Origin of the sequence: Bacillus tequilensis KCTC 13622 (assembly GCF_000507145.1) — a bacterium.
Classification (GTDB): domain Bacteria; phylum Bacillota; class Bacilli; order Bacillales; family Bacillaceae; genus Bacillus; species Bacillus tequilensis.
The window spans coordinates 115,344-199,695 of sequence record NZ_AYTO01000036.1 but is presented as its reverse complement, the minus strand read 5'-3'; the positions used below and the strand labels follow the sequence as shown (position 1 = coordinate 199,695).

The 84,352-nt window shown below is 42.6% G+C and carries 78 protein-coding genes, 5 tRNA genes and 5 pseudogenes (1 of these 88 running past the window's edge); 64 read left to right on the top strand and 24 right to left on the bottom strand.

What is annotated here, in order from left to right:
- Positions 1–44: 44 nt before the first annotated feature.
- A pseudogene (locus V756_RS01000000122660) lies at positions 45–380 on the bottom strand (MFS transporter); the annotation flags it as partial.
- Positions 381–387: 7 nt separating this feature from the next.
- Between V756_RS01000000122660 and V756_RS01000000122655 the strand changes: the two are divergent.
- Positions 388–1,151 (top strand): annotated as a pseudogene (locus V756_RS01000000122655) (SulP family inorganic anion transporter); the annotation flags it as partial.
- A gap of 146 nt (positions 1,152–1,297) precedes the next feature.
- On the top strand, positions 1,298–2,218 hold the full coding sequence (locus V756_RS0116635) for a bile acid:sodium symporter family protein (RefSeq protein WP_081719897.1): 921 nt from the start codon (positions 1,298–1,300) through the stop codon (positions 2,216–2,218).
- Positions 2,219–2,227: 9 nt separating this feature from the next.
- On the opposite strand, the gene V756_RS0116630 is transcribed toward V756_RS0116635, so the two are convergent.
- The 13 genes from V756_RS0116630 to V756_RS0116570 all read right to left on the bottom strand — a co-directional run bounded on the left by V756_RS0116630 (position 2,228) and on the right by V756_RS0116570 (position 16,637).
- Positions 2,228–2,932: an alpha/beta hydrolase gene (locus V756_RS0116630; RefSeq protein WP_050585669.1), complete on the bottom strand. Its 705-nt coding sequence runs from the start codon at positions 2,930–2,932 to the stop codon at positions 2,228–2,230.
- Between the two features lie 44 nt (positions 2,933–2,976).
- Positions 2,977–3,987 carry an iron ABC transporter permease FeuC gene (gene feuC, locus V756_RS0116625; protein WP_024715654.1) on the bottom strand — a complete coding sequence of 337 codons (1,011 nt, stop codon included), beginning with the start codon at positions 3,985–3,987 and terminating at the stop codon, positions 2,977–2,979.
- A complete protein-coding gene (locus V756_RS0116620) occupies positions 3,980–4,984 on the bottom strand; it encodes a FecCD family ABC transporter permease (RefSeq protein WP_024715653.1) in 1,005 nt (334 codons plus the stop codon). The genes feuC and V756_RS0116620 overlap by 8 nt, the downstream gene beginning before the upstream one ends.
- An 18-nt stretch (positions 4,985–5,002) precedes the next feature.
- Positions 5,003–5,956: an iron ABC transporter substrate-binding protein FeuA gene (gene feuA, locus V756_RS0116615; protein ID WP_024715652.1), complete on the bottom strand. Its 954-nt coding sequence runs from the start codon at positions 5,954–5,956 to the stop codon at positions 5,003–5,005.
- A gap of 90 nt (positions 5,957–6,046) precedes the next feature.
- A complete protein-coding gene (gene btr / locus V756_RS0116610; protein ID WP_024715651.1) occupies positions 6,047–7,639 on the bottom strand; it encodes a bacillibactin transport transcriptional regulator Btr in 1,593 nt (530 codons plus the stop codon).
- A 189-nt stretch (positions 7,640–7,828) separates the two neighbouring features.
- Positions 7,829–9,073 (bottom strand): exo-beta-N-acetylmuramidase NamZ family protein, encoded by a 1,245-nt coding sequence (locus V756_RS0116605; protein WP_024715650.1) that lies wholly within the window; start codon positions 9,071–9,073, stop codon positions 7,829–7,831.
- 14 nt (positions 9,074–9,087) lie between these two features.
- Positions 9,088–11,001, bottom strand: a complete 1,914-nt coding sequence (locus tag V756_RS0116600; RefSeq protein WP_024715649.1) for a glycoside hydrolase family 3 protein — start codon at positions 10,999–11,001, stop codon at positions 9,088–9,090.
- A 27-nt stretch (positions 11,002–11,028) separates the two neighbouring features.
- On the bottom strand, positions 11,029–12,345 hold the full coding sequence (pbp4b, locus tag V756_RS0116595; RefSeq protein WP_024715648.1) for a penicillin binding protein PBP4B: 1,317 nt from the start codon (positions 12,343–12,345) through the stop codon (positions 11,029–11,031).
- A gap of 53 nt (positions 12,346–12,398) precedes the next feature.
- Positions 12,399–13,763, bottom strand: a complete 1,365-nt coding sequence (locus V756_RS0116590; protein ID WP_024715647.1) for a PTS transporter subunit EIIC — start codon at positions 13,761–13,763, stop codon at positions 12,399–12,401.
- 25 nt (positions 13,764–13,788) lie between these two features.
- A complete protein-coding gene (locus V756_RS0116585; protein ID WP_024715646.1) occupies positions 13,789–14,640 on the bottom strand; it encodes a MurR/RpiR family transcriptional regulator in 852 nt (283 codons plus the stop codon).
- A gap of 16 nt (positions 14,641–14,656) precedes the next feature.
- On the bottom strand, positions 14,657–15,577 hold the full coding sequence (murQ, locus tag V756_RS0116580; protein WP_024715645.1) for an N-acetylmuramic acid 6-phosphate etherase: 921 nt from the start codon (positions 15,575–15,577) through the stop codon (positions 14,657–14,659).
- 103 nt (positions 15,578–15,680) lie between these two features.
- Positions 15,681–16,169, bottom strand: a complete 489-nt coding sequence (locus V756_RS0116575; protein ID WP_024715644.1) for a GNAT family N-acetyltransferase — start codon at positions 16,167–16,169, stop codon at positions 15,681–15,683.
- A gap of 12 nt (positions 16,170–16,181) precedes the next feature.
- The gene (locus tag V756_RS0116570) at positions 16,182–16,637 is read right to left on the bottom strand and encodes a 2-thiouracil desulfurase family protein (protein ID WP_024715643.1); all 456 of its coding nucleotides are present in this window, start codon (positions 16,635–16,637) and stop codon (positions 16,182–16,184) included.
- A gap of 180 nt (positions 16,638–16,817) precedes the next feature.
- On the opposite strand from V756_RS0116570, the gene V756_RS0116565 reads away from it, so the two are divergent.
- The 27 genes and pseudogenes from V756_RS0116565 to V756_RS0116430 all read left to right on the top strand — a co-directional run bounded on the left by V756_RS0116565 (position 16,818) and on the right by V756_RS0116430 (position 40,891).
- Positions 16,818–16,892: transfer RNA gene (locus tag V756_RS0116565), tRNA-Glu, on the top strand.
- Positions 16,893–16,895: 3 nt separating this feature from the next.
- A tRNA-Val gene (locus tag V756_RS0116560) sits at positions 16,896–16,971 on the top strand.
- Between the two features lie 4 nt (positions 16,972–16,975).
- A tRNA-Thr gene (locus tag V756_RS0116555) sits at positions 16,976–17,048 on the top strand.
- 22 nt (positions 17,049–17,070) lie between these two features.
- Positions 17,071–17,155, top strand: a tRNA-Tyr gene (locus V756_RS0116550).
- A 4-nt stretch (positions 17,156–17,159) separates the two neighbouring features.
- Positions 17,160–17,231: transfer RNA gene (locus tag V756_RS0116545), tRNA-Gln, on the top strand.
- Positions 17,232–17,459: 228 nt separating this feature from the next.
- Positions 17,460–18,023, top strand: a complete 564-nt coding sequence (gene sigW / locus V756_RS0116540) for an RNA polymerase sigma factor SigW (protein ID WP_024715642.1) — start codon at positions 17,460–17,462, stop codon at positions 18,021–18,023.
- Positions 18,024–18,036: 13 nt separating this feature from the next.
- Complete coding sequence (gene rsiW, locus V756_RS0116535) at positions 18,037–18,663, top strand: anti-sigma-W factor RsiW (RefSeq protein ID WP_024715641.1); 627 nt, start codon at positions 18,037–18,039, stop codon at positions 18,661–18,663.
- A 160-nt stretch (positions 18,664–18,823) separates the two neighbouring features.
- Complete coding sequence (cdaA, locus tag V756_RS0116530) at positions 18,824–19,645, top strand: diadenylate cyclase CdaA (protein WP_003223651.1); 822 nt, start codon at positions 18,824–18,826, stop codon at positions 19,643–19,645.
- Entirely contained in the window at positions 19,638–21,086 is a 1,449-nt protein-coding gene (gene cdaR / locus V756_RS0116525) for a CdaA regulatory protein CdaR (RefSeq protein ID WP_024715640.1), read from the top strand. The genes cdaA and cdaR overlap by 8 nt, the downstream gene beginning before the upstream one ends.
- Before the next feature lie 18 nt (positions 21,087–21,104).
- Complete coding sequence (gene glmM, locus V756_RS0116520) at positions 21,105–22,451, top strand: phosphoglucosamine mutase (protein ID WP_024715639.1); 1,347 nt, start codon at positions 21,105–21,107, stop codon at positions 22,449–22,451.
- A 429-nt stretch (positions 22,452–22,880) separates the two neighbouring features.
- A complete protein-coding gene (glmS, locus tag V756_RS0116515; RefSeq protein ID WP_024715638.1) occupies positions 22,881–24,683 on the top strand; it encodes a glutamine--fructose-6-phosphate transaminase (isomerizing) in 1,803 nt (600 codons plus the stop codon).
- A 333-nt stretch (positions 24,684–25,016) separates the two neighbouring features.
- Positions 25,017–25,640: an undecaprenyl-diphosphatase gene (locus V756_RS0116510; RefSeq protein WP_003241444.1), complete on the top strand. Its 624-nt coding sequence runs from the start codon at positions 25,017–25,019 to the stop codon at positions 25,638–25,640.
- Between the two features lie 946 nt (positions 25,641–26,586).
- Positions 26,587–28,104, top strand: a complete 1,518-nt coding sequence (locus V756_RS0116505) for an NADH dehydrogenase subunit 5 (RefSeq protein WP_024715636.1) — start codon at positions 26,587–26,589, stop codon at positions 28,102–28,104.
- Positions 28,105–28,118: 14 nt separating this feature from the next.
- Positions 28,119–30,734 (top strand): DUF2309 domain-containing protein, encoded by a 2,616-nt coding sequence (locus V756_RS0116500; protein ID WP_024715635.1) that lies wholly within the window; start codon positions 28,119–28,121, stop codon positions 30,732–30,734.
- Positions 30,735–30,795: 61 nt separating this feature from the next.
- Positions 30,796–31,351 (top strand): annotated as a pseudogene (locus V756_RS01000000122650) (carbonic anhydrase).
- Positions 31,336–31,626, top strand: coding sequence for a DUF6407 family protein (locus V756_RS0116490; RefSeq protein ID WP_024715634.1), 291 nt, complete (start codon positions 31,336–31,338; stop codon positions 31,624–31,626). The pseudogene V756_RS01000000122650 and the gene V756_RS0116490 overlap by 16 nt, the downstream one beginning before the upstream one ends.
- 57 nt (positions 31,627–31,683) lie before the next feature.
- Positions 31,684–32,046, top strand: a complete 363-nt coding sequence (locus V756_RS0116485; RefSeq protein ID WP_024715633.1) for a Na-translocating system protein MpsC family protein — start codon at positions 31,684–31,686, stop codon at positions 32,044–32,046.
- A 269-nt stretch (positions 32,047–32,315) separates the two neighbouring features.
- Positions 32,316–32,618 (top strand): ArsR/SmtB family transcription factor, encoded by a 303-nt coding sequence (locus V756_RS0116480; RefSeq protein ID WP_024715632.1) that lies wholly within the window; start codon positions 32,316–32,318, stop codon positions 32,616–32,618.
- Positions 32,619–32,748: 130 nt separating this feature from the next.
- Positions 32,749–33,921 carry an MFS transporter gene (locus V756_RS0116475; protein WP_024715631.1) on the top strand — a complete coding sequence of 391 codons (1,173 nt, stop codon included), beginning with the start codon at positions 32,749–32,751 and terminating at the stop codon, positions 33,919–33,921.
- Between the two features lie 110 nt (positions 33,922–34,031).
- Positions 34,032–34,383, top strand: a pseudogene (locus V756_RS1000000124145) (hypothetical protein); the annotation flags it as partial.
- 415 nt (positions 34,384–34,798) lie between these two features.
- Entirely contained in the window at positions 34,799–34,966 is a 168-nt protein-coding gene (gene skfA, locus V756_RS0116460; protein WP_024715629.1) for a sporulation killing factor, read from the top strand.
- A gap of 66 nt (positions 34,967–35,032) precedes the next feature.
- Positions 35,033–36,268, top strand: coding sequence for a sporulation killing factor system radical SAM maturase (skfB, locus tag V756_RS0116455; RefSeq protein ID WP_024715628.1), 1,236 nt, complete (start codon positions 35,033–35,035; stop codon positions 36,266–36,268).
- Positions 36,261–37,751, top strand: a pseudogene (locus V756_RS01000000122640) (CPBP family intramembrane glutamic endopeptidase). The gene skfB and the pseudogene V756_RS01000000122640 overlap by 8 nt, the downstream one beginning before the upstream one ends.
- A 17-nt stretch (positions 37,752–37,768) precedes the next feature.
- A complete protein-coding gene (locus V756_RS0116445) occupies positions 37,769–38,491 on the top strand; it encodes an ABC transporter ATP-binding protein (RefSeq protein ID WP_024715627.1) in 723 nt (240 codons plus the stop codon).
- On the top strand, positions 38,484–39,899 hold the full coding sequence (skfF, locus tag V756_RS0116440) for a sporulation killing factor system integral membrane protein (protein WP_024715626.1): 1,416 nt from the start codon (positions 38,484–38,486) through the stop codon (positions 39,897–39,899). Before V756_RS0116445 ends, skfF begins: the two co-directional genes overlap by 8 nt.
- 45 nt (positions 39,900–39,944) lie before the next feature.
- Positions 39,945–40,460: a HEAT repeat domain-containing protein gene (locus V756_RS0116435; protein ID WP_024715625.1), complete on the top strand. Its 516-nt coding sequence runs from the start codon at positions 39,945–39,947 to the stop codon at positions 40,458–40,460.
- 5 nt (positions 40,461–40,465) lie between these two features.
- Positions 40,466–40,891 (top strand): TlpA family protein disulfide reductase, encoded by a 426-nt coding sequence (locus V756_RS0116430; protein WP_024715624.1) that lies wholly within the window; start codon positions 40,466–40,468, stop codon positions 40,889–40,891.
- Between the two features lie 618 nt (positions 40,892–41,509).
- Here V756_RS0116430 and V756_RS0116425 read toward each other — a convergent pair.
- Positions 41,510–42,400 carry a LysR family transcriptional regulator gene (locus tag V756_RS0116425; protein WP_024715623.1) on the bottom strand — a complete coding sequence of 297 codons (891 nt, stop codon included), beginning with the start codon at positions 42,398–42,400 and terminating at the stop codon, positions 41,510–41,512.
- A 140-nt stretch (positions 42,401–42,540) separates the two neighbouring features.
- Here V756_RS0116425 and thrC point away from each other — a divergent pair, with 140 nt between their 5' ends.
- The 17 genes from thrC to cypC all read left to right on the top strand — a co-directional run bounded on the left by thrC (position 42,541) and on the right by cypC (position 58,109).
- Positions 42,541–43,842, top strand: coding sequence for a threonine synthase (gene thrC, locus V756_RS0116420; RefSeq protein WP_024715622.1), 1,302 nt, complete (start codon positions 42,541–42,543; stop codon positions 43,840–43,842).
- A gap of 120 nt (positions 43,843–43,962) precedes the next feature.
- Positions 43,963–45,105, top strand: a complete 1,143-nt coding sequence (locus V756_RS0116415; RefSeq protein WP_255210047.1) for an ATP-grasp domain-containing protein — start codon at positions 43,963–43,965, stop codon at positions 45,103–45,105.
- Positions 45,090–46,313: an MDR family MFS transporter gene (locus V756_RS0116410; RefSeq protein ID WP_024715620.1), complete on the top strand. Its 1,224-nt coding sequence runs from the start codon at positions 45,090–45,092 to the stop codon at positions 46,311–46,313. Before V756_RS0116415 ends, V756_RS0116410 begins: the two co-directional genes overlap by 16 nt.
- A 34-nt stretch (positions 46,314–46,347) precedes the next feature.
- A complete protein-coding gene (locus V756_RS0116405; RefSeq protein ID WP_024715619.1) occupies positions 46,348–46,851 on the top strand; it encodes a thiamine pyrophosphate-binding protein in 504 nt (167 codons plus the stop codon).
- An 11-nt stretch (positions 46,852–46,862) separates the two neighbouring features.
- Positions 46,863–47,423 carry a thiamine pyrophosphate-dependent enzyme gene (locus V756_RS0116400; RefSeq protein WP_024715618.1) on the top strand — a complete coding sequence of 187 codons (561 nt, stop codon included), beginning with the start codon at positions 46,863–46,865 and terminating at the stop codon, positions 47,421–47,423.
- A complete protein-coding gene (locus V756_RS0116395; protein ID WP_024715617.1) occupies positions 47,420–48,430 on the top strand; it encodes a hydroxymethylglutaryl-CoA lyase-like TIM-barrel protein in 1,011 nt (336 codons plus the stop codon). The genes V756_RS0116400 and V756_RS0116395 overlap by 4 nt, the downstream gene beginning before the upstream one ends.
- On the top strand, positions 48,427–49,317 hold the full coding sequence (gene aepX / locus V756_RS0116390) for a phosphoenolpyruvate mutase (RefSeq protein WP_024715616.1): 891 nt from the start codon (positions 48,427–48,429) through the stop codon (positions 49,315–49,317). The genes V756_RS0116395 and aepX overlap by 4 nt, the downstream gene beginning before the upstream one ends.
- Positions 49,318–49,340: 23 nt before the next feature.
- Positions 49,341–50,429, top strand: coding sequence for a hypothetical protein (locus tag V756_RS0116385; RefSeq protein WP_024715615.1), 1,089 nt, complete (start codon positions 49,341–49,343; stop codon positions 50,427–50,429).
- A 36-nt stretch (positions 50,430–50,465) separates the two neighbouring features.
- Positions 50,466–50,864: a YjbQ family protein gene (locus V756_RS0116380; RefSeq protein ID WP_024715614.1), complete on the top strand. Its 399-nt coding sequence runs from the start codon at positions 50,466–50,468 to the stop codon at positions 50,862–50,864.
- A 26-nt stretch (positions 50,865–50,890) separates the two neighbouring features.
- Positions 50,891–52,045, top strand: coding sequence for a pyridoxal-phosphate-dependent aminotransferase family protein (locus V756_RS0116375; RefSeq protein ID WP_024715613.1), 1,155 nt, complete (start codon positions 50,891–50,893; stop codon positions 52,043–52,045).
- Positions 52,038–52,295, top strand: coding sequence for a glutaredoxin domain-containing protein (locus V756_RS0116370; protein ID WP_024715612.1), 258 nt, complete (start codon positions 52,038–52,040; stop codon positions 52,293–52,295). Before V756_RS0116375 ends, V756_RS0116370 begins: the two co-directional genes overlap by 8 nt.
- A gap of 15 nt (positions 52,296–52,310) precedes the next feature.
- On the top strand, positions 52,311–52,958 hold the full coding sequence (locus V756_RS0116365) for a metallophosphoesterase (RefSeq protein ID WP_024715611.1): 648 nt from the start codon (positions 52,311–52,313) through the stop codon (positions 52,956–52,958).
- Positions 52,959–52,975: 17 nt separating this feature from the next.
- Entirely contained in the window at positions 52,976–54,217 is a 1,242-nt protein-coding gene (locus V756_RS0116360) for an ATP-grasp domain-containing protein (RefSeq protein ID WP_024715610.1), read from the top strand.
- A gap of 446 nt (positions 54,218–54,663) precedes the next feature.
- A complete protein-coding gene (locus tag V756_RS0116355) occupies positions 54,664–56,052 on the top strand; it encodes an amino acid permease (protein ID WP_024715609.1) in 1,389 nt (462 codons plus the stop codon).
- A 112-nt stretch (positions 56,053–56,164) separates the two neighbouring features.
- On the top strand, positions 56,165–56,413 hold the full coding sequence (gene csgA, locus V756_RS0116350; protein WP_003241413.1) for a sigma-G-dependent sporulation-specific acid-soluble spore protein CsgA: 249 nt from the start codon (positions 56,165–56,167) through the stop codon (positions 56,411–56,413).
- A gap of 17 nt (positions 56,414–56,430) precedes the next feature.
- On the top strand, positions 56,431–56,622 hold the full coding sequence (locus V756_RS0116345) for a DUF5370 family protein (protein WP_024715608.1): 192 nt from the start codon (positions 56,431–56,433) through the stop codon (positions 56,620–56,622).
- Between the two features lie 233 nt (positions 56,623–56,855).
- On the top strand, positions 56,856–58,109 hold the full coding sequence (gene cypC / locus V756_RS0116340; RefSeq protein WP_024715607.1) for a CYP152 family fatty-acid peroxygenase CypC: 1,254 nt from the start codon (positions 56,856–56,858) through the stop codon (positions 58,107–58,109).
- Positions 58,110–58,147: 38 nt separating this feature from the next.
- Here cypC and V756_RS0116335 read toward each other — a convergent pair whose 3' ends face one another.
- The gene (locus tag V756_RS0116335) at positions 58,148–58,408 is read right to left on the bottom strand and encodes a YbyB family protein (protein ID WP_024715606.1); all 261 of its coding nucleotides are present in this window, start codon (positions 58,406–58,408) and stop codon (positions 58,148–58,150) included.
- Positions 58,409–58,676: 268 nt separating this feature from the next.
- On the opposite strand from V756_RS0116335, the gene aimA reads away from it, so the two are divergent.
- Entirely contained in the window at positions 58,677–60,296 is a 1,620-nt protein-coding gene (gene aimA / locus V756_RS0116330; RefSeq protein ID WP_024715605.1) for a glutamate/serine transporter AimA, read from the top strand.
- A 37-nt stretch (positions 60,297–60,333) separates the two neighbouring features.
- Here the strand turns inward: aimA and V756_RS0116325 are convergent, their stop codons facing one another.
- Both V756_RS0116325 and glpT read right to left on the bottom strand, forming a co-directional pair.
- Positions 60,334–61,215, bottom strand: coding sequence for a glycerophosphodiester phosphodiesterase (locus V756_RS0116325; RefSeq protein ID WP_024715604.1), 882 nt, complete (start codon positions 61,213–61,215; stop codon positions 60,334–60,336).
- 91 nt (positions 61,216–61,306) lie between these two features.
- A complete protein-coding gene (glpT, locus tag V756_RS0116320; RefSeq protein WP_024715603.1) occupies positions 61,307–62,641 on the bottom strand; it encodes a glycerol-3-phosphate transporter in 1,335 nt (444 codons plus the stop codon).
- 290 nt (positions 62,642–62,931) lie between these two features.
- On the opposite strand from glpT, the gene V756_RS0116315 reads away from it, so the two are divergent.
- From V756_RS0116315 to V756_RS0116305, 3 genes are all read left to right on the top strand, one after another.
- Positions 62,932–63,180, top strand: a complete 249-nt coding sequence (locus tag V756_RS0116315) for a YbeF family protein (protein WP_024715602.1) — start codon at positions 62,932–62,934, stop codon at positions 63,178–63,180.
- 92 nt (positions 63,181–63,272) lie between these two features.
- Entirely contained in the window at positions 63,273–64,190 is a 918-nt protein-coding gene (locus V756_RS0116310; protein ID WP_024715601.1) for a bifunctional helix-turn-helix transcriptional regulator/GNAT family N-acetyltransferase, read from the top strand.
- The gene (locus V756_RS0116305) at positions 64,187–65,440 is read left to right on the top strand and encodes an MFS transporter (RefSeq protein ID WP_024715600.1); all 1,254 of its coding nucleotides are present in this window, start codon (positions 64,187–64,189) and stop codon (positions 65,438–65,440) included. The genes V756_RS0116310 and V756_RS0116305 overlap by 4 nt, the downstream gene beginning before the upstream one ends.
- Positions 65,441–65,467: 27 nt before the next feature.
- Here V756_RS0116305 and V756_RS1000000123990 read toward each other — a convergent pair whose 3' ends face one another.
- From V756_RS1000000123990 to V756_RS0116290, 3 genes are all read right to left on the bottom strand, one after another.
- A complete protein-coding gene (locus V756_RS1000000123990; RefSeq protein WP_370444928.1) occupies positions 65,468–65,902 on the bottom strand; it encodes a hypothetical protein in 435 nt (144 codons plus the stop codon).
- 480 nt (positions 65,903–66,382) lie between these two features.
- On the bottom strand, positions 66,383–67,303 hold the full coding sequence (locus V756_RS0116295; RefSeq protein ID WP_024715598.1) for a DMT family transporter: 921 nt from the start codon (positions 67,301–67,303) through the stop codon (positions 66,383–66,385).
- Positions 67,300–68,127, bottom strand: coding sequence for an AraC family ligand binding domain-containing protein (locus V756_RS0116290; RefSeq protein WP_024715597.1), 828 nt, complete (start codon positions 68,125–68,127; stop codon positions 67,300–67,302). The genes V756_RS0116295 and V756_RS0116290 overlap by 4 nt, the downstream gene beginning before the upstream one ends.
- Positions 68,128–68,349: 222 nt before the next feature.
- Here V756_RS0116290 and purT point away from each other — a divergent pair, with 222 nt between their 5' ends.
- The 11 genes from purT to trhO all read left to right on the top strand — a co-directional run bounded on the left by purT (position 68,350) and on the right by trhO (position 77,947).
- A complete protein-coding gene (purT, locus tag V756_RS0116285; RefSeq protein WP_024715596.1) occupies positions 68,350–69,504 on the top strand; it encodes a phosphoribosylglycinamide formyltransferase 2 in 1,155 nt (384 codons plus the stop codon).
- A gap of 143 nt (positions 69,505–69,647) precedes the next feature.
- Positions 69,648–70,589: a serine protease gene (locus V756_RS0116280; protein WP_024715595.1), complete on the top strand. Its 942-nt coding sequence runs from the start codon at positions 69,648–69,650 to the stop codon at positions 70,587–70,589.
- Complete coding sequence (locus tag V756_RS0116275) at positions 70,552–70,950, top strand: YbfJ family protein (RefSeq protein WP_024715594.1); 399 nt, start codon at positions 70,552–70,554, stop codon at positions 70,948–70,950. Before V756_RS0116280 ends, V756_RS0116275 begins: the two co-directional genes overlap by 38 nt.
- 172 nt (positions 70,951–71,122) lie before the next feature.
- Positions 71,123–72,007 (top strand): enantioselective carboxylesterase CesB, encoded by an 885-nt coding sequence (gene cesB, locus V756_RS0116270; protein ID WP_024715593.1) that lies wholly within the window; start codon positions 71,123–71,125, stop codon positions 72,005–72,007.
- A gap of 200 nt (positions 72,008–72,207) precedes the next feature.
- The gene (gene pssA / locus V756_RS0116265; RefSeq protein WP_024715592.1) at positions 72,208–72,741 is read left to right on the top strand and encodes a CDP-diacylglycerol--serine O-phosphatidyltransferase; all 534 of its coding nucleotides are present in this window, start codon (positions 72,208–72,210) and stop codon (positions 72,739–72,741) included.
- Entirely contained in the window at positions 72,732–73,220 is a 489-nt protein-coding gene (locus tag V756_RS0116260) for a DedA family protein (protein WP_024715591.1), read from the top strand. The genes pssA and V756_RS0116260 overlap by 10 nt, the downstream gene beginning before the upstream one ends.
- Positions 73,213–74,025: a phosphatidylserine decarboxylase gene (locus V756_RS0116255; RefSeq protein WP_024715590.1), complete on the top strand. Its 813-nt coding sequence runs from the start codon at positions 73,213–73,215 to the stop codon at positions 74,023–74,025. Before V756_RS0116260 ends, V756_RS0116255 begins: the two co-directional genes overlap by 8 nt.
- A 36-nt stretch (positions 74,026–74,061) precedes the next feature.
- Positions 74,062–74,340, top strand: a complete 279-nt coding sequence (locus V756_RS0116250) for a hypothetical protein (protein ID WP_024715589.1) — start codon at positions 74,062–74,064, stop codon at positions 74,338–74,340.
- 105 nt (positions 74,341–74,445) lie between these two features.
- Complete coding sequence (locus tag V756_RS0116245; RefSeq protein WP_024715588.1) at positions 74,446–75,786, top strand: erythromycin esterase family protein; 1,341 nt, start codon at positions 74,446–74,448, stop codon at positions 75,784–75,786.
- A 105-nt stretch (positions 75,787–75,891) separates the two neighbouring features.
- Positions 75,892–76,770, top strand: coding sequence for a helix-turn-helix domain-containing protein (locus V756_RS0116240; protein WP_024715587.1), 879 nt, complete (start codon positions 75,892–75,894; stop codon positions 76,768–76,770).
- Positions 76,771–76,978: 208 nt separating this feature from the next.
- Positions 76,979–77,947 carry an oxygen-dependent tRNA uridine(34) hydroxylase TrhO gene (gene trhO, locus V756_RS0116235; protein WP_024715586.1) on the top strand — a complete coding sequence of 323 codons (969 nt, stop codon included), beginning with the start codon at positions 76,979–76,981 and terminating at the stop codon, positions 77,945–77,947.
- Between the two features lie 34 nt (positions 77,948–77,981).
- On the opposite strand, the gene gltP is transcribed toward trhO, so the two are convergent.
- The 3 genes from gltP to nagB form a co-directional block, all read right to left on the bottom strand.
- Positions 77,982–79,226 (bottom strand): glutamate-aspartate/proton symporter GltP, encoded by a 1,245-nt coding sequence (gltP, locus tag V756_RS0116230; RefSeq protein ID WP_024715585.1) that lies wholly within the window; start codon positions 79,224–79,226, stop codon positions 77,982–77,984.
- Positions 79,227–79,371: 145 nt separating this feature from the next.
- Positions 79,372–81,267: a glucose-specific PTS transporter subunit IIBC gene (gene ptsG, locus V756_RS0116225; RefSeq protein ID WP_024715584.1), complete on the bottom strand. Its 1,896-nt coding sequence runs from the start codon at positions 81,265–81,267 to the stop codon at positions 79,372–79,374.
- Positions 81,268–81,287: 20 nt separating this feature from the next.
- The gene (gene nagB / locus V756_RS0116220) at positions 81,288–82,037 is read right to left on the bottom strand and encodes a glucosamine-6-phosphate deaminase (protein WP_024715583.1); all 750 of its coding nucleotides are present in this window, start codon (positions 82,035–82,037) and stop codon (positions 81,288–81,290) included.
- Between the two features lie 218 nt (positions 82,038–82,255).
- Here nagB and gamR point away from each other — a divergent pair, with 218 nt between their 5' ends.
- The 3 genes from gamR to V756_RS0116205 form a co-directional block, all read left to right on the top strand.
- Complete coding sequence (gamR, locus tag V756_RS0116215; protein WP_024715582.1) at positions 82,256–82,963, top strand: transcriptional regulator GamR; 708 nt, start codon at positions 82,256–82,258, stop codon at positions 82,961–82,963.
- 31 nt (positions 82,964–82,994) lie between these two features.
- The gene (locus tag V756_RS0116210; protein ID WP_024715581.1) at positions 82,995–83,270 is read left to right on the top strand and encodes a DUF1648 domain-containing protein; all 276 of its coding nucleotides are present in this window, start codon (positions 82,995–82,997) and stop codon (positions 83,268–83,270) included.
- Positions 83,271–83,476: 206 nt separating this feature from the next.
- Positions 83,477–84,352, top strand: partial view of a branched-chain amino acid aminotransferase gene (locus tag V756_RS0116205; protein WP_024715580.1) — the 5' portion only. Its footprint extends 195 nt past the window's final position; only the first 876 of its 1,071 coding nucleotides appear in the window; it begins with the start codon at positions 83,477–83,479; its stop codon lies beyond the right edge, outside the window.

Sequence of the window (84,352 nt, the reverse complement as noted above, 5' to 3'; positions counted from 1 at the left end):
CCCCCTGTGAGAGTAGGACGCCGCCAAGCAAGGTAAAACCCAGCTCATTGAGCTGGGTTTTTTATTTTATATCTGTACTGATTTGCTTTCCTTTCCTCGGTATCCATGTTATTGGTCTTTCTGCTTTTCAAGTTCTCTAATACTTTTAAAACCAATACAATCCCCAGCATGACCAGCATGAGAGTTGTAAATAACCAAAATGCAGTTTGAACAGGGAATTCATCCAGACTCCATCCGACTGCGATTGGCAGGATAGAACCGCCTAATCCATTAGCAGCGAGTAGCATGCTTGTTGTTTGTTCTGTTTTTCCCGGGTAGAATTGATTGGTGATAATTAAAGCAATGGCAAACATCTCAGCCATAAATAATCCTAAAAGAAACAAAGTACAAACACTGCAAATCATTTTTCCTTATTCGATTGCTTTAGCGTTTGTCGGGTTGCTTGAATCTTTGCTGACAGCACAGATTATTGATGAAATGACAGATACGGACAGTGACAAGAATAAAGAGAGCCGCGGACAGGGAATTGCAAATATCGTGACTGGATTCTTTGGCGGAATGGCAGGGGGCGCGATGATCGCACAATCTGTTATTAACACAAAAGCGGGCGGACGTTTGTCTGCATTTATTGCCGGTGCTTTTCTGATGTTTTTAATTGCGGTGTTAAGTCATGTCGTGGTGAAAATTCCGATGGCTGCCTTAGTGGCTGTTATGGTGATGGTTTCTGTCGGCACATTTGATTGGTCTTCTTTAAAAGGCCTCAAAAAAGCGCCGATTACAGATTCAATTGTCATGGTTGTGACGGATGACCTTTCTAAAGGCGTATTCGTCGGCGCTCTCTTAAGTGCCGTGTTCTTTGTGGCAAAAATCTCGAAGCTTAAAATTGTTTCTCACGCAGAGAATCAAAAGCTGAGAACATATCAAGTAAAGGGGCAAATCTTTTTCGCGTCAGTGCTGATCTTACGAATGCGTTTATTTATCAAGAGGATATTGAGCGAGTCGTGATTGACTTGACTGAGGCTCACGTGTGGGATGATTCAGGAGCGGCTGCGCTTGATAAGATTGTTGCGAAATGTAAAGAGCAAGGCATTGAGGTTGAGTTAAAAGGTTTAAACCATGCGAGTAAAAACCTTATGAAACAGATGGCATAATGTATGAAAGTCCAGATTGAATAGATCTGGGCTTTTTTATGTGACATAGTGTTGAACAGCATTGATATAATAGAGAAAGAAACAAATTGTTAATAGGGGACTTGCATATGATGCTTCAGAAGCTGAACCGTGTATTGGGGAGGGTGATGCCGCTTTTAACGCCGACTAGTGTGGTGCTGGGCGTGCTGTTGTCTCAGTTTTTAAATGGATATGAAAGCGCTGTGCCTTGGATCTTTGCTTTTATCACGTTTGCAGGCAGTTTGAGCGCTAACTTTCAATCTTTGAGACATGCATTGTCTCACCCTCTTCCTATGATTCTTGCACTTTTTGTTCTTCATATTTTTATGCCGCTTTTTGCTTGTGGAAGCGGGCATCTTATCTTCAAAGGCGATTCTTTGACGATCACCGACTTGACATTGGCTGTTGTAATTCCTACCGGGATCACGAGCTTGATTTGGGCAGCGATGTACAAAGGGAATGTCGGTCTGACGCTTTCGATTATCTTGGTTGATACGGTTCTGTCGCCGTTTATCGTTCCGCTGAGCCTTTCATTGCTGGCCGGCGCTCAGGTTCATATGGATGTGTGGGGAATGGTGAAGGGGCTTATTGTGATGGTCGTAATTCCATCTTTCCTGGGCATGCTGTTTAATCAGATGTCACCTCCAGAAAGAACTGCATCTGTGAGCAGTGCGCTGTCTCCTTTTTCAAAACTATGTCTGATGGCCGTGATCGCGATTAACAGTTCGGCAATTGCTCCTTATTTCAAAGCGGTTGATTTGAGATTCATAGGAATAGCTGTGACGGTCTTCTTTATCGCGTTAACAGGCTATGCGGCTGCTTGGCTGATCGGCAAAATGATGAAAAGGCAGCAGGAGGAAATCGTATCTCTTATTTTTACGGGAGGCATGAGAAATATCAGTGCCGGCGCAGTTCTGGCCGTTGCGTTCTTCCCGTCCAAGGTTGCCGTACCCGTTGTCATCGGCATGCTGTTTCAGCAAATATTGGCCGCTTTGTTTGGTTATATGCTGAATCGTTTTGAATTAAAACCTGTTTTGCAGAAAGCATGAAAAAACCGCTCATTGGATTGAGCGGTTTTTTCCGTATAGCCATTCGAGGGCAGTGATGAACTGTTTGCAGAAGTACTTGCGGTGGTGCACTGCCCCTTTTTCAACTAAAAGACACAGATAGTCTTCTGTGAAGCCTTTTTCTTTGAGACTTTGATGCACTTGTATTGTATTCTGCAGCATATGTTGCTGAATGGATTGTTTATCACGGCCTTCTTCACTGCCGACAGACATATAAACACGTGCAGTCCCAGGTTTTAAAGAAGATAAATGAATGGTTTCAACTGCGTTCTCGTACCAGTATGAACCTGAGATAGCGCCTATTTTTCTGAATACTGTCGGATACTTTAATAAGGCGAACATTGAGATAAGGCCGCCTAATGAGGCACCGATCATTCCTCTTGATTGCGGTTCCCTGGTGACATTCCAGTTTTCTTCAATAAACGGAATAAAGCGGATTGTGATATCAGACAGATAGTGATACCCCAATCCGCCGAAGTCCGGAAACCGATCACTGAGTGATGCAGCTGGCCAAGGGGTGTATTCGTCAAGGCGGTTGTCAGGATCGATACCGATCAGCACAAGCTCAGGCAGTATGCGCTGTTGAAATTTGCCTTCTAATAATTCGGTGTGGTCTTGAAACAAAGAACTGCCATCCTGCACGTAAACAGCAGGAAATCTCTCAGTGTCCTGGCTGTAGGAAGGAGGGAGGTACAGCGTGAACCTCCTTTTGCCGGCTTTATGCTCAGAAAGAGATCAGTTCACGCATTTTCCCCCTTTTTTTGCTTGAAGAGCAAATATAAAAAATAAGGAACACCAAGGATCGCCAAAATGATGCCTGCAGGCACTTCCGCTGGCTGGAAAAACAGTTTTCCGGCAAAGTCTGCGCTGATCACAAGAAGCATGCCGATTAAACCGCTCAGCGGCAGGATAAAGCGGTGTTCGACACCGGCTAATCTCCGTGCAATATGGGGAGCAATTAAGCCGACAAACGCCATGCTCCCTGCTACAGAGACGCAGGCGCTGATAATCGCTACACAGGCTACCAGCAGAATGGTTTTTTCTTTATTTGATGAAATACCGAGACTTCTGACTGTGTCTTCATCAAAACGAATGGTGTCGAGCAAGCGGGATTTGGCGATAAGAATAGGTATAAACAGCAGCATCCATGGGAGAACGGCTGTGATATACGTCCAGTTGGCAGACCAAATGCTTCCGTTTTTCCACACCATGGCCATTTGATAGTCTTGCGGGTCCATTTTTAAAGATAAAAACAAAGACAGGGCGCTGAATCCTGAGTTGATCGCGATTCCTACCAGAATAATTCTTCCGGAATCTAAATGGCCTCTGTGCCATGCAAATATGTAAATCAGGATGGCCGCAATGAGTCCGCCTATCAATCCGAAAAACGGCATTCCCATCGCCGCAGCGATAGATGTCACCTCTTTCTGGCCTTGGAACAAGAGCATAAACGCCACAACACCGGCGCCCGCCCCTGCGTTGATTCCGAGAATTCCCGGGTCTGCAAGCCCGTTTCTTGTAATGGCTTGGATGACGGCGCCCGCAATGCCAAGACCGAGTCCGATAATGGCTGCCATGACAACCCGCGGCAGTCTTAAATCGAACAGCAAAATTTCATACTGCGGATTCGGATCGATCTGAAAAAGAGTGGAGAGCAGCTCAGCCGGACGAACAGAAAAGGATCCGCTCGTTAAGCTGAAATAGCTGACAACGAAAATTAAAGCGACGCACACGGCATATTTTTTAGCCATTTTGCTCCCCTCCTTTTCGTTTAATCAAATAAAGGAAGAAAGGCACGCCAATAATAGATGTCACGACTTCAATCGGTGTTTCAAACGGATAATTGATAAATCTGCTTGCGAGATCACACAGGGTTAAAAAGATTCCGCCCAATATGCAGGAACAAGGAATCAGCCTGCTGTAATCAGAGCCGACAAGAAATCTTGTGATGTGTGGAACAACCAACCCGACAAACGCGATTTTTCCAGCCAGCGCTACTGCACTGCCGGTTAAAATGATGACTGCAAGCATCGCCATAATTTTAATGGTTTTTTTCTTTTGCCCCAGACTTTTAGATATGTCATCGCCTAATGATACAGCGGTCACCTTTTTGCTAAGAGATATGGCCATTACGATGCCAATCAGGAAAAACGGAGCGGCCAGCTTCAGGAAATCGGGGTTCATTTGATGAAGTCTGGCGCTGTACCAGAAACTGAGATCCTGTGAAATTTGAAAATAAATCGACATGGCCGCTGATAAGCTGCTGAGCAGCATGCTTGTGACTGTGCCGATGATGGCAAGCTGCACGGGGGTAAACCCGTTGGGCATCATGGCGGCAAGGGTGAATACTAACACAGCTCCTAACGCTGAGCCGATAAATGAGTAAATGATCATTTCAATCGAAGACGATTGCGGAAGCAGAACCATACAAAGCGTGATGATAAACGCGGAACCATCTGAAACGCCCATAATCGATGGCGAAGCTAAATAATTGCGCGTAATGCCTTGCATAAGCGCCCCAGAAACAGCAAGGGCTGCCCCTATGAGCAGAGCGCCGGCAGCCCTTGGAATCCGGGAATGCCATATAATTTGATGGTCTGTGTTTCCCGGATCGAAATGAATAAGCGATGTAAAAACAATATCTGCGCTTAAATGCTTTGCGCCATAAAGGATTGAAAGCAGCAGCGACAGTGCAATTGCAAATGGAGAAGTAATCAATATGATACGTGTCCACTGTTTTGAATACATACAAAAACCTACTCTGAATTAGTTTTGTGTCAATTTTTCAGCAGCCGCTTTCAGGAAGCGGACTTTGCTCCAAGCTGTTCCGCCTTGTGCAAGAGGATCCACTGAGTTGACGTACACATGATCTTCTTTGACTGCTTTCAGGCTTTTCCAGATTGGATTTTTCTCTAAATCTTTTAATGCTTCAGGTTTGTCTGCATTTTCATCATCAGAAAATTGGACGAAGATATGGTCAGGATTCATTTCGCTTAATTTTTCTAATGAAATCAGCTCTTGTGCTTTTGCAGCTTTGACTTCGTCTGGCGCTTTAAGGCCTAAGTCACCATAAAGTGTGGAGTTGAAGTACACCTGCTCAGGGTAAATGTAAATGTTGCCTTGTCTGATTCGGATGACAAGCGCTTTTGAATCTTTTGTTTTTTCATTGATTTTTGTTTTTGTTTCTTTTAGATCCTGTTCATAATCTGCAATAATTTTTTTCGCCTTTTTCTCTTTTCCAGTCAGCTGGGCAAGCAGCAACATGTTTTCCTTCCAGTTTGAAGAGATATGAGAAACTGGGATCGTCGTGCCGGCTGTGCTTATTTTTTGCAGTGTTTTTTCCGGGAATTTAGTTGAAGCAAGGATGACGTCTGGTTTCATTTCTAGAATCTTTTCGATGTTTGGCTCCATTTTTTCCCCGGTTGATTGGGCTTTATCTGTGATGTCTTTGAACATATCAGGGAACTTGCCGGAGAATGAAATCGCACCTTGCGGATGAACGTTAAGCAGTTTCGCGTCCTCCATTGATTCAACGCTTCCCGTAATGGCAATTTTGTCTGTCGGTACTGTTACTTCATATGTTTTATCCAAGTATTCAATTTTCTTCTTCTCAGACGCTGTGCCGTTTGCTTTGCTGGCAGTCGATTCGCTTTTGCTGCCGCAGGCTGCTGCCGTCAGCGCGAGAAGCAAGATTAATAAGGTTAGAGATATCTTTTTCATCTATAGAGCCCCCTGTTCAATTGATAACTATTATCAATTGGAATTATAGAGAATGAACAGATATAACACCATGGACAAATTCCAAATTTATCATGGATAATCACCGGATAGTATGGAAATCGTTTGCTGAACCATCCGTTCGTGTCCGCAAGCCGAGTATTCATTCCAAGGGTCAAAGGATAGAAGATAAACACGGTTATTCCGCACCGCGCTTAGGCTTTGCCATGCTTCTGTCTGTTGCAATTGCTGGTAATAGGCAATGGTTTCAGGCTCTTTAAATAGAAAAAGCATAATGCAGTCAGCTTGGTCATTTGCGATATTTTCTAACGAAATGGCTTGATCTGAAGACATGTCTGCCGGTTTTGCCGAGCAGAATCCTAAATCTCCAAAGAAGACTTCGCGGATGCTTCGGTTATGTGCCAGATAGAAGTTTTGCTTATGCAGCCTCAGAAAGAGGAAACGCAGCCCCTGAGCGTGCTGAAGTGTTCTTTTGGCGGCTTCTGTCTGCTTGTTATAAGCCGCGAGCCACTTTTCTGCTTCGATCTCTTCTTTTAAAAATGAAGCGGTTTGCAGAAAGTGAGTTCTCCAGCTTTCTTTTGACGGAAGATACATGACTTCTGCGATGCGATTCAGTCGATTTTGTTCTTCGGGAGAAATAGAATCCATACTAAAAATTACATCTGGTTCAGCCTGTGATAACGTGTGAAGGTTTTCTTCCCATTTTTCATTAAACCGGTATGCGCTGAGCTGGACGGGTATATCTGTTGAATAATGCTGATAGTAGTATGAGGTCCATTTTGGATGTAGCGCGGCCGCAAACGGTATGTGATGAAGGGGAATGAGATGGCCTATGGTGCCCCTTCCGTATGCGGCTATTTTTTTTTCGCGTTTTTTCATATAACTTGTAGGTGAACAACCTGTATGTTTTTTAAAGATTCTGCTGAAATAAAATTCATCCTGATAGCCGGTTTGATGCGCGATTTCTTTTAATTTGCAGTTTGATTTCGCCATGAGCCGTTTTGCTTTGGTGATTCGCGTTTTTGTGATGAATTCTGTTACGCTCTGACCTGTCCATTTTTTAAAGCTTTCGCTATAGTGTTTGGCGCTGATTCCAGCCATTTGCGACAACTGGGTCAGAGTCATTTTTGTATCGGCATGTGTTTCAATATATTGTTTTGTTTTTTCGATTGCTGAATGTGTATCCGTCTGTTCAGATAAGCTGGCGGTGAAGAGGTCATAAATCAGGCTTTGTACTTCAATCACACATTTCAGCCGAGAAAGCTGAGACGATTCGTTCCATAGCTCAGCAAGCTCTTGAAGCCGGACTGCAAGGTTTTCGATATGTGAAACATGTACATGCTTCAATTTGGCTAATTCTGTTTCTGTACATGGTGTTAGGATATCTTGCCCGGTTTCCTTGATATAGCTTTGCAGTCTGATCAGACAGGCATCTATATTATGTCCTCTCTCTGCTGGCGTAAAGCCGAAGGTCTCGTGAGGCGGACAAACATAGAGTGTCTTTTTTTGCAAAGGGCTGACTCTTGTTCCGATCGAAATATGACCGTTCCCTTTTAAATGAAAGATCAGCACGAATGAATCGGCTAATTGCTGTTCTGAGAAGAGATCACTCGTTTTTTTCAGATATTCAATTTGTATAGGATGATAAATCACTGTGTGCTGCAAGAGGAGACCACCTTTTTAGAAACATTCAATTGATAATCATTTTCAATAAAATTGTACCAAATTAATGAAAGTTTTCCTATATAAAGCGGGTAGGTTTTTGTCATGAAATAAACCCTTACTTCATTTTAAAAGTAAGGGTCTTTTGTTCGGTAAGAAAATGTTACACGTGTAACATACGATGCTTACGTCTTAATAGATGAGATATTTTTTTCTCGTTTTGCTGAATTGTTGGAGTGGTTTTTCGTAGCTGTCTATGATGTCTTTCATAGAAGCGCCGTTTTCAATTTTTGTCCGGATCCAGCCGTTGCCTGCCAGTTTGTCAAATGATCCTGTTGAGAGGAACTCAAAATCCTCAGGATAGAGATCGTGTATGGTTTTAATGAGTGACAGACCTGTTCTAACCGCTTCAAACTTTTCTCTGTCTGTCACATAGAGCTGCACCCCGTGGCAAAGTGTGCCTTGATGTTTAGAAAATGTCGGCGTAAAGGAGGCCGCCCTGAATGTCACACCAGGCAGGTTGAGGCTGTTTAACGTTTCTTCGAGTTCTGTGCTTTTAATGAAGGGAGCCCCAATCAATTCGAAAGGCTTTGTCGTCCCCCGCCCTTCGGATATATTCGTTCCTTCAATCAGTCCGGTTGCGGGATAAACAAAAGTGCTTTCCACCGTTGGCATATTCGGCGAAGGGAGGACAAAAGGCAGTCTGGTGTCGTCAAAATCCATTTTGCGTTTCCAGTGTTTCATTTTCACCACTGTCAGATTGGCATCAATGTCAAATTCTTTGTTGAACAGTAAAGCCAATTCGCCAATGGTCATTCCATGCTTTAACGGTATGGGATACAGTCCGACAAATGAGGCGTACTCAGGCTCTAAGATCGGTCCTTCAGTATGTTTCCCGCCTTGTGGATTCGGCCGGTCCAGCACCATAAAAGGAATGCCGTTTTCTTTAGCGGCTTCCATTGCGTATGCCATTGTATAAATGTACGTGTAGAAGCGGGTCCCGACATCCTGAATATCAAATATAAGAACATCGACATTTTTCAGCATTTCTGGTGTCGGTTTCTTTGTTTTTCCGTAGAGGCTGTATACGGGAATCCCGGTTTTTTCGTCAATGTAAGAGCCGACTTCGTCTCCCGCCTGAGCGTCGCCGCGGACGCCATGCTCAGGGCCGAATAAAGCTGTCAGCTTGATATCAGGGCTCTCGTAGAGAATATCGACACTGCTTTTCAGAGATGCGTTTACCCCGGTGGGATTGGTGATCAATCCGATTCGTTTTCCTTTGAGATGCTTTTTATAATCTGGCAAAAGCGTGTCTATGCCGGTTTGGACTTTAGGTTTTTTAGCAGTTTGATTTCTGGAATCGGGTGATGCCGAGGCAGTTGTTATCGTTCCGAACATCATAAGCCCTGTGAGAAAAGCAAGTATTGTTTTTCTCATGTGTCCCCTCCTTGTTAAAGCTGTTTTCCCGTTTTGATATTTAATCCGTAGCCATATGGATAAAGGGTGTTTCCCGGTTTCGTGACTGACGGAATGTCGACTGGAAGAGTGCCTTTAGGTTTTGTCTGGCCGAATATCGCCCTAACGCCTGCTGGAATATTGGGTTGTAAATAACGTCCATTTGCGTATCCTTTAAAACCATAGACAGCAATGAGTGCTTTCGCTTCTTCAAAATTGGCTGCATCATATGGGTTGCGCAGGCTCATTAAAACAAATGGCTTGTTGTGCTGCAGTGCGGCTTTCATTACAGCCCTTGGAAATACGGTGGCCCATTTGCTTGAATCTGATACGGTGTCGTCGATGACAGGATCATTTTTTACGACGTAGGAGCCGGTAATGATATAATCAGCCGCTTTTATTTGTTTTTCATACTCGGCATTAAATACTTGGTTGGCAAAATTGATTTTGCTGAGGGACACGTGTTTCATTTTCTTTCGTTTGATGAGATCGCGAATGGTTTGTTCAATCGAAGCAGTTTGTTCTTCGTAAGGCGCGACTATTAAAATTCGGCTGTCTTTTTTAGGCTTAAACGGCAAGGTGTGCTGTTCATTTTTTAATACGGTTACTGCTTTTTCAGCTATTTTTTTCTCAGCTTTCAGGTGACGCTTGCTGCCTACAATTTTCTGGGCTTTCGTTATTTTTTCTTTTATGCTGTCGTCGTTCCGAGCCGGATATATACCGCGTTTTATTTTCAGGGAAATGATTCTTTCAACTGATTTGTTGATTTGATGTTCAGGAATGTCTCCGTTTTTCACGGCTTCTTTTAAAACTTGGATGACACGTGCGAATTTCTGTTCTTCTTTTAAAGAAGTAACTGAGGCAGGCATCAATGCAATATCAACGCCGGCTTTTACAGCCATGACGACAGCTTCTTCCTGGCCGAAATGATCCGCTATTGCTTTCATATTGAGAGCATCGGTAACGATCACGCCATTAAAGCCCATTTCCTGACGAAGAAGACCTGTCATCACTTTTTTCGAGAGTGTAGCCGGCACCAGGATGTCCGATCCATCGAGTTTGCTTTTGTATGTGGTGTCGTCAAAGGCAGGAAATTGAACATGCGCTGTCATCACCATATCAGCACCGGCATCAATTGCTCTTTGAAAAGGATAGAGCTCGACCTCACGGAGCCGTTTTTGATTATGGGAAACGAGCGGCAGTCCGTAATGGCTGTCAACGTCCGTGTCTCCATGTCCCGGGAAATGTTTGAGGGCAGAGGCGATATTCTGCCGCTGCAAACCTTTCATCGTATATAAACCGAGTCGCGCTGTCAGTTCCCGATTCGAGCTGAATGACCGTACGCCGATCACCGGATTATCAGGATTATTATTAATGTCCACGACAGGGCTGAAATCTGTATTAATGCCTAAGGCAGAAAGCTCTTTTCCAATAATGGTGCCGGTCTGATAGGCATTGATTCTGTTTCTGGCTGCGCCCAGCGCCATATTCCCTGGGAAATTAGTGCCCTCCCCTAATCTCGTTACGATGCCGCCTTCCTGGTCAATACTCAGGATCAGCGGGATATTAGGACTCGCCTTTTGGTAAGCGTCTGTCAGCTGTACAGTTTGCTTTGTTGTTTTTACATTTTCTGAAAAAAGGATGACGCCGCCGAATTGATATTTTTTGATGAGGCCGGCGACTTCCTCATTCATTTTTGTAAAGGCTTGCAGAGAGGACTCGCTTTTCTTTTGCCAATTTCTGAAATCAGGCATCAGCATCTGGCCGAGTTTTTGATCTAATGTCATGCGATTGACAATCTGTTTGGCGTCTGTTGAGCCGCTGGATGCAGCGGCTTCTGTCTGACTGGCACCGAGAAAACATGAAAGAAAGAGAACGGCTGAAAGGATAAGCGGAAAGACAGGTTTCATAGAAACTTCCTCCTATCGTTGAATCGTTCATTCCATTGCTTCATAAATCGCGGTAATGACGCTCCCGTAACTGCCTGTTGGAAATTCATCACCTTCAAACACATTTGGATTTTCCTCTGGATCAGCAACTGGTGAATGCTTTTTGTTTGTTAATAATGCGATGCCTAAATGGTATGCTGGATCAATGACGGTAACCGTCCCTGTCCAGCCGGTATGTCCGTAAGCGTTTTCGCTGGCATAAGGGCCAAACATCCATTCCATGCTTTTACTGCCGTTTCGCCGCCAGCCAAGAGCGAATGTCTGATCTGTTGCTGAAGGCGATGTAAATAGGTCAGCTGTTTTTGGATCAAATAAAGAAATGTTTCGGTATGACCCTTTGTTTAACATGACTTGCAGCAGTATGGCCATATCATCTGCATTTGAGAACAACCCGGCATGGCCGGACACGCCATCCATTGAGTAAAACGCCTTTTCGTCATGCACTTCTCCTTGCAGCGTATCTGTACGTATGTTAGGGAAATGAATAACGCCGTCCCGTGTATTGCCCATGCGTTCAGTAGCTGCAAACTGCTTTTGTTTAAAGCCTTTTTCCAGTGGATTGTATAAGGTATGCTTCAGTCCCAGCGGCTTGTAGATCTCTTGCTCCGCGTAGACATCAAGCGGTTTACCGGTGACTTTTTCGACAATGCAGCCAAGGAGCATATATCCGATGTCACTGTATACGTGTTTTGTCCCTGTTTGATAATCGAGCGGAACTTTGGTCAAATATTTGATCGTTTTGTCCCGCTCCTGAGAATAGTACTTGCCGGCTTTTTCCGGCGTGTAAAAGTAAAAGCTTGAGGGGAGCCCAGACTGGTGCTGTAGGACATCGATGACACGAATCTTATCTTTTCCTTTCAAAAGGTCTCCGGGCTGATCCTTGAAATCAGGCAAATATGCAGAAACCTTTTCATAGACATCGAGCTTTCTTTGGCTGACTAAGCGCTGTAATGCAAAATTAGTAGCGTACATTTTCGTATTTGAGGCTAAGTCAAACATCGTGCGGGTTTTCATTTTTGCCGGACGGCGCAGCAGTTCTGCTTCTTCGTACTTTTTACTGTAGCCATATGCTGTTTTTTTTATGATGCGGCCATCCTTCACGACGACAAGAACGGCGCCTGGGAATCCTGCTGCAATATCCCGTTCGATCATCTGATCAACCTTCCTTAGTTTCTTTGGCGAGAATTGTGCAATTTCTTCATTTATGGTTGTCGGCTCGATTGTTGTTTGCGCGAAGGTTTCGTTTGGCGTCAATATAGATAGGGTTACAATGGCACAGAACAAGAACAGGGTCTTCGTTTTCACAAGGTTGCTCCTTTCGTGCTTCTATCGGGTTATTATCCCTGAACAGACATAATTTAATCGAACTGAGAAGCCATTTCATCTTTATATCCGAAGGCGTAGGTCAATAAAAAGCCGGCTACAGTAGAAATAAAGAGTCCGATGATATATAGGATGATTTGCGAAGGCAGGACGAGAAAGGAAAGCGGCAGCCCGGAGACCCCGATCGCACTGGTGGCTACTTGAAAATAGGCTTGAAAAGCGCCGCCGACTCCAGCTCCTAAGCATGCTGTTATAAACGGACGGCCGAGTGGCAGCGTGACGCCGAAGATAAGCGGTTCACCGATGCCGAGCAGCCCCGAAGGCAGCCCTCCAGCGATTGCTTTTCTCAAGGTTGTTTTTTTTGTTTTTACAAAAATGGCAAAGGCAGCGCCTACCTGTCCTGCGCCTCCCATCGCCAGAATAGGGAGCAAAGGATCATTGCCGATTGAATTGATCAGTTCCATGTGCACTGGCGTTAAGCCTTGATGCAGTCCGGTTACGACGAGAGGAAGGAAGGCTGCGCCCAGAATAAAGCCGGCAGCGATGCCGCCGATGTCCAAGATGGAGAGAAGGCCTGATGTAATGGCGTCAGAAATGAAGCCGCCTAAAGGCATAAATACGACATACGTGACGATTCCGGTGAGTAACAGTGAAACGGTTGGGGTGACAATGATATCGAGTGATTGAGGAATAAAACGGCGGACAAATTGTTCGGTGTAAGCAATAAATATGGCTGCGAAAAGAACCCCGATCAGACCTCCTCTGCCCGGAAGAAGCTGTTCTCCGAATAAACTGATCTTTGCGATCTCCGGATTTATAATCAAGATCCCTGCCAGAGCTCCAAGAGCGGGTGTCCCGCCAAATTCTTTCGATGCGTTGATGCCGACGAGAATACCGAGATATGTGAACAGCCCTGAGCCGATCACTGTCAGGATAATGGCGATTTGTGATTCTGCAGAGAGCCATTCGGCTTGAATGATGGCTTTTGTAATCCCGGTGATTAAACCGGAAGCCACGAGTGCGGGAATAAGAGGAATAAAGATGCTGGCAACTTTACGTAAGAATAGTTTAAAAGGAGTGGCGTTTTTCCGGTTGATATCGGCTTTCTTTTTTACCGCTGCTTCTTTGACATCGACACCTTCTTCTGCCACGAGCTTTGAGAAAGCGGCAGTCACATGATTAACGACTCCGGTGCCGAGGATGATTTGTAAGGTTTCAGCTTCGACCACCCCCAATATGCCGTCAAGCTCTCTTAAAGCCTGGGCATCCGCTTTATTTTCATCGTAAATCGTAATACGCAGGCGTGTCATGCAATGCGTATACGAAGAAATATTGGATTTTCCTCCGCATAGCGCAAGGATTTTCTTTGCGAGATGATGGTAGTTGTTTTCTTTGCTCATCAAAACCCCTCCTCTTCAAGCCGTCCTATTTTTTTCTCATAGATTGTATGGCTGCTCTTGTTTTATCAATATAGCCGGTTGTTTCTTCATACTGCTCAGCCGCCATGCCTAAAAACAAAACATCAATCATAAAAAGCTGGGCGAGGCGGGAGGAAGTGGCTGCGCTTCGAATCAAGGCTTCGTTGGAATGTGCCGTGTACAACGGGACATCAGCCAGCGCGGAGACGGATGTCTGACTGAATTGTGTAAGGCTGATCGTTGTGATGCCCTTTTCCTTAGCCATGGTGAGCAGTTCAATCATTTCCTGCGTCTCTCCCGAAAACGAAATGGCGAATACGATGTCATCCTTATCTGCATTTGCGATGAGTGATGCCACAAGATGAGTGTCTGTAAACGCGGTTGCTTGTTTATGAATGCGAAGCCATTTTTGCTGGGCGTCCTTGGCGACAATTCCTGAAGCTCCGACGCCGATAAAATGCACGGTGTGAGCTTTGAGAAGCAGAGAAACCGCTCGTTCAAGCTCTTTGTAGTCCATCAGGTCCGAAGTATCCTGGATAGCTTGAATGGCATTGCCTGCCGTTTTTTCAGAAATGGAGGACAGCGGTTCGTGAGGCGCAATGTCCCGGTAGCCTTGTACAGCAGGCTTTGCCAGATCGCCTGCCACTCTCATTTTTAAATCTTGGAATCCCTTTAATCCGAGTGATTTGCAGAGCCTGATGACGGCGGCGTCACTTGAATTGGCTAAGGTGCTGATTTCACTGACGGTGCTTTCGATTGCTTTGTGGGGATGAGTTAGGATATAATCTGCAAGTTTACGTTCGGATGGAGGTAGCTTATGCTTCATGGATTGGATAATCGCTAAACCGCCTGATGCCATTCTTGGTCTCTCCTTATCATGGATGGTAATTTTCGATTGCTTTATCGATGAAACCGTTTGCTTCATCGAGCAATGTCTTGGCTTGATTCTGATCTGTGCTCGTTTTGAGCATGACGATTGCCGTCTTTACGTGATGATTGGCTTGTTCGAGTGTGTTTCTGGCTGTGTCGTATGAAGCGTTGGTGAGGCTTTGGATGATGCTGATGGCGCGTTCTTTTAGCTTTTTGTTGCTGACGTTGACGTCTACCATCAAGTTTTCGTAAACCTTGCCGATTTTGACCATTACTGCGGTGGAGATCATGTTTAGAATCATTTTATGAGCGGTTGCCGCTTTCATACGTGTTGATCCTGTAATGGCCTCAGGTCCGACGACAACCTCAATGCGGTGATCCGCGTTTTTGCTGATGGCGGAATTTTCATTACAGGTAAGGGCGATGGTGTGTGCTCCGACTTTGCGGGCGTATGTTAGGGCGCCAGCAGCATAAGGTGTGCGGCCGCTTGCTGCAATAGCAATGACGGTGTCGTTTGAAGTGAGTTGTATGTTTTTTAAATCCTTAGCTCCTGCTTCTTCACTGTCTTCAATTCCTTCAGCCGCCTGCAAAAATGCTTTGGGGCCTCCAGCCATGATTCCGATGACCTGATCCGGGCTTACGCTATAAGTGGGAGGACATTCAACAGCATCCATGACACCGAGCCTGCCGCTTGTGCCGGCGCCCGTGTATATAAGGCGCCCTCCATTTTGAAATGAGTCATATGCGCAGTCTACAGCTGTTTTGATTTCGGGGAGAACCCGCTGAACGGCGGCAGCGACTTTCTGATCTTCGTCGTTGATCATTTGGAGAATGCCGAATGTGCTTGCTTTGTGGATTTCCGCTGTTTGGCGATTGCGTGATTCCGTTGTAAGATGGTGAAGGTTTAATAGTTCTGATTCTGACATGAGGATGCCCCCTGTTCAAAAATAATATATCCCAATATTCAGTATATTCATTTATGTCATGATATTTCAACTATGTTTTTGAATTTTTGAAATTTTATTTCATTCAAGGTGATAAGAAATAATGCAGAATGAGCTGTTCGCCAAGCGGTCCGATTCTTCTCCGCCCTTTATCAAGGAACCCGCATTTCATATAAAGGTGCTTTGCGCGTGTGTTCAAATGATTGACGGCCAAAATGATTTCATCACACCATGGAAAATAACCGCCCACAAAAGCGGGAAGCTGAAGCATTGCTTTTTTTGCATAGCCTTTTTCGTGATGCACAGCGTTTAAAGACAGGGAACTGAGCAGTAAAGCAAATGGATTGTTAGAATAGGGCGCAAGCGTTTCTCTTGATGTGTGTAAAATAAAAAAACCGACTGGCAGATCGTTTTTTAAGATGACAACCGGATACCGGTCCTGTACGCCCAAAGCTTGAGTCAGCACCTCTTTGGGAAGAGCGGTAAAGCGTTTGTCATCATTGTTTAGCGTGAATGATTGAAGCTCCGGCAAGTGTTCAGGCTTATAGAAGGATAAAGAAATGTCTGAAGTCATGTGGCGGCCTCCTTACAATATATCGTCTAGCTGGTTTTCTGAAATGACACGGTAGCCCGCTTGTTTTAACAGTGCTGCGGTTACTCCGCTGCCGGTGATTTTTTTGCCAGAAAACGTGCCGTTATAAATAAATCCGCTTCCGCACGATGGACTGTTTTCTTTTAAGATGATGGCAGAGGCGCTGATTTCTTTTGCGTAAGCTAACGTTTTAGCGGCACCTTTCATATATAGTTCTGTGACATCTTCCCCAGAAGCTGTCACGATTTTCGCGTTGCCATTGAGAACATCCTCACCGGTGCCTCCGATGATTTCTGCAGGCTCACGGGGAGTTGAGAAGCCGCCGAGAAGCTCAGGGCAAGCCATGACCGCTTTATTTTCATTGACGAGTTTTCTGATTTTCGCTGACGCGGCGTGAGAGCCGTTATATCTGCATTCAATGCCTCCAAGACAAGAACTGACTAGAATCATAATGGTTTCTCCTCTCTTACTTTGCTTGTCTCTATCATAAAATAAATGACTAATGGCAGGAGGCTTTTTCAGTTAAAAAAGGAGTTAAAAAGTTTGAAAATAAAAAATTTAATTTTACCCTTTACAAAGGGGGGATAACCTGTATATAATAACTTTTGTCAGCTCGACGAGAACACAAACGGCCCGTTGGTCAAGCGGTTAAGACACCGCCCTTTCACGGCGGTAACACGGGTTCGAATCCCGTACGGGTCACCATTTGGAGGATTAGCTCAGCTGGGAGAGCATCTGCCTTACAAGCAGAGGGTCGGCGGTTCGAGCCCGTCATCCTCCACCATCTTGCCGGTGTAGCTCAATTGGTAGAGCAACTGACTTGTAATCAGTAGGTTGGGGGTTCAAGTCCTCTTGCCGGCACTGTGTTTCTTACTATTAATATGGAGGGGTAGCGAAGTGGCTAAACGCGGCGGACTGTAAATCCGCTCCCTCAGGGTTCGGCAGTTCGAATCTGCCCCCCTCCACCATTATTGGGCTATAGCCAAGCGGTAAGGCAACGGACTTTGACTCCGTCATGCGTTGGTTCGAATCCAGCTAGCCCAGTCACAGACACCTTTGACCAAAAGGTGTCTTTTTTCTTTTTTAAAATCATTTCAACTTCTAACTGTTCAGTCTGTATAGTAATTTTAAAAATATGTTAAGGTAGTTTATTCACGAATTACCATCTACACCCTGCCAAAAATTTGATAAACTTATTCTATAAAAAAGTTGAAACCTTTTGAAACGAAGCTCGTATACATACAGACCGGTGAAGGCAGAGGTTAGATAAATATGGAAATGATGATTAAAAAGAGAATTAAGCAAGTCAAAAAAGGCGATCAAAATGCATTTGCAGACATCGTAGATATTTACAAAGATAAAATTTATCAGCTTTGCTACCGTATGCTTGGCAATGTGCATGAGGCGGAGGATATTGCACAGGAGGCTTTCATCAGAGCGTACGTTAATATCGACAGTTTTGATATTAACCGGAAATTTTCAACTTGGCTTTACCGAATTGCCACCAATTTGACCATTGACCGCATTCGCAAAAAGAAGCCAGATTATTACCTCGATGCAGTGGTGGCTGGTACGGAAGGCTTGACCATGTATTCGCAAATCGCCGCAGACGGAGTTTTGCCTGAGGATGCAGTTGTGTCGCTGGAGCTCTCACACACGATTCAGCAGAAAATTTTAAAGCTTCCTGACAAATACAGAACCGTCATCGTATTAAAGTATATTGACGAACTCTCATTAATTGAAATCGGCGAGATTCTGAATATTCCTGTTGGGACTGTAAAAACGCGGATTCACAGAGGCAGAGAGGCTCTCAGAAAACAATTAAGGGATCTTTAAGTGGGGTGATGAAATGAGCTGTCCTGAACAAATTGTGCAGCTTATGCATATGCATCTTGATGGAGATATCCTTCCAAAAGATGAACACGAATTAAAGGAACATCTTGAGACATGCGAGAAATGCAAAAAGCATTTTTATGAGATGGAAAAATCCATAGCGCTCGTCCGGAGCACATCGCATGTTGAAGCCCCCGCAAATTTTACCGCTAACGTCATGGCAAAATTGCCTAAGGAGAAGAAAAGAGCTTCTGTGAAAAGATGGTTCAGATCCCATCCCGTTATCGCAGCTGCTGCGGTATTCATCATTTTGATGGGCGGAGGTTTTTTTAACAGCTGGCATAATGACCACAATTTCAGCGTGTCCAAGCAGCCGAATCTAGTGGTGCATAACAGCACTGTGATCGTGCCTGAAGGTGAGACGGTCAAAGGTGATGTGACTGTCAAAAACGGCAAGCTGATCATTAAAGGAAAAATAGACGGGGATGTAACTGTCGTAAACGGCGAAAAGTATATGGCCTCTGCTGGACAAGTCACAGGTCAGATTGAAGAAATCAATCAATTATTCGACTGGACATGGTACAAGATGAAGTCTGCGGGGAAAAGTATATTCCATGCATTAGATCCAAACGGAAAAGAGTAAAGCGTATCAGCCGCTTTGCTCTTTTTTTGCGGGCTGAGAAGGTGGGCACATTTCACTTGCCAAATCGAAATGTGGTATAATGGGCTCGCTATGTAAAGTACATATGCGTAACACGTAAAACACAAAATACGAAATGACTGAATTCGTGGAGGACGAGGAAATGGCTTTTGAGGATATCCCTTTTTTGCAGTACCTCGGCAATGCCGTTGATATTCTCCTTGTTTGGTATGTGATATATAAATTGATTATGGTGATACGCGGCACGAAAGCGGTCCAGCTGTTAAAAGGAATTGTTGTGATCGTGCTTGTCCGTATGGCCAGCCAATACTTGGGTCTCAGCACACTTCAATGGCTGATGGACCAAGCGATAACATGGGGATTTTTAGCAATTATTATTATTTTTCAGCCTGAGCTGAGAAGAGCGCTTGAACAGCTCGGCCGCGGCCGCTTTTTTTCAAGGAGCGGCACGCCTGTGGAAGAAGCGCAGCAGAAAACCATTGAGGCCATCACAAAAGCGATCAATTATATGGCGAAACGCCGTATAGGCGCTCTGCTGACCATTGAGCGGGATACTGGAATGGGGGATTATATTGAGACCGGCATACCATTGAATGCCAAAGTCAGCTCTGAGCTGCTGATCAATATTTTTATTCCGAATACCCCGCTTCATGACGGCGCGGTGATCATGAAGAATAATGAAATTGCCGCGGCCGCCTGTTATCTGCCGCTTTCTGAAAGCCCGTTTATTTCGAAAGAACTGGGTACGCGGCACAGAGCGGCTGTCGGCATCAGTGAAGTAACAGACAGCTTGACGATTATTGTGTCTGAAGAGACCGGCGGCGTCAGTGTGGCGAAGAACGGCGACCTTCACAGAGAGCTGACTGAAGAAGCGCTGAAAGAAATGCTTGAAGCCGAGTTTAAGAAAAACACCAGAGACACTTCTTCTAACCGCTGGTATTGGAGGGGCAAGAAAAATGGATAAATTCTTAAACAACCGCTGGGCTGTGAAAATTATCGCTCTGCTTTTCGCACTCTTGCTTTATGTGGCGGTTAACAGCAATCAAGCACCGACTCCGAAAAAACCGGGTGAATCTTTCTTTCCGACATCAACAACAGATGAGGCAACACTGACTGATATTCCGGTCAAAGCGTATTATGATGATGAAAATTATGTCGTGACGGGTGTGCCGCAAACGGTTAATGTCACGATAAAAGGTTCGACAAGCGCCGTGAAAAAGGCTAGGCAGACAAAGAACTTTGAAATATATGCCGATATGGAACATTTGAAAACCGGCACACATAAGGTCGAGCTTAAGGCCAAAAACGTGTCGGATGGGCTGACAATTTCAATCAATCCGTCTGTTACGACAGTGACCATTCAAGAACGGACGACTAAAAGCTTTCCCGTAGAAGTGGAGTATTACAACAAAAGCAAAATGAAAAAAGGCTATTCCCCGGAGCAGCCGATTGTCAGTCCGAAAAATGTGCAGATTACCGGATCTAAAAATGTAATCGATAATATTTCTCTTGTGAAAGCTTCAGTGAATTTGGAAAATGCAGATGAAACGATTGATCAGGAAGCGAAAGTGACTGTCTATGATAAGGATGGAAACGCGCTTCCTGTTGATGTAGAGCCATCGGTCATTAAGATTACTGTTCCGGTGACGAGTCCGAGTAAAAAAGTGCCCTTTAAAATTGAACGGACAGGAAGCCTTCCAGACGGTGTCAGCATAGCAAATATTGAATCCAGCCCCAGTGAGGTAACGGTTTACGGCTCGCAGGATGTGTTGGATTCTCTTGAATTTGTTGACGGCGTCAGCTTAGATTTAAGCAAAATCAACAAGGATTCCGATATCGAGGCAGATATTCCGCTTCCTGACGGCATCAAAAAAATCTCGCCGTCAAAGGTGACATTGCATATAGAAGTTGATAGTGAAGCGGATCAGAAGTTTGAAAATGTCTCAATTAAGACTGTGGGGCTGAGCAGCTCGCAAAACATCGAATTTCTTGATCCTGAATCGCAAGCGATAGATGTGACGGCTAAAGGCTCCCCCGCCAATATAAGAAAACTGAAGAAATCAGATATAGAACTGTATGTGAATGTTTCAGATTTAGAGGACGGGGAGCATAGCGTGCAGCTTGAAGTGAACGGGCCGCAGAATGTAACCTGGTCCTTGGGGCAGAAGAATGCCAAAATCAAGCTGACGTCTAAAAAGAGCACTACATCCAGGAATGGCAACAGCAGCAATACATCAGGGAACCAGGATGACACAGATAAGCAAACGAATGATCAAGATAACAAACAGCGAGAAGATACAACAAACAATGATAAAAACAGCAATGATCAAAAACAAGACGAAAATAAAGATCAAAACCAAGATCAGGATGAGTCCGCTGCGGATTCACAATCCTCATCAGAATAAAAAAGGAGCGATTATAAAATGGGCAAGTATTTTGGAACAGACGGTGTAAGAGGTGTCGCCAATAGTGAGCTTACACCTGAGCTGGCCTTTAAAGTCGGGCGTTTCGGCGGGTATGTGCTGACAAAAGACAAACAACGTCCAAAAGTGCTGATAGGCCGCGATACACGGATCTCCGGCCATATGCTGGAGGGAGCCCTTGTCGCCGGACTTTTATCCATTGGCGCAGAAGTCATGCGTCTGGGTGTCATTTCTACACCTGGTGTATCCTATTTAACAAAAGCGATGGACGCAGAGGCAGGCGTCATGATTTCCGCTTCTCATAACCCAGTACAGGATAACGGGATCAAGTTCTTCGGGGGTGACGGATTTAAGCTTTCTGACGAACAGGAGGCTGAAATTGAGCGCCTGATGGACGAACCGGAGGATAAACTGCCAAGACCGGTCGGAGCCGACCTCGGACTTGTAAATGACTATTTTGAAGGCGGACAAAAGTATCTGCAATTCTTAAAGCAGACTGCTGATGAAGACTTTACAGGCATTCATGTGGCGCTGGATTGTGCGCATGGCGCAACATCGTCCTTGGCGACACACCTGTTTGCTGATTTAGATGCAGATGTATCAACAATGGGGACTTCCCCGAATGGATTAAACATTAATGACGGCGTCGGATCGACTCATCCGGAAGCGCTCAGCGCATTTGTCAAAGAGAAAAACGCTGATCTCGGGCTTGCGTTCGACGGTGACGGCGACCGCTTGATTGCTGTCGATGAAAAAGGAAATATCGTTGACGGCGACCAAATCATGTACATATGCTCAAAACACCTGAAAACTGAGGGCCGTTTAAAGGATGATACAGTGGTTTCCACTGTGATGAGCAACCTCGGCTTCTATAAAGCGCTCGAAAAAGAAGGCATCAAAAGCGTACAGACAGCTGTCGGTGACCGCTACGTAGTGGAAGCGATGAAAAAAGACAGCTACAATGTCGGCGGAGAACAGTCAGGACATCTTATTTTCCTTGATTACAACACAACAGGCGACGGATTATTGTCCGCTATCATGCTGATGAACACATTGAAAGCGACAGGCAAGCCGCTGTCAGAGCTTGCGGCTGAAATGCAAAAGTTCCCGCAACTGCTGGTCAATGTGAGAGTAACTGATAAATATAAAGTCGAAGAAAACGAAAAAGTAAAAGCTGTTATTTCTGAAGTTGAAAAAGAAATGAACGGCGACGGACGGATTTTGGTGCGTCCTTCAGGCACTGAACCGCTCGTCCGTGTAATGGCTGAAGCGAAGACGAAAGAGCTGTGCGATGAATATGTCAATCGCATTGTTGAAGTCGTCCGGTCAGAAATGGGATTAGAGTAACGAAGTCTATCATCAGAGAGCGAACGAGACAAGCGGGACTTACATATGATAATTGTGAAACATGCGGCAAAGTTGTTTAAAAAACAATTGACCGTTCATGGCACATGCTGTAAAATCAAGCTTGTCTTGTTCTCATTTCTCTGAGGAAGAAAAGACGGGATTATTGCTTTACCTATAATAATAGCGCCCGAACTAAGCGCCCGGAAAAAGGCTTAGTTGACGAGGATGGAGGTTATCGAATTTTCGGCGGATGCCTCCCGGCTGAGTGTGCAGATCACAGCCGTAAGGATTTCTTCAAACCAAGGGGGTGACTCCTTGCACAAAGAGAAATCACATGATCTTCCAAAAACATGTAGGAGGGGACGATTGAAAGTCCCCTTGAAATTTGACTTTCTTCGTCTCCTTTTGCAATCTTAGGAGGAAGAAAATATGTGTGGAATCGTAGGTTATATCGGTCAGCTTGATGCGAAGGAAATTTTGTTGAAAGGGTTAGAAAAGCTTGAATACCGCGGATATGACTCTGCTGGTATCGCTGTTGCCAACGAACAGGGAGTCCATGTGTTCAAAGAAAAAGGACGCATTGCGGATCTTCGTGAAGTTGTGGATGCCAATGTAGAAGCGAAAGCCGGAATTGGCCATACTCGCTGGGCAACACACGGCGAACCAAGCTATCTGAACGCTCACCCGCATCAAAGCGCACTCGGCCGCTTTACACTTGTTCATAACGGCGTGATCGAGAACTATGTTCAGCTGAAACAAGAGTATTTACAAGATGTAGAGCTAAAAAGTGACACCGATACAGAAGTAGTCGTTCAAGTAATCGAGCAATTTGTAAACGGAGGACTTGAGACAGAAGAAGCGTTCCGCAAAACACTTACACTGTTAAAAGGCTCTTATGCAATTGCTTTATTCGACAACGACAACAGAGAAACGATTTTTGTTGCGAAGAACAAAAGCCCTCTATTAGTCGGTCTTGGAGACACATTCAACGTCGTAGCATCTGATGCGATGGCGATGCTTCAAGTAACAAACGAATACGTAGAGCTGATGGATAAAGAAATGGTTATCGTCACTGACGACCAAGTTGTCATCAAAAACCTTGATGGTGACGTGATTACACGTGCGTCTTATATTGCTGAGCTTGATGCCAGTGATATCGAGAAAGGCACGTACCCTCACTACATGTTGAAAGAAACGGATGAGCAGCCTGTTGTTATGCGCAAAATCATCCAAACGTATCAAGATGAAAACGGCAAGCTGTCCGTGCCTGGAGATATCGCTTCTGCTGTAGCCGAAGCAGACCGCATCTATATCATCGGCTGCGGAACAAGCTACCATGCAGGGCTTGTCGGTAAACAATATATTGAAATGTGGGCAAACGTGCCGGTTGAAGTGCATGTAGCGAGTGAATTCTCTTACAACATGCCGCTTCTGTCTAAGAAACCGCTCTTCATTTTCCTTTCTCAAAGCGGGGAAACAGCGGACAGCCGCGCGGTTCTTGTTCAAGTCAAAGCGCTCGGACTCAAGGCGCTGACAATCACAAACGTACCGGGATCAACGCTTTCTCGTGAAGCTGACTACACATTGCTGCTTCATGCAGGCCCTGAAATCGCTGTTGCGTCAACGAAAGCATACACTGCCCAAATCGCAGTTCTTGCGGTTCTTGCATCTGTAGCCGCTGACAAAAACGGTATTGATATCGGATTCGACCTCGTCAAAGAGCTTGGTATCGCTGCAAACGCAATGGAAGCCCTTTGCGACCAGAAAGACGAAATGGAAATGATCGCCCGTGAATACCTGACTGTATCCAGAAACGCTTTCTTCATCGGACGCGGCCTTGACTACTTTGTATGTGTCGAAGGCGCACTGAAGCTGAAAGAGATTTCTTACATCCAGGCAGAAGGTTTTGCCGGCGGAGAGCTGAAGCACGGTACAATTGCCTTGATCGAACAAGGAACACCAGTATTTGCGCTGGCAACGCAAGAGCACGTAAACCTAAGCATCCGCGGAAACGTCAAGGAAGTTGCCGCTCGCGGAGCAAACACATGCATCATCTCACTGAAAGGCCTGGACGATGCGGATGACAGATTCGTACTGCCGGAAGTAAACCCAGCGCTTGCTCCGTTGGTGTCTGTTGTTCCATTGCAGCTGATCGCTTACTATGCTGCGCTTCATCGCGGCTGTGATGTTGATAAACCACGTAACCTCGCGAAGAGTGTTACTGTGGAATAAAGTGTTTAACCCCTTTGGTTGTTTTTGTTGCTTTGAAATAAAGTCACGATTTTTGTAAAAAAGATGTGATGTTTAAAATAAAGTCACGACGTTTTAAAAATGTTGCGATGCTTTTTCCCTTAGATAATTTTTGTCTAAGGGTATTTTTCTATTTTAACTAAAGAGGCAGGTAACTAAATATTATAAGGGGATTCCAATTGATTTTGGGTCCCCTTTTTACATAAATGATGTGACACCAATCTTACAAAAATGTAACTTTAATCTCAAATAATGTAATTTGATTCGATGGCAGGTCATCTAATTTTCTTTTACTATGTTCTAAAAAGAGATTGGATGGTGTTGGGTTTGGATATTTCAGAAGTTAATATATCACTGTTTAGACTAGTTAATGACTTAGGAAAAGAACATCCCTTTTTGAATCCTGTATTTAGTTTTATTGCTGAATATATGGTTTTTTTACTTGCACTAAGTGTTCTTTTTATTTGGTTTACAAGAGATACGGATAATAGAATTATGATTCTTTGTGCATCTATCGCTTTCATTTGTGCTTTTACGATAGGGAAGGTTGCAGGGGCATTTCACTCGAATTATCAACCTTTTGTTGAATTGGGAGAGGTTAATAAACTGATACATAAAGAAAAAGACAATTCTTTTCCAAGTGACCATACAATTTTATTCTTCTCATATTGTATTTCATTCTGGCTCTTTAAAAGAGGCTGGTCAATCTTATGGGTATTGTTAGCTGTTCTTGTGGGAGTCTCCCGTATATGGGTTGGGGTTCATTATCCTTTTGATGTTTTAGCAGGAGTATTAATAAGCCTAGCAGTTTCAACTTTTATATATTTAACATTCCCTAAACTAAAAGTTATTCAAACTACCATAAAAATTTATGAAAAATGTGAAAACATGCTTCTTTATCGCTTCAAAAGAAAGGAAAACAAGTCAAAAAATTTTTAGATTTATTCAACAATTGGGTGCTAATGTTCAAAAAATCGTAACCTAAAATGATCAAACTCTTTTATAAAGATTCCATCTGTATTCAAAACTGTAGAATCCATTTTGGTCTATCTTTTTTTCTAAATGGATTCTTTAAATTTGCCGTAAACTGAAGGTTCATGTGTTATTTTTGATCATCCTTTATTTCAAAGCTACAGTTTTAGCCAAAGGGGTTTTTTGTTTCAAAGATGGCTATGTTTAGTTTTACAGATATTTAAGATTGCCATAAGAATAAGAAAATATAAAGAAGGTATTTTCAAGGAAAGTAGGAACCAGTATTCATTTATAGTTGCTAATTGAACTCGGTTATTTATTAAACAAGAAAATAGAAAATGATTATAAAGTTTTTCTTGTATTTCTACAAAAAAATTAGAATGGTAGATATCATAGGCCTTGGTTAAAGATTCAGGATGTATATTTAAAGGGAAAGAAGGATTTGATACTTCATTCTCCGTATTCCAACATCTTGACAATGTTTAAAATTTAGCATATCTTATACTTAACTCAATAATCGGAGCAGATGTTTATTTTTGCTCATAAAATTAGGACTTTAGCATTCTTTTAATATTTAATTTTAAATCTTGATAGGATGAAAAAGTATCCTAATTAAAAACGAAAAGGAACATAAGTCGATTTATTTTATAAATCAAGGCACTAAATTGACGATATTCCATTCCTTAAGACGGAACTTAAAATATTGTATATAGTAAAATGACCAATCATAAGGTAGCACTTTAAAAAACTTCGCTGAAGTTAGTTGAAGTGAAGCCGACAATTTTCAAGACTCAATGACTAAGATCATCATTGAGTTTTGATGTTGTCGGCTTTTTTATTTGGAAAAATACGTAACGATTCAAAGAGATAAATAAAATTACAGAAGAGAATTTTACCTAAGGGAGAATTTGAAATGTTGTTTTCGCTGAGTTTGTCATCATTATTAACATTATTTTTTATTATGCTTATGATTTCCGGGATAAGTGGATTATTGTTTTTGGTTCCACGAGTTCCCTTGAGCTATGTTCGCATTCATATTGGTATTTTGGTTTTACCGCTTTTGGTTTCCTTCCTGCTGCTTATCAATAGCAATGTGAATGCAGATATTGGCCTTTGGCACTTAGATTCCATCGCTTGTTTAATGACTTTCTTTGTTCTTGCAATTGGATTCGTCATTCAGCGTTTTTCTGTGCGTTACTTAATGGGAGATCGTTCTTATCGAAAATATTTTACGCTTTTCACGTTCACTACAGGTGCTGCTTCTATTACATGGTTAAGCGGCGATCTTCGCTTGATGGTTATCTTTTGGGGAGCAACTCTTGTCGGTTTAACCTTACTTATCAGGTTGAACAGTGCTTGGCATGTGGCTGGTGAAGCAGCCAAGGTTTCTGGCCGGTTATTTTTGTTAAGCTGGTTTTCTTTGTTTTTCGTGATGATTTGGCTTTTTCAAGTCACAGGTCAATGGCGGCTATCATTGGTTTTAATAAATGAAAATTTAGCTCAACTGGGGATTTGGGAGCAAACAGGAATACATTTATTGATTGTGTTAGCAGTGGTCATACCTGCTGCTCAATGGCCATTCCAAAGATGGCTGATTGAGTCTATTGTTGCTCCAACTCCTGTTTCTGCGATTATGCACGCAGGTTTAGTAAACGCCGGCGGGATTATACTCACTCGATTTTCACCTCTATTTCATGGTGGTATCGCATCAATTATTTTACTTCTGCTTGCCGGCATCTCTGTATTGATTGGAGCTGGTATTAGTTTAGTTCAGGTTGACTATAAACGCCAGTTAGTAGGCTCAACGATTGCGCAAATGGGATTTATGCTCATTCAGTGTGCATTAGGGGCCTATATAGCAGCGATTATTCATCTTATTTTACATGGTTTATTCAAAGCTACGTTATTTTTACAGGCTGGTTCAGTCGTACAGCGTTATGAAGGATCGACGCGGGCTAATGAGAGATCATCCTATTTATGGATTGTGGCTGGTCGCACGTTAGCCTTTGTGATAGGCGTTGCTTTTTGGCTCGCTGCTCCTGGAGAGGGGTATCAATTCATTAGTGCGTTGATCTTAGGGTGGTCATTGTCCGTTTCTTGGACTCAGCTTGTAGCTTTTGGAGAGGGGAAATGGGGTCGAATTGTTGGCTTAACATTTTTAGGAGGTGCAGCCCTCGTCTATTTTATCATTCATAACCTTTTCTATCATTGGCTGCATACAACCGTTTTACAAAGTGTTCACCCTCCAATGTCAGCTGTCATCATTGTTGTATGTCTATTGTTATTTGGCGGTGTTCTGAGTACGTGGGTTGCTCGTCATCGTTCTTCCGTTTTCTCCGCGGTAATCTATCTTTGGTTACTGCGATTAGGTGAAGCAAAACGAAAGACAGTAGAGAATCACCCAGACTACCTTAAACAATATTTATCATAAGGAGCTAATCTGAGATGGGCATGACATCCGTATTAACGAAAGAAAATGTAAAAAAGAAAGATACAGATATTGAGCTTCAAGGGAATGATCTTAACGTTTTCATTCAGTCCGCCAGCCGAGTGATCGCGCCGCTCTGGCCTATTTCTACATTTGCTGCACGCAATCCGTGGATGGGGCTTGAAAACCAACCTTTTGATCAGGTTGCAGGTTGGTTGAAAAACACTCGTGATGTTGATATATACCCTAGTGCAGCTATGATCCGTTCAGCAAAGAATAAAGGTGAGATTGATGAAGATTTTTTGGAAATGGGACTGCAGCGCTGGCTTGATTCGCATTCCTTTACTATCCCGCAGGACGCAGCGGAGCGATTTTGCCGTGCTGGATTAAAATTAGATCCGCTGCCTTCCAGCCTCTTATCATCGCATAAGCTGGAGAAATTGGTGAATGGATGTAGTGGATTTGATCGCATCGAGAGTTTTTATGCACAACCAATAAGTTCATATATAGAGAATCAAGATGGTGAAAGGGTAGCAAATATACTTGATCAGCATGTCATTAAGTGGAGTAAATTATATCTTGATGACTCTCAAGCGGGTTGGACTATGCCCAATCGTGAGGAAGGATTCTATCGTGCGTGGCAGCATCTCATTCAATATGATCCAGCACTTACTAAACAGGAGCGTAAAAGATTAAAAGGTTGGCCGGAAGACGCCCATATGGCTTTACAAGAAGCTTTATTCGCACTGGAAATCCCAGAAACAGAAATCCAGACTTATCTTGAAGGCCATTTGCTTTCCTTGCCTGGATGGGCAGGGATGATGCTTTGGCGCTCTCAACAATCGAGCCATGAACATGCACTCCTGACGGAATATTTAGCGGTTCGACTATCCATGGAGTTGGCCCTTACAAAGCCATATTTGCCTTTGGAAAAAGTACGATCTGAGAAAAAGATTCCGATGACTCCCCTTTTAGCAGCTTGGATTCATTGGGGGGGCCTTACACTGGAGGAATGGTCTCAGATGCCGGCCAGTGAACAAAACGAATATTTATCGTTTGCTTATCTCTTTGATGAGAAACTTCGCCGGAAACTTTGGCTAGAGGCTTGGGAACAAACATACACTGATCGACTAAGTCAGAAGATCATCTCGAAGCAACGTGAAAACAATAAAAAATCCGCATTAGCTCAATTAGCATTCTGCATCGATGTACGATCAGAACCTTTTCGCCGTCAGCTAGAAAAAGAAGGTCCGTTTGAAACGATTGGTATTGCCGGTTTCTTTGGGGTGCCGATTGCAACTTGTGAACTTGGCAGTAAACACAGTCACGCCTCCTTGCCGATCATACAAAAACCGCAACATAAAATAAAAGAGTTCGCAGATGAAGATGTCTTCCAAACATACAAGCAGCGCAAGCAAGCAGTTCATTCCGTAAGCCATACATTTAAAACGATGAAACAGAATGTACTTGCGAGCTTGCTTCTGCCTGAGCTAAGCGGGCCTTGGCTTAGTCTGCAAATGGCAGCACGCACCTTTGTGCCAAGAAAAACGGATCGTTTCATTCGTCATCTCCGTGATGCTTGGGTACGTAAACCCGATACAAAACTTTCACTTCATTATGATGGTGACACAGAGGCAGAAATACCTGTAGGTTTTACTGAAGAAGAAAAAGTGAACTATGCTTGCCAAGCATTAAAAATGATGGGATTAACAAAGAACTTCGCTCCATTAGTCGTGATTTGCGGCCATGGCAGTCAAAGTACGAATAATCCTTATGCCGCTGCTCTTGATTGTGGTGCCTGCGGCGGAGCGGCCGGCGGATTCAATGCCAGAGTTTTAGCTGCTTTATGTAATCTTTCAGAGGTAAGAGAAGCTCTTTTAACTGAAGGAATTGCAATCCCTGAGGATACGGTGTTTGCAGCCGCTGAACATGATACAACGGTGGATGAATTACATTGGCTTTATGTACCAGAGCTTTCTGAAGCTGCACAAGAAGCATTTGAACGCATCGAAGCTGTTATGCCGAAAGTGAAGCATCACGTAAATGCAGAACGTCTGGCCCAATTGCCCAATTTCCAATCGGAACTTAAAAATCCGAAGGGAGAGGCACACCGATATGCGGAGGATTGGAGTGAGATACGTCCGGAATGGGGACTGGCTCGTAATGCATCTTTTATAATCGGCCAACGTGAACTAACTCAGGATTGTGATTTAGAAGGAAGAGCCTTTCTTCATAATTATGATTGGAAGCAGGACGAAAGCGGTGATATCCTGGCAAATATTATTGCAGGACCTGGAACTGTGGCCCAATGGATTAATTTACAGTATTACGCATCAACAGTAGCACCTCATTATTATGGCAGCGGAAATAAAGCGACTCAAACCGTTACTGCGGGTCTTGGCGTTATGCAGGGAAATGCAAGTGACTTGTTAACAGGACTGCCTTGGCAATCCGTCATGAAATCAGATCACGAGGCTTATCATTCTCCTCTTCGTTTATTGATTGTTATTCAAGCACCGAGAGAATATGTAGAACGGTTATTAAATAACAACTCAGTATTTCTGCAAAAAGTTCAAAATGGATGGGTCCGACTGGCCAGTATTGATCCAGAAGGACGTTGGGAAAGCTGGTAACTATTCATATAAACATTTATCCGATGGATTCCTTACTCAATATAAAGAAGAGGTGTGCTGTATGAATGTAAATAAAAAAGTATTGTTTTTGACGGACATTGAAAACGGCTTGGAGCCTATTTTACAAGAAGTGACTGATACTCCAGCGGAAAATATGCTGACGATACAAAGCTACGGTGCCAGTGTCTCGCATCCTTATGGAGAAATTATGCGGTCTGTTATTTTTGCGATTTATCAGGAGAATGTTGAGGAGATTTTTGTTGTAGGAACAAAAGATAAGAAGACTTCCACAGGTAATGGACTAACGCAACTTAAAACAATGAAAGATAAAATACAAACATTGGATTATCTTTTCCAACATTGCAAGCCTGAGTTTTTAGGCGGTACGGTCGATGAATGGTTAAATGAAAACAGCAGCGGCGGTATTGAAAAAAGCGTTGATATCATTCGCCAACATCCACTAGTGCCGTCATCTGTTAAAGTGAGAGGGTTAATCGTTAATCATAAGGATGGAGAATCCTCAATTATGGAGGTTCCTGTTCCTGCTATTAAAACAGCGTCAAGCCTTATCTGATTATTGCTTGTCATCTAAGGAGAATGTATGCAATCTAATTTAACTGATTTTGTAACAAAAACAATAGAGGAAATGAGTCCGTTTGATCGTGAAAATATGGAATGTTTGAAAAAAGTAATGAGAAAAGCAATTGATTATTATCAATTAAAATCTTATGAAGAAGTTGAGAAAACCGATTTAGAAAGTGTGCGGTTTTTGCATATACACTCTATGATGGAAGAAAATATGTTATCTAAAATGATAGTCGTCTTAAGAAACGGTAAAACTGATTTGGATATTGAAGGTGTATATGAAGGACATGTGATAAGAGAATATTAATGAGACGATATAATAAATAGAATATGCCAATTTATTTGCTCAGGAGATGTTTGATATATGAAAAAGTCGAAAGGTTCTTTTGAATCAGAGATCAGCAAGACAATCACTCAATGGGAAAAAGATTATCTTGGGCGCGGGTCTGTATCTGTTAAGACCGATATACTGCGGGATATGATCATTGTTAATTTAAAAGGAGTTTTAACACCGGCTGAATATGCAGTTTGTGAATCAAAAGAGGGTATGTTATCTATCAAACAAACTCGTTCGGAGTTAGTTGAATCAGGTATAGAAGAACTTAAGGATATTATCCTGAGGATAACCGGAGAAGAAGTGACAAGTTTTCATACTGATTTAAGCTCGCGTACAGGTGAACGAGTGATGGTATTTAAATTAGTTAATGATCTGGAGAAAAATCTTTGAGATGAAGAATGAAACAATACTATTCAAGCCAAGCAGAGCTTGAATTTTCATAGGGGCTGGAAGCTGATTGAACATCATCATCTTCCGCTTCTTTTCATTGATGACTGGTAATAGGCAACTAACAAAGCCAACGCCGGGTTCCCAAAAGCGTACAATGACTTGATTAAAGGCCATTTTTGATATGCTGTCTTCAGTTTCATTTCGTGGGATTAGTCAGAAATTCAAAAAAACGAATTGACATATCGGAATATAACGATATAATAATCCATATGGAACCAATTGAAGTATTCAAAGCCTTATCAAATGAATCAAGGCTGCAAATTTTACATTGGCTGAAGGAGCCTGATCGTCATTTTGCTCCTCATGAAGGGATTGATATGAACACAATCGGGGTATGTGTCAGTCAAATAACCGACAAATTGAAAATGACGCAATCGACGGCTTCTCAATATCTTACCATCCTTTTAAGAGCCGGTCTGATTAAGGCCGAACGAATCGGGAAGTACACGTATTACAAAAGAGATGAAGAAGCCATTGGGAAACTTGCTGACTTTCTTAAAACAGAGATATAAAAATAAACATCAATTGATGTTTATTTTTACGTCATACATATCGACATATTTCGATGTGTTTATTTTTTAAATTATATATCGACATTTCGTGATATGTTGTTTTATTAATGCTGAAGGAGTGAATGTTTTTATGTCTAACACTTGGAAAATTTACATTTTAGCCATTGTCAGCTTTTTAGTTGGAACCTCAGAGTACATCATTTCCGGTATTTTGGATCAGATCGCTCATACACTCGGGATAACCTTGGCTGCCGCGGGCCAGCTTATTACAATCTTTTCACTTGTATATGCTCTTTCCACACCTGTACTTATGGTGTTGACAGCAAGTATGGATAGACGCAAATTGATGATGTATGCCCTCGGTTTGTTTGTGTTCGGCAACATCTTGGCCCTTATCCTGCCTGGTTATGGATGGTTTATTGCAGCGCGGATCATTATGGCGATGGGAGCGGGTGTGGTTGTTGTCACCGCATTAACAATTGCCGCTAAGATTGCATCGGAAGGGAAGCAAGGCAGTGCCATCGCTACTGTCGTGATGGGATTTACCGCTTCTTTAATCATTGGTGTTCCGCTTGGAAGAATGATAGCAACAGCATTCGGCTGGAAGTCTGTATTTGGTGCAATTGCTTTATTGGGGTTAATCGCAATGATCGTTATATTCTTGGCTCTTCCGCATACTGAAGGGGATAAGCCAGTGCCCTTGCTTCAGCAGCTTGCTCTTTTCAAAAAACGGAAAGTGGCGATGGGGTTATCAATCACTTTCTTCTGGCTCGGGGGATATTCTGTTGTTTATACCTATCTGTCGCCGTATCTCTTGAACATTTCGGGAATAAGCGGCAAACTGCTTAGCGGGGTTTTGCTTATATTTGGAATTGCCAGTTTGGTTGGATCGAAGTTTGGGGGATATAGCACCGACAAATGGGGAGTGCCCATCACACTTGTTTGCGGGATGACATTGCACATTATCACATTGATTCTGCTGTCACTTGTCACTCATTCCTATATCGGCGTGTTGGTGATTCTTGTATTATGGTCATTTGCCGCATGGTCCACCGGTCCGACACAGCAATTCCATCTGGCTACAATAGAACCGGAAATGTCAGGTGTATTGCTCAGCATGAATCAGTCCATGATGCAACTCGCCATGGCAGTCGGCGCAGGAATAGGGGGAGTTTTTGTAGAAAACGTATCATTGGCTTCGATTACCTGGGTTGGCGCGTTAGGAGTTATGATTGCGATTATTGCATCATTGCTGATTTTTTATTCACAGCCGAAACAGATGCTAAAAGATATTAATCAATAATGCAATGCTTTGTTTTCATCTTTAACATTCAATGGTTTTATTTCGAAAGACCTAGCATCCGTTTGTAATATAAGCGGGTGTTTTTTTGTGAGTTGTTTAAATTCCGTCAAGTAGAAGGTCCGCAGAAGCTGAAAGAGATTTTTGCCGACGGAGAGCTGAAGCACGGTATGATTGTCTTGAACAAAGCACTTAAGTATTCGTCGGCATTCGCGAAAATGTCAAAGAAGGCGGAGCAAACACATGCATCATCTTGAATGACCTAAACGATGCCGATGACAGATTCCTACTGCCGAAAGCACATTTATTGCATTATTCTCGTTGGTTTCAGTTGTTCCATTGCAGCTGATCGCTCTTACTATGTATGCTGCACTGCACCGCGGCTGTGATGTTAATAAATCGCGTATTAATAAGTTTAACTCCTTTGGTTATTTAGCCGAAGGGGTTTTTAGTATGGATAATTGATATAAATTATAGGAGACTTCATTCATTTAACTAAAGTCATTGTATTTATATAATCACTAAAGTTTTGGAAAATCATCTCTTGATTTAATTTCCTTAAAGAGGTTGTTTGTCAATCTAATAGGCATCAGAATTTTTATATAAAAATAGATCGCCTTTTTGAGGTTTTGTTCATAGAACAACACAATATTCAAAACATAAGTGAAAATTAGGGTGAGCTCATGTTTTTCTCGAGAGGGTAGCATGGAAGATTTTCTATCTTTAAAGGGTTAATATATTCTATTTATATCTATTTAATGTAATTTTTAGGATAAAATACAAAATTCCCCTTACTTCGACATTTGCATTCTGGTATTATCGTATCGCATGGAAGCTATGTCTATAGACTCTATGCAAAAATTGAGGGGAGGTTTTACTTATGAAAAGAAACCAAAAAGAATGGGAATCTGTGAGTAAAAAAGGCCTTATAAAGCCAGGGGGTACTTCGATTGTAAAGGCAGCTGGCTGTATGGGCTGTTGGGCCTCGAAGAGTATTGCTATGACACGTGTTTGTGCACTTCCGCATCCTGCTATGAAAGCAATTTAACATTTGAGAATAGGGAGTTGAGCATATTTGCTTATACTCCTTATTTTCTCTTGAGGGGGATTTTATATGTCGAATGATCGTGTTAAAGATTTTGATTTACCAGAGTTAGCGGTTCATTTACAGCCTCATGGTGCAGTAATGATTGATAGAAAAAGCATGTTTTATTTTAGACTCAGCGGACGTGGAGCACAATTGGCGTTTCTTTTATCAAAAAACAAAAACCTCCACAAAACGGCACGTATTTGGGAGATTGTAAAGAAAGAAGAGATGAGTGCTGAACAATTAAAAGAAGAGCTTAGTGCCCATCCCTTTACGGAGGCTTGGACGCAAGGGCTGTTGGATCAGCCTTTACATGTTTCAGGTTCGTTAGATTCATATTTACCTATAAGTTGTACCCTGCAGTTGACAAATGCCTGTAATTTAAGCTGTTCTTTTTGTTATGCCAGCTCAGGAAAACCATATCCGCAGGAACTATATAGTGAACAATGGATTTTGGTTATGCAAAAGCTAGCAGCCCACGGAGTTGCAGATATTACACTGACCGGAGGGGAAGCTAAGCTAATAAAAGGGTTTAAAGAATTAGTCGTTGCTGCAAGTTCGCTATTTACCAATGTAAATGTATTTAGTAATGGATTGAACTGGCGAGACGATGAAGTTGAATTACTCAGTCACCTAGGTAATGTTTCTGTGCAGATCAGCATTGATGGTATTGATAATACGCATGACAAATTAAGAGGCAGAAAAGGCGGTTTTAAAGAAAGTATGAATACCATCAAAAAATTATCAGAAGCAAACATCCCAGTGATTGTTGCTATGACCATCAATGAGTCTAATGCCGGCGAGGTATCTGATGTGGTGGAGCAATGTGCCAATGCTGGTGCTTTTATCTTTCGTGCAGGAAAAACGTTATCTGTCGGACGAGCAACAGAAGGTTTTAGGGGTTTGGCTGTTGATTTTGAAGAGCTGGTTCAAAAGCAGCTTAGGGAAGCCCGTGACCGATGGGGAGACCGCCTGAACATTATTGATTGGGAGCATGAAGAAAGTTCTTTCACAACAGATTTTTGTACACCAGGATATCTTGCCTGGTACATTAGAGCAGATGGATATGTAACTCCCTGCCAATTAGAGGATTTGCCACTAGGCCATATTTTAGAAGATAGCATGGCAGACATTGGTTCACCTGCTCGTCTGCTTCAATTAAAATGTGATGCTAAAAATTGCAAATGTATTGGGAAAATCGAGTTATCTGAACCGGACTTGCCTTTTCAAAAAGAAGTCAAGGTAGGGATCAGGAATGAATAATCTACCAGTAGTATTTTGGGTTATTTTGGCGATTGTTGGATTACTGTTATTTATTAAATTTAAACCTCCAACAATTGCTTCACTGCTCTTAAGCAAAGATGAGGCAAAAGAAATAAGTGTGCAATTTATAAGAGAGTTTGTTGGGATTGATGTGGAGAACTGGGATTTTTACTCAGTATATTGGTATGACCATGATACAGTTAATAAACTTCATCACTTAGGTATACTTAAGAAAAACAGAACGGTTTTATATAATATTGGGTTGGTCGAAGCATGGAGAGTCCGGTTCGTTCACCAAAATCAATCATTTGTAGTCGGTGTCAATGCCAATCGAGAAATCACTTTTTTTTATGCGGATGTTCCGAAAAAGTCTCTCTCAGGGAAGTTCGAACAAGTTTCTCCAGAGGCACTCAAGCAGAGGTTAATGGTTTCGCCTGATGGACTTTGGTCTAGAGCAAATATGACTGGTAGCGGTAAAAAAGAAGAGGATTTTCATGAGGTTAGTACTTATTGGTACATAGCGGAAGCGGGAGATATCCGACTTAAGGTGACGGTTGAATTACAGGGCGGCCGAATTTCATATATTGGTACTGAACAAGAAATACTAACTGATCAAATGAGTAAAGTGATTCGAGATTAACAAGTGGAGTCGACATTCGGAGTATCTGGTATGTTGGGCTCAGCTGTAGCGATGATAGTTGCGATTCTCATCCTTGTATTTATGGATGTGCAAACAAGCATAATCGCCAGCCTTGTGCTGGGTTTGTTGATTATCATGTGCCAGTCTTTGACACTAAAAGAAGATATCCAATTGACAATTGTAAATGCCTATGATGCAAGAATGAGTGTCAAAACGGTCAGCATTTTAGGCGTTTTGTCCACACTTCTTACAGGATTATTAACAGGGTTTGTAGTATTTATATGTTCATTGGCAGGAAATGCGCTTACTGGTGAATTAGGATGGAAAACGTTTGAACAGCCAATGATTCAGGTTTTCTACGGAATAGGAGCGGGGCTCATTAGTTTGGGAGTGACTTCACTGCTGTTTAACTTATTAGAGAAAAAGCATTATTTAAGTATATCTCCTGAGCTTTCTAACCGAACCGTCTTTCTATCAGGTTTTACTTTTAGGCAAGGATTGAATATGAGCATACAAAGTTCGGCTGGAGAGGAGGTTATCTATCGGCTGCTAATGATTTCAGTCATTTGGTGGCTGAGTGGAAATATCATTATTTCCATTGTTATATCTTCCTTTTTGTGGGCGGTTATGCACCAAGTAACTGGATATGACCCAAGGTGGATACGTTGGCTGCATCTATTTATATTCGGTTGCTTTTTGGGAGTTCTATTTATCAAATTTGGTTTTATATGTGTATTAGCAGCTCATTTCATTCATAATTTAGTGCTCGTCTGTATGCCGCTGTGGCAGTTTAAACTTCAGAGACATATGCATAACGATAAACCAAAGACTACTTCATTCTAATATTAGGAGAAGATTTGATGCAATTAATGCAAGTGCAAGATTTAAGCAAGTGCTACCGGAATGGTGATGGGATTGAACATTTGTCTTTCTCAATTCAGCGAGGAGAAATTGTGGCGCTATTAGGACCAAATGGAGCTGGAAAAACTACGACAATTCGATGTTTGACGGGGCTTTACAAACCAGATAAAGGAAATATTCTCATCGATGGTTCTCCTCCGGGCCATGTAAATGTTCAAAAAAAAGTAGCGCTCATTCCGGATCAGCCTTACCTGTACCCGACATTAACAGCTGCTGAACATATTCAGTTCAGGGCAAGAGGATTCCATCAAGATAAAAAGGATTTAAAAGAACGGGTTTATGATGCATTGAAGGAAGTACACTTGGAGGAGAAAGCAGATGAATTGTGTGGTCAGCTGTCAAGAGGCCAGAAGCAGCGGGTTGTCTTAGCGGGGGCAATAGTTCAGGATGCCTTGCTTTATATATTGGATGAGCCGACTGTAGGTCTCGATATTCCATCAAAACAGTGGCTCTCAAACTGGTTAAAGGCCAAGACTGATCAAGGCTGCGCAGCATTTGTGTCAACTCATAGTCTTGAGTTTGTATTAGAGACAGCAGACAGAGTGTTATTAATTCGAGATGGGGAACTTATGAAGAGTTTGTCTGTTCCTCAATTCAAAGAGGAACAATCGGAATGGAGAAAAGAAGTGATTCGTCTTCTAGGGGAATGGTCAGATGAATAATATCATTTCTTTTTTATGGCTTCAGTCAAAAAGGCGTTTTGTTAATCAAGGTCAGGAAAAAAGAATGCCTTTTCTGATCATGCTCCTTTTTGTTGGAGCCACCGGATTTCAAGTAAGTTTTGTTTCAAGATCTGCAATATGGGATATGAGTCTTACTGGTTGGGTGCTTACAGGTGTTTTTATCCTTTATACGGCATTTGGACTTTTCTCCAATCGATTGCCAAGTCAGATGGCTGATATCATGTGGCTGTATGGCACTCCAACATCTTTTTCAAAAGTTGTGTATAGTGTTTTATTTTTCAGTGTCACTTGGAAGGCTTTGCTTTGGATCATCTCAGCCATATTCAGTAATCTAGTGATTGTTCTTCTGTTGGGTGAGCATATCAATTTAATAGGCAGATCCATAATTTTTGTAGGGCTCTTTTTTATCGCTGAAGTATGGTTGATGTCAGTCTCATGTGCCAGAACAGTGAAGAAAATGAAAAGGATATACATTTCAGTCTTTCTTTTAATGCTAGGTATTTACTCTATATGTCTTTTTCAACTCTACTTTCTACAACCTTCACCTGGGCTGTGGGAGGATATTGGTCGTTTTATTAGTGGTGCAGGTGTAGTGTTTAAGACATTGTCACCATTGTATGCGGCTGTATTTATTGGGATCATTGCGGTTTCTTTTATGACAATTTCTTTTACGAGCAGCCAGGTAGAAATGAAGGAATCGTTGGTGAAGGAAGCTGAATTCTGGGAGGAGTTTCAAGAACGTCAATTTGGATCAGGGCAAATTATGCAGAAACCAAGGACAACTTGGTGGGGACTACAAAGTCTAAATGGTATTTGGTCATTTCTGTGGTTGGAACTGTTGCTCATGAAAAAACATTTATTTTTTCATAGCATTCATACCGTCATGATGGGCTGCGTCTTTTATGTCGTCATTTTTATATATCCAGAATGGTTTTATCTTCTCTTCTTTCTCGTCGTCTCGGCAGTCATGTTGAGTTCTTATTATTCAGGAATAGTCAGGCATTCGCAATCAGGTGCCCTTCATTTATTCCCTGGTGCACTTTTGGGGAAAATCATGATTCTAGAACTGACGAATACAGTCTGGTTGTTTATTCTTTACTGTGTCTCTATTGCTTTCATGGGGGTTGAGAATTTAGTTTATTGGTATATATATGGCTTAGGGATATATATATGGTTCATGACAATAAGACTGTTTGCTTTTACCAATACAAACCGAAATGATTTTAAGCTTTCATTGCCTCAATACTACAAGTCATTTTTTATGGCGTTAGGGCTGAGCGGCATTTGTTTGTATGTCATTCATTTATTGACTGCTGGCTGGTATACATTAGTGGTGGTCGTCTGTATAGGGAGCCTTTGTTGGTGCCTGTTTTATCGTTTCAGATAGTGGATTGTAGAATTATTGCTTTTTAACGAGGAGAGGGGCTCTTTTATGAATTCAAATGGTGATGAATTGTCGTTATCTGTTCAGAATTTGGCACATACAAATGAGATCACAATTGTTCAAGCGATAGGGGAGCTAAAGAAATCAGGAAAAGATGCGATACCTGTTTTGGTTGAGGCCTTAAAAGAGGAAGGCGCTTTGCGGAATATCGCTGCGGCTGTTTTAGGCGAGTTTGGGGAAGATGCGAGTGAAGCAGCGGAGGAGCTGTCACGTTTATTAAAAAGTCATGCCGAAGATACTCGAATGGCTGCAGCTATTTCGCTAATGAGAATCGGGAAGCCCAGTCTGCCCTTTGTCATTAAAATCGCTCAAGAAAATGAAGGGGAATCATGCTTTTGGGCGTCATGGTGTATTGCATGGATCGATCCGTCTCGTATTGAACCGAAGATGTATGAATGCCTGAAACATGAGCATGAACATCCTTCAGGGATGGTTGCTCCGTTTGCGGCTGAAGAGGCATTGGGAAAGCTGATTGCTTTTCAGCTGAAAGATAAGGGGGATTAGAAAGGATGAAACCTGAACAAATAATGAATGAATGGCCAAGTCATTTACCCTGGTTGAATCAATCACAGAATGATTTGATATTTCCAAGTGACACATATCATCTTCTTTATTTTTGGTCAATGAGCTGTCCAAACTGTCACCAATTAACTGACAAAGTCCTTCAAGATAAAAAGGATATGAATGTGAAAGTAATCGGAGTACATGTCCCTTATATAGAAGAAGAGAAATCTGTGGAGGTTGTCTCGACGTACGCTCTTGATAGGGGAATATCTATTCCGATAGTATTAGACCAAAACTATGATATCGTCACAAGTTGTCATATACAAGGTATTCCTAGCTTTTGTCTAATAAGTCAATACGGTCAGGTCGTAGCTAAAACGATGGGAGACATCGGTTGGGGTAAGATGGTAAAAAAGGTTCAAGACTTGTGAATTTTTCCGTCTTATAAGTATGTACGACAAACGGTTAATACTATGATTAAACGATCCTTCCTATGAGCGGGAAGGTTTTTTAATGCGCCATGCTCATATGTACACCTTTCCGTATCACGAGAGGGGAGCATTATATGAAAAGTTCTAAAGATCGTTTTTGACAGCCTGATTGCTTTGGTTTTACTTGTATCCATTACCCTCTCCGTTTTTATTATCTATTAAATAAGGGAGCATCACTTTTAAAGAAAAAGGCACAGCAGTCGATGTTGACGGTAAAAAGAGGAATGTGAAGCGGGAAAGGTACGTTTGTTTATAGCCGGATCGGGGATTGCTGCATCTGCTTATGAGATGAGGGGGCAGTACAACAGGCGAGGAAGGTGAGGGGCTCGGGTTAAAGATTATGGAGGATAGCCGGCTGCTTCATAAGGCGTACCATTTAAAAACAGATAAAACAGGAACTCATTTCAATTAAAAAAATGATAAACTATAAACCCCTTAGAATAGATATAAAAGGGGTTTTTTGACACGAAGAAAATATATAAATGCTAGAAAGTCTTTATCTCTTTTGAAATTGATTTCATAAAAATAACATGCGTTCTTTATAATAAAGAGATAATATTATTCCATTTTATCTTTTCTTATTAGTTCGATAAAATTAAATGCTGTTGTCGAGATGACATCATCATTTCTCCAGCATAGCGAAATAGGGTTAGTCACCTCTACATGTTCCACATTGATTCTTTTCACGTCTCCTCTTGATAAATATCTATTGACTTCAAGGTAAGAAACAAATGTTACGCCATATCCTTCTATGACAGTGTTAATGGTTTCATTTAGTCCGTTCATTTGTAATCCGGTACATGGCTTATTCACATTGAAAAGGTTGCATAAAGAGAATAATAACTCTCTAGAGAAACTCCCTTCTTCACGAAAAACAAACGGTTCTTTTACCATTTCCGCTAGCGAGATGGTTTGTTCTGCATATTTATGTTTGTTATTTGAGATAAATAACATTTCATCCTCCAATAATAATGAACTGCTAATGTGTTTATTAAATGTCCTGTTTCCGCCAATAATACCTATGTCAGCTTTATAATTTACTAGTTGATTTATGGCTTCTGTTGAATTGACTGTGGTAATTTCTACATCAACATCAGGGTATTCTCCTTTAAAACGGCTGATCCACTTCGGAAGTAAAAAATTAGCTGGTAAACTAGTTGTCACGATATGCAGTGTTCCTACAGAGCCATCTTTTATATGTTCCAGATAGGATTCAATCTCATGTTGGAGCGAGAATAATCTTTTTGCTTGTTTAGCGAGCTGGAGCCCTGTTTGCGTTAAAAAAACTCCTCTTCCTCTAGGGTGAAGCAAAGTTAGTCCAATTTCTTTCTCTAGTTTTTTAATTTGAGCTGTCACAGCAGGCTGACTTATATTTAGTCTTTTTGCTGCGCCTGTGACATTTCCTTCCTCAGCTACGGTGTAGAACAGTCTCAATGCATGAAGATTCACCGTTCATCTCTCCATTCATAAAAAATATTTATGATTACAAAAATTATATATATTAGAAATTTCCATTTGTCTATATTATTATAAATCCACATATAAATACTTTATAGGTGGTGAGAGGACAGCTTAATGTCTAGTAAAATATGAAACTAGTTTGTATTGACTGTGAGCAAGAAATGTCTTCTGATGATTTTAAGTATCAATGTTCTTGTGGTGGACTGCTAGATATTGCTCATGATTTTTCTCATTACGATACCGATTTTTTAAAGCATGTATTTCATGAACGTCTATCTGAACGCATGTCTGTTTTTGCAAGCGGAGTTTGGAGATATAAAGAACTTATCTATCCAGACTTGCCTGTTGAGAGCATCGTTACAAAATATGAAGGGAACACAGGGTTATACCACTCTGAGATGCTGTCGACATATACAGGGGTTAGACAAGTATATGTAAAGGCGCAAAGTGAAAATCCCAGCGGTTCGTTTAAGGATAACGGGATGACTGTTGCTGTTTCACATGGCAAACATTTAGGTTATGAAAAATACGCTTGCACTTCTACTGGAAATACTTCTTCATCATTGGGAATGTATGCTTCTCTTGCAAATGCTTCCTCCTATGTTTTTGTACCGAATAAAGAAATTTCATTTAATAAAGTATTACAGACAGCCGCTTACGGAGGAAATGTATTCAGTATTCCGGGAACTTATGATGACGGTATCAAGTTTTTGGAAAAGTATAGCAGTGATTTTGGTTTTTATATATGCAATTCTATTAATCCTTTCAGAATTGAAGGCCAAAAAAGCATTATTTATGAGATAGCTCAATATCTAGACTGGAAATTGCCTGATTGGATTATTGTTCCTGGGGGTGCTCTTAGCAATGCAACGGCTTTAGGGAAAGGACTGCGTGATTTATATGCTCTACACTTCATAGACAAGATACCTCGGGTAGCCATCATACAAGCAGAGGGCGCCAGTCCATTTCATCAAATGATTAGTGAAAATAAAGAAACCCTTGATCCAGAACCATTTCCGTATACTAGAGCTTCTGCATTGAATATAGGAAATCCTCCTAGCTGGAAAAAAGCAAAAAAGGTTTTGGAAGATACGAATGGAATCACTGTTTCTGTTACAGACGAGGACATTCTTGATGCAAAAGCAGTAATCGACAGAACAGGAGTAGGCTGCGAGCCTGCCTCCGCCTCTACTATAGCAGGACTCCGTCAATTGAGATCACAGCAGATAATAGACAAAGATGAATCAGTTTTATGTATTTTAACAGGCAATATATTAAAAGATACGGGGGCTCTTCATGATTATCACTTTGGCAAAGAGTTGAACGGCAAGTTTAAAAACAGTATTAAATCTGTCGAGCTGCAATTTGAAAAGGTAAAATCAGCGATGGAGACAATTGATGATTTAAATGGTTTATTAAAGAATCATTAATGAACCAAAAGACAGTACAAGAGAGGAGGAAAAGCGATTAGCACTTTAATACTGAATAAAACCTCATATTCTAAATCTCCGTATGATTTATGGCTGAAGGATTTAGAAGAACCTATTGTCATGCTAACTTCAACTGAACGATTGAACGAATGTAAAAACTATGATGAGATCGAGTCGTTTGATGAGTATCCTGTTAATGGATGTATTGAAATCAGAGCGCTGGAGCTACATGAAACATATAGATTTCATACGATCATTGCAATGTCTGAGTATGATCTTTTAAGAGCAGGTAAACTCCGTACTCATTTAGGAGTGGAAGGGCAGTCTTATGAGAGTGCATTATTATTTCGGGACAAAGTGTTAATGAAGCAGTGTTTGGAAGAAGCGGGGATTCCTGTTCCTCATTATCAGAAAATTGAATCTTCTATTGACCTGTACCTTTTTGTACAGCGGTTTGGTTTTCCGGTAGTCGTCAAGCCAATAGACGGATCGGGATCTGTCGGAACAAAGGTGCTGAAAAATGAATCGGACATGAGGGAATACCTATCTAAAGGTCTCAGTGGAAATATGGAAGTGGAAACGTTTGTTGATGGTGATATGTACCATATTGATGGGATTTTGATAGATGGACATATGACATTAAATTGGCCCTCTCGGTATATAAACGGATGTTTGGCTTTCCAAGAGGAACAATTTTTAGCCAGCTATCAGCTTGGTGCTGACAATCCATTGACCTCCAGATTAACAAACATTGTTGAAAAAGCACTAAAGGCGCTGCCATCTCCAAAAACAACTACTTTTCACGCGGAAGTGTTTCATACTCCGGATGATAAGCTAGTGTTTTGCGAAATTGCCAGCCGGACTGGAGGTGGGTTAATACGTGAGGCTATACAGCAAGGATTTGGTTTTGACTTGAATGAGATTTGTGTGAAAAAACAGTGCGGCCTGTCCTATGATATCCCAAATGATTCACAGCTTAAAAGAGGGCCGAAACAGTTAAACGGATGGATTTTAATTCCTCCTAAACACGGGCGGCTGGTCAAAGTTCCTTCAATTCCTTTTGAAAATTGGGTAACAAAGCAAAAGATATCTGCTAAAGAAGGGGAGATTTTTCAAGGTGCTTCCTCTAGTGTAGATGTGGTATCAAGTTACTTAATCAAAGGAGATTCGGAAGATGTACTGATTAATAGAATTCATCAAGTTGCCTCATGGTGCAGTGAGAATATGATTTGGGAAGGCCAATCAACGTGGTCTCTCAAATAAAAGAGTTTATCGGATTACATCCGGTCATTAAGTTTTTGCTTGTGGGAACTCTTGTCACGAAAGCAGCAAAATCAATGACAACACCATTTTTGGCTATTTACCTCCACCAAGAAACAGGAGAGGGTTTCGGTGTCATTGGATTGGTTATTGGCTTAGGATATTTTGCAACTACGATAGGCGGAATCATTGGTGGAACCCTTTCTGACAGAATCGGCAGAAAACGTGTTATGTTATGTTCCATATTTATATGGAGTATTGTTTTCTTTCTTTTTGGCATCGTTCATACAATATTATGGTTCAGTTTGTTAAATATTTTAAGCGGTCTGTGTCATTCCTTTTTCGAGCCGGTTTCGAAAGCTTTAATGGTTGAATTAGCGGATAGCAAGAAGAGGCTCAGTATTTTTTCTTTACGGTATCTGGCTATTAATGTTGGCGGTGCTCTAGGCCCGCTACTAGGAACATACCTGGGACTCGTGAGTAGCGGAACCCCTTTCATGATTACTGGCGCGGTATACCTTTGTTATGCTCTTTTATTATTTTTTATGATGAATAAACTGCTTTTGAAACATAAAAGAAATTCAAAAAAAGAATTTCAGTTGTCATTTATTTTAAAGACGCTAAAAAAGGATGTTGCTCTTCGTTATTATATAGCAGGCGGGATATTCTTGTTATTTAGTTATTCCCAGATGGAGAGTACCTTGCTTCAGTACCTGAACCTTGATTTCGTGAACGGCGTGAAGATCTTCTCAACTTTAATAACCATTAATGCTGCAACTGTCATTATATTGCAGCTGCCATTAACACGGCTTTTTGAGAGATATAAATCAATGACAACGATTTCTGCGGGAACGGGGTTTTGTATCATCGGTAATATTGGTTTTGCTTTCTCAAGCGGTTGGCTTACTTTTTGTATTTCTATGTTTATATTAACGATGGGCGAAATCCTATGTTTTCCATCAATGAATGTATTAATGGATGAATTGGCCCCTGACAGTATGAGGGGAGCTTATTATGGGGCGCAGAATTTTTATAATGTAGGCGAGTTTATAGGCCCGTGGCTTGGAGGCATGATCCTCAGCCTTTTTGGCGGAAGAACAATTTTTTTAGTTGCAGCTTTGTCTATCTGTTTTGCCTTAACAGCGTATCGTATCGGAAACAGAAAGCATAGATTCATTCAATTTAATGAAGCTGAGGTTATGAATAAATAATCATTACTTATTTCATGTAAGGGGAGAATTGGATTTGAACTCAACTGCAGAAAGAATGCTGAGTACACTTACAGAAAACAACTATACACATTTTACAGGCGTTCCATGTTCATTGTTAAAAGGTTTTTTCAGGCTGCTGGAATCAAATGAAACTGTAGAAAAACAGAATATTACGTTTATCCCTTCCATTAGAGAAGATTCAGCTTTAGGTGTTGCATCCGGTATGTATCTAGGCGGAAAAAAATGCGTGATGCTGATGCAAAATTCAGGCTTAGGGTACTGCTTAAATGTACTTACGTCTTTTAACTTCATATATGACATTCCTATTTTATTGCTCATCAGCTGGAGAGGGGCATACGGTAATGATGCTGTTGAACATGACATAATCGGTGAAAAACTCACTGATTTACTACATTCAGTGGACATCCCTTACAAAGAGCTTAATTATGAAAATGCTGAAGACACGATAGTAGAGGCGCTTTTTTTAATTGAGAAGACAAACCGCCCTGTTGCGATATTAATTAAAGATGAAATATAGGAGGGATCAGTTTGAATAAACATGACGCAATTCAGCTTGTTTTAAAACAGTTTCCATCAGCATATTTGGTTAGTACATGCGGTCATATAAGCCGTGATTTGTACAATATACATGACAGAGCCAAGAATTTTTATATGGTTGGGTCTATGGGGATGGCTGCTCCCGTCGGATTAGGATTGTCTGCCGTGTATCCTGATGTTCCTCTGGTTGTGCTGGACGGAGATGGTTCATTTTTAATGAATATGGGGATTATTACGATGATCGGCCATCAAAAGCCTAAAAATTTCATGCATGTTGTTTTGGATAACGGTATGCATGAAAGTACGGGCGGACAGAGGACGGTTCCGCTAGTGAATGTAACAGATATAGCTTTACAGGTGGGGTATAAGTATGCCGTTGAAATCAATTCCGAACAGGAAAGCTTTGATGTGCCTAACGAAGGTCCGGCACTCATCCATATTAAAGTTGAACCACGAAGTGAAAAAATCGGTAAAAGAGTGCATTGGACACCGCAAGAAATCGTTCAGCGTTTTACACATGAAATCACTTTAGAAAATGAGGTGTCAGTATGAATATGCAAGTAATAGATTGTACACTTCGAGACGGCGGTAATTTCAATAACTGGTTTTTTTCTGCTGAAGACATCGGTCAAATTATCAGAAACTTGGATAAAGCCAATGTGAATATAATAGAAATCGGTTATGTAGGGGGTTCGGGGAGCAATAAAGAAAAATCTGTCGGGAGTTTAGCAAACTGTACACCTGAACTTTTAGACGAGCTGCCGAATACGAGCCATTCACAATTAGCGGCGATGGTTGTCCCATCCGTCTGTGAGCTTCATCTATTGGATAATCTGAATCAGCAGCAGATTCCATGGATTCGCGTTGCTTCGTATCCTCATAATGCCGAAGATGCTTTACCGTATATTGAACACCTAAAAAATCAAGGCTTTCACGTTAGTTTTAATGTAATGGCAGCAAGTTATATTGAAGAGAAAGACGTGGCTGAGCTAGCGAAAAAAGCGAATGTTTTTGGTGCAGATGTGTTTTATATGGCTGATTCTTTCGGAAATTTAACGCCGGATGGTGTTAGAAACAGGGTAGCTGCTGCATGTGATCAGGCGGATTGTTCAGTTGGTTTTCACGGACATAACAATCTTGGATTAGCATTTGCAAATGCTCTTGCGGCAATGGATTCGGGGGCGGCCTTTATAGATACATCATTATGCGGAATGGCTCGAGGTGCGGGAAACCTTCCAACAGAACAATTTGTAAGTGCATTACATCATTGGGACAAGTTCGATATCCCATACAAACTAGATCCCATTTTAACTGCAGCTGAATATGTACTATCTTCCATTCTTTCTTCACCAATGAGAATTTCCACTCCAGAGATTATAAGCGGAATCAGCAATATCCACTACTATTACTATGATTTAGTCATTCGAAAATGCCAAGAAGTCAATCTTGACCCCTTAGAAGTAGCAGCCTTACTCGGAAAAAGCTTACCTAAAAAAGTTGACATGTCTTCCATTGAATCAGTTATCGAGCAAAATTTTAGACAGGAGAGTGCAAAATGAAAACGAAAAAATTACGTGAGTTGCTATATTCCGATCAAGTTGTGAGAGTCATGGGGGCGCATAACGGTTTAAGCGCTAAACTTGCTGAACAAGCCGGATTCGATGCAATATGGGCCAGCGGATTAGAAATTTCGGCATCTTATGCTGTTCCTGATGCTAATATTTTGACGATGACAGAAAATCTGCAAGCTGCGATTGGGATGAATGAATCTACATCGATTCCAATCATTTGTGATTGCGATTCTGGTTATGGAAGTGTGAACAATGTCATACGTATGGTAAAAGAATATGAGAGGAACGGAATTGCGGGTATTTGCATAGAGGATAAGTTGTTTCCTAAATTAAACAGTTTCGTAAAGGGATCGCAGAAATTAGCTTCTATTGATGAATTCTCAAATAAAATCAGAGCGGCAAAAGATGTTCAAAAAAATCCTGATTTTGTTGTTATTGCTAGAGTAGAAGCTTTAATTGCGGGCCAAGGATTAGAGGAAGCATTAAAAAGAGCCTATGCTTATGAGGCAGCAGGAGCTGATGCCATTCTGATCCATTCAAAAGAAAACCAGCCAAACGAAATTAAAGAATTCGTCAAACAGTTTACTGGAGCGGTACCTATCGTGATTGTACCTACGACATACCCGCATATAACTGTGGAAGAAATGAAACCATTAGGCATCGACATGGTCATTTATGCCAACCACGGTCTTAGAAGCTCTATTAAGGCAATGCAGGAGACATTTTCTCAGATTCTTCTTGATGGAAATACTGCTGGTGTAGAAGATCACATTGTGCCTATGAAAACTGTTTTCGAACTTCAAGGCATGTATGACATGAGAAAACAGGAAGATATGTATAACTCCGGCGCTTCTGTCATCAGTACGATCAAATAAAATACGATGGGAGTAATTTTAGAATGATGTCTGATAAATATCATATTGTTTCACTAGCCTATTTACATTCGAAAATCAATTTCTTTATTGAACGGTCATTATCATTAGACCATGTTTTTGATTTCTTCAGTACACACTTTTTGATTAACAGGGGAAGGCATGAAGAAGATCGTTTGGTTGATGTGTACATCACTCCTCATAAAGAAGAAGTTCAAGCAATAGACTTTCATAACGGTGAGGATATTTATATCAGAAAAAGTGCGACTGAGTATTTTACTATTCCTTGTAAACGAGTAACTGTTGAAGGAATTGAATATGTGAAATGTACAAAAACAGATACGATTCTCTCATTTGATAGAGAAAACAAGAAAATCATTATTTCTACACAGTTACAGAATGCCGAGCAGGATGAACTGGTTTTTATTGAGTTCATTAGAGATTTAGTATTGAAAAACGAAGAGAACCATGGAGTGGCAGTGGTGCATGCAACCAGCGCGTTAAAAGATGACAAAGCAACCCTCATCATAGGCTCAAAAGGAAAAGGCAAGTCAACTTTATTGCTGGAATTAGTGAGTAAACATGGATACAAGCTCATAAGCGGTGATAAGACGTTCCTTTGGATCGAAGACGGAAAGTTACGGGCCGCAGGGTGGCCGGATTATCCTCATTTGGGACTCGGCACACTTTCTAAATATCCGGAGTTTGTCGAATACTTCGGTCTCTCTCATCAAATTGAATCTGTAAAAGAAAATCTGTGGTCAACTGAACATAAAATGGCCATTGACCCGGTTTTTTTTAAGAAGGTCATTCCTTTTGCAGAACGAGGGGAATCATTTTTGGTCGAGTCTATGATTTATCCTGATTTATTTCCTTCAACAGATTGTGAAATTAAGCGGGTAAGTAATCATGAAGAATTGATTGTACCGCATATAGAAAAGATTTTTACGGAAGGAAATACCATGTGGAACCATTTTATTCGCCCTGTACACCAGAATGAACTGGAGAGAAAAATAAATCAGTGTCTTGAGCTTGCGGGAAAGCTTTCTGCTTTTGAAGTGAGCGGGTCAGGTGTTTTGGAAGGTTCAGGATTCAGTGAGAGATACGCTCTGTAATTTTTCGAAAAATAGAAAATAAAGGAGAAAAATAAAGTGGTTGAAATCACGATTCAATCAAAAGGCTTTAATCAAAGTTATGATATTACAGAACAAGTAACAGACGCATTATCTCAATTAGAACCATCTTCAGGTGTAGCAAAGGTTTGTGTAACCGGCAGCACAGTAGGTCTCACTGTCATGCGTTATGAACCAGGCACCATACAAGACTTGCTTCAATGTTTAGAGTCAATTGCTTCAAAAAATAAACAATATGAGCACTTTAACACGACCGGTGATCCGAATGGTTTTTCACATGTATGGTCTTCAATGATGGGGACAAGTGTGATGGTTCCATACAAAAATCATAAGCTGGCTTGTTCGGAAAGCCATAGGATCGTATTATTTGATTTTGACTTAAGGGAAGCAGAACGAAAAATCTATGTAGATCGTTAATGAATATATGAGGGGAGTTGTTTGAGATGAGGAAGTTACGGATGGCTACGCCGGGACCTACGCAAGTTCCGCAGGACATTTTATTGGCGGGAGCTCAGGAAATGATTCATCACAGATCTCAGCAAATGGAGGATATTATTAATGAAATTAATCGTGAACTCCCGGATCTTTTTTTGACAAAACAAGATATTTATATTTTGTTATCTTCAGGTACGGGAGCGATGGAGGCTGCTGTATCAAACTCCTTTAACAGGGGAGATAAAGTCTTAGTCGTCTCTAATGGTTACTTTGGAGAGCGTTTTACAGATATCTGTACAGTCTTCGGTTTAGAGGTAATCACCGTAAACTCTCCTTGGGGAACGTCTGTGAATATTGAAGATGTTGAAAGAGCGTATAAGCAGCATCCGAATATAAAGGGAGTGCTCGCTGTTTATAGTGAAACCTCAACGGGAGCAGTTAATGATGTAAAAGCCATTGGGGCATTGTTCAGAGATACAGATGTACTGGTAATTGTTGATGCTATAAGCGGCCTTATTTCTCATGAGCTGTCAATGGATGATTGGGGATTAGACATCGTATTAGCAGCCTCTCATAAAGGGTTTATGATGCCGCCAGGCCTGGCTTTTGTTGCTATTTCGCCGAAAGCCTGGAAGTTGATTAATGATGTTCAGCCTTCCACTTACTATTTTTCATTTAAAAGATTTAAAAAGTTTTATCCTATGGCGCCTTCAAGTCCGGGTGTATCTTTATTATTAGCATTGAAAAAGTCACTAGATTTATTGAAAGCAGAAGGTCTTTCGAATGCGACGAGTCGACATGCCCGTATCGCCAGAGCAACGCAAAAAGGATTGGAAGCATTAGGTTTTCACCTTTTTGTACAATCTCCTCATGTGAGAAGTCATACAGTGACAGCAGCATTGGCTCCATCGGGAATTGACGCAGCTCTATTATTACAAAAGCTAAATAAAGAATATGGGCTTACGATAACAGGCGGCCAAGGTGAATTTAAAGGAAAAATGATCAGGATTGGGCATATTGGAGCCGTTGATGAAATCGATTTGTTCGGAATATTCGGGATAATAGAGCTGGTGTTAATAGAAATGGGTTATCAGGTCCAGCCTGGGACTAGCATGACTGCTTTGAATGATGCATTAGGAGCGGAGGTCATACAAAATGTTTAAATTATATCAGAGGGAGCCATGTCCTTATTGCAAACCGGTAAGAGAGAAGTTAACTGAGCTGAATGTAACGTATATCAATGTAAACCTTCCGAAGGATCGGGCTTTGCGGACAGAATTAATAGAAAAAACAGGTGTTCCTTATATACCCGCTTTAATTGATGAAGAAGATAATGTAGTCATTCCAGGCAAACTGGAGTACAACCAGCATGTCTTGGATTATATAGAAAAAAAGTTTGGCCAAAATCGTTAAGGGGGATCCTGCTTCTTGCGCTATGCCTTCATAACAGATATACATGGGAAACGTAATAATCTTGAAAAGGTTTTGGAGCATATCCAAACCTTTTCTTCTATACATGAGATCATTTGTTTGGGAGATGTTTTTGAAGTTAAGGTTCCTAAAAAGGATTTAAAAGATTTTCAGTTTCAATCCATAGAACAAGTTTTAGATTTGGATTGGGAATTAATAGATTTGTTAAAAGGTATACGAGTGATAAAAGGCAATCAAGAGGAGAGGATATTAAGTCTGATCCCTGAGAAAGAAATTCCGATAGACTTTTATAACTTTTTGATTCACATGCCTTTAGACATTTATTTAACTCCAATGGTCAGATTAACGCACGGTCATACTTTTGACTGGACGGAGGGAGAAGACTATTGGAGGCCCAGCAATATTCATTGTTGGGGCAGACCGTGGATTTTTTATGGCCATAACCATCAAAATGTACTGTTTGAAGTTCAGGAGAAAGAGAATCATCCTTATTACGAACGAAAACGCATTATAAACGGTAAGCCTATCACTTTAGACGCTGCATCTCGTTATTTGATCAATATAGGCGATATGAAATATGATCACCCTAGTTGGATGCTTTTGGATACATTGGAAAATCAGATTACTTACAATATATTGTATTGAAAAGGAGTTTATTCTGGATGCTTCGTATTCTACTCATTAATTCCGATAAACCAGAGCCCATTCATTTTTTTCAAAAGGATAAGGAAACAAATGATACGATCAATATATCTGTGATTACGAGATCGTGTTATGCCCCTCTTTATTCACATTGGGCGGATCATGTATACATTGTTGATGATATAACAGATGTAACGGTTATGAAGAGTTTGATGCTTGATATATTAAAAGCCGGGCCGATTGATCATATTGTTACTACAACCGAAAAGAGTATATTAACAGGCGGGTTTCTTCGCTCTTATTTTGGAATAGCCGGTCCTGGATTTGAAACATCTCTTTATATGACGAACAAATTGGCGATGAAGACAAAACTTAAAACGGAAGGGATTCCTGTTGCAGATTTTTTGTGCTTGAGTCAGGTAGAAGATATCCCTGCAGCAGGCGAGAAACTTGGCTGGCCTATAATTGTAAAGCCGGCTCTTGGTTCGGGTGCCCTAAACACTTTTATAATCGATTCCTTACATCATTATGAAAGCCTGTATTCAACATCGGGCGGTTTAGGTGAACTAAAGAAGAATAACTCTCTTATGATTGCTGAAAAATGTATCGAAATGGAAGAGTTTCATTGCGATACTTTATACGCTGGCGGAGAGATTCTATTTGCATCAGTATCAAAATATACAGTGCCTTTGCTAAAAGGAATGGCTAAAATCCAAGGATCATTCATTTTAAGTCAAGATGATCCGCTTTATGCTGAAATATTAGAACTTCAGAAGTCTGTTGCTCAAGCATTTCGTATCACAGACGGTCCCGGGCATCTTGAAATATACAGAACTCCTTCAGGTGAATTGATCGTCGGTGAAATTGCAATGCGCATTGGGGGCGGAGGGATCAGCCGCATGATAGAAAAAAAATTTAATGTTTCTTTATGGGAAAGTTCTCTTAACACTTCCATAGGTAAAGATCCAAATCTCATGGTCAATCCAATAGAGGGGACTGTCGGGTACTTTAGCTTGCCTTGCCGAAACGGAACAATAAAAGAATTTACTCCCATTGAGGAATGGAAAAAACTTGCTGGCATAATGGAGGTTGAATTGTTATACCAAGAAGGTGATGTTGTTGATGAAAAGCAAAGTTCAAGTTTTGACCTTGCCAGACTTTATTTTTGTTTAGAAAATGAGAATGAAGTCCAACATCTATTAGCTTTAGTCAAACAAACATATTATCTTCACGTAAAAGAGGATCATATGATGAATCAATAAATTCATTTGGATGTTGCTGTTGTTTAAGTATAAACTCTACTGCAGATAGTAAATCGGTCAATCAGCTCGAGTGATGACTTTTTACAGAAATGGATAATGTGAAAATTGTAGCCCAGGAGATACTGAGTAGTTTGTGACAGGTCAAACGGGCGTAAATTATGAAGTAGGCAAGCTGTTCATGATGAACAGCTTATTTTTTATCGAAATGTAAACAATTACATTATATTTATATAAAAGAATGTAATTGAACTTCACAATTCAAAACTCTGGATATATGTGTTTACCTGAAAAAAACAATTGTATTTTCCAGAGAAATTTATTATGATGAAATAAGTAATTTTGGAGATTATATAACAATTTTGAGTTTGAATTTTCTGATTGTTGAGAAGGCAAGCTGTTCTGCTGTTTTCTCATTTTCGAGTATGTGGTTAAGAGGAGGAAGAGAAGTGGCAAATAAAGAATTAAAGAGGGGCCTGGGCGCGCGTCATATTCAGATGATTGCCTTGGGCGGTACGATCGGTGTTGGCTTGTTTATGGGTTCAGCCAGCACCATTTCATGGACTGGCCCGTCTGTCCTTCTGGCTTATGCAATATCCGGAATTTTTATCTTTTTTATTATGCGTGCGATGGGTGAAATGCTTTATGTCGAGCCGAGCACGGGTTCTTTTGCGACATTCGGCCATCAATATATTCACCCGCTGGCAGGCTATATAACAGCCTGGAGCAACTGGTTCCAGTGGATTATCGTCGGCATGTCAGAAATTATCGCTGTCGGCTCTTATATGAAGTATTGGTTCCCGGATTTGCCTGCTTGGATACCTGGTATCGTGGCAATGGTGATTCTTGGTGCGGCGAATTTAATTTCTGTTAAGTCTTTTGGCGAGTTTGAATTTTGGTTTGCGATGATTAAAATCGTGACAATTATCTTGATGATTATTGCCGGATTCGGGATTATTTTCTTCGGATTTGGCAACGGCGGGGATGCGATCGGCTTGTCGAATCTGTGGTCTCACGGAGGCTTCTTTGCAGGCGGTTTCTCTGGATTCTTCTTTGCGCTGTCACTTGTCATTGCGGCCTATCAAGGGGTTGAGCTGATCGGGATTACAGCCGGTGAGGCGAAAGACCCGCAAAACACGCTAAGAAGTGCGATTCAAAGTATTATCTGGCGTATTTTGATTTTCTATATTGGCGCTATTTTTGTAATCGTAACGGTGTATCCATGGGATGAGCTGAACTCACTCGGAAGTCCGTTCGTGTCTACATTCTCGAAAATCGGAATAACGGCAGCGGCCGGCATCATTAACTTTGTCGTGATTACAGCGGCGATGTCCGGCTGTAACAGCGGAATTTTCAGCGCGGGCCGTATGCTTTATACTCTGGGTGTAAATGGACAAGCACCGAAATTCTTTACGAAGGTTTCACGCAATGGGGTGCCGCTCTATGGCACAATCGCGGTGCTGCTCGGTTTGGCTGCCGGTGTTGTGCTGAATTATATCGCGCCGCCGAAGATTTTTGTATATGTATACAGCGCAAGCGTGCTGCCTGGCATGATTCCTTGGTTTATCATTTTGATCAGCCACATCGGATTCAGAAAAGCGAAGGGCGCTGCATTAAATAAACATCCATTCAAAATGCCGTTTGCCCCTTTCACGAATTATATGACGATTGCTTTCTTACTGATGGTTCTGGTCGGCATGTGGTTCAATGATGATACGCGTATCTCTCTGATTGTAGGCGTGATTTTCTTAGCGTTTGTGGTCATTAGTTATTATGTGTTCGGGATTGGCAAGCGTTCGCAGGCCAATTTGACAAAAAGCGATCAAGCGGTTGAATAACATAGGAAAAGAGACATTCACGGATGTCTCTTTTTTTATTTTTTGGCGTATGGATTTTTTCTATTTCAGCAAGCTATAGGGTAAAGATAGCAAAAGGAAAGGTGTTCATAAAATGGATGTTACACTCGGTTATTTGCGCGAATCACTTTCAAACCATCTTGAAAATGAAGTTTGCCAGCGGATTTGCAAGAAAATGCTCGCGAAGCGGTATGTGAATGAAGAGGAATTTGTAAAAGACTTAGATGACAATGAAATGTCTTTTTTGAACCACGTCTTAGAAAAAGAAATTAAGTATGCCCAGAATGAACAGGACCAAAAACGGGCCAAAGAATTAAACGAGGTGTATGAATTATTGCTTTGAGAAAGGCGGGATGAGAAATGGGAGCAATTGAACGAAGCGGATATACATTTCAGCCGGAGTTTAGCGTCGTCCGTCAAAACGGAGCCATCCATGTGTACCATTACGGAGAGTTTGTGGAAGAAATCGAATTTGAATTTAACGGGGAATATCCCGATCATGATTTGATTGAAGAGCTTGTGAATCATTATTGTTTTGAGCATGAGATATAGAGCCCTGCATTGCAGGGCTTCTACATTTGGATGTGATCAGGTCGTCTATGGTTTTTGTGTCGGAATGCCAAACAGGTTCACCCTTATCTCGTATTCCGCCCGATAAAGATGTTCATGACAGCTGAAAAGCACTTACAAGCGCTTGAATCGGATTCTGTAAACAAATACTATTATAGGGTTTATACATATTAGATAACGTGAAAAAAAGGGTAAAAAGGAAGGCGGCTTAGCGGATGAATGAGCAGATTCCACATGACAAAAGTCTCGACAACAGCCTGACGCTGATGCAGGAAGGATATTTGTTTGTCAAAAACAGAACAGAGCGCTATCAATCAGATTTGTTTCAGGCTCGTTTATTGGGAAAAACCTTTATTTGCATGACCGGCGCTGAGGCGGCGAAGCTGTTTTATGATACGGAGCGGTTTCAGCGGCAGAATGCTTTGCCAAAGCGGGTGCAGAAAACGCTGTTTGGCGTGAATGCGATTCAGACGATGGATGGCAGCGCGCATATCCATCGGAAGATGCTTTTTTTGTCATTAATGACGCCAGCACATCAAAAGCGGCTGGCTGAACTGATGACAGAGGAGTGGGAAGCGGCAATCACAAGATGGGAGAAGGCAGATCAGGTTGTGCTATTTGAGGAAGCAAAAGAAATTCTATGCCGGGTAGCGTGCTATTGGGCGGGTGTTCCGCTGAAGGAAACAGAAGTCAAAGAGAGAGCGGATGATTTCATTGATATGGTCGACGCGTTCGGTGCTGTGGGGCCGAGGCATTGGAAGGGAAGGAGAGCAAGGCCGCGTGCGGAAGAGTGGATTGAAAGAATGATTGAAGATGTTCGTGCCGGCCTGCTGAAAACACCTGCGAATACAGCGCTGCATGAAATGGCGTTCCACACGCAAGAAGATGGAAACGAGCTTGATTCCCGGATGGCAGCCATTGAGCTGATTAATGTTCTGCGGCCGATTGTTGCCATTTCTTACTTTCTTGTTTTTTCAGCGTTGGCGCTTCATGAGCATCCGAAGTATAAGGAATGGCTGCGGTCGGGAAGCGGCAGGGAAAGAGAAATGTTTGTACAGGAGGTCCGCAGATACTATCCGTTCGGCCCGTTTTTGGGGGCGCTTGTCAAAAAGGATTTTGTATGGAATAACTGTGTGTTTAAGAAGGACACACCGGTGCTGCTTGATGTATATGGAACGAATCACGACCCTCGCCTTTGGGATCATCCCGATGAATTCCGGCCGGAACGTTTTGCAGATCGGGAAGAAAATCCGTTTGATTTGATTCCTCAAGGCGGAGGTGACGCGGAGAAAGGTCATCGCTGTCCTGGGGAAGGCATTACGATTGAAGTTATGAAAGCAAGTTTGGATTTTCTCGTTAATCGGATTGAATACGACGTCCCGGAACAATCGCTGCATTACAGTCTCGCGAGAATGCCGTCATTGCCTGAAAGCGGATTTGTGATGAGCGGCATCAGACGGAAGAGGTAAATTAAAAAGCTCCCTTTTGAATGAAGGGAGCTTTTGGCTTACTTCTTTTTTTCATCGTAATATTGGACAGGATACATGGAGCCTTCTGATACCATTTTGTTATCTTCAATATCTTCCGGGTGCGGGTGTCCTGCTTTATCGACAGGGAACGATTCCATACTTGGCTGTTTGGTCATTTTCATTTTCATACTGTGAATGAATTCTCTTGCTTTTTGGCGATTTGACGGATCTTTTAATAGATAAGAAGTGATGCCGACGGTTGAAACAGCGAGACCTGAAAGTAACAGCTTTTGTTTCATGGTGATACTCCTTTCTATTGTAAGAGTAGTGTTTCCTGTATCATTCCCGTTTTGATTATCGCTAAACCTCCTGTATTTTTATCATTTATATTTACAATTAATTCCACTAATGAAGGAACTAGTGACTTCATTCCTGTATTGGAAGGTAATATACATTGACGTTTTATTATTTTCAGCCATAATTCGATAAATATTGACAAAGTAAAGTAATCAGAATAATAATATAATTAGCAAGAAAATGTCATCATACATGAAAGGTGTTTACGATATGAATCAATTGCATCGAAGAATGGGAACGTTTTCCCTCATGATGGTCGGGCTCGGATCTATGATCGGTTCAGGCTGGCTGTTCGGGGCTTGGCGTGCGGCCCAAATAGCAGGACCAGCTGCTATCATTTCATGGATTATTGGAATGGTCGTCATTTTATTTATTGCTCTTTCTTACAGTGAATTAGGTTCCATGTTCCCTGAAGCCGGGGGAATGGTAAAATATACGCAATATTCACACGGTTCGTTCATCGGGTTTATCGCGGGCTGGGCCAACTGGATTGCGATTGTGTCCGTTATTCCGGTTGAAGCGGTGGCCTCTGTTCAATATATGAGCTCGTGGCCTTGGGAATGGGCGAAATGGACAAGCGGTTTGGTGAAGAATGGAACGCTGACTGGGGAAGGATTAGCATTTGCCTCTGTATTGCTTCTTATTTATTTCCTGCTGAACTACTGGACAGTCAATCTATTTTCCAAAGCGAACTCATTCATTACAATTTTTAAAATTATCATTCCGGGTCTGACAATCGGGGCTTTGCTGTTTGTTGGATTCCACGGAGAAAACTTTACGTCCGGTCAAAGCATTGCGCCGAATGGCTGGGCGAGTGTGCTGACGGCGGTTGCAACTTCGGGTATCGTCTTCGCGTTTAACGGTTTCCAAAGCCCGATTAATATGGCGGGGGAAGCGAAAAACCCGGGGAAATCGATTCCGATCGCGGTTGTCGGCTCCCTTATCGTTGCAACAGTCATTTATGTCCTGCTGCAGATCGCCTTCATCGGAGCAGTGAATCCTTCTGATATTGCTCACGGCTGGAGCCATTTGAACTTTAATTCTCCTTTTGCTGATTTGGCGATTGCGCTGAATATTAACTGGCTTGTCATCGTGTTATATGCGGATGCCTTTGTGTCACCGTCCGGAACTGGTATTACGTATACGGCGACAACGTCCCGCATGATTTACGGTATGGAGAAAAACAAATATATGCCAAGTATATTCGGAAAGCTTCATCCGATTTACGGCGTTCCACGCCAAGCGATGTTTTTTAACTTGATTGTTTCGTTCATCTTTTTGTTCCTGTTCAGAGGGTGGGGCGTGTTAGCGGAAATTATTTCTGTTGCCACGTTAATTTCTTATATCACCGGCCCGGTTACAGTGATGACATTGAGACGGACGGGGAAAGACCTGTACAGGCCTCTTCGTTTAAAAGGCTTAAACGTGATTGCGCCGCTTGGATTTATCTTTGCGTCGCTCGTGCTGTATTGGGCCCGCTGGCCGTTAACAGGTCAGGTTCTGTTTATCATCCTGATCGGTCTTCCGATTTATTTCTATTATCAAGCGAAGGCGAAATGGAAAGGGTTTGGCCAGAACTTCAAAGGCGGCATCTGGATGGTGTTTTATCTGCTCGTTATGATGATTATTTCCTATTTGGGCAGTGATAAATTCGGCGGCCTGAATGTCATTCATTACGGCTGGGATATGGTTCTGATTGCAATTGTATCGCTCGTATTCTATGTGTGGGCGCTGAAGAGCGGCTACCAGACAGAATACTTAAAGGATGCGAAAGAGATTAATTCGCAGCTGCTGAACAGTCAGTCAGAAGCTGCTGCCGGAAAAGAATAAACGAAAACCTTGCGCGGAGGGCGCAAGGTTTTTTCGTTTAGTACCCTTTTTTTACTTTGCGGAAAAGGTCAGGATAGTTGGTGAACACTCCTGTTACTCCCCAGTCAAGCAGGCGGCGCATGTCTGCTTCTGTATTGACTGTGTAAGGGTGGAGCAAGAGGCCGTGGCTGCGGATCATTTGGACGTTTTCTGCATTCAGTGCTTTGTAATCCGGACCCGCGCCGACAGCGTATGTTTTGATTTCTTCCAAAACAGCATCTGTCATTGATGCCATTTGCTTGGCTTCCAGCAATTGAACCGTCGGTATGTTTGGCTGTAATTGATGGACTTTCACCAGGCTTTCTTTGCTGAATGACTGAATGATCACTTGGCCGCGCGCAGCGTGTTTGCCTAGTAAGTTATGTTTCTGCAAAGAAGCGATTAGTTTTTCTTCCATGCCCGGGTAGGTGTCAGGCGATTTTGTTTCAATGTAGTAGTTCGCGTGTTTTCCGAAACGGTCTAATACTTCATCTAATGTAGGAACTTTAAGGCCGGCATACTGCGGCTTTGCTTTTTCTGGATAGGCTTCATTAAACCAAGAACCGGCATCAAGCTTCTTAATGTCTGCGAACGTATGGTCTTTTACCCAGCCCGTTCCGTTTGTGGTGCGGTCCAGTTTTTCATCGTGCATGACGATCAATTTTCCGTCTTTTGTCATTTGCAGATCCAATTCAATATAGTCCGTTTTCATTTTCTGTGCGGTTTCATAAGACAGGATCGTGTGCTCAGGTACATATCCGGAAGCCCCTCTGTGCGCGACCGTCAGGATACGGTCAGGTGACAGCTGATTTCCTTTTGACGCCGCCGACACCGGCGTCATCATAAATAAGAATAAGCCCAGCGACAGAAGAACCAAGGTTAGTATTCTATTTTTCCGCATAATTTCCCCTCCTTATCAATAACTGTCTTTCATATTAAAAAACAGATGTAAACGGCGTGTTGGAAAATGATTAATCTTTTATGTTTGTTTCTTAAACGTGCTCAGCCCGCTTTCCTGTGTTCCACGTCATCGCTAAGAAGACGACAGCCAGAATACAGGAAGAAATCAGCATGATAAAGCCGCCGTTCCAATCAAACCGGTCAACGACAAAGCCCATAATGGCGTTGGCGAAAGCAGATCCGCCGATGTAGCCAAAAAATCCGGTCAAACCGGCTGCAGTTCCGGCTGCTTTTTTCGGTGCGAGGTCAATCGCCTGCAGGCCGATCAGCATAACAGGCCCGTAGATTAAGAAGCCGATGCTGATCAGGGCGATGTTGTCTATGAGCGGATTGCCGGCCGGATTCAGCCAGTACACCAATACGGCAATGAAAACGCCCGCCATAAACAAAACGCCTGCCGGTGCCCGGCGGCTTTTGAAGAATCGGTCACTGATCCATCCGCACAGGATGGTTCCCGGTATGCCGGCATATTCGTACAGAAAATACGACCAGCGCGAGTCTTCAGGAGAAAAGCCTTTGGCTTCTGTTAAGTAAGTAGGCGCCCAGTCAACCACGCCGTAGCGAACAAAATAAACAAATACATTCGCACACGCGATGTACCAGAGAAATTTGTTGTTGAGTACATATTGAAAAAGGATTTCTTTTGTTGTTAATTCTTTTTCCTGATTTTGATAAGCGTGTTTTGGGTAATCATTCCGATACTCTTCAATTGGCGGGAGTCCGCAGGATTGAGGCGTATCGCGAACCAATAAAACAATCAAAAATGAAATGATGATGGCGATGATGGCAGGAAAGAAAAAAACGCTTTTCCACGTCACGAACATCGCGATGCCAAGAGTGACAAGCGGGGCGAGAATACCGCCGCCAATGTTGTGGGCGACATTCCAGATGGACATTTTTGTGCCGCGTTCACTAATGGAAAACCAGTGGGCCATTGTCCTGCCGCATGGCGGCCAGCCCATTCCTTGGAACCATCCGTTGATAAACATAAAAATAAACATGATGGTAACGCTCGAAGTCACCCAAGGCATTGAGACGAAGAGAATATTAACGATTGCTGATAAAAATAGGCCTGTCGCGAGAAAATACCTCGGATTGCAGCGGTCGGACACCATTCCCATGATGAATTTGCTAAATCCGTACGCAATCGACACAGCGGCCAGCACCAAGCCCAATTCCGTTTTTGAAAAACCCTGCTCCTGCAGGTAAGGAATGGCAAAGGCAAAGTTTTTCCGCAGCAGGTAGTAGCCCGCGTAGCCAATGAAAATGCCAATGAATACTTGCAGCCTAAGCCGTTTATAAGCAGCATCCGTCTTTGAATCATCCAATCTCTCAATATGAGGAGCCGGCTTAAAGATGTGAAGCATCAAAATCATCCCCCTTTGCTGTTTATGCTGGATGTGAGGCATGCCTCCTTTACGAAAAACGAAAAGAGCCAGAAAACACCCCTTGTCAAAAGGGGTTGGAATCCTGGCTCTCCTCATCTCCATCCAAGCTATTAACTTATAATGATAGCGCTTTCTTAAATTATCATAGTCTGGAGTGTATGTAAACGGATAATTTTCAAAAGGAAAACTAAATGTGAATATTATCCTTTTACTGTTGCAGTTATGTTTTTTTGTTAGTAGCATAAAAATTTGGAGGGAGGCTGTTACAGGTGGATGAATTAGATATCGCGTTCGTTATTTTGCCGTTAGGAATTATGGTGTTATCAATTGTCGGGACGTGTGTTTGTAAAAACGTGTATTTGATGCCGGTGCTTAGTTTGATCATTTCGCTCGTGCTCACCTTTACCATTTTTAATCAATCATTTTTAGGGTGGGTTGTTGTTTATTGCTTGATGTCACTGGTTTTATCCTATATTACATTGATTGTAATCAGGAAAAGGAAAGCATCAGGTAAATGAAAATACCTCACTTTCTTAACATGTCGTTGACTTCGGCAACTATATTTGATTATAATTGCTTTAATCAACGATATACGAAAGTGGGAATGAGTTTGAAAACCAGTGAATCATCTGTCGGATTAAAATTCAGAAAGTTCAACCGATTTTATACAAATGTCCTTGGTTTCCTTAATGAGCACATTTACGACAGTCCGTTTTCCTTAACAGAAACACGGATTTTATTTGAGATTTATCATACGCCGAATTGTACAGCAAAAGCTCTTCAGGATCAGCTTGGGCTAGACCGGGGCTATGTCAGCAGAATTTTGAAGCAGTTTGAAAAAGAAGATTTAATTTATAAACAGAAGAGCAAAGAGGACGCCCGCCACCATTATATTTTTGTTACGGAAACGGGGAAAACGATTTATAAAAAGCTGGAGGGAAAAGCGAACGAACAAGTGGAACTGATGCTGGGGGAAATCAATCAAAAAGACCAGCATAAGCTTGCGGAAGCGATGGCAGAAATTGAGGCAATCCTTTCACACTCGCTTTCTTCCAGAACGTCAGAGATATCAATTAGAGATTATTATCTTTCTGATGATCTTCAGCTCATTATTGAGAAACAGAGACAATTTTATGCTGAGGCTCATGGCTGGGACGACACGTTTTTAGCTTATCTTCATGAGACATTTGATGCGGAAATCGAAAACATATGGATTGCTGAAAGCGTCGGGAAATTTGCCGGATGTGTTGGGCTGGTCAAACATGATGAAAAGACAGTGCAGCTTAGATGGTTTCTGGTTGATGCCGCTTTTCGAGGCAGAGGGCTCGGCACGCAATTGCTGGAGCATCTTATTGCATACTGCCGGGACATGAAGTTTGACCGTATTTTCCTTTGGACGGTGAGCACCATGGCTGAGGCCCGTCCGCTCTACGAAAAATGTGGATTCAGGATAAGTGAAGTGAAACAAGAAGCGCCATTATGGGGGCAGCGGCTGACAGAAGAACGCTGGGATTTGGTGCTGTCATGAAACGATTGCACTATGCTTGGATCATCGTCTCCGTCACTTTTTTGACCTTGTTGGCTGTTCAGGGGGTGCGGCTGTCGTTTGGAGCGTTTGTGGAGCCGTGGGAACAGGAGTTTTCAGTGGGCAGAGGCACCATCTCGCTGATTTCTACACTGAGTTTTATTGTGTATGGCATATCACAGCCTGTGATCGGGCGGCTTGTTGACAAATGGGGTGCCCGGGCAGTTTTGTCATGGAGCGCGTTACTGACAGGAGTCAGTATTTTCTTAACATACTTTGCCGCCTCGCCTTGGCAGCTGTTTCTGCTTTATGGGCTGGGTGTCTCGCTTGGAGTGGGCGGCGCGTCGAATGTGGCTGCAAGTGTGCTGGTCGTCAATTGGTTCAGCAAAAAGCGGGGACTAGCCTTTGGGATTATGGAAGCAGGTTTTGGAGCGGGGCAAATGCTTCTCGTTCCCGGCTCACTCATGCTGATCCATTGGTTTAGCTGGAAGCTGACGGTGGTGGTGTTGGGACTGCTGTTAATGGTGATTGTCTTTCCGGCTTCCTTGCTGATGCTGCGGAACAACCCTTCAGAAATGAACGCAGAGCCGATAGGCGGGCTGGCTGAATCAGAAAAAGAAACAGCACCCAAAACAACAGCTCTTTCAGTGATGGGGATGTTTCGCATGAAGCCATTCTGGTTTTTAATGTTGCCGTTTTTAATCTGCGGATTTACGACCGTGGGGCTGATGGATACTCATTTGATTCCGTTTTCTCACGATCACGGCTTTTCAACGACAGTCACAAGTGCCGCTGTCAGTCTGCTGGCAGGCTTTAATATCGCCGGCATCTTGCTGTCCGGAATTGTAGCGGACCGGTGGAGCAGCCGGAAAATCCTGTGCTTTTTATATGCGGTGCGCGCGCTGTCGATTGTGATACTCATTTACAGCCACGAGCCCTACTTGCTTTTAGCCTTTGCGATTTTGTTTGGGTTAGTGGACTTCGCAACGGTTGCGCCGACTCAAATGCTTGCAACCCAGTACTTTCAAAACTACTCGATTGGTCTCATGATCGGCTGGCTGTCGCTCGCCCATCAAATCGGCTCAGCACTCGGCGCGTATGTGCCAGGCGTCATCTATACGGTAACGGGTGAGTATACATGGGCTTTTTATTTGTCGATCGGGATGCTTGTGCTGGCGAGTGTGATGAATGTGATGCTGAGGGAGCCCGCGGCGGTCACGCAACACAGTGCGGCTGTGGCGGAGAAGGTGTAGGAAAGGGTTGAGGAGCATCTCTGGGGGTTATTCAGAGATGCTTTTTTTATATTTTTCTTCTAATACGAAATCAATCATTCCGACAATACGGGCGTTTTCGGCTTTTTGTTTGAAGCGATCAGAAATTTGAACTTTTCTTGAAAATGGAAAAACGCCAAATACCCAGATAAGACCGATCAAAGCAAAAAACATTTGTACAGTTAATTCTATTAACTCATTGAAACGAGTGCTGAAAAAATAAATATATAAAGTTACAAATGTCACGAAACAAACGATTTTGACGGTGTGTTTGAATGTGAGCTGGGGTTCGCTAAAGAATACTTTTAGTTGATTCAGCATGATAGAATCTTGTTTGTTTAGGAAAAGCAAAAGCTCTTTATCATCTTTTCTATGTTCTAAAATAAACTTTGCCGCTGTTTCTGTTTCTTTATATGTTTGTTGGTCTACATTCAATACATACATCTCCTAGGTATAATCATTACATATTTTTTAGTTAGGGTAACAAATCTATAGGATTTTTTTGTTATATCTTACTGTAAGAATATCTTTCATCCGCAACTATTCGGTTTTTTGTCCAAATTCCAGAATAATCACTTAAACATGTCTGGTATATCAATGTAATTGATTTGTCCTAAAGTCGTTGCTGTCTACATGCAAAACTGCTACTTTCACTAGAAACTGTAGCGGAAGGGAAAGGTCAGCATAATAGTGCTTTAACTGGTTGAGTGTAAGAGAATCTTGGTGAAAAGGATAATCTGTTATCTCCTGTTGATTTTGCATCTGATCGATATTCTGAACGATGTTTTTGTTTTTCAAAATTGATAAACTTTCAAAAAAAGCTAAAAGACTGCATGAGCATATTTTAACTTATGTTCATGCAGTTTTGTATTAAAATTAGCTCATATAATAAGAACAAATGGCAACCTACAGAAATGAAGTCCGCTAAGCATCCATATGATATCCGTCTTTCACCAGCTTCGTTTTCGGTTTCAGCTCTGAAATGTAGAGGCCTAAAAGCGTGAGCGCACCTCCCAGAAGAGCGATCCATGTCATCTTTTCATGCAGGATCAGGACGGAAGCGGCGATTGTGATAACCGGCACCATGTAAATATACGCGCTGGATTTGACGGCGCCAAGCACGCCGACTGAATAGTTCCAAGTGGCGAAGCACAGGGCCGAAGCGCCAATGCCGAGGAAAAGCATGTTGAGTACGTTCGAAGCAGATGAAAGTCGGCTCAGGTCAAAGTGGAAGTCGAACAAAAATAAAGCGGGAACCATAAACAACAAACCGTACAAAAACACTCTCTGTGTCAGTTCGATGATGTGATAATTGTAATCGCTTAATTTTTTCATGAAAATCGAGTAGCCGCCAAATACCAGAGCGGCACCGGCTGCCAGGATGTCTCCGAACGGATTCAGACGCAGTACGATATTGCCGTTGAATGTAATTAATAAAAGCCCGATCAGTGCCGCTCCAAATCCAATGAAAAAGGTCAGCCGCAGTTTTTCGCCTTCAAGCAGAAAGTGAGCCAGTATAGCAGTAATCATTGGAATAATGGACACGATCATGCCGACATTGGATGCGTATGTATAGGTGAGAGCTATATTTTCTAATAGAAAGTATAAAGTTACGCCAAATAAACCAGCCCCGGCAAATAATAGCTCATGCCGCCAATTTTTGAACGGAATCATTTTGGGGCGGACGAGGATAAGAGCAATAAAGCCCATCAAAAACCGATAAAATAAGATTTCAGTCGGAGTGAAGTCTGCCAGCAGCACCTTTGTCGAAATAAAGGTCGTCCCCCAAATCAGGATGGTCACAATGGCTGCAATATGCCCGGAAGTTTCACTTTGTATGCTCATCTTTGAAGCTCCTTTTCAAAAATCTTCATGTATTGCTTCGGCGTCAGCCCCACCTGCCGTTTGAAAAACTTCGTCATATGGCTTTGATCGCTGAATCCTGTCTGAACTGCCGCGTCGATCGGTCTTACCCCTTGTTCAAGAAGTTTCTTCGCTTGATTAATCCGGATTGTTTCTAGATAGCTATTTGGCGTAATTCCTTTTTGTTTTGTAAATGAACGCAGTAAATGGTACTTGCTCCAGCCTGTTAATTCACTCAAATCATTGAGCGTGACATTTTCGGCATAATGTTTTTCTAGAAATTCGCAAACCATTTTGACTTCGTCGGATGGTTCGGGAATGCTGTTGAGGAACGTCACGTCAGAATAATGGCGAATCAGCTCTTCCAGCAGGTGTAGAAACAGCTCCTCTTTGTGCAAAGCCTGTTTTTCATCGGATATCAACATGTGCAATTCCTGCAGGCTGGATGTCAGCTCGTGGCGGAATAACACATGCTGGGAAAAATAAGGGAGATGCTCGGCGCCAGTAATCTCCTTAACAGCCTTCTCCATAACATCCGGCATTACGTTAATACACCGATAATCAAGCGTCCGGCCGTCAATCTGTTCACAGCTATGCGTGTCACGGGGGTTAAAGAGGAGAAGATCACCCGGATTGATGATATATTCCTGATCCTGACAGGCCAGATACCGCTGTCCTTTTTCAATAAAGCCGATCACATAATAATCGTGAAAGTGGTTCGGGAATTTCTGCATAATTCCCTGGAAACGGTAGGCCTCGATGTTAAGATGCGGGTCGAGATGCAGTGTGCGGGTTTCGTTTTGCATGGGATGCCTCCTGTCGATATGGTGTCTTGGGTTAAGTGTAGCATGATTTTTGGGAATTTCTTGTATGATGTTGCTGTTAGGAATAGAAAAAGCAGACCGTTATTGGCGGTCTGCTTTGAATTAAACATATTTCATCTTCAATAATTTTATCTATTTCAATAAAAAATTCATTTTTCAAATATTTCAGTTATAATGATTGGGAAACAGATAGGAGGGGCAAAGATGTATCAATCAAAGAAGGTTTTATTGTTAGGTTCGGGTGAGTTAGGAAAAGAGGTAGTGATTGAAGCGCAGCGTCTTGGGGTACAGACGGTGGCGGTTGACAGTTATGAGCATGCTCCGGCAATGCAGGTCGCGCATCATAGCTATGTCGTTGACATGCTGGACCGCGAGCAGATCAGAACCATCATTGAGAAAGAAAAGCCGGATTTGATTGTGCCTGAGGTTGAGGCCATCGCGACGGATGAATTGCTGAAGCTTGAAGAGGAAGGATTTCACGTCATCCCGAATGCGCGTGCGGCGAAGCTGACGATGGATCGGGAAGGTATCAGGCGGCTTGCGGCGGAAACGCTTGGACTTGCGTCGGCAGGCTATGAATTTGCGAATACATATGATGAATTTGTACAAGCGGCAGCTCAGATCGGTTTCCCTTGTGTCGTTAAACCGTTAATGAGTTCATCTGGAAAAGGCCAAAGCGTGTGCCGCTCTGAAGCGGATTTAGAAAGGTGCTGGGAGACGGCGATGGAAGGCGGTCGGGTGAAAAACGGGCGCGTGATCGTAGAGGAGTTTATTCCATTCGAATCAGAAATTACACTCTTAACCGTACGTGCGGTTAACGGCACGACATTTTGCGAGCCGATCGGTCATGTGCAAAAGGACGGGGACTATATCGAATCATGGCAGCCGCATCATATGACAGAGCAGCAGATGGAAGAAGCGAAACATATTGCAAAAGCCATTACGGATGAGCTTGGCGGGTACGGCCTGTTTGGCGTTGAGCTGTTCCTTGCAAAAGATAAGGTGTATTTCAGTGAGGTATCTCCTCGTCCGCATGATACGGGCCTTGTCACGCTGGTGACGCAAAATTTGTCAGAATTTGCGCTGCATGTCCGGGCGATTCTCGGCTTTCCAATTACAGAAATCACACAGCTTTCACCTGGCGCCAGCCGGCCCCTCAAAGCACCGGAAGAAGCAGCGGATTATACTGTTGAAGGACTGGAAAACGCACTGGCAGTGCCGAAGACCCAAGTGCGCGTCTTTGGTAAGCCGATAACGAAAGCCGGACGCCGTATGGCGGTTGCGCTTTCTGCTGCCGATACAGTCGAAACAGCGAGAGAGAACGCAAAGAAAGCATTGGATCAGCTGTCTATCAAATAGAGTTTGAGCAGGCCTTGTCTTGGACAAAGGTCTGTTTTTTTTCATCCAGCTAAAAGTTTTATCATAAGAATCAGAAACCTGATTATAATGTAAAAGTCTTCCACCTGAAAGGGTGGTTGACACAAAAGGAGGGAGATGACAAAATGAAATTAGTTCTAATTTTCAAAAAACAATGGTTCGTTTACTTAACGGTTTTGTGCCTGGCTTTGGCAGCGGCGGTACCTTTCGGCGCACGGGCGCAAGCGGCAGAGAACCCGCAAACTTCTGTATCGAATATCGGTGAAGAAGCAGATGCCTCGAAAAACCAAACGTCAAAATCAGAACAGGTTTCAGCCCCTTATGAGGGAACCGGGAAAACAAGTAAATCATTATTCGGCGGCCAAACGGAACTGGAAAAAAACATTCAAACCTTACAGCCTTCAAGCATCATCGGAACCGATGAACGCACGAGAATCTCCAGCACAACGTCTTTTCCTTACAGAGCAACTGTTCAACTTTCAATCAAGTATCCCAACACTTCAAGCACTTATGGATGTACCGGATTTTTAGTGAACCCGAATACTGTTGTAACGGCTGGACATTGTGTGTACAGCCAGGATCACGGATGGGCTTCGACAATAACTGCGGCACCGGGACGCAATGATTCATCATATCCATACGGAACGTATGCTGGCACGATGTTTTACTCCGTCAAAGGATGGACGGAAAACAAAAACACCAATTATGATTACGGAGCTATCAAATTAAACGGTTCTCCTGGAAACACGGTTGGCTGGTACGGCTATCGGACAACAAACAGCAGCAGTCCCGCGGGCCTTTCCTCGTCAGTAACAGGATTCCCGTGTGACAAGACATTTGGCACGATGTGGTCCGACACAAAGCCGATTCGCTCTGCTGAAACGTATAAACTGACTTATACAACCGATACGTACGGCTGCCAAAGCGGCTCGCCTGTTTATCGAAATTACAGTGATACAGGGCAGACAGCCATTGCGATTCACACGAACGGAGGATCGTCATATAACTTGGGAACAAGGGTGACGAACGATGTATTCAACAATATTCAATATTGGGCAAATCAATAAATACAGCAAACTAGCGGTTTTTATGTCTATTTTGTTTTTATGCGGATGCAGCTCTCAGACGCATTCTGTCCAGAAAGAAACGGCTATCCCTGTCACTCTTCATGTAGAGGATGCCAAGGGGCTGCCGGTCGAAGGGGTTCAAGTGACGATTGTCCAAGCGCCCGCCTCAGATCAGCAGCCAACTACAGAGATTGGCGAAATCCTCGGAAAAACAGACAAAAACGGAGACATCAAATGGGAAACTGGCAGAAAAGGTGACTACTCAGTCGCATTGACGAAGGGTGAAAAATCGGTAAGCCATCACATCTCCTTAACGAAGGATAAAAAAGATAAGGTCATTCCATTAGTCTTCAAAGAATAAGCGGTTTCCCTGATTTCAAGGGGAACTGTCTTTTTTTATGCACCAAGGAAGTCAATCTATATACTGGAAATTTATAATGTGAGATAATAAGAAATAGGTATTTTTTCTTACGAGACAAAAAGGGCAGTAGCCTTTATTTTATATCAATCAAATCTGGAGGAAAAAGAAGAAGATGACACAAGATTCGATGCAATTTGCCGCGGCTGAAAGCGGTCTTCGCTTTTACCAGGCATATGATCAAAGCCTTTCTTTGTGGCAAATTGAGTCGGAAGCATTTTATGTTTCTACTCGTTTTGGAAAAACACATATCATAGCAAGTGGGCCAAAGGACGCACCTTCGCTCATTTTGCTTCACGGGGGACTTTTCAGCTCTGCAATGTGGTATCCGAATGTTGCGGCGTGGAGCAGTCAATTTCGTACATATGCTGTCGATATAATAGGAGACAAAAATAAAAGCATACCAACAGCTGCTCTGCATACGAGAGCTGATTGTGCCGAATGGCTGAAAGACGTATGCGATTCGCTCGAGCTTCAGACGGCACATTTGGCCGGCTTTTCGCTTGGAGGATCATATATCGTTAATTTCTTGCTCCAAGCGCCTGAGAGAGTAGAGCGGGCGGTTGTGATGAGTCCTGCTGAGGCGTTTATTTCATTTCATCCTGATGTCTATAAATACGCTGCGGCGCTTACAAGTGCAAGCGGAGCCGAGGCATATATCAAGTGGATCACGGATGGCCGTTATGATCTGCATCCTGTGCTGCAAAGACAAATTGCGGCAGGTGTTGAATGGCAGGATGAACAAAGAACCCTTAGGCCGACAGAAAACGGTTTCCCATACGTGTTCACAGACCGGGAATTGAAATCGATTGCGGTCCCGATCCTGCTGATGTTCGGTGAGCAGGAGGTCATGTTCCATCAGCAAATGGCTTTAGAGCGGGCTTCGGTATTGGTACCTGGAATTCAGGCTGAAATCGTGAAGAACGCCGGACATTTGTTATCTCTGGAACAGCCTGAGTACGTTAATCAGCGTGTCCTATCCTTTTTGAGCGGGGAGTAAAATTGTAAGAAACATGTAAAGATTGGCATTCATTGTTCAAAGGGTAACAAATGATGTATAATAATAGAATTTGGTGCTGCTTTTTTTGAGAGCATTCTATGTTATCATGCTTAATAGAGAAAATTTTTTCCTGTAACGCTATTCGATCCATATCGTCGAATGATATAGATGGTTTTTACAATTGGAGGTTTGGTTACACTGTGAATTATATCCCCTGTATGATTACGATAGGAAACTTTACTTGCGGACTGCTGGCGATTCACTCATTGTTATATCACAATATTCATTCAGCAGTGCTTTTCATTTTTACCGGCATGTTACTCGATTTCTTTGACGGGTTGGCTGCACGTAAGCTGAATGCCGTTTCTGATATGGGAAGAGAACTGGATTCGTTTGCCGACCTGGTGACGTTTGGCGTGGCCCCTTCTATGCTGGCTTACAGTGTCGCATTGTACGCCCTTCCATTTATCGGGATTTTATGCGCATTGACGTACAGCATTTGCGGAATGCTTCGACTCTCTAAATTTAACATTGAACAAAGCAAGCTTCCGACATTTATCGGGATGCCGATTCCATTTGCGGGCATGTGTCTCGTTATTCTAAGCTTTGTCTATAACCCGATTCTGCTGGCGATCGGAACGTGCGGACTTTCATATTTAATGGTGAGTAAAATCAAATTTCCTCACTTTAAAAAACATGCGGCAGACAACCTGGAGTCTGAAAGATGGAATTAGTTCAGCAGCTCATAGCGGATTACGGTTATCTCGCTATTTTTTTAATGCTGGTGCTCGGAATTGTTGGATTGCCGATTCCAGATGAAGTGATGATGACAGTCGTCGGCTACTTTACACATACGCATGTGCTGAATTATGAGCTTTCGATTTTGATCAGCTTCGTCGGCGCTTTGTTAGGTATGCTGATTAGCTACATGATCGGCAGAAAAGCCGGGCGCCCGTTCATCGACAAGTATGGCAAGTGGGTCGGTTTAAAAGAAAAGAGAATGATAAAAGTAGAAAAATGGATGAATAAATACGGTCCATATTCTCTTATTTTAGGTTATTTCATTCCCGGTGTCAGACATGTAACGTGTTATTTCTCGGGAATCGGCAAAATGGACCTAAAAACGTATATTGCGTTTGCGGCAATCGGCGCCTTTTTATGGTGCTTTATTTTTATTACAATCGGAAGGGTTATAGGGATTATTCATGTTTAATACGGCTGTAAAGATTCTGTATCGATCATTGATAGAGCTGACAAATCATCGTCTGTCGTCTTATATGATTAAAGGGTTTTGCGAGTCAAAGATCAGTAAGCCGGTTATTCCGCTTTTCTCGAAGCATTTTCGGATCAACTGGGATGATGTAGATGGCACGTCTGCTGATTACGGATCACTGTCCGAATTGTTCATCCGGCGTATTAATTTGGAGCGGCGCCCTGTTTCAAAAGAGGCGCATGCGGTGGTCAGCCCGGTTGACGGTGTTGTTCAGACGATAGGAAAGATTAACCCGAATCAAACCTTTACGGTAAAGGGAAAAGATTACTCATTCGCTGAGCTGACCGGCTGTAAAAGCGCAGACCATCAATACAACGGCGGATACTTTATCGTTCTGTATTTAAGCCCGCGTCATTATCACCGTTTCCATTCTCCGATCAGCTGCAAGTATCAAAAACTGGCCGAGCTTGGAAATCGCTCATACCCGGTAAATCAATTAGGGTTAAAGTACGGAAAAGATGTGCTGTCGAAAAATTACCGGCTTGTATACAAGCTGAAGGGCGGCGGCAGTCAAAATGTCCTGATGATTCCCGTCGGGGCGATGAATATTAATTCTATCGTGCAGACGAGTACACGGGACGAGCTGGAGATCGGCGAGGAGCTTGGCTACTTTTCATTCGGCTCAACCGTCATTTTGATTTTTGAAAAGGACGCGTTCCAGCCATCTGCCAATATAACAGAAGGCCAGGAAGTTCAAGTCGGAGAACTGATAGGTTATGAAGAGCATAAAGAGGAGCTTGCATAGACGCAGCGCCTCTTTTTTTGAAGAAAGGTGAGGCTCATGGAGAAACAAATCATCAGCTGGATCACGGATTATCAGAACACCGGAGATGAAGCCGTCCTGAGACAGCTGCGGGAAGCGTGCTGGCCGATCGTTGAATCGGTTCTGCGGGAGAAGGCAGCTGATGAAGAGCAAGTGAGTGATTTGCGTGAGAAAGGAATCGAGCGGTTTCCGTTCATCATCAGCAAATATCAAGCGGATGTGCAGCTTCCGGTTGAGACATTTTTACGAAATACGTATCGGTTTTACTTTCATCAGGTGATGAGAGGGACCAGATAAAGCTTCTATCAATCGAGAAGCTTTTTTTGTTGATCAAAAAAAGGAAACTTTTTCTATGTCAATCTCGTAACTCCTAGAGAACCTAATAGAAAAGGAGAGATAGATTTGAAACGAATGATAGTGAAAACGGCCCTGCCGCTGCTGATTGTCTGTTTGGTGTTTACTTCTTTTTCAGCCTCCGCGCGTGCTGCTACTGAAGAAAAGCATTGGGGGCGCTGGATTGAAAAACATGCAGAACCGCTGGATGCTTCCGCTGCTTCAAACAAAGACCTTCGCTTTCTGAAGAAGGTGCTGAAAGGAAAACGAATCGTTCAATTAGGAGAAACCACACACGGTGCTGGCGAAATCAACGCCACCAAGGTTCGCATGATCAAATACCTTCATGAAGAACTGGGATATGATGTGTTGGCCTTTGAATCTGCCTTTACCGATACTAATGCCTCCTACCTCAATATGGACCAATCCACACCTAAGAGCACGATGAAAAACTCCATTTATGCTGTATGGCACACAGAAGATGTCGTTGAGCTGTTTGATTATATGAAAGAGCAAAAAGAGAAAGGCGATCCGCTGATTCTTACCGGTTTTGATATTCAAGGCATGAAGAATTCATTCAATGATGCCGCGAATCAATGGGTAAAAGCCGTGGACCCGGAAAAAGCGGAGCTGCTTTCCCAATCAGAAAACGATTTTTCAAAATTGGTGACAGACAGCAGCACGTTTGCAGAATTTACGCAAAAGAAGGAAGCGCTTGTAAAAAACTATCAGGAGCTTATCAAGTTCGCTGAAAATAACGCTTCAGCGCTAAAAGCACACCTTCCGAAAGAGCCAAAGGCTTATGAGATCTTTATGCATTCTCTTCAGCTGAGAATTGACGTCATGGAAATATATATGCCCCAAGAAATGAAACAAAATCTAAAAGAACCACTGGAGAGATTAGAAGATGTCCCGTTTATTTTAAGAGATCGCATGATGGCTGAACAATTTGAGTGGGTCGCGGATAACCTTTATCCGAAACAGAAAATCATCGTCTGGGGCCACAATTACCATCTTCGCAAACAGAATACCAAAATGATACAAGATTGGACGTACGCAAACGGACCTAACATGGGTGATTATTTACCGGACAGGCTGAAAAAACAAACATATACGATTGGCATTTATGCGTATTCAGGTGCGAGTCTGGACAGCATTGATAATAAGACGGTTATCCCAGTCACAAGCCCGCCGCCGGCTGGAAGCCTTGAAGCTTTGCTCAAAGCTGCAGGCCATCCAGCTGTCTTTGTTGATGTTCTCCATACCAAAAACAAGAAAGGCACTTCGTGGATGTATACCCCGCGGGCAGCACTCTATTGGGGGCGCACGGAAGAGCAGATGATCGTGAAGGAACAATATGACGGTATCATTTGGCTGGAGCATATCACGCCATCAGTCATTATCAAGTGAGAGATATCCCCTGTGGCAACAGGGGATTTTTACATATCGCAAAAATAATCAAAACAAGAAAGCTGTGATCCATTAGTCTAAAACAGAAAGGAGATTGAAGCGTGAATGTATTATGAAAAAGCTGTCCAGAAAACAATCGATTGGATTGAATCACATTTACATGAACAAATATCACACGAGGATATTGTAAGTGTTTCAGGCTTTTCCAAATTCCATTTTCATCGGATTTTTCAAAAAGAAGTCGGCATGTCGGTTGCTTCTTATATTCGGTTAAGACGTCTCGCAAATGCAGCGGCAGCTTTGCTTTATACAGATGTTCGCATTATTGATATTGCTTTGTGTTATCAGTTTGAATCTCAAGAAGCATTTACGAGGACGTTCAAAAAACTGTACCACATGCCGCCTGGAGCATATCGAACATTTATGAAGCGTTTGACTTCAAAAAAGGAGGAATCTTGCATGGAGAAAAAAATGAAAGGCTGGGTATTGAGCGGGAGCCATCCATTCCAATTCGAAATGGGGGTTGACCGGGAAAATGTACACCAGGGAAAAGTGTCAGGGTATTTAAAATCAACGATGGTGCAGGATATCGGCGAATTTGCGACGATGATGCAGCAATTTAAAGCAGATCGCTATCTGGGGAAAAGGCTTCGTCTATCCAGTTTTATCAAAACAAAAGGAGTGCAGCATTTTGCCTCCCTTTGGATGAGGGTTGACAGTGCCGCTGATGATGTTCTCCAATTTGATAATATGAGCAACAGGCCTATTACTGGAACAACCAATTGGAATCATTATGCTGTCGTTTTAGATGTCCCTGAAAATAGCGCTGTGATATCTTTTGGTGTCCAATTATCAGGCCCTGGTCAAGTGTGGATGGATCATGTTGTTTTTGAAGAGGTAGATGAGAGCGTTCCTTCAACAAACCTTGAAATGCCGGGAGAACTCTTGGATGAGCCGGTAAATCTATCTTTTGAAGAAGAATGATAAAATTAGTTTTCAGATAACTACTTTCGTTAGTAAGTTAATGGGAAATACCATTCTGTGTTTATAACCCCTTGTGCCGCGTGAGTTTGTAAGAGCTTGGATATTTTTATCAGTCTGGGCGGATATGTTCATCTTTGCGGCATTTTCCTGTATGATATAGTAAGAGTGTGCATAGCAACTAACTATAATTGAACAGGGTGTTTAAATCATGGAAAAACAATACAGAGTATTACTTTACTATAAATATGTTCCGATTGAAGATCCAGAGACGTTCAGAGAACAGCATCTGGCTTTTTGTAAGGAGCTTGGTTTATTAGGCCGTATTCTTGTTTCTTCTGAAGGAATTAACGGTACGGTATCAGGTACGTTTGAGCAGACCGAAACATATATGCAAACAATGAAAGCTGATCCTCGTTTTGCTGATATGGTATTTAAAATTGATGAAGAAGAAGGCCATGCGTTCAAAAAAATCTTCGTCCGTCATAAGAAGGAGCTTGTAACGCTTCGTCTTGATGATGATGTGGATCCGAATGAAACAACAGGACAGCATTTGAAGCCTGCGGAATTTTATGAGAAAATGCAGGATCCAAATACAGTTGTGATCGACGCTCGCAACGATTACGAGTATGATCTTGGCCATTTCAGAGGCGCTGTCCGTCCTGACATTGAAGCCTTCCGTGAATTGCCTGAATGGATCGAAGAAAACAAAGATATGCTTGAAGGCAAACAGATTTTAACGTACTGCACAGGCGGCGTGCGCTGTGAAAAATTCTCTGGCTGGCTGATGAAGCAAGGCTTTGAAGATGTGTCACAGCTTGACGGCGGAATCGTGACATACGGAAAAGATCCTGAGGTGCAGGGCAAGCTTTGGGACGGCCAGTGCTACGTATTCGATGAAAGAATCAGCGTGCCGGTCAACCGTGTTGAGCATGTGATTGTCGGAAAAGACTACTTTACAGGCGAGCCGTGTGAGCGTTATGTGAACTGCGCAAATCCAGCATGCAACAAAAAAATGATATGCACACCGGAAAATGAGTATAAATATATGCGCAGCTGCAGCCACGAATGCCGCACGAACCCGAGAAATATGTATGTCAAAGAGCACAATATGACAGAGGAAGAAATAAATGCAAGACTGGCAGCAATTGAAAATGCAGATCAAGCTGCTGCTCAATAAAAAAAGAACACCTCGGGAATGAGGTGTTCTTTTTTTATAAGCTTTCGGTTTGTCCGTTTACGGAGGCCCATTCTTTTTGACGGAAGGCTTTTTCCCATTTTGATACGACGATGCAGGCTATCGCATGGCCTGGCACATTTACGCCTGTTCTCGCCATGTCCATGATGCGGTCAACGCCCGCTATAATCGCAACACCTTCAGCCGGCAGCCCTACAGCATTGGCAGTCGCCAGAAGAACAACAAGCGAGCCTGATGGAACAGCTGCAATGCCTTTACTGGTCATGACCAGCACAAGCATCATGAGCAGCTGCTGGGACAAGGTCATGTCTACATGAAAGGCCTGCGCCAGAAAAATACAGGAAACCGATAAATATAAGCTGGAGCCGTCACAGTTCAATGACAAGCCGGAGGGAACGACGAATGATACCACTCGTTTCGGACAGCCGTATTTCTCCATTCTGTCCATCAGCTGGGGGAGAATGGTTTCTGTGCTGGTGGTGGAAAAAGCGATCAAAAACAGATCCCATATCATTTTTAACACTTCGAAATATTTAATGTGAAAAATGAGACCGACAAGCGGAAAGAGGACGAAGAGGATCAGGAACAGACCAAGGAATACCGTGCCAACGAGTTTAAACATAGGGAGAAGGAGCTCGATGCCATATTGGCCTACAGAAGCCGCCATCAAGGCTAATACGCCGATAGGAGCAGTCACCATGACGATTTGCGTGAGTTTGAACATAATTTGAGCAACGGATTCAAAGAAATTCATCACTGGTTCAGAGGCTTTGCCAATACTGGCAGCGGCGACACCGAATAAAATGGCAAAGAAAATAACGGCAAGCAAATCATTTCTGGCCATCACATCAACAATGTTTGTAGGGATAATATCGAGGATCATTTGTTTGAAATCAACAACTTTATCTGTGTAGCCCGACAGTTCATTGATATCTTTTTTCGCCAAATGGGAGAGATTAAGCCCGACACCCGGTTTTAAGACATTCGCTAATAAAAGGCCAAGCACCAATACAAGCGTGGTAATTACTTCAAACCAAATGATCGTCTTGATGCCGAGGCTGCCCATTTTTTTCATGCTTCCGCTTCCTGCGGCTCCGATGACAATAGTAGAAAACACAATCGGCACGACAATCATTTTAATCAAGCGGATAAACCCGTCACCGACAGGCCGCAGTGCCATTCCGAAATCAGGAAAAAAGTGTCCGATCACTGCACCGGCTGCCAAAGCGATTAAAATTTGAAACGCAATCAATTTTTTCAAATGAATCCCCCTTTAGAATGATAGAATACAGGCATATTCATATCATTCGTGAATCAAAGGCAAACACCTTTTTTCAGATTATTTTATTTTGATAGCGCTTTCATTATGTTGGTAAAAAAGACCCTTGCTAAGAAGGGGGTCTTTTTTACTTCATGTGGATGTGTTTCATCTCTTCTTCAGATGCATTCGTGAAAATAACCGGTGTCACAGCCGATGCGGCATGCTGCTTGATATAGTCGAGATTACATGTAAGAAGCAGTTCGCCCTGTTTGACGGCTTGTCCGCTCGTGACATGGGCTTCAAAGCCTTCCCCGTTCAATTTGACTGTATCAATGCCGACGTGAATCAGGATTTCGGTGCCGCCGGCGCTTTTAAAGCCGATAGCGTGCTTTGTTGAAAATATGGAGACGATTTCCCCGTCCGCAGGAGCAACGACTTTTCCTTCTGATGGATCAATCGCAAACCCTTCGCCCATCATTTTCTCTGAAAAGACTTGATCAGGCACGTCTGCCAGAGAGACTGTTTCTCCTTTAATCGGATAAATAAAGGTCTCACTGGAAGCCGGCTTTTGCCGTTTATCAGTTTCCGTATCCAGCGCAGCGGCGGTGTCAGGGACTCCTCCGGCTATGATCGTGTTGATGTCGTCTTTTAAGGCATCGGACTTTGTTCCGAATATCGCCTGGAAGTTGTTGTTGACTTCAAGCACACCTACTGCGCCAAGCCGTTTTAATTCATCCTTGCTGACTTGGCTCGGCTGATGAACGGTCACACGAAGCCTTGTAATACATGCATCCAGGTTGGCGATATTTTGCTGTCCGCCTAAGGCCCGCAGCACATGAAAGGCAAGCTGATCTTTTGCGACAGGCGCTTTTGCCTCAGTCTGATCGGCTTCATCTGTTTCACGGCCTGGCGTTTTCAAGTTCCACTTCAAAATCGCGAATCGGAACAAATAATAATAAATGAAGGCAAACACGATCCCGACAGGAATGACAACCCAGCCGTTTGTCGACAGCCCGTAGTTCAAGACGTAGTCAATTCCGCCGCCTGAGAATGTATAGCCGTGGCGCACATGGAATATATCACAAACGACAAAGATGACGCCGGCAAGAATCGAGTTAATGAAATAGAGCACGGGCGCAACAAACAAGAATGAAAACTCAACCGGCTCTGTAATGCCCGTCAGCATAGATGTGAGCGCCGCAGATATCATAACGCCGGAGATCATTTTCTTCTTTTCCGGACGCGCGGTATGGATAATGGCGAGAGCAATTGCCGGCAGACAGAAAATCATGTAAGGGAAATCTCCCATCATAAATCGCCCGGCTGTCGGGTCTCCCGCGAAAAACCTTGTCAGGTCGCCGGTTACGATATTGCCTGTGGACGGGTCTGTGTATTCTCCCATCATAAAATAGAAAGGTGTATAAAAAATATGATGCAGGCCAAAAGGAATCAGCAAACGATAGATCGTTGCGTAAAAGAACAGGCCGACGGTTGAATCGGCAATTAAACCGCTGGCTGCGTTAATTCCGTTTTGGATCAGAGGCCAAACGAATGAGAAAATCACGCCGATCACCAATGAACCGACAGAAGTAATAATCGGGACAAAGCGTTTTCCAGAGAAAAATCCAAGGACCGGATGCAGCTCAATGGATGAAAACCGCTTATATAAATAGGCGGCGAGAAGCCCGATGATGATTCCGCCGAAAACCCCCATATCTATCAAGTGCTCGGCGCCTTCATACGGAGGCTGAAGGCCGAGCAGTTTTCCCATGTTATCGAGGGTGACGGTCAAAATGAGATACCCGATGACAGCGGCAAGGCCGGCTACCCCCTCGCCGCCGGCTAAACCGATCGCGACCCCCACGGCGAAAATCAGCGGCAGGTTATCGAATACAACGCCGCCCGCATCCTTTATAATAGGAATGTTCAGTAAATCCTTGTCTCCGAAACGGAGCAAAAGACCGGCTGCCGGCAGGACGGCAACCGGAGTCATCAATGCGCGCCCAAGCTGCTGCAGAATTTGAAATGCCTTTTTAAACATGACAGTCTCCTTTTATGATGTTATGAGTATGATGCCTCTTTTAATTTTTGAGCCGCTTTTTGATCGGCGATAATGGTTACATGATTGTGTTTTTGAAGAATGGAGGCTGGCACATCAGCTGTGACAGGGCCTTCAGCCATCTTTTGAATGGCGTCAGCTTTTTCCTCGCCGCTCGCTAAAAGCACAATATGTTTGCTGAATTCCATGATGGTTTTAATGCCCATTGACACTGCAAGTCTCGGCACCAGCACAGGATCGCCGCCGAAGAATCTGGCATTTGCCTGTATCGTGCTTTCTGACAGCTTCACCACTCGTGTCCGATCTTCAAAATCAGACCCCGGTTCATTAAAACCGATGTGGCCATTGGCGCCAATGCCGAGAATCTGTACATCAATGCCTCCCGCCTGACGGATGAGCTCCTCGTATACCTTGCATTCAGCCTCAAGCTGCGGATTGTTTCCTTGCGGGATATGGATATGGCTGGACTGCATGTTGATATGCCGAAAAAGCTGCTCATGCATAAAGTGGTTATAACTTTGCGGATGAGATGGAGAGAGGCCGGCGTATTCATCCAAATTAAATGTAGTAACCTTTGAAAAATCAATTTCGCCTGCCTGATAGTATGAAATCAGCTGCTTGTACAAGCCGACCGGCGTGCTTCCTGTCGCCAGTCCGAGGACGGCATCTTTCTTAGCTTGTATCTGTTCTTTAATAATGACAGCGCTTAACTTGCAGAGTTCGTCATAGTGCTCAGCGATTATAATCTTCATGTGACACCCCCTCAAAGAGATAGACAAGCATCATATTTGTTATGTCAATTTTCTGATAGTTGTTATTACGAATTTAGCACCGCTCTTGTCAAACTGTCAATATTAATTTCTGAAAATTCGTTATAAAAGTAGAATACAAATCTTTTATATTGGGAAGGCAAATGGTATTATGGTCTCGATCAAAAAGAACGGTTTCCATATGGAATGGGGAGAATGAAATGACAGCTTTATATTCTGTGATCAAATGTAAAATCATTGAATTAATGAAGTCAGGGAAATATCAGGCGAATGATCAGCTGCCGACCGAGAGCGAGTTTTGCGAGCAATATGATGTCAGCAGAACAACTGTGAGATTGGCTCTGCAGCAGCTTGAGCTTGAGGGATATATTAAGAGAATTCAAGGAAAAGGAACATTTGTATCGGCTGCAAAAATACAAACACCGATTCCGCATAAAATTACGAGCTTTGCAAAACAAATGAAGGGTCTGCGTTCTGAATCAAAAGTGCTTGAGCTTGTGGTGATCCCTGCTGATCACTCCATTGCCGAGATTTTGAAGATGAAAGAGAATGAACCTGTCAACAAGCTTGTCAGAGTCAGATACGCCGAGGGGGAGCCTTTGCAGTATCACATCTCATATATTCCTTGGAAAGCAGCACCGGGGCTGGCACAGGAAGAGTGCACCGGTTCGCTGTTTGAGCTGTTAAGGACAAAATACAACATTGAAATCAGCAGAGGAACGGAATCGATTGAGCCGATTTTAACGGATGAAACGATCAGCGGCCACTTATTAACCAATGTCGGAGCGCCGGCGTTTTTATCAGAATCTCTCACCTATGATAAAAATGAAGAAGTAGTGGAGTATGCGCAAATTATTACGCGGGGAGACCGAACGAAATTCACCGTAGAACAATCATATGATTCATAACAATATGTGATAGGAAAGGAATGGTCGTTCTATGTTTCTATTGACGAATGAAAAGTTACTGTGGGGGTCTGTCATTGCTGCTTTCATCCTTTCAATCGTGTTTTATCCTTTTCTTCCGTCGGAGATGCCGATTCATTATGATGCAGCGAACAGCCCGGATCTGACGGTTAACAAGCTGGCGGGATCAGTGATGCTGCCTATTTTGATGCTGGTGTTTGCATGGGCGCAGAAGGTTAATTGGCAATTTGTGATTGTAGTGTATATTTTGCTGATTTGCCACATTGTCATCCTTTGTTTAGCGGTCTAAATCAGACAGCCAGAATAAATCTGGCTGTTTTCTTTAATTTCAGCTTCATCTGATCATGAAAGTAGTGTATAATAGCTGATGATCATAAAGAATATTCTGAAATTTAATAGCGTGGAGCGGCGTATCATCAACTGAGGCTTTATTTTTTGTAGCTTTAAAAAGACTGAATATTTAAACAACTACGAGTGAAAGGTGTGCTGATTAGATTGAATAAGCTTATTGAACGAGAAAAAATCACATTTCATAAGGTGAAACCCGATCCGTCATCCTTGGAATTCGGGAAATATTTCACAGATTATATGTTTGTAATGGACTATGAAGAGGGAATCGGCTGGTACCATCCGAGAATTGCACCATACGCTCCGCTTACGCTTGATCCGTCTGCGTCTGTTTTTCATTACGGCCAGGCTGTCTTTGAAGGGTTAAAAGCGTACAGAACAGAAGATGGCAGGGTGCTGCTGTTCCGGCCGGATCAAAATATCAAACGGCTGAACAGATCGTGTGAGCGCATGAGCATGCCTCCTTTAGACGAAGAGCTTGTGCTCGAAGCATTGACACAATTAGTTGAGCTGGAGAAAGATTGGGTTCCTAAGGGAAAGGGAACGTCACTGTATATTCGTCCGTTTGTCATTGCCACAGAACCAAGTCTCGGGGTAAAGGCATCCAAAAGCTATACATTTATGATCGTGCTTTCGCCTGTCGGCTCCTATTATGGCGACGATCAGCTGAAGCCGGTCAGAATCTATGTCGAAGATGAATACGTGCGGGCGGTAAATGGCGGAGTCGGCAATGCAAAAACGTCCGGAAATTACGCCGCCAGTCTTCAGGCGCAGCGAAAGGCGAATGATCTGGGCTATGACCAGGTGCTGTGGCTTGATGCCATTGAAAAGAAATACGTGGAAGAAGTAGGCAGCATGAACATCTTTTTCGTCATCAACGGGGAAGCTGTCACACCGGCTTTAAGCGGAAGCATTTTAAGCGGAATTACACGAGCGTCTGCGATTGAACTGATTCGCAGCTGGGGCATTCCGGTTCGTGAAGAGAGGATTTCAATTGATGAGATTTACGAGGCCTCTGCACGC

What these genes read in the sequence shown, in the direction of transcription:
- glmM (WP_024715639.1), top strand. Translation starts at nt 21,105, where the DNA reads ATGGGCAAGTATTTTGGAACAGACGGTGTAAGAGGTGTCGCCAATAGT.
- rsiW (WP_024715641.1), top strand. Translation starts at nt 18,037, where the DNA reads ATGAGCTGTCCTGAACAAATTGTGCAGCTTATGCATATGCATCTTGAT.
- purT (WP_024715596.1), top strand. Translation starts at nt 68,350, where the DNA reads ATGTATCAATCAAAGAAGGTTTTATTGTTAGGTTCGGGTGAGTTAGGA.
- cypC (WP_024715607.1), top strand. Translation starts at nt 56,856, where the DNA reads ATGAATGAGCAGATTCCACATGACAAAAGTCTCGACAACAGCCTGACG.
- cdaA (WP_003223651.1), top strand. Translation starts at nt 18,824, where the DNA reads ATGGCTTTTGAGGATATCCCTTTTTTGCAGTACCTCGGCAATGCCGTT.
- V756_RS0116445 (WP_024715627.1), top strand. Translation starts at nt 37,769, where the DNA reads ATGCAATTAATGCAAGTGCAAGATTTAAGCAAGTGCTACCGGAATGGT.
- cdaR (WP_024715640.1), top strand. Translation starts at nt 19,638, where the DNA reads ATGGATAAATTCTTAAACAACCGCTGGGCTGTGAAAATTATCGCTCTG.
- V756_RS0116510 (WP_003241444.1), top strand. Translation starts at nt 25,017, where the DNA reads ATGGTGTTGGGTTTGGATATTTCAGAAGTTAATATATCACTGTTTAGA.
- V756_RS0116295 (WP_024715598.1), bottom strand. Translation starts at nt 67,303, where the DNA reads ATGAGCATACAAAGTGAAACTTCCGGGCATATTGCAGCCATTGTGACC.
- V756_RS0116250 (WP_024715589.1), top strand. Translation starts at nt 74,062, where the DNA reads ATGGAGAAACAAATCATCAGCTGGATCACGGATTATCAGAACACCGGA.
- V756_RS0116415 (WP_255210047.1), top strand. Translation starts at nt 43,963, where the DNA reads ATGCTAACTTCAACTGAACGATTGAACGAATGTAAAAACTATGATGAG.
- V756_RS0116505 (WP_024715636.1), top strand. Translation starts at nt 26,587, where the DNA reads ATGTTGTTTTCGCTGAGTTTGTCATCATTATTAACATTATTTTTTATT.
- V756_RS0116210 (WP_024715581.1), top strand. Translation starts at nt 82,995, where the DNA reads ATGTTTCTATTGACGAATGAAAAGTTACTGTGGGGGTCTGTCATTGCT.
- nagB (WP_024715583.1), bottom strand. Translation starts at nt 82,037, where the DNA reads ATGAAGATTATAATCGCTGAGCACTATGACGAACTCTGCAAGTTAAGC.
- V756_RS1000000123990 (WP_370444928.1), bottom strand. Translation starts at nt 65,902, where the DNA reads ATGTATGTATTGAATGTAGACCAACAAACATATAAAGAAACAGAAACA.
- V756_RS0116635 (WP_081719897.1), top strand. Translation starts at nt 1,298, where the DNA reads ATGCCGCTTTTAACGCCGACTAGTGTGGTGCTGGGCGTGCTGTTGTCT.
- V756_RS0116325 (WP_024715604.1), bottom strand. Translation starts at nt 61,215, where the DNA reads ATGCGGAAAAATAGAATACTAACCTTGGTTCTTCTGTCGCTGGGCTTA.
- V756_RS0116600 (WP_024715649.1), bottom strand. Translation starts at nt 11,001, where the DNA reads ATGAAACCTGTCTTTCCGCTTATCCTTTCAGCCGTTCTCTTTCTTTCA.
- ptsG (WP_024715584.1), bottom strand. Translation starts at nt 81,267, where the DNA reads ATGTTTAAAAAGGCATTTCAAATTCTGCAGCAGCTTGGGCGCGCATTG.
- sigW (WP_024715642.1), top strand. Translation starts at nt 17,460, where the DNA reads ATGGAAATGATGATTAAAAAGAGAATTAAGCAAGTCAAAAAAGGCGAT.
- V756_RS0116260 (WP_024715591.1), top strand. Translation starts at nt 72,732, where the DNA reads ATGGAATTAGTTCAGCAGCTCATAGCGGATTACGGTTATCTCGCTATT.
- V756_RS0116570 (WP_024715643.1), bottom strand. Translation starts at nt 16,637, where the DNA reads ATGATTCTAGTCAGTTCTTGTCTTGGAGGCATTGAATGCAGATATAAC.
- V756_RS0116385 (WP_024715615.1), top strand. Translation starts at nt 49,341, where the DNA reads ATGATGTCTGATAAATATCATATTGTTTCACTAGCCTATTTACATTCG.
- trhO (WP_024715586.1), top strand. Translation starts at nt 76,979, where the DNA reads ATGGAAAAACAATACAGAGTATTACTTTACTATAAATATGTTCCGATT.
- V756_RS0116490 (WP_024715634.1), top strand. Translation starts at nt 31,336, where the DNA reads ATGCAATCTAATTTAACTGATTTTGTAACAAAAACAATAGAGGAAATG.
- V756_RS0116485 (WP_024715633.1), top strand. Translation starts at nt 31,684, where the DNA reads ATGAAAAAGTCGAAAGGTTCTTTTGAATCAGAGATCAGCAAGACAATC.
- V756_RS0116430 (WP_024715624.1), top strand. Translation starts at nt 40,466, where the DNA reads ATGAAACCTGAACAAATAATGAATGAATGGCCAAGTCATTTACCCTGG.
- V756_RS0116290 (WP_024715597.1), bottom strand. Translation starts at nt 68,127, where the DNA reads ATGCAAAACGAAACCCGCACACTGCATCTCGACCCGCATCTTAACATC.
- V756_RS0116345 (WP_024715608.1), top strand. Translation starts at nt 56,431, where the DNA reads ATGGGAGCAATTGAACGAAGCGGATATACATTTCAGCCGGAGTTTAGC.
- feuC (WP_024715654.1), bottom strand. Translation starts at nt 3,987, where the DNA reads ATGGCTAAAAAATATGCCGTGTGCGTCGCTTTAATTTTCGTTGTCAGC.
- V756_RS0116480 (WP_024715632.1), top strand. Translation starts at nt 32,316, where the DNA reads ATGGAACCAATTGAAGTATTCAAAGCCTTATCAAATGAATCAAGGCTG.
- skfF (WP_024715626.1), top strand. Translation starts at nt 38,484, where the DNA reads ATGAATAATATCATTTCTTTTTTATGGCTTCAGTCAAAAAGGCGTTTT.
- V756_RS0116585 (WP_024715646.1), bottom strand. Translation starts at nt 14,640, where the DNA reads ATGGCATCAGGCGGTTTAGCGATTATCCAATCCATGAAGCATAAGCTA.
- V756_RS0116575 (WP_024715644.1), bottom strand. Translation starts at nt 16,169, where the DNA reads ATGACTTCAGACATTTCTTTATCCTTCTATAAGCCTGAACACTTGCCG.
- V756_RS0116500 (WP_024715635.1), top strand. Translation starts at nt 28,119, where the DNA reads ATGGGCATGACATCCGTATTAACGAAAGAAAATGTAAAAAAGAAAGAT.
- V756_RS0116275 (WP_024715594.1), top strand. Translation starts at nt 70,552, where the DNA reads ATGTATTCAACAATATTCAATATTGGGCAAATCAATAAATACAGCAAA.
- V756_RS0116605 (WP_024715650.1), bottom strand. Translation starts at nt 9,073, where the DNA reads ATGAGAAAAACAATACTTGCTTTTCTCACAGGGCTTATGATGTTCGGA.
- V756_RS0116305 (WP_024715600.1), top strand. Translation starts at nt 64,187, where the DNA reads ATGAAACGATTGCACTATGCTTGGATCATCGTCTCCGTCACTTTTTTG.
- V756_RS0116620 (WP_024715653.1), bottom strand. Translation starts at nt 4,984, where the DNA reads ATGTATTCAAAACAGTGGACACGTATCATATTGATTACTTCTCCATTT.
- V756_RS0116375 (WP_024715613.1), top strand. Translation starts at nt 50,891, where the DNA reads ATGAGGAAGTTACGGATGGCTACGCCGGGACCTACGCAAGTTCCGCAG.
- V756_RS0116255 (WP_024715590.1), top strand. Translation starts at nt 73,213, where the DNA reads ATGTTTAATACGGCTGTAAAGATTCTGTATCGATCATTGATAGAGCTG.
- glmS (WP_024715638.1), top strand. Translation starts at nt 22,881, where the DNA reads ATGTGTGGAATCGTAGGTTATATCGGTCAGCTTGATGCGAAGGAAATT.
- V756_RS0116240 (WP_024715587.1), top strand. Translation starts at nt 75,892, where the DNA reads ATGTATTATGAAAAAGCTGTCCAGAAAACAATCGATTGGATTGAATCA.
- cesB (WP_024715593.1), top strand. Translation starts at nt 71,123, where the DNA reads ATGACACAAGATTCGATGCAATTTGCCGCGGCTGAAAGCGGTCTTCGC.
- V756_RS0116475 (WP_024715631.1), top strand. Translation starts at nt 32,749, where the DNA reads ATGTCTAACACTTGGAAAATTTACATTTTAGCCATTGTCAGCTTTTTA.
- thrC (WP_024715622.1), top strand. Translation starts at nt 42,541, where the DNA reads ATGAAACTAGTTTGTATTGACTGTGAGCAAGAAATGTCTTCTGATGAT.
- V756_RS0116280 (WP_024715595.1), top strand. Translation starts at nt 69,648, where the DNA reads ATGAAATTAGTTCTAATTTTCAAAAAACAATGGTTCGTTTACTTAACG.
- V756_RS0116360 (WP_024715610.1), top strand. Translation starts at nt 52,976, where the DNA reads ATGCTTCGTATTCTACTCATTAATTCCGATAAACCAGAGCCCATTCAT.
- V756_RS0116395 (WP_024715617.1), top strand. Translation starts at nt 47,420, where the DNA reads ATGAATATGCAAGTAATAGATTGTACACTTCGAGACGGCGGTAATTTC.
- V756_RS0116335 (WP_024715606.1), bottom strand. Translation starts at nt 58,408, where the DNA reads ATGAAACAAAAGCTGTTACTTTCAGGTCTCGCTGTTTCAACCGTCGGC.
- csgA (WP_003241413.1), top strand. Translation starts at nt 56,165, where the DNA reads ATGGATGTTACACTCGGTTATTTGCGCGAATCACTTTCAAACCATCTT.
- skfB (WP_024715628.1), top strand. Translation starts at nt 35,033, where the DNA reads ATGTCGAATGATCGTGTTAAAGATTTTGATTTACCAGAGTTAGCGGTT.
- gamR (WP_024715582.1), top strand. Translation starts at nt 82,256, where the DNA reads ATGACAGCTTTATATTCTGTGATCAAATGTAAAATCATTGAATTAATG.
- skfA (WP_024715629.1), top strand. Translation starts at nt 34,799, where the DNA reads ATGAAAAGAAACCAAAAAGAATGGGAATCTGTGAGTAAAAAAGGCCTT.
- aepX (WP_024715616.1), top strand. Translation starts at nt 48,427, where the DNA reads ATGAAAACGAAAAAATTACGTGAGTTGCTATATTCCGATCAAGTTGTG.
- murQ (WP_024715645.1), bottom strand. Translation starts at nt 15,577, where the DNA reads ATGTCAGAATCAGAACTATTAAACCTTCACCATCTTACAACGGAATCA.
- V756_RS0116590 (WP_024715647.1), bottom strand. Translation starts at nt 13,763, where the DNA reads ATGAGCAAAGAAAACAACTACCATCATCTCGCAAAGAAAATCCTTGCG.
- glpT (WP_024715603.1), bottom strand. Translation starts at nt 62,641, where the DNA reads ATGCTTCACATCTTTAAGCCGGCTCCTCATATTGAGAGATTGGATGAT.
- V756_RS0116370 (WP_024715612.1), top strand. Translation starts at nt 52,038, where the DNA reads ATGTTTAAATTATATCAGAGGGAGCCATGTCCTTATTGCAAACCGGTA.
- V756_RS0116435 (WP_024715625.1), top strand. Translation starts at nt 39,945, where the DNA reads ATGAATTCAAATGGTGATGAATTGTCGTTATCTGTTCAGAATTTGGCA.
- aimA (WP_024715605.1), top strand. Translation starts at nt 58,677, where the DNA reads ATGAATCAATTGCATCGAAGAATGGGAACGTTTTCCCTCATGATGGTC.
- feuA (WP_024715652.1), bottom strand. Translation starts at nt 5,956, where the DNA reads ATGAAAAAGATATCTCTAACCTTATTAATCTTGCTTCTCGCGCTGACG.